Source organism: Rhodococcus sp. BP-316, assembly GCF_019836105.1.
Lineage (GTDB): Bacteria > Actinomycetota > Actinomycetes > Mycobacteriales > Mycobacteriaceae > Rhodococcoides.
Window position 1 is genome coordinate 230,687 of the sequence record NZ_JABUEE010000005.1, and the last position, 115,343, is coordinate 346,029.

Below are 115,343 nucleotides of genomic sequence, written 5' to 3' on the forward strand. Positions count from 1 at the left end.
CCCCACCCCGCGCGGACACTCCTTCGAGTTCCGCATCAACGGCGAGGACGCCGGCCGCGGCTTCCTCCCCGCTCCCGGACCGGTCACCACCTTCGTCGCCCCCGAGGGCCCCGGCGTGCGCGTCGACTCCGGTGTCGAGTCCGGCTCCGTCATCGGCGGCCAGTTCGACTCCATGCTCGCCAAGCTCATCGTCACCGGCGCCACCCGCGAGGAAGCCCTCGCCCGCTCCCGCCGCGCCCTCGCCGAGTTCCGCGTCGAGGGCCTCGCCACCGTCATCCCGTTCCACCGCGCCGTCGTCTCCGACCCCGCCTTCATCGGCGACGGTCAGTCCTTCGACGTCCACACCCGGTGGATCGAGACCGAGTGGGACAACACCGTCGAACCGTTCACCGCCGGCGCCCCCATCGAGGACGACGAGAACGGACCCCGACAGAACGTCGTCGTCGAGGTCGGCGGCCGCCGTGTCGAGGTGTCCCTGCCCGGCCAGTTCTCGCTCGGCGGCAACGCTGCTGCCGGTGGCAACGTCATTCGTCGCAAGCCCAAGGCGCGCACCCGTGGCGGCGCCGGCAGCGCGGCCGCGTCCGGTGATGCCGTCACCGCACCCATGCAGGGCACCGTCGTCAAGGTCGCCGTCACCGAAGGCCAGGAAGTCGTCGCCGGCGACCTCATCGCCGTCCTCGAGGCCATGAAGATGGAAAACCCCGTCACCGCCCACAAGGACGGCGTCGTCACCGGACTCGCCGTCGAGCCCGGCTCCGCCATCACCCAGGGAACTGTTCTCGCAGAACTGAAGTGAGCCGGCCGGACGCCCGCCCCCGTTACGCTCCTCTCATGGCCGACGACAGTCCGCACGTGAGAACCGATCGACGAGGGCGGGCGTTCCCGTCTCCAGGCTCGTACGGGCACGCGTCGTGACAGAGGTCAGGGCCGCACTCTTCGACGTGTTCGGCACCGTCGTCGACTGGCGCGGGGGTATCGCCGACGAGGTGCGGCGCTGGCTGGACGAGTACGCCCCCGAACGCGACGACATCGATCCGGGCGACTTCGCGGACCGGTGGCGTGCGAGGTACCAGCCCTCGATGCAACCGATCCGGACCGGTGAGCGCCCCTTCACCAAACTCGACGTGCTGCACCGCGAGAGTCTCGTGGAACTCCTGGCGGAGTACGTGCTCCCCACCGAGGCGGTCGACGATCTGACTCTGGCGTGGCACCGGTTGCCGCCGTGGCCGGACTCGGTCGCCGGTATCGCAGCCGTCCGCGAGTCCGTCATCGTGGCACCCCTGTCCAACGGCAACGTGTCGTTGCTCCTCGACATGGCCAAGCGTGCCGGCATCCCCTGGGACGCGGTGCTCGGCGCGGAGGTGGTGCAGGCCTACAAGCCGACTCCCGAGTCGTATCTGCGGACGGCGGAGTTGCTCGATCTCGCTCCCGGCCAGTGCCTGATGGTCGCGACACACAACGATGATCTCGCCGCCGCCCGTGGGTGCGGACTACAGACCGCCTTCGTGCGCCGCCCGCACGAGCACGGACCGCAGCAGACCGAGTCCGAACCCACCGACGACTGGGAGTTCGTCGTCGACGACCTCGAGGAACTGGGCAGGCTTCTCCGGTCCAGTCAGGCGAGCAGTCGTTCGTAGACGCCGACCTCGGACCCGAGTTCCCAGGCGCCGATGCCCTCGAAGGAGGACAGCACGCGCTCGTGATTCCAGTCCTCGTCGACGTGGATCTCGTGCGGATTGCCCTCGATCTCGTGCTGCGGGTAGTGGACGATCGGGATCGACAGGTACGCCGCCCGCGTCGCGACCGCACAGCACTTGGCCCACAGCGCCACCGCGTCGGCCTCGGTCATGTGCTCCGCCACGTCGCCGATGATCACCACGTCCGTCGTCGGCAGATCCACCGTGCGCGCGTCACCGAGGATGATCTCGTCGTAGTACTCGTGGAGGCGGTAGGTCTCCACGTACGGCTCCCAGATCTCGACACCGGTGATGCGGGAGAGCTGCGGCCCTGCAAGCAGTTTCGCGTAGGTCCCCACCCCCGGTCCGATGTCGAGCACGGAGACGGGTCGCTCGGACCCCAGGGCGTGGACACGGTCGCGGGTCCAGGACTTACCTTCGGACGAACTCATCGGCATGACTGTCCTGTGCCCAGCCGGGCCTCGGCGTAATCGTCAGGGGCTCGGGCGGTCGTGATCGCGACCCGTCGCGAGGTCCCCGCACTCGACGGTGATCACGTCGGGGTTGCCGCGGAGGAAGGTGCGGGCGCCCTGATCCCCCGTCGCCGCCTCCGCGACCTCCGCCCACCACCGGCGCGCGAGCACCACGGGGTGACCGGGAGTGTCATCGAAGGTGGCCCGCGCGATTCCAGTGCTCGCGGCGTGGTCGAGAACCCGCCCCACCACCTCGGCGCCGATGTCGGGGGTGTCCACCAGGTGCAGCACCGCGAGGTCGGCGTCGGTCGTCTCACATGCCTGCAGGCCCACCCGCACCGAGCTGCCCATGCCGGTGCGCCACTCGTCGTTCACCACGGCCTGCGCGCCGGGAGGCATCTCCGGCGCCGCGGCACCCACGACGACCAGGACCTCGTCGCACCCGCCATCGCGCAGCGCCCGCACCGCCAGGTCCAACCAGAGCCCGTCGTGCGCCAGGATCTTGGGGGCGCCGTACCGGGTGCCCGCACCCGCCGCGAGCACCACGCCGACCGTCGTCATGCGACCACCCTGCACGGGCTGCGTCCCCGGCGCCAGTGCGCGTCGAGCACCTCCCGGGAGCCACGACCCACTTTCCGTATACGTGAGCGGGAACCCGCGCCCACTGGCCGAGAGTGGAACACCCCGTGCACGTGACGCTCCGCTCGACGCCGAATGGCGCGGGATCCCGCCCCGTCCGCCGCCGAGAGGACCAGAAACTCCACCTCCCGGGCGCCACGTCCCACTTTCGGCGCCCACTCGCGGGAGCCCGCCCCCAGCGCCCGCAAGTGGAACACCCCGTGCCACGCCTACTCCAGCCGCGCCTCGAGCTCGGCGATGCGGTCGAGCAGCACCTTCTCCCGCGCCGCAGCGTCACGCTCGTAGAGCGCCCCCATCCGGCTCACGTAGTCCTGGTCGTAGCGCGGGATGATGCTGCGGGTGCAGTTCCAGTCGATCGCCTCGACGGAGATCACGACGCTGCGCTCGCACCGCGACTCGACGGTGCCGCCGGGTACCTGCCGGAGTTGCTCCATCAAGGCCGGGTCCGCGCTCCCCTCGACCACCGTCGCGCGGCCGTAGATCTTCACGCGCTGGCGGCGCGGGTAGTCCACGACGATCAGCGCCACGCGGTCGTTCGCGTCGAGATTGCCGGCCGTCACGTACTGGTTGTTCCCGGCGAAGTCGGCGAACGCGAGTGTGTGGTCGTCGAGCACCTGCAGGAACCCGGCCGGCCCGCTGCGGTACTGGACGTAGGGCCATTCGGTCTCGGTGACCGTCGACAGGTAGAACTGGTCCGCGGCGCGGATGATCACCTTCTCGCGGCCGTCGAGTTCGTCGGGTCCGTCGTCGCCGCGTTCCGTCTGCGCACCGTAGGCCGTGTAGCTGCCCTTCGCGCGCTGCCGCGCCAGCGCCGAGGGTCCGAACACCAGGTGGTGATAGTGGTTGCTCATCGCCCCTCACTCTTCACCACCTGTTGGCGGATCACCCAACGACCAGCGCGGACCGGTGCCCCGACTTTGTGCGGTCTCGACTGGCGGGGTGGCCCCGCATGGCGGAGTCTGATCGCACCGCACTCCGGTCACTCGCCGCCCTGCACCGTCGCAGGGCACCGCCTCAGGCCTTTTCGGCCCTCGCCTGGAACCAGGTCCACTCATGACTGTTCGCTCCGCCGTCACGCGGCGTCACCCCGTCGACGAGGTTCTCCCCGCCCACAAGCTGGCGGCCTACGGGTTCCAGCACGTCGTCGCGTTCTACGCGGGAGCTGTGCTGGTTCCGATCATCATCGGTGGGGCCATCGGGCTCACCAACGAGCAGTTGATCCACCTGATCAACGCCGACCTCTTCACGTGCGGGATCGCCTCGATCATCCAGGCGGTCGGCTTCCGGAAGATCGGCGTGAAGCTGCCGCTTCTGCAGGGCGTCACGTTCGCAGGTGTCAGCCCGGTCATCGCGATCGCGATGGCGAACGGCGGCGGGACCGAGGGCCTGCTGTACGTGTACGGCGCCGTCATCGTGGCGGGCCTGTTCACGTTTCTCATCGCCCCCTGGTTCAGCAGGCTGCTGAGGTTCTTCCCACCGGTGGTGACAGGGACGGTGATCGCCATCATCGGTATCGCCCTGCTGCCGGTGGCCGTCAACGACGCCGTCACGAATCCTGCGACCCACGAACAGGATCCGACGAACGGCCGCTGGATGGCCTACGCGATCGGCACGCTGGTGATCATCGTGCTGATCCAGCGATTCTTCCGCGGCTTCACCGCCACCATCGCCGTGCTGCTGGGACTCGTCATCGGCAGCGCCACCGCGTACGTGTTGGGCGACATGACGTTCGACGGTGTCTCCGAGGCGTCGTGGGTAGGGTTCACGCAGCCGTTCCTGTTCGGCGCGCCCAAGTTCAGTGTCATCGCCATCATCTCCATGATCGTGGTCCTGATGATCACGGCGGTCGAGTCGACGGGCAGCGTCTTTGCGACGGGTGAGATCGTCGGCAAGCGGATCACGAAGGACGACATCGCCGCCACCCTGCGTGCCGACGGCGTGGCCACCGTGATCGGCGGCTCCTTCAACTCGTTCCCGTACACGGCGTTCTCGGAGAACGTGGGCCTGGTGCGCCTGACTCGCGTGCGCAGCCGGTGGGTGGTTGCTGCCGCCGGTGTCATCATGATCGTCCTGGGCCTGCTGCCGAAGACGGCGGCGGTGGTCGCGTCCATTCCGTCACCCGTCCTGGGCGGCGCCGCGTTGGCGCTCTTCGCCACCGTGGCGGTCGTGGGCATCCAGACGCTGTCGAAGGTGGACTTCACCGACCACCGCAACCTCATCATCGTCGCGACGAGTCTCGGTCTGGCCATGCTGGTCACGATCCAGCCGACCGTATCGGAGGGTGTCCCGAGCTGGCTCGAGCTGCTGTTCTCGAGCGGCATCGTGCTGGGTGCGTTCACCGCGATCGTCCTCAACATCCTGTTCTTCCACGTGGGTGGCTCGCGCGGGGCGACGGTGGCGGGCTCCCCCGGCGACTCGATCACCCTCGACGCCGTCAACGAGATGAGCCTCGACGAGTTCTCGACGACGTTCGGCGACGTGGTGCAGGGATCGGACTGGGTGGTGCGTCGCGCGTACGAGCAACGTCCCTACGCGGATGCTCAGGCACTGCGGGAGGCATTCCAGGATTCCCTGCTCGCAGGCACCACGGAGGAGCAGGTCGAGCTGATCAGCGCCTTCCCCGATCTGGGCAGCGAGGACGACACCGGCACCGCGTTCGCCAAGGACCACGTCTCGCTCGCGCACCTCGGCGACGAGGAGCATCGCTCGGTTGTCGACCTCGCTACCGCCTACCGCGATCACTTCGGCTTCCCCCTCGTCATCTGCGCGGCCGAGACCGAGCACTACGACCGGGTGCTCGCCAACGGGTGGTCGCGGATGGAGAACTCACCGGGTGCGGAGCGGTCGTTCGCCATGATCGAGGTCGCGAAGATCGCGAACCACCGGTTCGACGACCTGGTCGCCGATGCGAATCCCATCGCCGCGGCGCGTTTCGGCAGACTGAACGACCTGTCCTGATCCCCACCACAGAAGGGAACGCTCGTGTTCCTGCACGAAGCACTCGGGCTCGACGGATTCAATCGGCTGTCCGATCGCGCCGCGATGCACGCCTTGTTCGAGTGCTGCTCGTCGTCCATCTGGGCGCGCCGGGTGGCCGTCGGTCGCCCCTTCGACAGCGCCGAGGCCCTCCTGGAACGCGCCGACAGCGAGTTGGAGGAACTGTCCGAGACGGAGATCGACCGCGCACTCGACGGTCATCCACGTATCGGCGCCTCGGTGACCGCCGGCTCGTCGTCGCAGCGCGAGCAAGCGGCCGTGAGCGAGGCGGACCAGGGCGTCAAGGACGCGCTCGCGGCGGGGAATCGGACCTACGAGGAGAAGTTCGGCCACGTCTACCTGGTGTGTGCGACGGGCCGCCCTGCGACGGAGCTTCTCGCTATCCTCACCGAGAGGCTCGACAACGATCCGGAGACGGAGAGGCGCGTGATGAGAACCGAACTGGCGAAGATCAATCGAATCAGGTTGACCCGCATGCTGACCGAGCGGACCGAACTGTGAGCGTCAGCACCCACGTCCTCGACGCGGTGCACGGGACACCGGCGACGGGGGTGGGTCTCGCGGTGGTCGACGAGCACGGCGACGTGGTCACCACCGGCATCACCGACGAGGAGGGGCGCGCCAAGGAACTGCTCCCGGACGACGCGGTGGCCGGTGTCTACACACTCGTGTTCGACACCGCCGCGTACTTCGAGCAGTCCGGGACGCAAACCTTCTACCCCGAGGTGTCCATCACCTTCACCGTCCTCGATGTCGATGCGCACCACCATGTTCCGCTGCTGCTGTCCCCGTTCGCGTACTCCACCTATCGAGGAAGCTGACCCCATGACCGATCTGACCGGGAACATCGTCCTGGGAGCCAACCAGTACGGCAAGGCCGAGAACCGGGTGGTGCGCATCTATCGCGACACCGCCCGCCACGAGATCCGGGACATCTCCGTGTCCTCGGCACTGCGGGGCGACTTCTCCGCCGCCCATCTCGTCGGTGACCAGGGCGCGGTCCTGCCGACGGACACCCAGAAGCAGACCGCGTACGCCTACGCGAAGGAGAAGGGCCTGCTGCATCTCGAGTCGTACGGCCTGGATCTGGCACGGCATTTCGTCGACGACGTCGAGCCGGTGACGGAGGCGCGGGTCGAACTCGAGGAGTACGCGTGGGAGCGTGTCACCGTGGACGGCCGCCCCCACGATCACACCTGGGTGCGCAAGGGCCAGGAGACGCGGGTCGCCTCGGTCACCGTGGGCGGCTCCGGAGCGGAGCAGAAGACCTGGGTCACTGCAGGTTTCAAGGATCTGATCATTCTGAAGTCGACGGGGTCCGAGTTCGCCGGCTTCCTCGAGGACTCCTACACCGTGCTCGCCCCGACTCATGATCGCGTCATGGCCACCTCGCTCGAGGCCCGGTGGCGCTACACCACCACCGACGTGGCGTGGGACGAGGTGTATGCCGGCGTCAAGGCAGTGATGATCGAGCAGTTCGCCACACTCCAGTCGCTCGCGTTGCAACAGACACTGTTCGCGATGGGACGCGCTGCGCTGGAGGCATTCCCGTTCATCGCGGAGCTCCGGATGAGTGCACCGAACAAGCACCACTTCCTGTACGACCTCGACCGGTTCGGTGTCGAGAACAACGGCGAGGTGTTCCACGCCGACGACCGTCCCTACGGGCTCATCCAGGCGACCGTCGAACGCGAGGACGCCCCCGACGCGGGATCCGCCTGGCGGGGTTACAGCGTCGTCGGCTGAGGCCCGAGCACGGCCAACGCGACGAAGACGTCGGTGCGGTCCTCCGTCGTCCCCAGGTCTCGGTCCGTCAGCGCCTCCACCCGTCCGATGCGGTACCGCACCGTGTTGACGTGCACGTGAAGGGCGTCCGCCGTGCGACTCCAGGAACCGTCGTGGTGCAGGTACGCCCGCAGCGTGTCCAGCAGTCCCGCGTCGGTGCGGCTGTCGTGGTCGAGTACCGCGCCGAGCACCCGCCGGGCATAGGCAGCGCGCAGTCCGTCCGGCACCACCGAGAGCAGGACGGCGGCCGATCCGGTGTCCGCGCTGGTCCGCACCGCGATGCGGTCGGCCGACGCCGCGGCGACCTCGCGTGCGTGTTGCGCCGACCGCACACATCCGACGAGGGCCGCGGCCTCGGACGCCGTACCCACGCCCACGGCGATCCGTCCGGCCACGGTGTCCTCGAGTCGCCGCAGTGCAAGGGCGAGATCGGCGGCCATGCGGGTGGACGTCCGACCGGGAGGTAGCCCGACGACACCGATCACGAGGTCCCCGTCGGTGACTCCCACACTCACCGCACCGTCGACCGACTCCCGCACTGCGTCGGTGAGCACCGCGGCCAGGACCTCGACAGGCATATCCGAAGTGGCGGCCAGCGCGACGACGTCTCCTGTCACGTCGACGCCGATCTGTCGAATGCGTTCCAGCGCCTGCCCTCCGGATCCGTCGACGAGGAGTTCGGCCGCGCGGTCGGCCATGGTGCGCAGCACCCGCGCGCCGTCGTCCACGCGCACGCGATCGAGGGCCGCGATGCTCGCCAGCTGACCGAGCGCTTCGAGAACCTGCCCGTCCATGCACTCGTGGTCACCGTCCACGACGAGGTACCACGCAGTCGCACGGTGACCGAAACTCGATCCGACGGGCAGCACGGACCGCACCGCGTTCTCGGTGACCAGGCGGCACGGAAGACTCTGCGCCGCAGCCCGTACGAGAGCGTCCACCACCTCCGTGGCCAACGGCTCGGCGGACACCACGGGCCGGCCCACCGCGGTGATGATCCGGCAGGTCACGCCCGTGTCCCGCGCCGTCTCGTGCGTGAGGTCCGCGAGCGCGCGTCCGTCGGTGACCGCGGTGAGCAATCGGTGCTGGCGGGCCAGACTGGCGGAGAGCCGCGCCACCCGATCGCCGGTCACCCGGCTGGTGACGGCATCGATGACGTCCGCGAACGCGACCGCTGACGGCACCGCCAGCAGCGGTAGCGAGTACTTCTCGCACGCACGCACCACGTCGTCGGGGACGGAACCGAACACTTCGTCGCCCGCCGCGAGCGCCACAGCGCCCGCAGCGACGACCGACCCCACGAAGGCATCGCTGTCCTCCGGCGCGCGGCGCCACACCATGCCGGTGACGACCAGCTCGCCGCCCACGATGTAGCGCGACGGGTCCGGCAGATCGGTCGCGAAGGCCCACCGCACGGTCCGACCGAGTTGGTCGTCGGTGCCGACGAGGCGCCGCAGCGCGAGTTCCGGTACGTCGAGCACGTCCTGGATCAGCACACCCGTTCACCCGCCCGCATCGTCGTTGGAGGATCCGACAGTAGGCGGCGCTCGTTTCGGCCACGTTTCGTCGGCGCGCGCCCTGCGCGGGTGGCCGACACGGTGTTGACTCGGTGACACAGCGAGGACAGGAGTACGACGTGCCGGACCGCATTCTCATCACGGGCGCCCACGTGATCACCGTGGATCCCGCCCGCTCCGAGTGGGCGGCGGGCTGGGTCCTGATCGAGGACGGGCTCATCGCGGCGCTCGGCGACGGGACACCGCCGCCGCGTCCCGACGGTCCGGAGGTCACCGTCATCGACGGCCGCGGTTGCGTCCTGACTCCCGGCCTCGTGAACACGCACCACCATCTCTATCAGTGGATCACCCGCGGTCTGGCCGCGGACTCGACGCTCTTCGAGTGGTTGACGACGCTGTATCCCGTGTGGGCCGGCATCGACGCCGACTCGGTCCGCGTCGCGGCGACGGGTGGGCTCGCTCGGTTGGCCGCGACCGGATGCACCACCACCACCGACCACCTCTACGTCTTCCCCCACGACGGCGGCGACGTGTTGGGCGCAGAGATCGACGCCGCGAGGACGGTCGGTCTGCGGTTCCACCCGACGCGCGGATCGATGGACCTGGGACACAGTCAGGGTGGTCTGCCGCCGGACAGCGTCGTGGAGTCGCTCGATGCGATCCTGGCCGCGAGCAGCGCCGCGGTCGACCGCTGGCACGACCCGTCCTTCGGATCGATGCTGCGCATCGCTCTCGCACCGTGCTCGCCGTTCTCCGTCACCGGCGACCTCCTTCGCGAATCGGCGACGCTGGCGCGCGAGCTCGGCGTCCGGTTGCACACACACCTCGCCGAGACCCTGGACGAGGAGGAGTTCTGCCGCAGCAACTTCGGCATGACGCCCGTGCAGTACATGGAATCGGTCGGCTGGGTCGGCGACGACGTCTGGTACGCGCACGCCGTGCATCTCGACGACGCCGCGATCGCGACCATGGCGGCCACCGGAACCGGGGCGGCCCACTGCCCCACGTCCAACGCGCGGCTGGGCGCCGGTATCGCCCGAGCGCGCGATCTGATCGACGCGCGGGTTCCCCTGGGGCTCGGCGTCGACGGTGCCGCCAGCAACGAGTCCTGCAGCATGCTCGAGGAGGCGCACCACGCGGCACTGTTCGCTCGGGCGCGCGGCGGACCCCGCGCCATGACCGTGCGCGAGAGCCTCGACCTCGCGACACTCGGCGGTGCCCGAGTCCTCGGGCGCGAGAACGAGATCGGCTCGCTGGAGGTGGGGAAGCTCGCCGATCTGGCGCTGTGGCGCATCGACGGCGCCGCCCACGCCGGCATCACCGACCCCGTCGCCGCGTTGGTACTGGGCGACCGGCCGCCCCTCGAACGGCTCCTCGTGCACGGGCGGGTGGTGGTCGAGAACGGGGTGGTGGTCACCGTCGACGAGGAGACAGTGGCCCGGGACGTGGCGGCGGCGCACACGGCGCTGCTCACGAAGGCCGGGCGGTGATTCCGTGGACCTGAACACCGTGCGCGAGGTCGTCCGGGCTCGTACGCGGGGCGATCTCTCGGTCATCGACGGCGGCACCGCCGTGGTGGCAGGTGGGACGTGGGTATTCTCGGAACCGCAGGTGGGGGTGCACCGACTGGTCGATCTGACGGACCTCGGCTGGGAACCCGTCGTCGTCGGTGAGGGGCTGGAGATCGCCGCGACGTGCACCGTGGACACGCTGCGTCGGATGTCGTGGCCGCCGCGGTGGCCGGACCTCGAGTCGCTGGTGGCCCTCTGCTCCGACGCGTTGCTCGCGTCGTTCAAGGTGCAGCAGTTCGCCACGGTCGGTGGGAACATCGCCCTCGGACTTCCCGCGGGATCCATGACCTCGCTCTGTTCGGCGCTCGACGGCGTCGCGGTGATCTGGACCCCCGACGGTCACGAACGGCGCGTGCCCGTCGCGGCGCTGGTCACCGGACCCCAGCGCACGTCGCTCGCACCGGGCGAGGTGATACGCAGCATCGAGATCGACGACGCCGTTCTGCGCTCCCGATTCGCCTGCCGCAGAATGTCCTTGGCACCTCGCGGGCGCTCCGGCGCCGTCGTGATCGGTCGCCGGGACGCCGACGGATCGTGCGTCCTCACCGTCACCGCTTCGACGTGCCGCCCACACCAGCTGCGACTCGAGGCAGTGCCGCACGCCGAGGACGTGGCCGCGCTGCTGGACGCCGCGATACCCGCCGACCAGTGGTACGACGACGTGCACGGGGCGCCGGACTGGCGACGCCACGTGAGCGGCGTGCTGGCACAGCAGATCTGCGAGGAGCTGGCATGAGAGTGGGAGTCAACGGGGAGACCGTGGAGATGTCGCCGCGACCGGGCCAGTGCCTGCGCACGGCCCTGCGCGACATCGGACGGTTCGAGGTGAAAAAGGGGTGCGACGCGGGCGACTGCGGCGCGTGCTCGGTGCTGCTGGACGGTGCCGCCGTCCAGTCGTGCATCGTTCCGGCCTACCGCGCCGACGGTCGGGAGGTCACCACGGTGGCCGGGCTGGGCACGCCGGACGACCTGCATCCGATGCAGCAGCGATTCGTCGACGCCGCCGGATTCCAGTGCGGTTTCTGCACGGCCGGCATGATCGTCACCGCCGCCGCCCTCACCGACGAGCAGACCGAGGATCTGGACACCTCGCTCAAGGGAAACCTGTGTCGCTGCACGGGGTATCGGGCGATCACCGACGCGGTCACGGGTGTGCGCACCATCGAGAAGTCCACCGAGGGACCGGCGTGCGGACGCTCCGTCGCCGCACCGGCCAGCGCTCGCGTCGTCACGGGAACGGAGCCCTACACGCTCGACGTCGCGATGCCGGGTCTACTGCATCTGTCGGTGCTGGGGAGCCCCCACGCCCGTGCGCGCATCGTCTCGATCGACACGTCGGCCGCGCTGGCCGTCGAGGGTGTGGTCGCGGTGCTCACCCACGAGGACGCGCCGCCCGTCGCCTTCTCCACCGCACGCCACGAGTCACGGGACGACGATCCCGACGACACTCTCGTTCTGGATCGCGAGCTCCGCTACGTCGGGCAGCGGGTGGCGGCGGTGATCGCCGAGTCGGTGGCCGCCGCGGAGGAGGGCAGACGGCGCCTCGTCGTCGAGTACGAGGTGCTGCCCGCCGTGCTGCATCCCGCGGACGCGCTCGCACCGGGAGCCCCGATCGTCCACGCCGGCAAGGGTCCCGAGGCCAGGATCGCGGACGTCGAGCGCAACGTCGTGGCCGAGGTGAGCGGTACGACCGGCGACGTCGAGGCGGGCCTGGCGGCCGCGGACGCCGTGGTGACCGGAACGTGGCGCACCGCCCGCGTGCAGCACACTCACCTCGAGACGCACGGTGCGATCGCCTGGTTCGCCGAGGACGGGCGCCTGACCGTCCGCACGAGCTCGCAGGTCCCGTTCCTCGTACGGGACGAGCTGTGTCACATCTTCGACCTCGATCCGGACACCGTGCGGGTGTTCACGACGCGGGTCGGTGGCGGGTTCGGCGCCAAACAGGAGATGCTCACCGAGGATCTCGTGACGCTCGCCGCTCTGACGGTGCGTCGACCGGTACAGCTCGAGTTCTCCCGTGCCGACCAGTTCACCGTCGCGCCCTGTCGGCATCCCATGGAGGTGTCGGTCACCGCAGCCGCCACGGCCGACGGCACGCTCACCGCGCTGACCCTCGACGTGCTGAGCGATGCCGGCGCCTACGGCAACCACAGTCCCGGTGTGCTGCACCATTCCACCGACTCGATCGCCCTCTACCGCTGCGCGGCCAAGCGCGTCGAGGCGAGAGCGGTGTACACGAACACGATTCCGTCCGGCGCGTTCCGCGGATACGGCGTCGGGCAGACCGGTTTCGCCGTCGAGTCGGCGCTCGACGAGTTGGCGCACCGATTGCACATCGATCCGATCGAGTTCCGGCGTCGCAACGTCGTCGTGCCGGGTGATCCGTTCGTCGCCGCGCACGTCCTCGACGGCGACCTCCTGTTCGGCAGTTACGGACTCGACCAGTGCCTCGATCTCGTGGACGAGGCACTCACCGAGCCCGGATCGCCGGCGCCCGACGGATGGCAGGTGGGCGTCGGCGTGGCCATCGGCATGAATGCCACCGTGCCGCCGCGCGGCCACGTCTCCGACGCGTCGATCACCGCTCTGCCCGGAGCGCGCTACCTGGTGCGCGTCGGCACCGCCGAGTTCGGTAACGGCACCACGACGGTGCACGGTCAGATCGCGGCGTCGATCCTGAACACGACCGTCGACCGCATCGAGATCGCACAGTCCGACACCGACGTCACCTCCCACGACACGGGCGCCTTCGGGTCGGCGGGCACGGTGGTCGCCGGCAAGGCTGTCGCACTCGCCGCGGAGTCGTTGCGCGAGCGCATCATCGGTGCCGCATCGAGCCTGACCGGATCGCTGCCGACGCAGGGCGTGCTCGGTCCGGAGGGCGTCACGGTGGACGGCGCACTGTGCTCCCTCGACGAGATCGTCGCGGCCCACGACGGACCGTTGGCGGCGGACGGGTACCACGGCGGATCGCCTCGCTCGGTGGTGTTCAACGTCCACGGGTTTCGGGTCGCGGTCGACCCCGGGAGCGGCCGCGTCGCGATCCTGGACTCCGTGCAGGCCGTCGACGCCGGCACGGTGATGAATCCGGTGCAGTGCCGTGGGCAGGTGGAAGGTGGTGTGGCGCAAGCGCTGGGCGCGGCGCTGTACGAGGAGATGCGGCTCGACGAGACGGGGCACGTGACCACAGCGTCGCTACGGAACTACCACATCCCGCAACTCGCCGACGTTCCGACGACCCGAGTGTTGTTCGCGGACACCTATGACGCGCTCGGGCCGCTGGGTGCCAAGTCGATGAGCGAGTCTCCGTACAACCCCGTCGCACCGGCGTTGGCCAATGCCGTCACGGACGCCGTCGGCGTACGGCCGCACGCACTGCCGATGTCGGCGGACCGCGTCTGGAGAATGCTGCAGCGCGATCAGGAGTCGTAGAAGGTCTGCAGAATGATGGTGCTGCGGGTCTGCACGTTGGCAGTGGTCCGGATCTGCTGCAGGAGTCGCTCGAGATCCCGCGGTGACGCGACGCGGACCAGCAGCACATAGCTGTCCTCCCCCGCCACGGAATGGCACGCCTGCACCTCGGGCAGCGGCCGCAGACGCGCGGGCGCGTCGTCGGGCGCCGTCGGATCCAAGGGGGTGATGGCCACGAACGCCGACAGTGGCTGGCCGATGGCCTCCCGATCGACGCGCGCGGTGTATCCGAGGATCACCCCGGACGACTCGAGCCTGCGCACTCGTGACTGCACGGCCGAGACCGAGAGGCCCGCCCGCTCCGCGAGGTGAGCGAGAGTCGCGCGGCCGTCGGTGATCAGTTCCTCCACCAGCACGCGATCGGTGGCGTCCAGATCATCCGAGCGGACGGACTTGCCTCGTGCACCGGTCATGGGCGCTACCCTGCCACGTCCCGATCGGGCAGCGTCAGGCGAACAGTGGTGGCATGGCGAAGACCATGACCGTCGACCACGCGACGTGCGTCAGGATCGGCGCGAGAATGCCGCCGGACGCCCGGCGTTCGAGTCCCAGCACGAAACCGAGGGTGATGGCGGCGAAGCCGAGCATCGGGTTGCCCGTGGCCAGAGTGGCGATGGTGTAGACGATCGTCGAGATGACGACCGGCCGCTTCACGCCGATGGCCGAGAACAGAGCGCCGCGGAAGAAGATCTCCTCGGCGACCCCGTTGAACAGCGTGATGAAGACGATGAGCGCGAGCGGTCCGACGCGGGCGTGATCGAGGACGTTGGCCGTGAAGTCCCGCAGCGGCGGGATCTCCCGCACGACCAGTGCGCCGAGGATGAACACGCCACCCGCGGCCAGACCGATCGCGATCGGCGTGATGATCGGCCGCCGCAGGGTCCCGCGGAAGTTGATGCGACCGAGGTGCAGTGGCCCGGACAGGAACCCACCGACGATCCACACCAGGGCCAGAGCGATGGTCAGCGTGTAGAACATGGGGTCGCCGGGCTCGGTCGACAGCGACACTCCCAGCAGCGTCGCGCCCACGACGAGCACGACCGCCACGATGATGCGCCGCCGTAGGAAGGCGCGATCGGTCTCGTGATGGTCGCGGTCGACCTTGTCCACCAGCGCGTTGCGCACGATGGATTCGGCCCTCATCTGCCAGGACACCATGAAGTACTCCTCCGGCTCGTCGAACCTGTCGGTCGTGTCGGAACTTGCGGTCTGTGAACGAGAGACCGACTAGAACTTCAGAAGAGACCGTACCCGGGACGAGACCGCGGCAACCACGTCCAGATTGGTCCGGACGACCGGAGCGACGGGCCACGAGTAGAGCACCGCGCCGATGCCGAGTGCCTCGGCGAGCTTCCACCCGTCCTCGCTCAGCAGTTCGGCGCCGCGGCGGCGAATGCTGCGGACGTCGCCGCCGGTCCACTCCGCGTCCGAGGACACCAGGCGCAGCGAGTCGGGCGTCGTGGCCAGGCCGCGGGTGGCGCTCGCGCCGAGCAGGCTTCGGCGCATGGCGTCGTCGACGTCGGTGAGACCGCCCTCGGGCTCGGGGACGAACTCCGAGATGCGGTTCTCCGAGGCGGTCATCGAGTTCACGAGAGACTGCACCAGGTCGTCGGCGAGCAGTCCCGGAACCGGGATCAGTCGGCCGATCACGAGAGCCGCGAGCTTGGTCGGGATGCCCGGGGTGGGCACACCCAGACGATGCAGCTCGGCGGCGCGGACGTAGGCGAAGACGAGGTCCTTGTACGGAAGGATCTCGGGGCCCGCGATGTCGTACGCGTCGGCGGGCACGTCGGGTGACGCGCACGCGAGGAGATAGTGCACGACGTCGTCGACGGCGATCGGCTGGACCGGCTTGCTCAACCAGCTCGGGAGCGGCAACACCGGGAGTCGGTCGGCAAGGTACCGAATCATCTCGAAGGACGTCGATCCGGCGCCGATGACGATGGCGGCGCGCAGCCACACCACCTCGATGCCGTCGATCGTGAGCGCCTCGCCCACCTCGGCGCGGCTCGCGAGGTGCTCGGACAGCTTCTCGCCCTCGGGGACGAAGCCACCGAGGTAGACGATGCGGCGGACACCCGCGGCGCGTGCCGCCTCCGCGAAGTGCCGCGCGGACGCGAGGTCGGTGGCCCGGTAGCCGGATTCCCCGATGGCGTGCACCAAGTAGTACGCGACGTCGATGTCCTCCGCGGACAGCGCCTCGGCGCACGACTCGGCGTCGGTCACGTCGAGTCGCACGGCCCGCACGTCGTCGTGCCAGTCGAAGGCGGTCAGCCTCTCCGGCGTGCGCGAGCCCACGACGACGCTCTCGTCGGCCGACACGAGCGCGTCGACGAGGCGAGAACCGATGTAGCCGCTGGCCCCGGTCACGAAAGCAGTCATGTTCTCGACATTACGGGTGCGGTGCGCTCGCATACCGCCGCGTGAGGGGCGTCACCGTGCAGACTGTGCTCATGGCCGACGTGGATCGACACCGAGCACCCGACAACGATCTGTCGGTGCGCACCGTCCGGCTGCCCGTACCGTCACTCGGCAACATGCTCGGACTCGCACGCGGCACCGTGCTCTGGTCGCTCGACACCGTCGCGTTCGTCGCCCAGCTGCCCCGGCGCATCGACGACCTGTTCGTGCGTGTCGACGAGGTGATCGCCGCCATCGAGCGCATCACCGACCAAGCTCAGACCGTCATCGGCAAGGTCTCGGCCACCACCGAGGACGCGCAGGGCGTCATCGTCGGGGCGGAGTCGGCCTCGTCCAAGGCGCTGGCGATGATCTCGGAGCTCGAACCGATCACCGAGCGCGCGATTCCGCTGGGCCGCACCTTCGTGGACAACTTCTCCGAGGCCGAGGTTCAGGCGGCCGTGAAGCTCGTGGACCAGCTGCCGGAGCTGGTGCAGCGGATGGAGGGCATCATGCCGATCCTCGCCACGCTCGACACGGTGTCCCCCGAGATTCACGAATTGCTCGAGGTGACCAAGGACGTGCGCAAGGCCGTCATCGGTATCCCGGGTTTCAAGTTCTTCCGCAATCGCGGCGAGGAACGCCTGCACGACTGATCGTCGCGCCGCCACACCTCGCGAGTACGTCCAGAGTGCTGTGATCCCGGCCTTCTCAGCGACCTCATCGACGTACTCGCGGGGGGTGGGGACGCGCATCCGGCGACCGTGTCAGGGGGTCCGTGCACTATGGAGAGGTGAAGAACCCTCCCACTCCGGCACCGGAGGACGTGCTCGCGCGATTCACGGCTCCGACGCGGGCGTGGTTCGACGGCGCCTTCCCCGCGCCCACCGCCGCTCAGCTCGGCGCGTGGGACTCCATCTCCAGCGGCGCGCACACCTTGGTCGTCGCTCCCACCGGCTCCGGCAAGACCCTGTCCGCGTTCCTGTGGGCGCTGGACAAGCTGGTCAGCCGTGCTCCCGAGGACACGGCACCCGGCACCCGCGTGTTGTACGTCTCGCCGCTGAAGGCGCTCGCGGTGGACGTCGAGCGCAACCTGCGCGCTCCCCTGGTCGGCATCACCCAGACGGCCAAGTTGCAGGGAGTCGCGCCGCCGGAGATCTCGGTGGGCGTGCGGTCCGGCGACACCAGCCCCGCCGACCGTCGTCTGATGCTCAAGACGCCGCCGGACATCCTCATCACGACACCCGAGTCGTTGTTCCTGATGCTGACGTCCGCGGCACGCGAATCACTCGAGCGTGTCGACACCGTCATCGTCGACGAGGTGCATGCCGTCGCCGGCACCAAACGCGGCGCGCACCTGGCGCTGTCGCTGGAGCGGCTCGACGCGAGGTTGGACAAGCCCGCTCAGCGCATCGGGCTCTCCGCCACCGTCCGTCCGCACGAGGAGGTGGGACGCTTCCTCACCGGGTCCGCACCCATCAGCATCGTGTGCCCGCCGTCACCGAAGACGTTCGACCTCTCGGTGCGCGTTCCGGTGGAGGACATGACGGAACTCGGCACCACCGAGCCGCAGGAGGGGTCCGCGTCGGCCGCCCCGCAGCAGGGGTCCATCTGGCCGCATGTCGAAGCGCAGATCGTCGACCTCGTCCTGGAGCACCGGTCGTCCATCGTCTTCGCCAACTCCCGACGGCTCTCGGAGCGACTCACCGCCCGCCTCAACGAGATCTACGCCGAACGCCTCGGTGACGGCGCCCCCGTGGATCACGCACCGCCCTCCCAGATCGGCGCGTCCGGCGACGTCGTCCACGGTGCCGAGCCGCTGCTGGCCCGGGCGCACCACGGCAGCGTGAGCAAGGATCAGCGCGCGCTCATCGAGGACGATCTCAAGTCCGGCCGCCTCCGCTGCGTCGTGGCCACCAGCAGCCTCGAACTCGGGATCGACATGGGCGCAGTCGATCTGGTGGTGCAGGTCGAGGCGCCGCCGTCCGTTGCCAGTGGTCTGCAGCGCGTCGGTCGCGCCGGCCACCAGGTCGGCGAGATCTCCCGCGGCGTGCTGTTCCCGAAGCACCGCACCGACCTGATCCACTGTGCTGTCACCGTGCAGCGCATGACAGACGGGCACATCGAGGCGCTGAAGGTGCCGGCCAATCCGCTCGACATCCTGGCCCAGCACACCGTGGCGGCGTGCGCGCTCGAACCCATCGACGCCGACGAGTGGTTCGACATGGTCAGGCGCACCGGCAATTTCGGGTCGCTCCCCCGGTCCGCCTACGAGTCCACGCTGGACCTGCTGTCGGGAAAGTACCCGTCCGACGAGTTCGCCGAGCTGCGGCCGCGTTTGGTCTGGGACCGCGACGGCGGGTCGCTCACCGGTCGCCCCGGCGCTCAGCGCCTTGCGGTCACCTCGGGCGGCGCCATCCCCGACCGCGGATTGTTCGGCGTCTTCATGGTCGGCGAGAAGGCCAGCCGCGTCGGCGAACTGGACGAGGAGATGGTCTACGAATCCCGCGTCGGAGACGTCTTCGCCCTCGGTGCCACCAGTTGGCGCATCGAGGAGATCACCCACGATCGGGTTCTCGTCAGCCCGGCCTACGGGCAGCCCGGCCGACTGCCGTTCTGGCACGGTGACGGACTCGGTCGCCCGGCCGAACTGGGCGAGGCACTGGGCGCGTTCCTGCGCGAGTCGTCGGACGACGACGCGCTGCGCGGCCGGCTGCAGGAGAGCGGGCTCGACGTCAACGCGGTGAACAACCTGTCCGCTCTGCTCACCGAGCAGCGCACGGCGACGGGCCACATGCCCACCGATCGCACGTTGGTCGTCGAACGGTTCCGCGACGAGCTGGGCGACTGGCGTCTGGTGCTGCACTCCCCGTACGGCCAGCAGGTGCACGCACCGTGGGCCCTGGCCATCGGCGCCCGCCTCATCGAGCGGTACGGCATCGACTCGCAGCCCACGGCGTCCGACGACGGCATCATCGTGCGCCTCCCGGACACCGACGACGAGCCGCCGGGCCCGGACCTGTTCGTCTTCGAGAAGGACGAGATCACCGACATCGTCACCGAGCAGGTCGGTGGCTCCGCCCTGTTCGCGTCGCGGTTCCGTGAATGTGCCGCGCGCGCACTGCTTCTGCCCCGCCGCAATCCGGGCAAGCGAGCGCCGCTCTGGCAGCAGCGTCAACGCGCCGCGCAGCTTCTCGACGTGGCCAAGAAGTACCCCACGTTCCCCATCCTGCTCGAGACGGTGCGCGAGTGCCTGCAGGACGTGTACGACCTGCCCGCACTCGAGGACCTGTGTGTGCGGATCGCGCGTCGCCAGATCCGCATCGTCGACGTCGAGACCGACTCCCCGTCACCGTTCGCCACCTCGTTGCTCTTCAGCTACGTCGGCCAGTTCATGTACGAGGGCGATTCCCCGCTCGCCGAGCGTCGTGCTGCTGCACTGTCTCTCGACGCCTCGCTGCTGGCGGAGCTGCTCGGACGCGTCGAACTGCGCGACCTGCTCGACGGCGACGTCGTCACCGACACCGAGCTCGAACTGCAGCGCCTCGTCGACGACCGCAAGGCCCGCGACGCTGAGGGCGTGGCAGACCTGCTGCGCCTGCTCGGCCCGCTCACGACGGCGGAGATCGAGGCACGCATCGAGTCGCCCGGCTCCGCAGCGCAGTGGGCCGGCGAGCTCACCGCGGCACGCCGTGCCCTCGAGGTCTCGTTCGCCGGGTCGCAGTGGTGGGTCGCCATCGAGGACGCCAGCAGACTGCGTGACGCGCTGGGTGTCCCGTTGCCCATCGGCACGCCCGCAGCCTTCATCGAGCCCGTCGAGGATCCGCTCGGCGATCTCGTGAGCCGCTACGCCCGCACCCACGGTCCGTTCTCGGTCGCGGACGTCGCCGGCCGCTTCGGCATCGGGTCGGCGGTCGCCCGTGACGTGCTGCTGCGCCTCGTCGCCCAGAAGCGGGTGGTGGAAGGTGAATTCCGGCCCGGCGGTTCCGGCAGTGAGTGGTGTGACGCCGAGGTGCTGCGCAGGCTCCGCCGGCGTTCGCTCGCCGCCGCACGCCAGGACGTCGAACCCGTGTCCACCGGTGTCCTCGGCCGCTTCCTTCCGCGTTGGCAGCACGTCGGTGGCACCCTGCGTGGGCTCGACGGTGTGGCGACGGTCGTCGACCAGCTCGCCGGCGTCCCGGCTCCTGCCTCGGCCTGGGAGTCGCTGATCCTGCCCCAGCGTGTCCGGGACTACTCCCCCGCGATGCTCGACGAGCTGACCGCTACCGGCGAAGTCGTGTGGTCCGGCCACGGCGCGATCTCCTCGAAGGACGGGTGGATCTGCCTCCATCCCGCCGACGCCGCACCGGTGACGCTGCCGCCTGCGAAGGACGATGAACTGACGGACTTGCAGCAGACCGTGCTGCAGGTGCTCTCGGGCGGCGGCGCGTACTTCTTCCGACAGCTGTCCGACACCGTCGGGCAGCTGCACCAGACCGAGTCCGGCGCCCCTGCCGACGACACGACTCTGGTTGCGGCACTGTGGGATCTGGTGTGGACCGGGCACCTGACCAACGACACGTTCGCTCCGCTGCGCGCTCTGCTGCACGGCACCACCCGTTCCGCGCCGAGCCACCGCCCGGCGCGGCGCTCACCGCGAGCACGGTCCTACCAACGTTTCGCGCGACCGTCCCTCCCGACTCGCACGGGCCCGCCCTCCGCGGGTGGCCGGTGGGCACTGCTCCCGGAGGCGGAGTCCGACCCCACCATCCGGGCACATGCCACCTCGGACATCCTGCTCGAGCGGTACGGCGTTGTGACCCGCGGTTCCGTCATGAACGAGGGCGTCCCCGGCGGCTTCGGCGGGGTCTACAAAGTCCTGACCGGCTTCGAGGACAGCGGCCGCGCGCGACGCGGGTACTTCGTCGACTCGCTCGGCGGCGCCCAGTTCTCCACCTCGGACGTCGTCGACCGACTGCGAAGCGAGTCCGAACGGCCCGTCGGGGCCGTGGCCCTCGCCGCCACCGACCCCGCTAATCCGTACGGCGCCGCGCTGCCCTGGCCGAAGAGTCCCGTGGATGCAGCGTCGGGCCACCGCCCCGGGCGCAAGGCCGGCGCTCTCGTCGTCATGGTGGACGGCGAACTCGTGCTCTACGTCGAGCGCGGCGGCAAGACGGTGCTCACCTTCACCGAGGAGCGCGACGTGCTTGTCACCGCCGCGTCGGCTCTCGTGTCGTTGGTGACCACCAGGTCCGTCGACAAGCTGGTGATCGAACGCACCGACGGGAGCGACATCCACGGCTCCGTCTTCGCGACGATCCTCACCGAGGCGGGCTTTTCGGCGACGCCGCGTGGCCTCCGGATCAGGGCCTGATCCATGCCCGAAGGCGACACCGTCTGGCGCACGGCCAACAGTCTGCGCGACGCACTCGACGGCAAGGTTCTCACCACATGTGATGTGCGCGTGCCGCGCTACGCCACGGTCGACTTCACCGGCGAGACAGTGGAATCGGTTCTGTCGGCGGGAAAGCACCTCGTCATCGAGGTCGGCGGCAAGGTCATCCACTCGCACCTGAAGATGGAGGGTGCGTGGCACGTCTATCAGCCGGACACACCGTGGCGGCGGCCCGCCTACCAAGCGCGCATCGTGCTCGGGACGACTGACCGGGTGGCGGTCGGATTCGAACTCGGTGTCGTCGAGATACTCGATACCGTCGAGGAGGCCGTGGGATACCTCGGTCCGGATCTGCTCGGGCCCCTGTGGGATCCGGCAGTGGCCCTCGCCAATCTGGAAGCGGAACCCGACCGACCCATCGGCCTCGCCCTGCTCGACCAGCGCGTCATCGCCGGTCTCGGGAACGTCTATCGCAACGAGATCCTGTTCCTGCGCGGAGTGGACCCGCACACGCCGGTTTCCGCGGCGGGGAACCTGGCGAAGATGATCGATCTGTCGCACCGCACGATCACGGCCAACAAGAACCGCAATGCTCGCACCTTCACGGGCGATCTCCGTGCGGGTCGACACTTCTGGGTCTACGGCCGAGAGAACAAGCCGTGCCGCCGATGTGGAACGCGCATTCGCGAAGGGTTGCTCGGCGACAACCCGCTCGAGGAGCGGCAGATCTACTGGTGCCCGAGGTGCCAACCCGCTCCGTGAACCGACTGTCCGGTCACGGCTCGTGGGACACCTCCGGTGCACCCAGCCGCGCCGAGGCGTCGAGCATCGTCTCGGTCCGATCCCGGTGCGAGGTGGCCGGAGTCGTGGTGTCCGGCCAGTCCTCGATCTCCGCCAGCGCCCAGTCGCTCCATTCGACGATGTGCGAGAAGTGTCCGACCATGAAGCGATTGGCGAGTGCCATCAGGTGCTGACGTTCGGGAAACGTCGCGACGGTGGTGTCACGCAGCGTGACGGCGTGCCGCCCGAAGAGTTGGCGGGTGGCGTCGGCCTGCTCCCGCATCGTCCGTAGGTTGCCGCGCAGGTCCTCGAGGGAGCCCTGGTCGGCGAACAGCACCCGCATCATGCCCTCGAACTCGAGAGCCGACGGGCGGGACCGCTCCGCCAGCCACGCCGTCAGGGCTGCGCGCCCCTCGTCGGTGATCGAGTAGACGGTGCGGGGACGCGCGCCCACGGCGTCGGCCCTCGCTGTCACGAGCCCGCGCTCGAGCAACTTCTTCGGCGCGTTGTAGTGCTGCCGTCCCGCCCGCGGCCACAGTTCGCCGACACCACGACCGAACAGTTCCGAGATGTCGTACGCGGTCAGGTCCCGCGACACCAACATGCCGAGCACGACGTACGACGTCGTGGTGAGGTCGCCCTGAGCCACCGGTTCCACCTCTGGATTTCTCCCCCGGTAGCGAGCCTACTTGCCGGTGTCCTCCGCCACCTCGTCGATGTCGTCGGCTGTGTCCTCAGCGGAATCCTGCGGGTAAAGCGCCTTCGCCACGGTGAGGGCTAGCGCCGCCGCCGGCGCACTCCCGTCCGTCCCGGGCGCCATGTTCGCCCAGACCACCATCGTCAGGTCGTTGACCGGGTCGTACCCCATGAAGGAGTTGTACCCGGGCATCTCGCCGATGTGTCCGAACATCGGTCCCATCTGCGCGAGCCCGTAGCCGTACCCGGCAGAGGACGGGTTGTCGGGATCGGTCGGCTGCACACTGTCCATCCGCACCGTCTGGGTGTCCGCGTCGAGCAGGTCGCCCCTGACTAACGCCCGGACCCACGTGGCCAGATCGTTCGCCGTCGAGATGCCCTGGCCGGCCGAACTCGTCCACGACGGGTTGTCGTTCGTGGTGTCCCTCGGCTGGACCGAGCCGGCCTCGATCGCAGCGATCCGGTCCGGGGACAGCGCTTCCTTGCCCTCCCCGAGCGTCTCGACGTTGCCGCTGTAGCTGTACCCGCGGGTGAACGGCGCCGGAATGCTCGTGTCGGTGGTGGCGGGATACGACGTCCCCGCCAGCGCCAGCGGACCGAAGAGCCTGTCCTGGAAGATCTGAGCGATGGGCTTGCCGTCGAGCTTCTCGGCGATCAGTCCGAGCAGCACCGTGTTGGTGTTGGAGTAGCTGTAGCCCTCTCCCGGTGGGAAGTTCGGCGGGTTGCTCAGCCCCAGTGCGACAAGCTCCTCGGCGCTCCACACGCGGCTGGGATCGGTGTCGAGTGCCTCGTTGAGCTCCACGGTCTGGGTGTAGCTGTAGAGCCCACTGCGCATGTCGAGCAACTGGCCGATCGTGATGGCATCACCGTTCGGCACATCCGGCCGGAACGTGCTCACCGGATCGTCGACGGACAGCAACCCCTCCTGCACCATCTGCAGGATGACCGTGCCCGTCCATGTCTTCGTGTTCGACCCGATCCGCACCTTGGTGTCGAGAGTCGGGACCTCCGACCGATCGGCAGCAACCGAACCCCAGGTCTTGACGTACTCACCGTCCGGTGTGGTGATCAAGACGACCATGCCGATCTCCCGCGACGTCGTGGCGACGTCCTCGACCATCGCATCGAGAGCTGCGGGATCGAGTGGCAAGAGAGCCGATTCGGTCGCTGACGACGTGGCCGGTGCCGGCGACTCGCCGCTGCCGGACGAGCAGCCCGCGAGGAAGATCAGGGCAGAGGCCGTCGCGATACCGACAGTACGAGAGACAGTGCGAACAGTCATGAGCGTGTGAACCTTCCGAGTCCCTGCTTGTCGAGGTATTCGACCGTGAACGAGGCGGGAGCACCGTTCTCGATCTCGAACGTGACCCCGGTCGGGCCGACCGCGTTCTCGCCGGACGTCTCGAACCAGTAGGTGTCACCGTCGTAGTGGGTCAGGGGGTACGTCAGCCGGCCGTCCTTGCCGACGGTGAGCGTGAGCCGATCACCGTCCGCCGAGACCCGAGCCGGACCGTGGAACGGGCTGTCGAACATTCCGACGTAGTCGGTCGCGGGACGAGCAGGGGTCACCGAGGCCGGCGGTGTCGCGTAGTCGATCGGCGACGCCTCCTCCTCTGCGATCCCGTCGAAGATCCCGGCGATCAGCGGTGCCCAGTCGACGGTCTGCCGGCCGTTCCGCACCTGGTCCATGAACTGCGCGGCAACAGTTTCCGAGCCCCCGACCGGTGCCGAGTTGGACAGGACGACGATGCCCAGCTGTTCGCTCGGCACCATGAACACGGTGGTGCTCGCACCGAGGGCGAACGCTCCGGAATGCGACAGCTCGACGCGCCCCTTGTCGTCCGTGCCCACGTTGAATCCCAACCCGTAGAACGAGTCTCGCGCGCCCTCCGTCCCGGACGCGCCCGACAGGGAGTGCGAGGTGTGCGTGTACTGCAGTGCGTCCGCGTCCACGATGCGACGTCCCTCGAACTCTCCCCCGCCGAGTTCCATGCGGATCCACTTCGTCATGTCGTCGACGGACGAACTCGCTCCTCCGGCAGGTGACTGATTGTCGGGCTCACGGACGTACTTCGCTTCCCACTCGGTGGTCGAACCGTCGGCGAGCACGTGGTTCACCGCATGGTTGGGCGAGTTCGCCCAGTCCTCGAATCGTGACGAGGTGTCGGCCATGCCGAGGGGCTCGTAGATGCGACGACGAGACAGCTCGGGCCAGTCGGTGCCCTGCGCCTTGGCCGCGGCGTTGCCGGCGGCGGTGAACCCGAAGTTCGTGTACGCGTAGCTGTCCCGGAACGACGCCAGCGGGAGCTGGTCGAGGCGGCCCATGATGTCGTCGTAGTCGTAGCCGAAGTCCTCGAGCACGTCACCGGCGTGATCGGGCAGACCCGATCGGTGCGAGAGCAGATCGACGAACGTCGCGTGCTCGCTCACATACGGATCCGCCACCGCGAACTCCGGCTCGTACCGTCGGACGGGATCGGCCCAGTCGACCGCTCCGTCTCCGACCGAGGCAGCGATGACGCTCGACGCGACCGGCTTGGACACCGACGCGAGCTGGAACCGGGTGTGGGTGTCGACGGGCTCGTCGGTGCCGACCTTCCGGACTCCGAAACCCCGCGAGTACAGCACCTCGTCCTGGTACACGACGGCCGCCGCGACACCCGGCGTCCCGGTCCGCGCCATCATCGCCTCGACGTACCCGTCGAGATCGCCGACGGCCGCGTCGACGTCCGCGCGGTCGATCTGGGCGGCTGGGACGGCCGGCGGGCTGTCCGCGAGTGGCTCCGGCGATGCCTCCTCCGAGCTGCATCCCGCTGCCACCAATGCCAGCGTCAGGACCGTCGCAGCAATTCTCGCGGCCATCTCGTCATCCCCGTTCGACGTGCCGAGTCCCCCGTCCCACGAACATGGGGTGGAGACCGATCGGTTCGAGACCCTACGCCGACTGTGTACTTTGCACCATGCAAGTTGCACCATCGACCACCGGACGGTCGTGTGTGCCGACAGCACTTCTCGGGTATGAGCCCCACACCGGACAAGAGGAATCGGCAGACGGAAGGAACCGACACGTGTCGAAGGACGAGTTCAGCAAGGGCGACAAGGTCGAGTGGAAGACGCACGGCACCACGACCGAAGGCGAGGTGGTCGAGAAGATCACCTCCGAGACCGAAGCCGGTGGGCGCACGGTCAAGGCGTCGAAGGACGACCCGCAGTACCGAGTGGAGAGTGACAAGTCCGGCAAGGACGCGGTGCACAAGCCCTCCGCGCTCGATCCGAAGGACTGACCCACTCACGCCTGCTCGTCGACGCCGGCTCTCCTCCGCTTCACCTGGTAGAGGTCGGCGTCGGCGCGTGCGAGAACGTCCGACGCCGGCTCGCCGGGGAACGCGGACGACGCGCACCCGACGCTGACGTGGGGGAAGGCAGCGGCGGTCGCGTCGACGAAGGCACGGCTCACGGTCGGAGACGCTCCGTGCACGAGTGCCGCGAACTCGTCGCCGCCCAGTCTCGCGATCACCGTCCCCGGTGGTGCCAGATCGGACCAGGAGCGAGCAAGTGAGATCAACAATCGGTCGCCCGCGGGATGACCGGACGTGTCGTTGATGGCTTTGAAGCCGTCGACGTCCAGCGCGACGACGGTGATCGACGACGTCGTCACCTCGCTGACGGCCATCTCCCACCCCGCCCGGTTCCGCACACCGGTGAGCGGATCCGTGTGGGACGCGTCGATGAGCGCCCTGGTCACCGATCCGAACGCCTCGGCCGCTCCGACGATCGCGACCACGAAGACCAGGTAGCTGATGGGATACAGCGTCGCGGGGGATGCCGCCGCGGCACCACACACGGCCACCACCAGCACGACCACGAGAACGAGTGCCACCGTCCGTCCATGGAAGGCCCGAATGTACATGGCCAGGAACATCACCGCGATGAGGCACATGAACTGCGACGCGGCGAGGACGTGAAAGGCCATGACGGCGGGCGTCGCGATCATGGCGGCGCCCACCGCGATGCCGAGAGCGGTGCGTCCGCGCGGTCGGACCGCCAGGACGAGCAGCGCTGCCACGCCGAGGACGACAGCCACCACGCCGCCCGCCACCGGTGACGTCACCCGGTCGCCGTGCGGCAGCAGCGAGACGGTCACCCCCACCGCATAGAGGCAGGTGGTCACCAGCAGATACTGGCGCAGCAGGCGGGTGCGGAGTTGGGCGGTTCCGTGCCGAACACTCGGTGGCTGGACGCCGTCGACGGACCGCATGCCGACACGATGCCAGGTTCGGCGGGAGTCGGAAAACCGGAGGCGACTACCGCGCGACGTGCGCAGTGGCGAGACGTCGCACGGCCTCCCGCAGCTCGTCGTCGGTCGACGTCGCGAAGCAGACGCGCAACGCGGTACCGAGTTCGTCGCCACCGGCCGGATCGAAGGCGCGACCGGGAACGTACGCGACGCCGCGGTCCAGCGCTGCCGGCAGCAGCGCCGACGTGTCCGTGCCGTCGGTGAACTGCACCCACAGGAACATCCCGCCACGGGCCGCATCGACCTCGATCGCCGAACCGAGTTCGCTCCGCAGTGCTCCGACCAACACCTCCGCCCGTGCCGAGTAGACCGCACGCACGTCGTCCAGATGCTGTCGCAACCATGGCTCGTCGGCGACCAAGTCCGCCGCGACCAGCTGCGTCAACGACGACCCGCACAGATCGGCGCTCTGTTTGATCCGCTCCACGGCGTCGCACACCGGTCGGGCCGCGGTGAGCCACCCGACGCGCAACGACGGTGCGAGGATCTTGGACGCCGAGCCCAGACGGATCACCCGATCGGACGCGATGGGGCCCGGCGGGGGTGCGTCGAACCACACGTCGCCGTAGGGATCGTCGTCGACGACCCAGAAGCCGTACCGTTCCGCGAGGTCGACGAGGGCGCGGCGACGCCCGACCGACAGCACTCCCCCGCGAGGATTGTGGAAGTTGCTGACGGTGTGCACGGCGCGAGGGCGCACTCCTGACTCGAGCAGCCGTGCGAGGGCATCGGTATCGGTGCCGTCCGCATCGACCGGGACCGACTCGATCCGGGCACCCATGGCCTGGAACGCTTGCAGCGCACCGGGATACACCGGTCGATCGACCACGACCACGTCGCCGGGATCGACGAGCACGGACGCGAGCAGGCTGAGCGCCTGCTGGGAGCCGTGCGTCACCACCACCGAGGTGGACGGCACCTCGTCCCGAACGAGCGCCGACTCCCGCGCCGCGATGACGTCTCGGAGCCGCCGCACCCCCGTGGTCTCCGCGTACTGCAGGGCCGTGGTGTCGCCGCTCAGTATTCGATGCGTGACCTCGCGAATGACGCTGTGCGGCATGACGTCCGACGAGGGCAGACCGCCCGCGAGGGACAGAATGTCAGGCCGCGCGGTCAGCGTGAGCAGGTCACGAATCGCCGATCCGGTGATCGCCGAGGCGCGGACGGACAGGGGTGGCAGAACAAAGGACGACATGGATTCTCCGAGCATCGTGGGACACGAGGCGTCGCGGCGCGCTCACCGGGGTGGGCTCGGAGTCGGTCGTGACGAGAACGGTGCCGCGGGTGGGGCACCGTTCTCGTAGCGTAGCGCGGCTTTTCACACAGTGGAACCATTGTCTCACAGTGTGGGATCCAGTCGAGCGAGGGTGTCAGTCCAGATCGTCGTGGCGCATGAGCTGACGCGCCGCCTCGGTGATCGATCCGGTGAGAGACGGGTAGACCGAGAAGGTGGCGGCGAGATCGTTCACCGTCAGGTTGTTCTGCACAGCGATGGCGATGGGGAGAATCAGCTCGGACGCGGTGGGAGCGACGACCACTCCGCCGATGACCACACCCGTCGCGGGACGGCAGAAGATCTTGACGAAGCCGCGACGCAGGCCGGACATCTTGGCGCGGGGATTCGTGTTCAGCGGCAGCATGACCGTGCGCGCTGGGACGTCCCCGTTGTCGATGGCGGACTGGCCGACACCCACCGTGGCGATCTCGGGTCGCGTGAACACGGCGGAGGCGACCGTCTTGAGCTTGATGGGGCTGACGCCCTCGCCCAGCGCGTGGTACATCGCGATGCGGCCCTGCATGGCGGCGACGGAGGCCAGTGGCAGCAGGCCCGTGCAGTCGCCCGCCGCGTAGATGCCGGGCACGCGGGTACGCGAGACCCGGTCCACGCGAAGGTAACCGCCGCGGTCGAGCTCGATGCCGACGCTCTCGAGGCCGAGGTTCTGCGTGTTCGGGACGGAGCCGACCGTCATCAGCGCATGCGAACCCTCGACGGTCTTGCCGTCGGACATCGTCACGACGATGCCGTCGGCGGTGCGGGTCACCGAGTCCGCGCGTGCGTTCTTGATCAACGTGACACCACGCTCGGACAGGACGTCCTCGAGCACGAGTGCCGCGTCGGCGTCCTCACCGGGAAGGACGCGGTCGCGACTGGACACGACGGTCACCTTGACCCCCATCTCGGTGTACGCGGAGACGAACTCGGCTCCGGTCACGCCGGACCCGACCACGATGAGGTGGGTGGGCAGGGAGTCGAGGTCGTAGAGCTGACGCCAGGTCAGAATGCGCTCACCGTCGGGCTCGGCACCGGGCAGAATGCGCGGGCTCGCACCGGTCGCGATGAGCACGACCTCGGCGTCGATCTCCTGCGTCGACCCGTCCGCCAGGGTGGCCTCCACCTGGTGGGCGGCCAGGCCGGGCTGCGTGTCCACCACCTTCGCCGTTCCCGACAGCACGGTCACGCCGACCGTCTGCAGACGGGCGCGGATATCGGAGGATTGAGCCTGCGCAAGGGATTTCACGCGGTTGTGGATCTGCGGCAGGTCGATGGTGGCCGAGGTCGGGTCGAGCTCGATACCGAGGTCGGACGCGCGACGCATGTCGGTGCGGATGCCGGTCGAGGCGATGAAGGTCTTGGACGGAACACAGTCCCAGAGGACGCAGGCGCCGCCCACTCCGTCGGAGTCGATGAGCGTCACCGTCCCGCCGTGCTGGGAGGCGACCAGAGCGGCCTCGTATCCGGCCGGTCCGCCTCCGATGATCACGATGCGGGTCATTCGTCCTCCGTTGCGGGTTTTCGGGAGAGTCCTGGCGAGTGAGGGTTGCTCACAGCATCAAACCTATTCCACGGGGTGCCGCGGCTGCACGTCAGGCCGAGCCCATATCGGTGGGCACCTCGATCCGCGCGAATCGGGTACGACGGTTTAGGCTGACCGCCGTGCCGATCTATGCCGCTTACGGCTCCAACATGCACCCCGAGCAGATGCTCGAGCGGTGCCCCCACTCCCCTGCGGCCGGAACCGGGTGGTTGCCGGGGTGGCGTCTGACCTTCGGCGGCGGCGACATCGGCTGGGAGGGCGCGCTCGCGACCGTCGTGGAGGACCCCGACTCGAAGGTGTTCGTCGTGCTCTACGACGTCTCACCGGAGGACGAGGAGAGCCTCGACCGGTGGGAGGGTTCCGAGCTCGGCATCCACCGCAAGATCCGCCTCCGCGTCGAGACGGACGACGAACCCGTCCTGGCGTGGCTCTACGTGCTCGACGCCTACGAGGGTGGGCTGCCCTCGGCGCGCTATCTCGGCGTCATGGCCGAGGCTGCGGAGATCGCCGGCGCCCCGGCCGACTACGTGCGCGACCTGCGCACCCGCAACAGCCGCAACGTCGGCCCCGGGACCTCGTCGCTCTGATCCTCGGGCAGCTCTGATTCTCGGGCAGCTCTGATTCTCAGGCGACGGGGTCGTCTCCCAGTCCCAGCGCCAGTGCCGTCATCGTGCGGACACCGACGGCCAGCGCACGCTCGTCCAGGTCGAACGTCGGCTGATGGATGTCGAGCTGGGGTCCGACGCCCGACCACACGCCGAGACGCGCCATCGCGCCCGGCACGTGCTCCAGGTACCACGAGAAATCCTCGCCGCCGCCGGACTGTGCGGTGTCGGCCAGGGCATCCGGGCCCAGCGAGCGGATGGCCGCCTCGAAGCGCCGGGTGGCGTGTTCGTCGTTGACCACCGGCGGCACGCCGCGGCGGTAGTGCACCTCGTACTTCACGCCGGTGGGCGCGAGCACGCCGGCGACGATCTCCTGCACCAGCGGCTCGAGCAGTGCCCACGTCTCGTGGTCGCCCGTCCGGACCGTGCCCGTGAGCATCCCCTTCTGCGGGATGGCGTTCGGAGCCTGACCTGCGACGACGGCGCCCCACACCATGACGGTGCTGGTACGCGGGTCGACGCGGCGGCTCAGCAGTCCCGGCAGACCGGTGATGACCGTGCCCAGCGCGTACACCAGGTCGGACGTCAGATGCGGACGGGAGGTGTGTCCGCCGGCCGAGTCCAACCGCAGTTCCACGGTGTCCGCCGCGGAGGTGATCGCGCCCACGCGGATGCCGACGCGTCCGACCTCGAGACGGGGATCGCAGTGCAGCGCGTAGATCTGCGACACGCTCTCCAGCGCGCCCGCGGCCACCATGTCGAGAGCGCCCCCGGGCATGACTTCCTCGGCGGGCTGGAAGATCAGCCGGACGCCGTGCGGCAGCGAGTCGAGTGAGGCCAGCGCCAACCCGGTCGCCAGCAGAACCGTCGTGTGGGCGTCGTGTCCGCACGCATGGGACACACCCGGGACCGTCGACGAGTACTCGGCGCCGGTGAACTCCGTCAGGGGCAGCGCGTCCATGTCGGCCCGCAGAGCGACGCGCGGACCGGCGGGGCCGATGTCGCAGATGACGCCGCTGCCACTGGGAAGCACCACCGGGGACAGACCCGCGGCGGTGAGGGTCTCGGCGACGAACTTGGTCGTCTCGAATTCCTGCCTGGCCAGCTCGGGATGCATGTGGATCCGTCGACGCCACGTCACGAGATCCGCCCCGTGTGCTGCGATCCAGGCGTCGGCCGGATTCATCGTCGTACCGTCCTCTCGTGTGTGCCCTCGACGAGTCGAGAGCGTTGCTGTGGGTCGGTGGCCGCCGCGACGGCCACCCGAGCGAGGGCGCGGGCCCCGTCGACGACGGCGCGGTCGGCCGACTCGGTGATGCACGCCGTGGTGAAACCTGGCTGGTGAGTGACCGCGCCGCCGGAATCGAGACCGATCACCGGATGGATGCCCGGGATCCGCGCGGTGACGTTGCCCATGTCCGTGCTGCCGAACGGGCGCGAGGACTCGAACTCCTCGGGAACCAGTGCGCGACCGAGAGTGCTTGCGACACGACGGTATTCGGCCACCAGCCAAGGATCGGGAGTGAGTTCGGTGTAGGTCGGGGACACGGTGACGATCTCGTGGGTGCACCCGGTGGCCACCGCTCCGGCCTCGAAGCATCCCCGCGCGCGGCGATCGAGATCGGCGAGTGCCTCGGCAGTGTCCGCGCGCAGGTAGTAGAACATCTCCGACGATCCGGGGACGATGTTCGGGGCGGTGCCGGCGTGACCGACGATGCCGTGGATCTGCTGACCCGGGCGCAGATGCTGGCGCAGCAGGCCGACACCGACCTGCGCGACGGTGACGGCGTCGCCCGCGTTGATGCCCCACTCGGGCGCCGCGGAGGCGTGCGCTTCACGCCCTGCGTATCGAACGGCAATGTCCGACAACGCGAGTGAGCGCGCGGCGGCGATGTCGAACGGACCGGGATGTACCATCATCGCCAGCGAGACGTCGTCGAACACCCCGGCGTCGAGCATGAGGACCTTGCCGCCGCCGGACTCCTCGGCCGGGGTGCCGAGCACCCGGACGGTCAGCCCCAGCTCGTCGGCGACCGACGCGAGGGCCAGCCCCGCACCGACCGCCGACGCCGCGATGATGTTGTGTCCACAGGCGTGGCCGATCTCCGGCAGTGCGTCGTACTCGGCGCACACGGCGACCACCAGCTCACCCGAACCGTAGGTCGCGTCGAATGCCGTCGGCAGGCCCGCGACGCCCCGCCGCACCTCGAATCCGCCACCTGCGAGCAGATCGGCCGTCGCCGCCGACGCGAAGTGCTCCTCGAAGGCCAGCTCCGGACGCGCGTGCACGGCGTGCGACAGGGCGACGAGATCGCCGGTCGCGGCGTCGAGAACGGAATCGAGGGTCGAGGACACGGGACTCAGTGTGTCACTGCCCCAGTGAGAAGGTGCTCTCCGCCGTGGGGACGGACAGCGCGGCGAGGGTGCGCACGTGGATGCTGTCCTTGATGGACGTGAGGTTGGCGCCGCGGGTGGACACCCGTTCGGCCGCCTGCGCCACCGCGGTGGTCAGCAGCTCGTCCTCGCCGGCGACGGCCTGCACGATGCCGAACTCGAGGGCGTCCGCGCCGCCGTAGCGACGGCCGGTGGTCATCGCGTCGATCATCGTCCGACTCGGCAGGCGCTCGGCCAGCAGCGTCGACATGCCCTCGGTGAACGGCATGCCGAGGTTCACCTCGGGAAGACAGAAGAAACCCCGGTCCGCGCGCATGACGGACGTGTCGTGGCACAGGGCGAGCATCGCGCCGGCGCCGAAGGCATGGCCCTGTACGGCGGCGACCGTGGCCATCGGGAAGCGCAGCAGCCGGGTGTAGACGGTGTGCACCAGGTCGAGGTACTCCGGAATGGAGTCCGCGTGGCTGAACAGGTAGTCGGTGTCCAGGCCGTTCGAGTAGAACTTGCCGCCGCCGACGGTCACCAACGCGGCCGGACCCTCCGACGCCTCGGCCTCGTCGAGGAGCGTGTGCACCTGCTCGATCCACTCCGGGTGGAATCGGTTCTCCGGGTTGACGCCGTCGGCGTGGGCGAGGCTGAGGACGAAGACGTCTCCGTGGCGATCGAGTGAAGGCATGGACGGATGATACTCGTCGGTAACCAGACCCCGATCGACGCCGGCGACGCTCGGTTGCGCGGGACCGATTTCCGGAGGACCGTGCAGTCATGGCTCTCGCGGCGATCCTCCAGCTCGGTGTGATCGTGCTGCTCGCGGCCCTCTCCGCGATGCTGTTGTTCGTCGGCGCGTTCGGATCGGGCGCCGTGATCGCCTCGGCCGCGTCTGTGTGGTTCTGGCGTCTCTACCGAGCCCACACCTGACACTCCGCCGTCTCGCCTGCCGCAGCGAACACCCGCCCGCGGCGATAGGGTCGGACGTGTGAGCACTCCCCCCGTACCGGCCGACTCGGAGAACGCACTCGTCGATCCCGAGACCGATCCCACCGGAGCCGCCGAGGCCGCCGCCGCCGCCCTGGCCCGGATCACCGGCATCGCCGAGCATCCCGTGGCAGTGGTCCTCGGATCCGGGTGGCAGAAGGCCGCGGAGCAGTTCGGCACACCCCAGCACATCGTTCCCATGTCCTCGCTGCCCGGCTTCGCCGCACCCAAGGCGCTGGGCCACTCCAATGCGATGTGGTCCGTGGACGTCGAGGGCACACAGGTCCTGATCCTGCTCGGGCGCACCCATGCGTACGAGGGCCATCATCTCGGCCGCGTGGTCCATCCCGTCCGCACGGCGGCCGCCGCCGGCGCTCGCACCATCGTCCTGACCAACGCGGCGGGCGGCATCCGTGAGGGCATGGCCGTCGGCGATCCCGTGCTGATCTCCGACCACCTCAACCTGACGGCGCGGTCACCGCTGATCGGCGCCCAGTTCGTCGATCTGGTCGACGCGTACTCGGCCGACCTGCGCGAGGTGGCCCGAGGAATCGACCCGAGCCTGACCGACGGCGTCTACGCCGGACTGCCCGGCCCGCACTACGAGACGCCCGCCGAGATCCGCATGCTCCGCACGCTGGGCGCCGATCTCGTCGGCATGTCCACGGTGCACGAGACCATCGCGGCTCGGGGTGCGGGTGCCCGTGTCCTCGGTATCTCGCTGGTGACCAACCTCGCGGCCGGGATGACCGGAGAGCATCTGGACGGCGACGAGGTGATCGCCGCCGGCGCCGCCTCGGCCGAGCGGATGGGAACTCTGCTGCGACGGCTGGTCCCGCAACTGTGACAGACCTCGACGCCGTCGTCCGGCAGTGGATCGAGGACGATCCGGACCCCGCGACGCAGGCGGAACTGCGCGATCTCGACGCGAGTGATCGGGCCTCGCGGTTCGCCGGTGCGCTCACGTTCGGCACCGCGGGTCTGCGCGGACCCGTGCAGGCCGGGCCCGGTGGCATGAACGTCGCCGTCGTCACGAGGGCCACACATGGTGTGGCGCAGTATCTCTCGCGTCATCACGCGGCCGGCTCCGAGGTGGTGGTGGGCCGGGACGCCCGGCACGGCTCCGCGGAGTTCGCCGTCGCCGCGGCCGAGGTCCTGGCCGCGGCGGGCTTCCGCGTCACCCTGCTCCCGGACCCGGCGCCGACCCCGGTGCTCGCGTTCGCCACGAGGTCACGCGGCGCCGTCGCCGGCATTCAGATCACCGCTTCGCACAATCCCGCGGCAGACAACGGCTACAAGGTCTACCTCGACGGCGGCGCCCAGTTGGTGTCGCCCGCCGACCGGGAGATCGAGGAGTTCATCCGGCAGGCGCCGGGTGCGTCCTCGATCGCACGCACCGCCGTCACGCCCACCGCAGACCCCGTGATCGAGCAGTACCTCGACCGGGTGGCACAGCGCGTTCCCGAGCGGCCGTCGCACTCCACCCTCCGTGTGGCACTCACTCCGATGCATGGGGTCGGCGGGCCCGTGGCCGTGGAGGCGTTGCGCCGCAGCGGTGTCACCGACATCCACATCGTGACGTCGCAGTTCGACGCCGACCCGGACTTTCCCACCGTCACCTTTCCCAACCCCGAGGAGCCGGGCGCGGCGGACCAGGTGCTGGCGCTCGCCGCCGAGGTCGACGCGGCACTGGCCATCGCTCTGGACCCGGACGCGGACCGGTGCGCGATCGGCGTGCGCGGGCCGAACGGTGTCCGCATGCTCACCGGCGACGAGACGGGAGCGGTGATCGCAGACCACATCCTGCGGTCGGCGCCGCCGGGATCACTCGTGGCCAGCACCATCGTGTCGTCGAGCCTGCTCTCGGCGCTCGCGCCCGCCCGCGGCGCCCGCTACCGGCGCACGCTCACCGGCTTCAAGTGGCTCGTGCGCGCCGGCGACGGCCTGGTGTACGCCTACGAGGAAGCGATCGGACACTGCGTCGACCCGGACGCGGTGCGAGACAAGGACGGCATCTCGGCGGCCGTGCTGCTCGCACACATCGCGGCCGAGCTGGCCGAGGAAGGACGCACGATCCTCGACGTCCTCGACGATCTCGACCGCGAGTTCGGAGCGCGCGTGGGCACCCAGGTGTCGCGGCGCGTCACCGACCTCTCGGAGATCGGCGACATGATGACGCGCCTGCGTTCCGCCCCACCGACGACGTTGGCGGGTGCGACGGTGACCGTACGCGACCTGAACACCCCCGACGCCGAACTCCGCACCGATGCAGTGGAACTGACCAGCGAACGGTTCCGCGTCATCGTTCGGCCGTCGGGAACCGAACCGAAGCTGAAGGCCTACCTGGAAGTGGTCGAACCGGTGGCGACGGCGGAGGATCTGGCGCCGGCCAGGACACGCGCGGCCGACACGCTCGAGTCCCTGGCCGACTTCGCCCGCTCGCTCTAGCGGGGACCGAACTGGCGGTCCCCGGCGTCACCGAGGCCCGGCACGATGTACGCGTTCTCGTTCAGACCCTCGTCGATGCTGGCGGCGACGAGGCGCACGGGCAGTCCCGACGACGCGAGTGCCTGCACTCCCTCGGGGGCGGCCACGACGCAGATGCACGTGACGTCGTCCGCGCCGCGCTGCACCAGCAGCTCGATGGTGTGGACCATCGACCCGCCCGTGGCGAGCATCGGGTCGAGGACGTACACCGGGTAACCGGCCAGGTCGTCGGGCAGCGATTCCATGTACGGCACCGGCTGATGTGTCTTCTCGTCGCGCGCGATGCCGACGAAGCCCATCCGCGACTGCGGGATCAGCGAGCTGGCCTTCTCCACCATGCCCAGGCCCGCGCGCAACACCGGCACCAGCAGCGGCGGCGACTTCAGTCGCGTCCCGGTGGTCACCGCGACCGGCGTCGTGACGTCGAACTCGACCACGGGCGCGTCGCGCAGCGCCTCGTAGACCAGCATCTGCGTCAGCTGGCGCAGTGCGGATCGGAACGCGGGGTTGTCCGTCGACTGGTCGCGCATCTGGGTCAGCAGCGCGGACGCGAGGGGGTGGTCGAGTACGCGGGTGTCCATGTCGGGCGTGGTGTTCACCGGGATCACCCTAGTCGGCGATCGGCGCCCACTCCCGGTCGAACGGATCCGGGTGATCGGGGAACCGCGAGCCGCTCCGCACCGTCTGACTTCGAGACGGTGCGAGCACGCGAGTGAACGGTGGACTGCAGTGGCCGAGAGCGGTACGACATTCGACGTCCGAATGGACGGTCTGCACGACGGTGCCGGTCGTCTGACCGATGCCGCACTCCTCGTGCGGGACGCGTCCGCGGCGGCGCGGGCGGCAACGGGCTCCGCGGCGACGCTCGGCCTCGTCGGAGCCGACTTCGGAGTCGCGTTCGCCGGTGCCGCGGCGCGCTACGCCGACGGCCTCGGCGCGCTGTCCGACCTGTTCGAGCACCTCGGGTCGTCCGTGCAGTCCGCAGCGCGGTCCTACGACGACGGCGACACCTCGCTGTCCGACGTGCTGATCGGCACCGGTGCACCGCGATGATCGATCTGCTGGCCGCGCCCCTCAAGACTCTGATCCGCTCTCTCGGCACCGGCCGTCCGTCCCCCGACACCGATTCCCTCGACTCGGGCATCGCGTCACTGTCCGACGCCTCGCGACAGGTGACCGACGGAGTCACCGCTCTCTCGGACGCGTGGTCCGGACCCGCGTCCGAGGCCGCTCTCGACCTCACCGTGCGCGGCGCCGCCGCGGCCGGGTCGATGATCGAGCACGCCGGCGCGCTGCAGTCACTCGCCGCCGAGGCGCAGGCGAGCGTCGCGCGTGGGGTCGCCGAGCTGCAGACCATCATGGCCGCTTTCCTCACGGGCGCAGCGGCACTCGCGCCCGCGGCCCTCACTCCCCCGGGACAGACCGCACTCATCGCCCACGCGACGCACCACCTCGACAATGCTCTCGCCGTCCACGCTCGGGTGCGAGCAGAGCTCGATGCCCTGGCCGCCCGCGTCGGCGCACTCGTCGTGCCGGAAGTTCCCGCGCTTCCGTCTCTGCCCGCGTCGCCGGACGCGGCTCTCCGCGGGCTGTTCGCGCCGACGGCTCCGGAGCAGCCGGCCGATCCGGCGTCGCCCGGCGCCGACGGGACCGGCACGCTCGTGACGCTTCCCGACGGCAGCACCGCCATGGCGCCCAACGAGCGCGCGGCCGGAGCCGTCCGCTTCGCGCTCGCCCAGCAGGGCACGCCGTACGTATGGGGTGGCACCACCCCCGGCCAGGGCCTGGACTGCAGCGGACTCACACAGAGCGCGTACGGCACCGCCGGAGTGGACCTGCCGCGGCTCGCGGCCGACCAGGCGGTGGGCAGCCCGGTGAGCGCCGAGGACCTGATGCCGGGCGACCTCGCCGTGTGGGACGGTCACGTCGCGATGGTGGTGGGGAACGGTCAGATGGTGGAGGCGGGCGACCCGGTCAGCGTCAGTGCCGTCCGGACGTCGAACGTCGGCATGAGCTTCCACGGCTTCTACCGGCCGACCGCATGACCGGCGGACACGCCACCTCGCGCGCCGGACGCATCGTGGTGCTGCCGTCCGGCGAGATCGTGGACCTGGAGCTCGAACGTAGGGAGCTCGCCTTCGGGGGTTCCGCGGTGGCTGCCGCGGTGCTGATGCTGCACGGGCTCGCGCATCCGGTGGCGCCGGTGCCCGCGGCGGGCCCTGCCGACGACGACTTCCTCGAGACCGACTCGTCCGGTTCGGCACGACGTGTGTCCGCACTGCTGCACCGCACTCTCGACGACCTGGCCCGCGTGCGCGGCCGCAACGACAGGGACGACGCGCTCGTCCGGGCCGAGGTGGACGCGCACGGACGTCTGGTCGGCCTCACCGTCGAGGACGACGTCCGAGAGATGCGCTGTCATCGGGTCGAGGCGGCGATCGTCCACGCGGTGAACACAGCCGTTCTGGCCGTCGTTCTCGAGCGTGCCGACATCCACGCCGCCCTGCGTCTGGGGCTCGACACGGCGTCCAGTGAGGACGCCCGGCGGCTGGGATAGGCTCGCGGCCATGGCTGGAGACATCGTCCCGATCGAACTCGGTGTGACTGCCGGCGACCTCGTCACCCTGTGGGCGCCCGAGTGGCGTGAGGACGGCGAGGAGTGGGAGGCCTTCCTCGGTCGCGAGGACGATCTCTACGCGTTCCCGTCGGTGGCCGAGATGGCGGCGTTCATCCGCACCGACACCGACAACGACCTCGTCGACCATCCGCAGTGGCGCACCGTCGTCGCGCTCTCCGCAGCGCACATCGAGCCGGACGACGACCACGTCTACGACCTCGTGGGCGTTCCGGAGCTCGCCGCGGGGGATCCGGACGAGGACTCCATCATCGAGCTGGCCCGCTCCCTCGAGATGGCACGCACCCTCGGCGAGGTCTGCGAACTGGATGCCGTCACTCGCTTCTTCTCTGCCAATGCGCTTCTCGGAGTGCTGTCCCGCGGTGCCGACGCCTTCGTCGGGCGTGAGGGCTCGCAGCTGTGGAACCGTATCGGTGCCGTCGTGGCGAAGGGGTGGGACGCCGTCCTCGACGCCATCGACACCGTCCTGACCACTCCCGACGTCGATGCCGAGGCGACTGCCGTGGCCGATGCGGAGATCACAGCCGCAGCCGAGAACATCGTGGACGCAGAGGATCTGGACGACGAGGACATCGACACGGACGACGACACCTCGTCGGACGACTCCGACGTAGTCGTGGTCCCTGTCGACACCGACGACGAGGACGAGGACGAGGACGAGGAGGACGAGACCTTCTGGGGCTCGGTGGGTATCGATCCGGTGCGCATCATCACCTCCGAGGACACCTACTACACACTGCGCTGCTACCTCGACGACGAGCCGCTGTTCCTGGGACGATCGGGCGCGATCCTCGTGTTCGGCAGCGAGCGCGCGCTCGCCCGCTACCTGGCCGACGATCACGACCACGACCTCACGACGGTCAGCACGTACGACGACGTGCGCACCGCGGCCGTCGACGGTTCTCTCGACGTGCAGGTGACCGACGAGAACGTGTACGTGCTGCCCGGGCTCGCCGACGACCTGGCCCGCGGACCGGAATCCGTCGACGCCGATCAGCTCGATCTCGCCGTCGAACTGTTCACCGACGCAGCCGACTACGCCAAGGACGCGTCCGTCGAGGAGGCACTGGCGCCGGCCACTCCCCTCGGCTGGCTCATCTCCTACATCCTCGAGCCGGTGGACGGACGCATGGCCCCGAGCGCTCCGTTCGACGCGGAGGCGGAGTCGTGGCGCGCCCTCGAGCGCGAGTTCGAGACCCGGTTGCGTCCGACCACCTGACGGTCGGCGCGCGGATCAGGCGCGGAGGATCTTCGCCATCGGTCGCCCCTTGGCGAGCTCGTCGACGAGCTTGTCGAGGCGACGGATGTTCTGCATCAGCGGGTCCTCCACCGACTCCACCCGCACCCCACACACCGACCCCGTGATGAGCGGCGCGTTCGGGTTCAGCTGCGCGGCCTCGAAGAAATCGAGGAACGTCGTGTCCGCCGAGAGGTGCTGCGCCAACTCGGCGTCGTCGAAGCCCGTGAGCCAGCGGACGACCTCGTCGAGCTCGTCCTTCGTCCGACCCTTGCGCTCCACCTTGGTGACGTAGTGCGGGTACACGGACGAGACGGGGGTGGTGAAGATGCGGTGCACGGGTCGGATCTTATCTGCCAAATCGACGACCGATAGTCGGTTCGCACACCCGCTTATTCTGCATCCACTGATCCTCTGAATCGGCACGGCGCGGACCGATTCGCTCGCATCGATGCCCGATCGATCCGGGTTGTCGGGCGCGAGTCGATTCTCCGGCAGTGCTATTGAGCAGAATGTGGCACACGCGGATCGCCGTCGCCACCGGCATGGTCGAACGGCGTCGCGTGTTCGAGCTCGTGGCGATGACGTGCAGCCAGGTACAACTCGACGAGGTCGTCGAACACGAGGGGGTTCCGGCCAGTCAACTCCGAGATACGTTTGGCCCGCAATGCCACGGTGTTGACGTGCACGAATAGCTGAGATGCAGCCCGTGCCTGGGACAAATTACAGTCCGCCAGCGCTGCCACGGTGTCGAGCAGTTGGGGTCGGCTGATCAACGCACCGATTCGACTGCGTACGAATTCACCGCGAGCTGGTGGATCGGCGCACAACAGCACGTCGAGCAGAACCTCCCGGTAGTGCCAGACACGCGGGCCTTCGCCACTTCCGAGCGCAACATCACGCACCTTGACTGCGTGACGGTAGGACTCGTACCCCGATCTCAACGTCGGCACCGTGCTCCCCAGGTAGACAGCCCTGCAATCCTTGGTTCCGATGAGACCGCCCATGATCATATCGAGAGATCCAGACGACGGGCCCTCGTCCGCTCGCAGGAAGAGAACGATGACACCGTCGCTCGCTCGGGAGATCACCGACCCGTTCATCGAGGAGGTGAGCGCGGTGACCGCACGCCTGCGAAAGCGTTGACTGGCAAGCGGATCCGCACTGACCGCGAGCTCGAGGACCGCACACAGGCACGGCCGTGTGGAATCGAACTCCAGGACGTCTGCCCAACGATCGATATCGTCCTGATCGACCGCCAGCCCTTTCGTCAAGGCCGTGGTCAACTCTTCCTCGGCTCTCGCACGTACCGCATCGAGCGCGGACGACGCATCTCGATAGGCATCGATCATCGAGTTGGTCAGTGCGTCGAAGCACGACAGGGCGCGCTCGATACGCTCGGTTCCGGTGGGAGCGGTTCGCGAACGTTCGACGTGGAGCAGCACCACGCGTTCCGTCGAGCGGAACGCCTGAATGACCGACTCCAGCGGCACGCCCTGCCTGGCCCTCAGCTCTCCGAGTTCCCGGGCGTGGACCAGTTCCGACGGTGCGGGATTGGTTCCGCGATCGAGACATCCCAGCACGACGACGACGTTCATCCGCACGAAGTGTTCGAGTTCCGCGTGATCGAAGACCGCACTGGTGTACCCGCGGTAGGTGTTCCAGATGAGGTTCGACGCCTCACCGGTCAGCTCCCCGACCACATCGGCGTTTTTCGTCACTGCACCATCGTACTGTGGTGATCCCACACTCCGGAGGTGGCAAACACTGGTGTATGCGGCGGTGTCACCTCGACTCGTGTGCGACCAGGCTATATGTCACAGGTCACATAACAACGAGGAGTGCAGATGAGCATCACCCGCGAGACCCCTCCCCCGTCCGTGACGTTCGACGGAGTCGACGCGATCGAGGATGCACTCGCCACGCCGTCGCCCGCTCTGATCGAGGCGATGTCGACGATCGACGGCGACATCGTCGTTCTCGGTGTCGGTGGAAAGGTGGGTCCCAGCGTCGCGGCGATGGCACAGCGCGCAGCCGATGCAGCCGGCACCGACACCAGAGTGTTCGGTGTCGCACGATTCTCCGATCCGCACAGTCGCGAGTTCCTCCAACGGAACGGCGTCGAGTGTGTTCCGGCCGACCTGACAGACGACGAGCAGCTGCAGAGGCTCCCCGACGCCGCCAACGTCATTTACATGGCAGGCCACAAGTTCGGTACGACGGGTAACGAATCGTTCACCTGGTCGATGAATTCCTATCTGCCGGGCCGTGTGGCGACGCGGTACCGAGACAGCAGGATCGTTGCGTTCTCCACACTCGTCACCTACCCGCTCGCCGATGTCACGACTGGCGGATCACGCGAGAGCGACCCGTCCGGTCCCATCGGCGAATACGCCGCCTCGTGCGTCGGACGGGAACGCATCTTCGAGCACCACTCCAAGCAATTCGGTACGCCCGTCGTCCTGTTCCGACTCGGGTACTCCATCGAGACGCGATACGGAGTGCTGCAGGAGATCGCCCAGGCGGTCAAGGACGGCGTCGAGATACCACTGGAGATGGGCCATGCCAGCGTCATCTGGCAGCGCGATGTCGCCGACTACGCCATTCGCTCACTGACACTCGCGCAGTCACCCCCGAGACGGCTCAACATCACGGGTCCGGAGATCGTCTCGATCCGATGGCTCGCGCACCGGTTCGGCGAGAAGCTCGGGCGCGAGCCCATCTTCTCGGGTCGCGAGACCGGGACCGCCTACGTCATGGATGGTTCCGCACTTCAGGCCGAGTTCGGTTTCCCCACGACCACGCTGTCCACGATGATCGACGCAGTGGCGGCCTGGGTCGCCGACAGCGGTGACACACTCGGCAAACCGACGAAGTTCCAGCAACGCCAGGGCCTTTTCTGATGACGCGACAGATCGACCACGACGTCTCACCCGTAATTCCGGGCGCACCCGAGGGCACACTGATCAACGTGATATCGGTGGACCGCGCCGACCTCGCCGAGTTCGACAGTTGGTACTCCACCGAGCATTTCCCGGAACGGCTGGCAGTGAGCGGTTTTCGGACAGCACGACGTTTCGTCGAGCATCCGGATCGTGGACGGGGGCTGGTCGAGTTTCTGTCGATCTACGAGACAGATTGCGTCGACACTCTGACGAGTTCCGAGTACCTCGCCGCATTGGACTCGCCGACACCACGCACCACGGCCGCGGTGGCACTGTTCAGAGAGAACGAGCGCACCGTCGGGCGTCTGCACTATCGACAGGGATTCGGCCGCACAGGCGAGGTCCTACTCGGACGCATCACCTGCACCCGAGACGACGTGGCCGCACTCGTTCAGGGCCTGACGCGCCTAGCAGGCACGACGATCGACAGCGGTAGCGCCGACGGAGTGACGATCTACGAAAGCGACCCGATCGCAACGTCGGCCAAGGACGACACCGCGGAGGGGCAGGCCGTCGGCGACCTTCGCGAGGCATCGGAAGTCGAGTCCACCGTCGCGCTGTTCGTGATCGTGGAACGCCACGGATCACTCGCCCCGGCACCCGTCGGCACCTTCATCGACGCCGTGTCGGCACTGGGTCCACCCGTCCGGTGGTCGACCTACCGACTCGTGAGCGCTCAACAGGCCACGTCCAGTCCCGGAAAGGACAGCTGAACCATGCGTATTGCCAACCACGACGACCGCTTGACACTGCTGGCAGGCGACACGGCCATCGATGTCTCGACTGCGAGCGACGGCCTCTTCGATCACCGGATCGAGCACATCTACGACCGGTGGGACGAATTCATCACCTGGTGTCGGCATCACGCCCCGCGCGCCCAGTCGGCCGACGCCGCCGGTCCGGGGGTAGCCGCTGTCGGCGCTGTCAGTCCACGACCGCGTCAGATCTTCGGGGTGGGTCTGAACTACGTCGACCACGCCGCCGAGGCCGGATCGCCTCTACCCACGGTCCCTTTGCTCTTCACCAAATTCCCTTCTGCAATAGCCGGCCCCAACACCACCATCACGCTCACCGGCCCCAGCGTCGACTGGGAAGTGGAACTGGTCGTCGTCGTCGGCCGCCGCTGCGAGAAGGTGAACCGCGCCGATGCTTGGAGTCATGTCGCAGGGTTGACCGTCGGACAGGACATTTCCGATCGCGACGTACAGCTGCAGGGGGCCAACTCGCAGTACAGCTTCGGGAAGTCCTTCGAGAACTTCGCCCCGATCGGGCCGGTACTCGTCACACCAGACGAATTCGACGACCCGGACTCACTCGCACTTCGGTGCTCAGTCAACGGCGAGATCATGCAGGACGGCACCTCGTCGAACCTGGTGTTCCCTGTCTCGGAACTCATCGAGTACATCTCAGCTCGCGTCACCCTCTTCCCCGGGGACCTCATCTTCACAGGTACTCCAGCAGGCGTCGGTCTCGGCCGCTCCCCCCGACGGTATCTACGCGCCGGTGACGTCATCGTCAGCACCATCGAAGGTATCGGTGGGATGACCAACAAGATGACTGATCTGGAGTCCGCCTCGCCCGAGTCACGTCACCAGGCGGCGGGTGCACGATGAGCGCGCACCACGTATCCGGCGCCGCACCCGCCGCCACGCGCCTCAACGCCGAAAATGCCTACACACCCAGGGAACGCAAGACCGTCCTGACCTTCGCCATCGTCGGTGCCCTGATCGAGAGCATGGAGCTCAATCTCCTCAGCTACCCCCTGCGAGACCTGTCCGACTCGTTCGACGTGTCGACCCAAGCAGTGGTCACGGTGATCACCCTGCAGAGCATCGCGTCGATTGCCGGTGGCTTCATCTTCGGGTGGACGGCCGACAAATGGGGGCGGCGTCCCACGTACGTCGCTTTCACCACCATCTACGGAACGCTCGCCATCCTCGGTGCTTTCCTGACCAACTTCGAATTGTTCACCATCACCCGAGTCGTCGCCGGTATCGCGATGGGAGGTGCTTTCGGTGTCATCTTCGCGATGTTCACCGAGACCTGGAAGACGAAGAACCGTGGCCTGATGGGCAGTGTCCTTCAAGGCATGTTCATCTGCGGCACACTCATCACACAGGCAATCCTGTTCGCCACCATCACCTCGTTCGGGTCGAACACTGGATGGCGTACAGGTTTCGTCGTCATCGGCGCGATGAGTGTCGGCATCGGTGTGGTCGCGTTTCGCTCGCTGCCAGAGTCCAAACTATGGCGTGCTGCGCGCGATGCCGACACGGCGACCAGTCGACAGGGACTCGGCGAGGACGGATCGGACGAGCGGCCTTCCGCACCCGCGCCCCCGCCCACCGAACACAGGACGCGCGTGGTTCTGGGCGGGTTGTTCCTCACACTGGCGACAACGGGAATCTTCGCGGCGAGCTACTGCTACATCACCTTCGGTCCCACCTATCTCCGTGAATACGCCGGCCTGTCTCTCGGATGGTCGACCATTGTTCTGTCGATCGGGACGCTGCTCGGTATTGCGTCCTACATCATCTTCGGCGCACTCTCCGATCGGATCGGTCGACGAGGCTCGACCTTCTGGTCCTGTGCTGTGGGCGTTCTCGGGTTCGGGCTGTTCCTGACGATCGGATCCGACACGGAAACCGTTCAGGGAACAGGTGACACGTGGTCTGTAGCGACCGCTGCCCTCGCGGGCGCGGCAATCGGGTACGCGGGATTCGGGGTCATCGGTACCTGGATTTCCGAGTTCTATCCAACCCGTTATCGAGCGCTTGGTTCAGGCGCCACATACTACGTCGCTCGAGGCGTGGGATCCGGCCTCTTCCCTCTGTTCGCACTCATGGCAGCGGACGGGAACGTGCACCGCGCAATGGGATTCGGAGTCATCGGCGCCATCGTGGGCATGATCGGGTGCCTGTTCGTTCCTGACACGAGAGACAAGGTCATCACCACCGGCTCATAGATCTACTCGATACCCCCGGACCCACCTCAGGCGTTCGGGGGTATCTTGTGGCAGACCCGGCCGACACAGACTCATTCGTCATCGACACGACATCGTTGGTCTCGAACGCTCCCGGATCTGCAAGCAACGGGCCGCCGTTTGATCGAGAGGCCAGCGATCGATCATGTCGCTTCAGAATTGGGTGGTACCACCAACCCCGAAACGGCAGTTCGATGCAGAGTCGCAATATGCACGTCCATGGCGCGCTTGGCCGACGACGGATTCCCCGCCACCACCGCGTCGAGAATCTCTCGGTGCTCGACGACGATCAAGTGAGGATCGGGCGGCATGACGCCGATACTCTGCAGCCGAAGCAAGTCATCGAAGATGGCGCGCACTGACTCGGCCAAACGATGGCTGTCTGCGATGTTGGCAATCTTTTCGTGATACTGACGGCACAGTCCGTCGAACTCCAGCGTGTACGTCACCCCGGCAACCTCATCCGACTGCCTCAACAGTTCGAGCAACTCAGCATGGTTTTCATCTGTTGCCCTCGCGGCCGCTCTCTCGGCAGTTGCGGTTTCGATGACTGATCGCATGACATAGATATCGCGAATATCGTCGATCGACAGCGCGCGCACCATGAAACCCTGATTCGGCACCACAGTGACAAGTTTCGATTGTTGCAGAGACAACAAAGCCTCCCGGACGGGAGTGCGAGAAACACCGAGTTGCTCTGCGACCGGAGCAATCTGAATCATCGTCCCGGGTTTGATGGTCCCCGTGATGATGTGCTGCCGCAGGTGGTCACGCACCCGGTCGGACAAGCCACCACGGCGGCCGGGCCCTGCCCGACGACCATCGACCCACTCGTCGGAGGACGGCACCGCGGCCGGTGGGGGCACGCGATCAGCCTCAGACATAGTTGCGACGATATCTCATGCAGATCGGCGGTTGTCTGCGTCGGAAGCGCCACGGCGGTTGGATCGCCCCGGCCACAAGCCCCTAGACCGCTGCCGTTCCCGCCGAACCATCAATGTCGCGCGACCTCTTGACTCCAACCGTGACGTCCGCAAGACTGAGTAATATGTTACCTGCATTTCACTGACCGGGACCTGCGTGCTGGGCCCACCGGCCTACCGATGTCCCCGTACCGAACGGACCCACATGCCGCACGATCTGCTCGACTCACCCGCCCGTCCCAGGGTCGGACTGCTCATCCCGTCCTCGAACACAGTCATGGAGCGCGATCTTCGCCGCGATCTGCACGATGTCGCCGACGTGTATTCGGCACGCATGTTTCTCACCGAAGCGACGAATGCCGCGGAGTCCAGAATGTTGGATGACCACTTACCGCAAGCAGTCGCCGACTTGGCCACGCTCTACCCGCAGATGACGGTGTTCGGATGCACCAGCGCCGGTGCCCTTCGCGGTACCGACTACGACTCCGCGTTGTGCGCGCGAATCTCCCACATCACAGATTGCCCCACCGTCAGCACGATCGCTTCAGTGAGCCTCGCCCTTCGGAAAGCGACGGCAGAACGTGTTGCCGTGCTGACGCCGTACATCGACGAGGTCAACGAGAAGCTCGAGGCCAGCCTCACCAGCGACGGCATTCCGGTTGCCGGTATCGCGGGGCTGGGCATCAGTGACAATTTCCTTCTCGCCGGACCGACGCCCAGCATCATTGCCGAGCACGCACTGCGATTGATCACCGAAGCGGAGGCGGACCATCTGTTCATCTCCTGCACCAACTTTCGAGCCGTCGAGGCACTGGATCTCATCCGAAGAGCTACGGACGTCCCCGTTGTGACCAGTAACTCGGCCGTTGCGGCGGCGATCAGGACCCGCCTGGCCACCACAACAGCGGTCTGAAGCATCTCCCATCTCACTCCACCTCTGCGGCCAGAGGTGTGCCACTTGCCCCTTTGCGGCGCACGCCGACCACGCGCCTCTCCAGGCACCCCCGTCGCCCCCCACATCCACAGCGGAGACTCGATGACAACCAATTCGTACAACGACCAGGCCGACGGCCGACCCGTTCAGAACCCCGCGGCACCCCCCTCGACTCGCACGTCGTCCGACTCGATACGAAAGACCACCATCGCCTCGATGTCGGGAACCGTCATCGAATGGTTCGAATTCAACCTGTTCGGGGCCATGGCGGCACTGGTTCTCGGTCCCTTGTTCTTCCCATCGGACAACGAGTTGACCAGTCTCCTGCTGTCGTTCGCCACGTTCGGCGTCGCTTTCATCGCACGCCCGATCGGCGGCATTCTGTTCGGCCATTTCGGGGACAAGTACGGGCGCAAACGTACTTTGGTCGCAGCACTACTGCTGATGGGTATTCCGACTTTCGCGATCGGGTTACTGCCCACCTACGCGACTGTGGGAATCCTGGCGCCCATACTGCTGGTACTCGCACGCATCATGCAGGGCCTCGCACTCGGCGGCGAATACGCCGGAGCCGCCTTGATGGTCGTCGAACATCGCGACGCTACGAACAGGCGGGGTTTCTTCGGGGCCTGGATCGGCAGCGCGTCCCCTATCGGTTACATTCTGGCCGCCAGTTTGATCGCAGGGGTGTCGGCCGGCATGTCGGAAGATGCGTTCAACTCCTGGGGATGGCGCATCCCGTTCCTGCTCAGCGCTGTCATGGTTCTCGTCGCGCTGTACATCCGGTTACAGATCGAAGAATCGAGCGCCTTCGAAAAGCTTGCGACGCAACGGCCCGAGACAGTAGAACCGACCCGCATTCCATTCATGATCCTCGTCCGGGAATATCCCCGCCAGGTGTTCGCATCGATCGGTGCCAATCTCGCGATTCAGAGCGGCTACTACCTGGCCGTCATCTTCGGGCTGTCCTATGCCAGGAATCAAGCCGGCTTCTCCTCCACCCGGAGTTTGATCCTCGTTCTTGTCGCGGCAGTGTTCTACTTTTTCTCCATTCTTGCGGCGGGGCGGTGGTCGGACCGCGTCGGGCGACGGGTTCCGATGACGATCGGAGCAATCGGGTTCGCCGGCTGGGGATTTGCCATTTTCCCGCTGATCGACACCGGTAGCTCACTCCTCGCAGGGCTGGCTTTCACCGTCGCACTCGTGCTTCAGGGCTTGATCTATGGCCCGGTCAGCGCGTGGATGTCCGAGCTGTTCGGTACCGAAGTGCGCTACACCGGGGTCTCGTTCGGATACTCGATCGCCGCCGTGATCGGCGGCGGGATCACACCGGTTCTGTCCATCTGGCTATTGGACAAGTTCGACACCACCGTCCCGATCTCCGCGGCCGTCGCCGCAGCCTGCGCTGTCACCGTGGTGGCGCTGGCAGTGACCAAACTGCGCGTGGCGCACACGGATTCCGCTATCACGTAGCGGACCGCTACTGCACTGATCAGCCATACCCCCTCCCCTCACGGGCATCGACCAACGGAGACACACGTGCATCGCAGCTATCACACGACACCCGACCTGACCGTCTCCTACCTCCGTCATGGGAATCCGGGAGGTGAGACAATCGTTTTCCTGCACGGCATGGCAGAGACCTCCGAAAGCTGCTGGGCCCAGCAATTGTCAGATCTCGACCGGTTCGACTGTTATGCCGTGGACCTGCGCGGACACGGACAATCCACCGTCGGGGCGGCCGACGGAACTCTCGAGCAACTCGGCCGCGATCTCATGGCATTCATGTCATCGATCAGCGGGCCGGCAGTGGTCGTCGGTTTCTCCATGGGCGCCACCATCGCACTCTGGGTCGCCGCGCAACCGGATCACCTCATCTCCCATGTCGTCGCGATCGGTGGGTCGTCCGTCATTTCACGTCGCACCGCGCAATTCTTCGAAGACAAAGCGCGAACCGTGAGCAACCGCGAGCTCGATACCCTCCACAGCGACATCCTGACCGAAGTCAGCGACATGTTCGCCGCACATCCCGAGCGCGCGTCAGGGTACGGTCACCGGCGCATCGCCGCGATCGGCGAAGGCGACGGATACGCCAACGCAGCACTGGCCATGGCTCGTCTTCGCGACGCCCCGTTGCAACCACTCCTGGGGCAAGTCACCTGCCCCACCGACATCGTCGGCGGTGAACACGACGCATGGTGCCCCCGCAAGGCCGGTGACATCATCATCGAAGGGTTGACCCACGGTCACGCCCGATACACCGAGATCGCGGGCGTCGGCCACCTGATGTCCGTCGACGATCCGCGCGCGGTCTCGAGCACGATCGAGGCACTGATCACCGGACCACCCCCCGCCGCGACGACGACCACCACCACCACCACCACCACTTCCCCCACCCGGTCGGGAGTGTCCTCATGAACGACACCCGTGTCGCGCTGGTGACAGCCGCAGCTGGTGCGGGCATCGGCCGGGCCGTGGCCCACCGCCTGGCGAGCGACGGCTTCACCGTCGTCGTCACCGATACCCACGAACGCCGCGCCGCGGAACTGGCCGGCGAACTGGCCGAACTTCATCACCGTCCCATGTCGCATCACCGTCTGGACGTCACCGACACCGACGCCATCGACGCCGTCGTCACCGATACTCTCGACCGCTTCGGACACATCGATGTCCTGATCAACAACGCCGGTTTCAGCGTCAGCTCGCCGATCGTCGATCTCGACATCGACGCTTGGCGGAAGTGCATCGACATCGACCTGAACGGAACCTTCTACTGCACCAGAAGCGTGCTGCCGTCGATGGTCGAACGCGGCACCGGAGCCATCGTCAACCTCAGCTCGACCGCCGCCTGGGAATCCATTCCCGATCACGGTTCGGCCTACTCCGCAGCGAAGGCGGGAGTACTGGCCCTGACACGCGTCGCCGCCTCGGAAGTGGGCAGACACGGGATTCGCGTCAACGCCGTCGCACCGGGACTGATCTACAACGACTTCCTTCGACGGATCTACCCTGACGACTTCTTCGCCGGGTTCGCCGAACGGCGCACCTTCCTCGGCCGACTGGGCACACCCGACGACGTGGCCAACGTCATCTCATTCCTCGCCAGCGACCAAGCCGCCTACGTCACCGGCGAAGTCTACGGAGTCAGTGGCGGGACGGCCCCGCATGCGTGACCGCACAGGCGCAGTGCTCGTCGAAGAACGCACGCCCGGGGAGATCCACGTGACGATCGACCGGCACGAACAACGCAACGCGCTGTCCACGCCCATTCTCGAAGCGCTCCTCGACGGTGTCCGCTGTGCGGAACGGCGGCGCACGCGAATCATTGTCATCAGCGCTGTGGGGGAACACTTCTCGGCCGGCGCGGATCTCGACGAGATCACAGGGTGCAAAGACGACCGCGCATGGTTCGACGCGATGTCGAACCTGACTGCAGCGCTGACGCAGTCCTCGGCGATCACCGTCGCGTCCATCACCGGCGCGTGCATCGGAGCAGGACTGGAACTGGCCGTGGGCTGCGACATCCGTGTGGCAAGCCACGACGCATTCTTCGCCATGCCGTCCGTGCGGATGGGTCTGGTGTACGACCCCACCGCCGTGACCAGAATCCGTGCCCTCGTCGGACCGACCGCCGCACAGCGACTCCTGGTCCTCGGAGAACGGATGTCCGCCTCCGACGCACACGGTCACGGCCTCATCACGTCGCTGACAGCCGACGCGAATGCCGACACCAGCCATCTGATCTCGCAACTCGACACCTCCATCGACGCCGCTCGCGAGACCCTGAGGCTGATCAACGCGGCGGAGCCGACAGCACCCCGATGGCGCGACATTCATCACCGCTCGTTGGACACCCCCGAACGTGCTGCGGCCGTCGTGCGCGCACGTCGCAGAACATCCGACAAGAGTGCGCGATGAGAGTTCAGGACCTACCCGGTCGCGAGCTGGGACAATGTACCCGCAGTTACACAGAATACGACGCGGCGCTCTACGCACTGGCCGTCGGCGCCGGCGCCGACCGACTCGACCTGGTCTACGAACGAGACCTGTCACCCCTCCCCACTTTCGCTGCAGCCCTGGGACTGTGGGCCACCGAAGCCGTCGCTTCCGAATGCGGGTACGCCCCTACATCGGTACTGCATATCGGACAGACCCTCCACCTCCACATGCCTCTCGAACCCGCAGCCACCGTGGAGATGACGGCCCACGTGACCGATGTCCACGACAAAGGACACGCAGCTCTGATCGACATCCGCGTCTCGAGTTTCCACTTCGACTCGGGATATCTGATGTACGTGCGCGGCGAAGGCGGCTGGGGTGGCGCGCGGGGACCGTCCGCACGCCCAGACACAGACCGACCGAGACCTCCGGAAGTGGCTCGGGTCGACATCGATTCCCGAGCTGCCGCCCTGTACCGACTCACCGGTGATCTACAGCCCGTTCACATCGACCCTGTCGCCGCGGTGGCGGCAGGAATGTCAGGCCCGATCGTGCACGGATTGTGCACGCTGGGCACGATCGTGCGCGCCACCGCGGAGGCATTCGGTCATGCTGCCGTCGATGTCACCGATGTCGACATGAGGCTTCTCGCTCCGGTATACCCCTCGACCACAGTGGTTCTCAGCGCCGAGGAACGGACCCCGGGAGTCATCGATGTCGTCGCGAGCGTCGCGGACACCGCGGTGGCATCGGGACGAATGACCGTCGGCGCAGCACACGGACCACTGTCATGACCACCCCTCCCCTCCACGAACTGGACGCCACCGACCAGGCCCGCCATATTCGTGACGGAAGTGTCCTCCCCAGCGCCGCAGTCGATGCTGCGTTCGCCCGCATCGACCACCTGGACGAGGAACTGAACGCCGTCGTCACCACCCGCCGGGGTCCCGCCTACGACGAACTCGACCAACTGCCGAGAAACGCATCGTTTCGGGGTGTGCCCACACTGATCAAGGATCTCGGATGCCCGATCGCGGGAGAACCGGTCGGAAACGGCAACCGGCTGTTACACGACCAACGCTTCCTCGCCCCCCACGACAGCCACATCGTGAGCGGTCTGCGATCGGCCGGTTTCGTGGTGGTGGGCCGAACGAACACCGCAGAATTCGGCAGCACCATCACCACCGAACCACGAGTGACGGGAACGACCCGCAACCCGAACGGATCAGGACTGTCTGCGGGTGGCTCGTCCGGCGGCTCGGCTGCGGCAGTCGCCGCCGGCTACGTTCCGGTGGCGCACGGGACCGACGCATCAGGATCCATCCGGATACCGGCGGCAGCGTGCGGTGTGATCGGGTACAAACCCACCACCGGGCTGCTTCCCATGGACGAACTGGACCACGGAGGATGGCACGGGCTCTCCACCCACGGATTCATGGCACGCAGTGTTCGAGACATCTCCGCGGTGCTCGAAACGTTGACCCCCCGATCCGGGCCATCTAGCACTGTCGGCTCCGTCCACGTGCAGATCTTCCACGCCGAACAGGAACAGGACTCCCCCGACAACGAAACCGCACTGCGGTTCGCCGAGCAGCTGCTACGCGATCTCGGCCACTCGACGAGTCGTGCTGTGCCGCAACCGATGCGTGATCATCACGCGTTCCACCGCGCCTTCGTGAACATGGTCGCCCTCGGTCTCACCGACGAACTCGCGGCCTGGGAGAAGCGACTGGACAGGCACTTCTCGGACACCGATCTCGAACCGGGAACACGCGCACTCGCCCGAATCGGTGACTCCCTCGACCGTGCGGGGCGCACCGACACACTGTCGTGGGCAGACGACACCAGAACTGCGTGGGAGCAATGGTGGAACGACGGGCCCGACCTCTTGCTCACTCCTGTCCTCGCCGGCGCTCCACCGCCGCACGGCTGGTTCACTCACCCCCGCGACGGCGGCCGACGAGTGCGCACCGCCATGCGTTACACACCCTATTTCAATGTGTCCGGCGACCCCGCCATCACATTGCCGTTGCACCGCACCATGAACGGGGCCCCGATCGGAATCCAACTGATCGCCCCACGAGGACGCGACACCGTGCTGCTCTCCGTCGCCGCGGCCGTCATGGCGGCCGCCGCCCACGTCGTCGCCGACCGCTGATCAAAATGACGTTCACATCAGAAAGGACCACCGTGACCACCACGACACTTCACGATCTCGCCGCAGAGCGGGACATGCCCAACCACGAGGTGTGGGCCGCAGCCGAGCGACACCTGACGCGCCCTCTCGCCGAGGGCCTCAACACCGTCACCGAAGTATGTGACCGTTGGGCCGCCACAGACCCGACCCGCATCGCCTTCATCGTGCGCGACAGCGCCGACACACCCGGACGCCGGTGGACCTTCGCGGACCTCGCCCGGGTATCCGCGCAACTGGCCTCCGCGCTGAAGACCCTCGGTGTCAGTCGTGGAGACCGAGTCGCCGCGATCCTCCCGCAGGGCATCGAAGCTCACCTCACCGCGCTCGCGACGTGGCGTCTGGGCGCAGTTTTCGTCCCCGTCTACCCCGGATTCGGCGCTGCCGGTCTCGCCCAACGAATCGGACACTCGACACCATCGGTCATCGTCACCGACGGTCAATCCCATCCGGCGCTCCTCGACGCGATCGGATCGTCCGGCTCCTCGACACACGTGCTCGTCGTCGGCGACTCCGAGCAGGAGCGGACCGACGACCTCGACTACTGGACCGACGACGACTTCTGGACCCTGGTCCGACGCCACCTCCCGTTACCGACGGTCGTCGCCACCGCCGCCTCCGACACCGCGACCCTGCTCTACACCAGCGGCACCACCGGCATCCCGAAGGGCTGCCAACTCCCGCACTCGTACCTGGTGACGATGCAGCCCTTCACCCGGCACACCTACGCTCTTCGCGACGGCGACGTGTTCGCGTCCACCTCGAGCCCCGGTTGGGTGAACGGGCTGTACTCGGCCGGGTTCTGTGTCAGCGCACAGGGCATACCCCGCGTCATCCACACCGGCAGATTCGACGCAGTGGACTGGATTCGCATTCTCGATCAAGAACGAGTGACCTACTTCGCCAGCGCGCCCAGCGCAATGCGTCAAATAATCCCTGCCTTCCACACGGAGGGCTTTCCTTCTCGACTTCGCGGCGCAGCTTGCGCCGGCGAACACCAAGGCGCCGAACTCGGCCGGCAATGGTCGAGATTCTGCTCGGCACCGCTGCAGGAGACCTACGGCACCACCGAGATCGGGTTGGTCATGGCAACCCCCGGCTACGACGGCAACCCACCCGAACCGGGCTCGCTGCCGCCCGCGGTGCCCGGTTTCGAGGTGACCCTCCTCGATTCCACCGGAGCCCTTACCGACGCGGACACCGGCATCATCGGTATCCGCACCGACGGCGGACCAGCGGGATGCACCGGGTACCTCGATGCCCCCCTCAAATGGGCCGAACGCTGGACCGACGACTGGTACATCACCGGTGACCTCGCACGCCGAGACGACGACGGCCGACTGTCGTTCCTCGGGCGCGACGACGACCTCATCGTCACTTCCGGATACAACGTCGGTCCCGCAGAAGTGGAGAACATCCTCTCCCGCCACCCTCTCGTTCTCGACGTGGCGGTGTTGGCGCAACCGGACAAGCAGCGCGGATCGGTCGTGCGGGCCGTCGTCGTCGCGGCGCCCGACAGCGACCAGAAGCAACTCACTGCCGACTTGAAAGCCCTCGCCCGAGAGCAGCTCGGGCGCCACGCCTACCCGCGCATCGTCGATTTCGTCGATGCCCTGCCACGGAACGCCGCAGGGAAGATGCAACGCCGACTACTGCGTTCGTGACCCCGGCGTTCACCCACACCGCACACCAGAACTGTCCAGGAGAACAACATGTACTTCACTCGAGACCAGCTCGACTTCGCCGCGTCCGTCGCCGACTTCTGCACAGCGGAAGTCGGGACGCGCGAGAAGCGTAACGGCTACTCCGACAACGGCACTGTCATCCACAGCAGAAAACTCTTCGCCAAGATGGCACGGCTGGGCTGGGCCGGAATAGCCATCCCCGAAGAGTACGGCGGGTCCGGCGGCGGACTGGTGGAACAGTGCTTGTTCTTCGAAGAGACAAGTCGCGCCCTAGCACCTGTTGCCGCGGCCGCGAGCACTCAGCTCGTCGCTCAAACCATCCTGAAGTACGCCAGCGAAGAACAGAAGCAGCAACGCATCCCCATGCTGGTGGACGGCGCATCGATGTCGCTCAGCCTATCCGAACCCGAAGCCGGTTCCGACGCCGCCAACGTCGCCTGTAAGGCGGTACGCGACGGTGACAATTTCGTGATCAACGGGCAAAAGACCTGGGCCTCCTACGCACATCTCGTCGACCGCATCCTTCTCGTCGTGAGGACCAGCCGCGACGCTGACGCCAAACACAAAGGCCTGACGATGTTGGACGTCGACCCCACAACAGAAGGAATGACTGTCCACGAGATTCCGACCATGGGGTCGCGTGAGGTCAACGACATCTACCTGACCGACGTGTCGGTACCCGCATCAGCGGTGGTGGGCATCGAGGGTGGAGCATGGCGCCAAGTCATGTCGGGTCTCAACAGCGACCGCCTGATCATTGCAGCCCAAGCGGTCGGCAACGCCCGTCGAGCACTGCAGGACGCGACGGAGTTTCTCGGCCAACGCCGCCAGTTCGGAAGCACGCTGTCCTCGATGCAAGCACTGCGGCACCAGATCGCCGATCTGGCCACCGAGGTGGAAGCCGCCCGAGCCCTGACGTTCCTCGCCGCGCATCGCGTTCAAGAGCGCGTCGGAAACGACAAGGAATTGACCCGACTGACCTCGATGGCCAAATTGAAAGCTACCGAGACTGCGCGGAAAGTGGCGCTGGACGGCATCCAACTGCTCGGAGGATACGGCTTCACCAAGGAATTCGACATGGAGCACATCGCCCGCCACACCATCGCTGCGGCGATATACGGAGGGACCAGTCAGATCCAGCGCGAGATAGTCGCGCGGACGCTGATGTGACAGGCACGGGCCGGCAAACGACGCGCTCAGGCTTTGGACTCGGGGTCACCGAACGACCCCTACCCCAACAACACCCGGTACCCCGGCTTCACGACGTCGTCGATCAGCGCCAACCTCTGGTCGAAGGGGAGGAAGGACGATTTGAGCGCATTGATCGTGAACCGCTCGAGGTCCGACCAGCCGTAGCCGAAGGCAGTGGCGAGGCGGTACATCTCCTTGCTCATCGAGGTGTCGCTCATCAAACGGTTGTCCGTGTTCACGGTGACGCGGAACCGTAAGCGGGCCAGAATGTCGAAGGGGTGCTCCTCGATGCTGGCCACGGCGCCCGTCTGGACGTTGGAGCTGGGGCACAGTTCCAACGGAATGCGCTTGTCTCGCACGTAGTTCGCGAGCTGGCCGAGTTCGCGGGCGCCGTCGGCGTTCGTGGTGATGTCGTCGACGATGCGCACACCGTGGCCCAACCGGTCCGTGCCACAGAACGCGATCGCTTCGTGGATGGAAGGCAGGCCGAACGCCTCGCCGGCGTGAATGGTGAAGTGCGCGTTGTTCGCCCGCATGTACTCGAACGCGTCGAGGTGCCGGCTCGGGGGGAAGCCCGCTTCCTTGCCGGCGATGTCGAAGCCCGCGACACCCTGGTCGCGGTACCGGACCGCCAGTTCGGCGATCTCGCGGGAACGGGCGGCATGCCGCATCGCGGTGAGGAGGCATCCGATGACGATGGGTCGACCGGCCGCACGGGCGGCGCTCTCGCCCTGGCGGAACCCTTCCAGGGTGTGCTCGACCACCTCGTCCAGTGTCAGCCCCTTCTCCAGGTGCTGCTCGGGCGCGTAGCGCACCTCGGCGTAGACGACACCGTCGGCGGCCAGGTCCTCGGCGCACTCGCGCGCCACGCGCTGCAGGCCCTCGGCCGTCTGCATGACGGCGACGGTGTGCGCGAACGTCTCGAGATACAGCTCCAGGGAGCCGCTGTCGGCGGCGTCGCGGAACCACCGGCCGAGACTCTCCGCGTCCGACGCGGGAAGCCCGTCGTACCCGCACTCGCTCGCCAGTTCCAGCACGGTCGACGGCCGGAGCCCGCCGTCGAGATGGTCGTGCAACAACGCCTTCGGCGCGCGGGCGATGTTCTGCATGTCCAGGGGTGCCGGACCGCTCAGTCGTGCCGCGCTGTCCGGAGCAACCGTCAGATCGTCATCCATGTCCCGACTGTAGTGTTCGCGGCCGCGCCTCGCGCCCCTCGCCTACAGCGGGTCGAGGATGCGTTTGAGGAACTGTTGCGTCCTCTCCTGCGCCGGGTGCGTCAGCACATCGGTGGGGGTGCCTCTCTCGACCACGACTCCCCCGTCGACGAACAGCACCTGGTCGGCCACCTGCTGCGCGAACCGGATCTCGTGAGTGACCACGACCATGGTCCAGCCCTCGCTCGCGAGGTTCTTCATGACCGACAGCACCTCGCCGACGAGCTCGGGATCGAGGGCCGAGGTGGGCTCGTCGAACAGCATGAGCTCGGGCGCCAGGGCGAGTGCACGGGCGATCCCGACGCGTTGCTGCTGGCCACCCGACAGCTGGAACGGGTACTGGTCCTCCTTGCCGGTGAGACCGACCTGCGCGAGCAGTTCCCTGCCCGCCGCCTCGGCCTCCGCCCGCGGGTGCTTCTGCACGATCACGGGACCCTCGACGACGTTCTGCAGCACCGTCTTGTGCGGGAACAGGTTGTGGCTCTGGAACACCATGCCGCTCTGTGCACGCAGCGCTGCCGTCGCCGATCGGACGCGGCCACGCGGAGCCGACGCCAGCTCACCGAAGTCCGCGGCCACGTCGCCGATGCGCACGGTGCCGGAGTCCACCGGGTCGAGCGCGTTCAGCCCGCGCAGCAGCGTGGTCTTGCCGGAGCCCGACGGACCCACGACGACGGTGACCGTGCCGCGGTCGGCGGTGAAGTCCACTCCCTGCAGAACGTGGTTGTCGCCGAACGACTTCCGCAGTCCCGTCGCCTCGATCAAGGGCTTCTCGGTCATCGCGCCACGTACCTGTCCAGTCGGGTCTCGAGTCTGCCCTGCACGGAGGACAGGACGATGCAGATGATCCAGTAGTACACCGCGGCCACCGAGTAGAGCGCGAAGAAGTCGAAGGTGGGGGCCGCCGCGAGCTGCGCCACTCGGAGCAGCTCGGTGACCAGGATCGTGGACGCCAGCGATGTGTCCTTCACCAACGAGATCAACGTGTTGGACAACGGCGGCACCGCGGTGCGCAGCGCCTGCGGCAGGACGATGCGCTGCAGCGTGGTGCGGTACCCCATGCCGATTGTCTCGGCCGCCTCCCACTGGCCCTTGGGCACGCCGAGAATGGCCGCCCGCACGATCTCGGCCGCGTACCCACCGACATTGATGCTGAACGCCACCACCGCCGCCGGGAACGGCGAGATGACCACCCCGAACTGCGGCAACGCGTAGAACACGATGAACAGCTGCAGCAGCAACGGAGTGCCGCGGACGATCGAGACATAGAAGCGCGCGAGCAGCGACAGGGGTCGGATCGAGGAAATCCGGGCCAGTGCCACGGCCAGCGCGATCGCGAGACCGATGACGAAGCTGATCGCGGTGAGCGGCAACGTCGTGGTGACGGTTGCCTTCAGCATCGGCGCCAGGTTGCGGGTGATCAGTTCCTGAGTCGACTCGGTGGCCCCGGCCTCGGCGGTGGGGGCGGTGGCCGCGGCGGTCTGCGGATCCGGCACCGCGACGTCGGACCCGAAGTAGCGCTCCGAGGCCGCCGCCAGCGTGCCGTCGTCCTGCAGCTCCTCCAGCGCGGTGTTCACCTGCTCCATCAGGCCGCTGTCCTTGCGGGCGGCGAAGGCCTGCAAACTGGTGTCCCCGGTCTGGGCGGCGACGGCGACACCCGTGTCCCCGGTCTGCGCGAAGTACTCGGCGATGGCGAGCGAGTCGTTGACGGTGGCGTCGACACGGCCGTCCTTGACCAGCGTCACCGCCTGGACGAATCCCTCGACGGCCTGCACCTGAGCGCCTGCGTCGGTGGCCACCTCGGCCCAGTTGCTCGTCGACGACTGCGCCGTGGTCCGGCCGGCCAGATCCGCCAGCGAGGTGATCGACGTGTCCCCGGCCCGCGCGACGATCTCGCCCTCGGAGACGGTGTACGGCCGCGAGAGGTCGTACTTGGCCTGCCGTTCGTCGTTGACGGTCACTTGGTTTGCGATGAGGTCGAACCGGCCGGACTCGAGACCGGCGAAGATCGAGTCGAACGGCGTCTGGACGAACTCGACGCGTACGCCGAGTTTCTCCCCGACCGCGCGGACGACGTCGATGTCGTACCCCGTCAGGTCACCGTCGGACCCCTGGAAACTGAAGGGGCTGTACGTGCCCTCCGTGCCGACCACGAGCACACCGTTGTCGGTGACCGTGTCGATCAACGGCTCGTCCGAGGACGACCCGCACGCGCCCAGCAGGATCGCGAGCATCACCCCCACCAGCGTGACGAGGAACCACCGAGCGCGCGTCACACTACGTACCGATCCGATCCAGGATCAGCGGCGAGACGGCAGGAGCGTCGTCGCCGACGGCCCATCCGTCCGTCAGTGCCTCGAGCGCACCGTCGAACCGTTCCGGGGTGTCCGTGTGCAGCGTGAAGACCACACTCCCGGCGGACACCCGCTCTCCCGGTCTGACATGCATGCGCACCCCTGCTCCTGCCTGGACCTGCTGGCCCTGCCGCTCGCGCCCGGCACCCAGCCGCCAGGCAGCGATACCCACCGCCATGGCGTCCACACGGGTGACCACGCCGTCGCGGTCGGCCACGACGTCGTGAGTATGTCGTGCCACGGGCAGCGGCGCATCGGGATCGCCACCCTGTCCGGCGATCATCGACCGCCACCGGTCCATGGCCGTGCCGTCGCGCAGTTTGTCGGCCGGATCGACACCGTCGAGTCCGGCGGCCGCGACCATCTCGCGCGCCAGCGCGAGAGTCAGCTCGACGACGTCCGCGGGGCCGCCGCCGGCCAGGACGTCGAGGGATTCCTGCACCTCGAGAGCGTTGCCGGCGGTGAGGCCGAGCGGGGTGGACATGTCGGTGACCAGGGCGACCGTGTTGACGCCCGAATCGGTGCCGAGCTCGACCATCGTCGCGGCGAGCTCGCGCGCCTGATCCAGCGACTTCATGAACGCACCCGATCCGCACTTCACGTCCAGGACCAGTGCGCCCGTCCCCTCGGCGATCTTCTTGCTCATGATCGACGCGGCGATCATCGGGATCGACTCGACGGTGCCGGTGACGTCACGCAGGGCGTAGAGCTTCTTGTCCGCCGGGGCCAGATCCGCACCCGCGGCACAGATGACGGCGCCGACAGCAGGATCGTCGAGGAGTCGGGTCATCTTGTCGGCCGTGAGATCGGCCCGCCAGCCCGGAATGGACTCCAGCTTGTCCAGCGTGCCGCCGGTGTAGCCGAGACCGCGTCCCGACAGCTGCGGCACCGCCGCACCGCACGCCGCGACGAGGGGTGCGAGCGGGAGCGTGATCTTGTCCCCGATACCGCCCGTGGAGTGCTTGTCGACGGTGGGACGCGAGATGGACGAGAAGTCCATGCGGCTGCCCGAGGCGATCATCGCGTCGGTCCACTGACGGATCTCCACGCGTGTCATGCCGCGCAGCAGAATGGCCATCGTGAGGGCCGACATCTGCTCGTCCGCCACGTCGCCACGGGTGTACGCGTCGACCATCCACGAGATCTGGTCCGAAGAAAGGGTGTGGCCATCGCGTTTGGTGGCTATCACCGATACGGCATCAGGCATCGGTCACCGCCTTCTCGGCGGTGCTCGAGACCTGCCCGGCGGCGAGATCGTCGGGGCCGAACGCCTCGGGGAGGAGGTCGCTCAGTGGACGCACACCCGACGCCGTGTCGATCAGCAGATCGCCTCCGCCGAACTCGAACAGAAGCTGCCGACAACGGCCGCACGGCAGCAGGATCGAGCCTCGACTGTCGCAGCACGAGAACGCGATCAGGCGTCCGCCGCCGCTCGCATTCAGCGCCGACACCAGTCCGCACTCGGCGCAGAGCCCGAGACCGTATGAGACATTTTCCACATTGCATCCGGCGACGATGCGTCCGTCGTCCACTGTCGCAGCGGCACCCACGGGGTAGTTCGAATAGGGCGCGTAGGCGTGGGTCATAGCCTCACGAGCACTGTCGCGCAAGGATTTCCAGTCGACTTCCGGCATGAGGGCGATCCTGTCACGTCGAGGCTGCCACTGCAGGCAACTCCGAGCGACTCACCGGGTCATTGGACAGGCAAACCTAACTTCCGGTCGGCAGGGAAACGCCAGGCCCAACGCGAATTAGTGCGTGTCCGAGCATGGGATTAGAGTTCGAAGAAGTCGTTTCACACACACGATCGAGCTGGATTTCTCCGGTATCTCTCCGGGCGTCTTCGCTCGTCGCGTCCATCAATGATGTTGGAGGCACTGCACTCGATGGCTAGCACGACCGAAGCCGCCCCGACGCGGGAGCGCACGCGGTCTCTGTACCGCGGAGACCCTGGCATGTGGTCCTGGGTTCTGCACCGGATCACCGGTGTCGTCACGTTCTTCTTCCTGTTCGTGCACGTCTTGGACACGGCGCTCGTCCGCGTCGATCCCCAGGCGTACAACGACGTGATCGACACGTACAAGACGCCGATCGTCGGCCTGATGGAGCTCGGCCTGGTGGCCGCGGTGCTCTACCACGCACTCAACGGCATCCGAGTCATGCTCGTCGACTTCTGGTCGAAGGGAACCCAGTACCAGCGCCTCATGCTGTGGGTCATCCTGGGCATCTGGTTCGTCGTCATGATCCCGGGCGCGGCACGCATCCTCTACAACACCTTCACCGGGGGGCACTGAGCCATGGCGACCACCGACGCAGGTGCCAAGCAGGCACGCACGCTGGGAACGTCTCACGACCGTCCCGCCAGCCTCGACAATCCGCGCTCACCGCGCCGGAAGAACCGCGGCAACTTCGAGCTCTACGCATGGCTGTTCATGCGCTTCTCCGGACTCGCGCTCGTCGTCCTCGTCCTCGGCCACATGTCCATCATGTTGCTGCTCGACGACGGTGTTCACCGCATCAACTTCGCCTTCGTGGCCGGCCGCTGGTCGAGCCCGTTCTGGCAGGTGTGGGACCTGACGATGCTCTGGTTGGCGCAGCTGCACGGCGGCAACGGTCTGCGGACCGTCATCGCCGACTACTCGCGCAAGGACTCCACGCGGTTCTGGCTCACCACGCTTCTGGTGCTCTCGATGATCCTCATCATGGGTCTGGGCACGTACGTCATCTTCACGTTCGACCCCAACATCACCGCCAGCTAGGGGAGAGTGCACATGCAGGAACATCGTTACGACGTACTGATCGTCGGTGCCGGTGGTGCAGGTATGCGCGCGGCGATCGAGGCCGGTCCGCGCGCCCGCACCGCGGTGCTCACGAAGCTCTACCCCACTCGCAGCCACACCGGCGCGGCGCAGGGCGGCATGTGTGCTGCCCTCGCCAACGTCGAGGAGGACAACTGGGAGTGGCACACCTTCGACACGATCAAGGGCGGCGACTACCTGGTCGACCAGGACGCCGCCGAGATCATGGCGAAGGAGGCCATCGACGCGGTCCTCGACCTCGAGAAGATGGGCCTGCCGTTCAACCGCACGCCCGAGGGCAAGATCGACCAGCGTCGCTTCGGCGGGCACACCCGTGACCACGGCAAGGCTCCCGTGCGCCGTGCGTGTTACGCCGCCGACCGCACCGGTCACATGATCCTCCAGACGCTGTACCAGCAGTGCGTCAAGCACGACGTGGAGTTCTTCAACGAGTTCTACGCACTGGACATCGCGCTGACGGAGACCGACGAGGGCCCTGTGGCCACCGGCGTCATCGCCTACGAGCTGGCCACCGGCGAGCTGCACGTGTTCCACGCGAAGTCGATCGTGTTCGCCACCGGCGGTTCGGGTCGTATCTACAAGACCACCTCGAACGCCCACACCCTCACCGGTGACGGCATGAGCATCATCTTCCGCAAGGGCCTGCCGCTCGAGGACATGGAGTTCCACCAGTTCCACCCGACCGGCCTCGCCGGACTCGGCATCCTCATCTCCGAGGCCGTGCGCGGTGAGGGCGGAATCCTCCGCAACGCGGACGGTGAACGCTTCATGGAGCGCTACGCCCCCACCATCAAGGACCTCGCGCCGCGCGACATCGTCGCCCGCTCGATGGTGCTCGAGGTGCTCGAAGGTCGCGGTGCCGGACCGAACAAGGACTACGTCTACATCGACGTGACCCACCTCGGCGCCGACGTCCTCGAGGAGAAGCTCCCGGACATCACGGAGTTCTCCCGCACGTACCTGGGCGTCGACCCGGTCACCGAGCTGGTGCCCGTGTACCCGACGTGCCACTACGTCATGGGCGGCATCCCCACCAAGATCCGCGGTGAGGTGCTCCGCAACAACGACGACGTCGTTCCCGGCCTCTTCGCCGCCGGCGAGTGCGCCTGCGTGTCCGTGCACGGCTCCAACCGTCTCGGCACCAACTCGCTGCTCGACATCAACGTGTTCGGCCGTCGCGCCGGCATCGCTGCCGCCGAGCACGCCAACAGCGTCGACTTCACCCCGCTGCCCGAGGCTCCGCAGAAGATGGTCGAGGAATGGCTCGAACTCATCCTCTCGGATCACGGCAACGAGAAGGTCGCGACCATCCGCACCGAGCTGCAGCAGTCGATGGACAACAACGCGTCCGTCTTCCGTACCGAGGACACCCTCAAGCAGGCCCTGAGCGACATCCAGGGACTGAAGGAGCGCTACGGCCGGATCACCGTGCAGGACAAGGGCAAGCGCTACAATAGCGACCTGCTCGAGGCCGTCGAGCTCGGCTTCCTGCTGGAGATGGCGGAGGTCACCGTCGCCGGTGCTCTCAACCGCAAGGAGACTCGCGGCGGACACGCGCGCGAGGACTACCCGGAGCGCGACGACGTCAACTTCATGCGCCACACCATGGCGTACAAGGTGGGCGAGGGTCTGCTCTCCGATATCCGCCTCGACTACAAGCCCGTGGTGCAGACCCGCTACGAGCCGATGGAGCGTAAGTACTGATGAGCGCACCCGCTATCGACAAGTCCGAAGACAAGGGCGGCCTGCCTGCGGTTCCGGACGAAGCAGTGATGGTCACACTGAAGATCGCTCGCTTCAACCCGGAGGACGACAAGGGTTCGCACTGGGACAGCTTCCAGGTCCCCACCCTGCCGACCGACCGTCTTCTCAACCTGATGCTGTACGTGAAGAACTACCTGGACGGCACGTTCTCGTTCCGCCGCTCGTGCGCGCACGGCGTGTGCGGCAGCGACGCGGTCCGTGTCAACGGTGTCAACCGTCTGGCCTGCAAGGTCCTGATGCGCGACATGCTCCCGAAGGACTCCTCGAAGTCCCTCACCATCACGATCGAACCCATCCGCGGTCTGCCCGTGGAGAAGGACCTCATCGTGAACATGGAGCCGTTCTTCGACGCGTTCCGCGCCGTCAAGCCCTACCTGATGACGTCCGGCAACGAGCCCACGCGTGAGCGCATCCAGTCGGCCGCCGACCGCGCGCGATTCGACGACACCACCAAGTGCATCCTGTGCGCGTGCTGCACCACCTCGTGCCCCGTGTACTGGAACGACGGCAGCTACTTCGGTCCCGCCGCCATCGTCAACGCACACCGCTTCATCTTCGACAGCCGTGACGAGGGCGCTCCCGAGCGCCTGGACATCCTCAACGACGTCGAGGGTGTGTGGCGCTGCCGCACCACCTTCAACTGCACCGACGCGTGCCCCCGTGGCATTCAGGTGACGAAGGCGATCCAGGAAGTCAAGCGCGCACTGCTCTTCGCACGCTGATCCTCGCGCACCACCACGAGAGCCCGCTCCTGCACTGCAGGAGCGGGCTCTCGTGCGCTTCGGACTAGACGAACGCCGAGTACCCCGTCACTCCCCTGCCGACGATGAGGTTGTTCATCTGCGACGTGCCCTCGTACGAGTACAGCGCCTCGGCATCGGTGAAGTAACGGATCACGTCGTAGTCGAGCACGATGCCGTTGCCCCCCATGATCTCTCGGGCCCAGCCCACCACCTCACGCAATCGCGTGGTGGTGTAGCTCTTGGACAGTGCCGCGTGCTCGTCGTGCTGCACCCCGGAGTCCTGCAGCTGCGACACCCGCAGCGCCATCCCGAGGCACGCGGTGATGTTGCCGGCCATGCGCGCGATCAGGTCCGAGATCAACTGGAACGACGCGATGGGCGCCCCGAACTGCTCGCGCTCCTGTGCGTAGGCCACCGCCTTCTCGAAGGCGCCGATCATCACTCCGACCGCGCCCCACGCGACGCCGCCGCGGGTGAGGGACAGGACCTTGGCGGTGTCGGCGAACGAGTTCGCGTGCTCGAGTTTGTTCGCGGTGGGCACCCGGCAGTCCTCGAAGTACAGATCTGCGTTCTCGACCGCGCGCAGCGAGTACTTGCGCTCGATCTTCTCCGCACGGAACCCCTCGGGGAAGCCGTCGTCCCCCTTCTCGAGGACGAAGCCCTTCACCTCACCGTCCGCCTCGTCCTTCGCGTAGACGATGATCAGGTCGGCGAAGGTGGCGTTGCCGATCCACCGCTTGCTGCCGTTGAGGATCCAGTGGTCGCCGTCGAGCCGCGCCGTGGTCTCCAACCCGCCGGCGACGTCGGAACCGCCGTGCGGCTCGGACAGGCCGAAGGCGCCGATCTTCTCCATGCGGCGCATGGCCGGGAGCCACCGCTCCTTCTGCTCGTCCGAGCCCAGGATGGCGATGCTGCTCATCGCGAGCCCGCTGTGGACCGTGAACATGGTGCCCGTGGACGGATCGACCCGCGAGAACTCCATGCCCAGCCACCCGGTGAAGACCTTGCGTGCGGGCGCCCGACCGTCGAACTCGTACTCCAGACCGACGATCCCGAGATCGGCCAGGCGCGGGAGCAGATGGACCGGTGACTCCGCCTTCTCCCAGAACTCGTTCGCGCGCGGGGCGACCTCGTCCTCGAGGAAGCGACGCACCACCCCGACCGTCTCCGACTCCTCGTCCGTCAGAATGCCCTGGTAGCCGAACATGTCCGCGGCGAGGAACCCCTTCGAGAGAGGTCCCAGCGGTTCGTGCTTGCTCATGTGCGACTCCTGTGTCGGTCGTCCGGCGAGTGGTCGGGTGACGCCTGTGTCTGTCACCGTGCTGCACGGATACCCCGACTGTCCCGAGATCAGTCGAACCCGTCGAACGGATCTCGAGGTGTTCTCGAGGTATCCGGAGTCCCCGCTGTGCGGTCTCGGCGAGGTGGGGCCATAGTTGAGCGGTGACAGAACCCGGGGGCAGCTCGACGACCGAACCCACCATCGGCCGCGGGCTGGTCCTCCTGTTGGCCGTCACCTGCGGTGTCCTGGTCGCGAATCTGTACTACGCGCAACCGCTGCTCGACACGATCGCTCGCTCCTTCGACATCGAGGAGGGCACGGCGGGCATCCTCGTCACCACCGCGCAGATCGGCTACGCCATCGGTCTGGCGTTCCTCGTCCCGCTCGGCGACCTGATCGAACGGCGGCGCCTCATCGTCACCGCCGCCCTGATCTGCGCCGTCGCGGACGGCATCGCCGTGGTGTCCCCCGGCTTCCCGATGCTCGCCGCCGCCCTCGTCCTCGCCGGGGTGGGAGCGTCCGCCGCCATGGTCATCGTCCCGCTCGCCTCGGCCCTCGCCGCGGAGGAGGATCGCGGACGCACCGTGGGCACCGTCATGAGCGGCCTGCTCACCGGAATCCTGCTCGCCCGCACCGTCAGTGGGTTCCTGTCCGAATTGGGCGGCTGGCGGTTGGTCTACGGGGTGGCCGCCGTGGCCATCGCCCTGCTCGCGGTGGTGCTGCGGAAGTACGTCCCGGTGTCGACCCCGGTGGTGACCGACACCTACCGCGGCATTCTCGGCTCCATCCTGACGCTCGTACGCGAACTCCGAGAGCTCCGGTTGCGCATGGCTCTGGGCGCGCTCCTCATGGCCGCGTTCTCGGTGCTGTGGACCGGGCTCGCGTTCCTGCTCGCGGCTCCGCCGTTCTCCTACGGTGACGCCGTCATCGGCCTGTTCGGCATCGCCGGGGTCGCCGGTGCGTTGATGGCACCCATCGCCGGGCGCATGACCGACAAAGGACACGGACGGCGCGCGACGACGCTGTGCCTGACGATCCTGCTGGCCAGCTGGGCGTTGCTCTTCCTCGGATCGGGCAGCTCCGCCGTGTGGGCCGTCGCCGTCCTGATCGTCGGCATCATGGCTCTCGACCTGGGCACCCAGGGCGCGCACATCAGCAATCAGAACGTCGTGTTCGTCCTCGATCCGCCGGCGCGAAACCGTCTCAACACCGCGTACATGGTGAGCTACTTCGGCGGCGGCGTCCTCGGTTCCGTCGCTGCGTCCGTCAGCTATTCCGTCGGTGGGTGGGCGGTGCTGTGCCTCACCGGGGCAGCGATCTCCCTCGCCGCACTCGCCATCTGGCTCCTCGGCCGGAGCGCGTCATCGGGGAGTGTTGTGCGGAGTGACCACGTGCACGGGTGACGGCTCGTCCCGAACACCGTCCAGGGCACCGGCGGCCTGCATGAGCAACCGGCACGCCGACCGCGCGTCGGCACGCAGATCATGGTGCAGCACAGCCGAGATGGAGCGCTCGGCCAGCAGCCGACGGTTGTCCGCGTCGAGGTCGTGGGCGATGAACACCCGGCACCGACGACCCACCCGCTCGAAGGCCCGCACGGTGGCGACGTTGCCGCCGCCGATGGAGTAGACCGCCTCGATGTCGGGGTGCTGCGTCAATGCCTCGACCACCAGGTCCTCGACCGTGTCGTCGAGTCCGCTGCTGCGGGCGATGTCGAACACGGCCCGCGGCACCCCGGACGCCGTGCGGCGCAGGGCCCGACGGAACCCGATCTCCCGTTCACCCTCGTTGCGGAACGTGTCGTGGCTCAATGTGACCAGCACGCTCGACGTCGACTCCCCCAGCCACTGATCGACGAGGTACGCCGCGGTGGCGCCCGCAGCGCCGTCGTCGATGCCCACGTACGCGGTGCGCGCGCTCGACGGCACGTCGCTGACGTAGGTCACCACCGGGATGCCGGCTGCCACGACGGCGTCGAGCGCGTCGGACACCTGCGGATCGTCCGGCGCCTTGACGATCAGTCCGTGCGAGCCGCGCGCGCGGATGCCGTCGAGCGTCTCGAGCATCGCGGGCACCGACTCCGTCTCCCGGAAGTGGAACCGCGACCGGACCACGGCCGGTGACAGCATCGGCAACTCGGCCTCGAGGGCGGACCGCACCTGGGAACAGAACCGCTCGGGTGCCTGCATGACCACGTCGACGAAGAACTTGCGCCCCGACAACCGCAACTGGGTGCGCTGCTTGTCGAGGTCGGCGATGGCCTGGCGCACCTCAGCTCGGGTGTCCTCCCGGACACCGGGCCGCTCGTGCAGCACCCGGTCCACGGTCGCCTCGCTCAGGCCCGACTGCTGCGCGATCTCCCGCACTTTGTAGCGATGTCCCACAGCGGTGTCCTCTCGAGGTGTTTTTGATGCGTTCAGAGTGTTGATCACCGGCGCCGGGACCGCAAGACTTCCCGGTGTGGGCACTCTTCTGGACGACACCGTCGTTCTCGTCAGCGGCGGCACGTCCGGTGTGGGCGCCGCCGTCGTGCGAGCGAGCCTCGCCTCGGGCGCACGCGTGGCCTTCAGCGGCCGACGTGACGAGGTGGGCACCTCGTACGAACGCGAGCTGCGCGCCGACGGCCACGACGCGACCTTCGTGCGCGCCGACATCGCCGACCCCATCGAGGCGATCGCAAGCGTAGAGCGCACCGTCGAGCACTACGGCCGCGTCGATGCCGTGTGCAACGCGGCCGGACTCACCTCCCGCGGGTCACTGCTCGACACCACCCCCGAGCTGTTCGACCAGCACATGGCCGTCAACCTGCGGGGACCGTTCTTCGTCATGCAGGCCGCCGTCCGAGACATGCTCTCGCGCTCGGCTCCCGGCACCATCGTGAACATCGGCTCCGTGAGCGGCCGCGGCGGGCAGTCGTACCTCGCCCCGTACGTGGCGGCGAAGGCCGGCCTGTCGGGGCTGACCAAGAACGCGGCACACGCTCACCGGTTCGACCGGATCCGCATCAACGCACTCGACATCGGCTGGACCGAGACCGAGGGCGAAGCCGTGACGCAGAGGACGTTCCACGACGCGCCGGACGACTGGGCCGCCGACGCGGCCGCGCGCATGCCGATGGGCAAGCTCGGACAGCCCGACGAGATCGCCGACATGGTGGTGTTCCTGCTGTCGCCGCGCAGCGGCGTCGTCACCGGCTCGGTCATCGAATGGGATCAACAGGTAGTAGGAGGGCAGGACTGATGGGCAACGACGTTCGGAACCAGCGAATCGGAGTCGTCGGACTGGGACGCATCGGTGCGTTCCACACCGAGACTCTCGCCGGACTCGACGGGGTCTCGAGCCTCGTGGTCACCGACGGACGACCGGAGGTCACCGACGCCGTCGCCGCGAAGTACGGCGCGGAGAAGGTCGACGGGGTCGACGCGATGCTCACCGCCGGCGTGGACGGCATCGTCGTCGCGGCGGCCACGCCCGCGCACGCCTCGCTGCTGCTGGCCGCGGTGGACGCCGGGATCCCCGTCTTCTGCGAGAAGCCGTTGGCCTTCACCGCCACCGAGAGCAAGGCCGTGGTCGACGGCATCGCGACCTCCGACGTGCCCGTCCAGATCGGGTTCAACCGGCGGTTCGATCCGGCCGTCGCGGCCGCCGAACGTGCCGTGCGCAGTGGGGATCTCGGGTTCCTGCACACCGTGCGGTCCACCACTCTCGACCCCGCTCCCCCGCCGATGGCGTACATCGCGGAGTCCGGCGGCATCTTCCGCGATTGCAGCGTCCACGACTTCGACGTCGTGCGCTGGATCGTCGGTCGCGAGGTCGTGTCCGTGTTCGCCACCGGCTCGAACCAGGGCGATCCCGCATTCGCCGCCGCCGGCGACGTCGACTCCGCCACCGTGCTCCTCACGTTCGAGGGTGGCGCCGTCGGTGTCGTGTCGAACTCCCGCTACAACGGCCGCGGCTACGACTGCCGGCTCGAGGTCCACGGCCGGGACGACACGGTCGTCGCCGGCTGGGATCCCCACACCCCGGTCCGGAACATGGAAGCGCCCCAGCTCTTCCCGCACGGCGAGCTGTTCCCGTCGGACACGCCCCACGGGTTCTTCATGGACCGGTTCGCCGCCTCCTACCGCGCCGAGCTGTCCGCGTTCCTGGAGGTCTGCGCCGGCACCCGCCCGTCCCCCTGCACCGCGCAGGACGCCCTCGAGGTCGCCTGGATCGCCGAGGCCGCCACCGAATCCCTGCGCCGCGGCGCACCCGTCACCCTGGAAGAGGTCCGCTCATGACCGCCGCACCCGTACGTATCGCCGGAGCACCCATCTCGTGGGGCGTCTGCGAGGTCCCCGGCTGGGGATACCAGATGGACAACGACCGCGTGCTCCGCGAGATGCGCGGCGCCGGACTCACCGCGACGGAGAACGGTCCCGAGGGCTTTCTCCCGGCCGATCCGGCGTCCCTGGCCGCAGTGCTCGCCGGTCACGACCTGACCTCCGTCGGGGGCTTCGCTCCCGTTCTGCTGCACGAGGAGTCGCACGATCCGGTGCCGACCATCGCCTCGCTGCTCGACGGTTTCGTGGCCGCGAACGCCGACGTCATCGTCCTCGCCGCGTCCACCGGCCAGGAGGGCTACGACGCCCGCCCGACGCTCACCGCCGATCAATGGACCGTGTTGCTGCGCAACCTCGATCGTCTCGCCGCCGCCTCCGCCGAGCGGGGAATCCTCGCCGTCGTGCATCCCCACGTCGGCACCATGATCGAGCAGCGCGACGAGGTGCACCGCGTGCTCGACGGCTCCTCCATCCCGCTGTGCCTGGACACCGGGCACCTCATGATCGGCGGCACCGATCCGGCCGAACTGGCCACCGCGGCAGCCGATCGCATCGCGCACGCTCACCTCAAGGACGTCGACGCCGCCCTCGCAGCACGGGTCCAGGCCGGCGAGCTCACCTACACCGACGCGGTCCGCGCCGGCATGTACACGCCGCTCGGAACCGGGGACGTGGGCATCGGCGGCGTCGTCGACTCGCTCCTCGACGCCGGATACACCGGCTGGTTCGTGCTCGAGCAGGACACCATCTTGTCCGAGGAGCCGGGCGAGGTGGGCGGCCCGGTGACGGACGTCGTCGCCAGCGTGCAGCACCTCCACGACATCGTCGCCGCCCGAACGGCCGCGGTGTGACGGCACCTCTGCGCATCGGGGTCCTCGGCGCGTCGCGCATCGCGGAGCAGGCGATCATCGGACCGGCTCACGCGCTCGGTCATCGACTGGTGGTCGTCGCGGCACGCGATCGCGGCCGCGCCGAGGCCTTCGCACAGCGGTACGGCGTCGAGCGCGTCGCCGACGACTACGACGCGGTGATCGACGATCCCGAGGTGGACGCCGTCTACAACCCGCTCGCCAACGCCCTGCACGCCGAGTGGAACATGCGCGCGCTGCGCGCCAGCAAGGCCGTCCTGACGGAGAAGCCGTTCGCACGCAACGCCGCCGAGGCGCGGGCAGTGCGCGATGTGGCTCGCGAGACGGGCGCAGTGATCGTCGAGGGGTTCCACTACCTCTTCCACCCGGTGACGCGGCGGCTGCTGGACATCGCCGCGAACGGCACCCTCGGTCGCCTCACGCGGGTCGAGGTCGTCATGGCCATGCCCGCACCCGCCGACGACGATCCGCGATGGTCGCTCGACCTCGCGGGCGGTTCCGTCATGGACCTGGGCTGCTACGGGCTCCACGTGCACCGCCTGCTCGCCGACGTCGCCGGCGGGCCTCCCCGCGTGGTCTCCGCCGTCGCCACCGAACGTGACCCCGGCGTCGACGCGACGTCGACCATCGAACTCGCGTTCCCCGACGGCGCCACCGGCACCGTGACGAACTCGATGGAGCACGCCGAGCACGAGTTCACGGTGCTGCTGAGCTTCTCCGAGGGAACGGCGTTCGCGCACAACCACATCAAGCCGAACACCGACGACCGCGTCTCCGTCACGGATGCGTCGGGGACGACGGTGGAGCACCTCGGCACCCGCCCGTCATACGAGTACCAGCTCGAGGCCTTCGCGGCGCACGTGCAGAGCGGCGCTCCGATCCCCCTCGACGCCGACGACGCGGTGGCCACCATGGAGCTCGTCGATGCCGCGTACACGGCGGCAGGTCTCCCTCTCCGCTAGACCCCGAGAACGACGGCCCCGCACCCCTTGGCGAAAACCTGGGGTGCGGGGCCGTCATCGTCGGTGCAGTTCTGCTCACGAGCACTCGCGCGCGCGGTCCGGGTGCCGACACGACACGGGCCCCGCACCTCGTGTGAGGTGCGGGGCCCGGGAGTCGAGCGTCAGCGGCGCAGTTCGTGGGTGAGCGTCTCGAGCTCGTCGCCGCCGGCCATCTCCTTGGTGAGATCGTCGAGGCTGATCTCGTCGTAGGAGCAGTCGAGCTTCTGGCGGCCACGGTTGAGCAGCACGAAGTGGTCACCGACCATGTACGCGTGGTGCGGGTTGTGCGTGATGAACACGACGCCGAAGCCCTGCTCCTTGGCTGCGGAGATGTAGCGCAGCACCATGCCGGACTGCTTGACGCCCAGCGCGGCGGTCGGCTCGTCGAGGATCAGGACGCGGGCGCCGAAGAAGATGGCGCGGGCGATGGCCACACACTGGCGCTGACCGCCGGAGAGCGAGCCGATGGGGGCGTCCACGTCGGGCAGGTCGATGCCCATCTTGTGGAGTTCCTCCTTGGTCGTCGCGCGCATCGCGGCGGCGTCGAGGGTGCGGAAGACGCCCTTCTTCCGGAGCTCCTGGCCCAGGAAGAAGTTGCGCCACACCGGCATCAGGGACACGACGGCGAGGTCCTGGTAGACCGTCGCGATGCCCTTGTCGAGCGCGTCCTTGGGTGAGGAGAACTTGACCTCCTCGCCGTCGACGAGCAGCTGGCCCTCGGTCTGCTGGTGCAGGCCGGCCATGATCTTGATGAGGGTCGACTTGCCGGCACCGTTGTCGCCGAGCACACCGGTGACCTCGCCGGCGCCGACGCGCAGGTTGATCCCGCCGAGGGCGATGATGTTGCCGTAGCTCTTGCCGACGTTCTTCAGCTCGATCAGCGGGGTCTTGCCGCCACTGTTCGATTCGAGGGGAGTCTCGATGGTTGCACTCATGTCAGGTGTCACCTTTTCGCAGCGTAGGAACGGAAGCTGTTGTTGGCGATGACGGCGAAGAGCAGCATCGCACCGAGGAAGAACTTGAACCAGTCCGGGTTCCAGCCGGCGTAGACGATGCCCTGGTTGGTCATACCGAAGATGAAGGCGCCGATGGCCGCACCGATGGCGGTACCGAAACCTCCGGTGAGCAGGCAGCCACCGATGACCGCGGCGATGATGTAGAGGAACTCGTTGCCGACACCCTGGCCGGACTGGACGGTGTTGAAGGCGAAGAGCAGGTGCATGCCGACGAACCAGGCGCAGAAGCCGACGAACATGAACATGCCGATCTTGACCTTGGTCACCGGCACACCGATGGCGCGAGCCGAGTCCTGGTTGCCGCCGACCGCGAAGATCCAGTTGCCGACGCGCGTCTTCATCAGCACGTAGGTGGTGATGAGCGTGAAGACGAGCCACCACAGGACGGTGATGCGGACCGAGACACCGAAGACCGAGAACGACGAGGCGAAGACCTTCTTGGCGGACTCGAACCCGTCCATGTCGGAGATGGACTGCGTCGCGACCTGGCCGGTGACGAGCTTGGTCACCGCGAGGTTGATGCCCGTCAACATCAGGAACGAGGACAGGGTGATGAGGAACGACGGGATCTTCGTCTTCATCACCAGGTACCCGTTGAGGAATCCCACCCCCAGTGCCAGCACCAGGGCGAGGACCGAGCCGATCCACACGTTGAGGTGGAGGTTGTAGGCCAGCATGGACGCGGCGATCGAGGAGAACGTCACCGCCACACCGGTCGACAGGTCGAACTCGCCGCCGATCATGAGGACCGACACGCCGCACGCCATGATGCCGATGGTCGACGAGGCGTACAGCACGGTGGCCAGGGCCTCGGGGCTCCGGAACGGCGGGGCGACGATGGCGAAGAACACGAAGATGATGACGGCGCCGAAGAGGGCACCGATCTCCGGACGGACCAGCAGACGCTGGAACGGCTTCTGCTTCTTCACCCGCTCGTCGGTCACGACGGTATGCGTGGCGAGATCGAGATCTGCCTGAGTGGACATGGACTTCCTTACCTGACGGGGGATTCTCTGCGCTGGCGGAGCATTCGTTCGGATGACACCCCGTGAGGGAGGCGAGCGGCGAACGTTCCGTGTGATGTCGATGTAATACGCATCACAGCCATAAGTCAATACTTTGTTCGGACATTAGGACTGCAGCCGGACATACCCGCTAGAGCGTGACCCACCTTCCCGACTCCACCGACTCCGTCATCGCGTCCAGCACCGAGGCGCTGCGGACAGCATCCCGCACGGTCGCGCCGACGGAGGAGTTCTCGGCGATCGACTGCAGGAAGCGCGCCGCCTCGACCACCTTCAGGTCGTCGTACCCCATCGCGGACGCGGACCCCGGCTGGAAGACGCCGTACTCGCCCGCTCCCGGACCGACGAAGAGCGTCGACTGCGGCTGGTCCTGATACAGCGGCTGATCCTCGCCGGCCGCCCGCAGGCCCAGCTGCAGCTCCCCCATCCGACGGAAGTCCCACGAGACCGAGCCCTTGGTCCCGTGGATCTCGAACCCGTAGGAGTTCTGGTCACCCACCGCCACGCGGCTGGCCTCGAGGACACACCGGGCGCCGGTCGCCATGCGCAGCTGCGCGGACACGAAGTCCTCGTTCTCCACCGGGCCCTGCTCACCGCCCGAGGCGCGCATGTGGCCGCTGGTCACCCCCGTCGGCTTGGCACGCTGCGGGATGAAGACGGCGGTGTCCGCCACCAGTGAGGCGATGTCGCCGAGCAGGTACCAGATCAGATCCGCGCCGTGGGACGCCAGATCGCCGAGCACGCCGCTACCGCCACGCTCACGCTCGAAACGCCAGCTCAGTGCGCCGTCCGGGTGGGCCGCGTAGTCACTGAAGAACCGGAAGCGTGCATGTGTCACGTCGCCCAGTTCGCCGGACGCGATGATGCCGCGCGCCTGCTCCACGGCCGGTGCATTGCGGTAGTTGAAGCCCACTGCCGTCTGCACGCCTGCCTTCTCCGCGGCGATCGCCACTGCGCGGGCATCGTCCGCCGACAGTCCCACGGGCTTCTCGATCCAGAGGTGCTTCCCGGCCTCGGCGACCGCGACGCCCATCTCCCGGTGCAGGAAGTTCGGCGACGTCACCGACACGGCACCGATGGACGGGTCGGCCACGACGTCGCGCCACGACTCGGTGGACGAGCCGAAGGCGAACTGCTCGGCAGCCTCGGCGGCGCGGCCGGGCACCTCGTCGGCCACGGTCGCGAGAACGGGCAGGGGTCGGAGCGCGGGGTAGTGGTGGCGCACGCGGCTGTAGGCCTGCGTGTGGACGCGGCCCATCCAGCCGAAGCCGACGACGGCGACAGGCAGAGTGGTGAGGCGAGGGTCGGACATGGGTGCACTCCAGACAAGGGGGTTGTTGGACCGTTCCAAACGGTAGACTGTCCGCAGTCTGCCCGTCGCTCGATCGCGCTGTCAACGCTCTTCCGTTCACCGCGTCCGTCCCGCTAGGCTGCGTTTGGCACGGTCCAACTCGGCGGGGCCGCCTCACCGGACGGAGCGAGCCGTGACGAACATCGAGCGGCCACCCACGATCCGCACCGTGGCCGAACGCGCCGGCGTGTCCAAGTCGCTCGTCTCCCTGGTCCTGCACGACTCCCCCAACGTCAGCGACGAGAAGCGCGCGGCCGTGCACGCCGCCATCGACGAGCTGGGCTACCGGCCGAACCTGTCGGCCCGCAACCTGTCCCGGCAACGGACGGACATCGTCGGGGTCCTCATCAACGACCTCCGCAACCCGTGGTTCGTGGACTGCCTCGAGGGCATGGCCCCGGTGCTCGAGGCACACGGGCTGACCATGATGCTCGGCGACGGTCGAGCCGACCGGAGCGGAGACGACACCGTCGTCCGCAAGTTCACCGAACTGCGACTCGACGCGCTCGTCCTGGTCGGCACCCGGTCACCCACTCCCCTGGTCGCCGATGCCGCGACGTCCATGCCGACGGTGATCGTCGCGAGCCGCGACCTCGAACTCCCCCGCGCGGACGTCGTGGCCAACGACGACACCGCGGGATCCGCGCTGGCGGTGGCGCATCTCGCGGAACTGGGTCACCGCCGGATCGCCCACGTGGCCGGGTCGTTCGGCGCCGTGTCCGCTCTGCGCGCCGACAGCTACCGCGCCGCGATGGCGTCGCGCGGTCTGGACACCGACGGCCTCGTCGAAGCGTGCGACCTCACCGAGGACGGCGGATACGACGCCGCCCGGAGACTCCTCGCCCGCACCCCCCGCCCGACCGCCGTGTACGCGGTGAACGACATCGCCGCGGTCGGTGTCATGACGGCCTGTCAGGAAGCGGGACTGGCCGTGCCGCAGGACATCTCGATCGTCGGATACGACAACACCTCCATCGCACAACTGCGCCACGTCTCCCTGACGTCGGTGGACAACGCCAGCGCGTCGGTCGGTCGCCGGGCCGCAGCAGCGGTGATCGACCGGATCGCTCGTCCGACGGCAGCCGGCACCCTCGACCTCATCGCGCCGACACTGCAGGTGCGCGGAAGCACGGCACCGCCGGCCGACACGTAGCTCCCCACGCGGCCTCCCGGGTGACTTAGGGTACCCCTACCTCCGCGGTCTCCGGAGGCATCGCGAGCAGCAGGGGTACCGCATGCGCAGCACGACATCACGACGATTCGCCACGGCCGTCGCCGTTCTGACACTCCTCACGGCGGCCGGGTGCAGCAGTGATCAGGCGTCCGACGCGGTGCCCGACAGCGACGCCCCGACGGGCACCGTGACCATCGAGCACGCACTGGGCTCGACCGCGATCGACCGCGCCGAACTCGGGTCCGACCCGCGCATCGTCGCCCTCACCGCTCCGGCCGTGGACGCCGCGCTCGCCCTGGGGGTGCAGCCGGTGGCCTTCGCCTCGGACACGACCGGGGCACCGGACGGCCGCTATCCCTGGCAGTCGGAGCTGGCGGCGGACGTACCGCTCATTCCCGTCCCCGTCGAGGGCACCCTCCCCATCGAGGAGATCGCCTCGTACGCACCGGATCTCATCCTCGCCGACTTCGCCGCGTCGACACCGACCCAGTACGAGCAGTTGACCGCACTGACCCCGACCATTCCCGTCATCGGCGACACGGTCTCGCCCTACGACGCGCTGACGCGCGCGCTGGGCACGGCGCTCGGCCGCGAGGACGACGCCGACGCGGTGATCGCGCGGACGCGGACCGCCCTTGCCGACGCCGCCGCGGAGCTGCCCGGACTGGCGGGGAGGACGGCGCTGCTGTCGCAGTACATCCCGGCCACCCAGCAGCTCGTCGTGGTCGCCGATCCCGACGACGGTGCCTCGGCGTTCTACCAGGAACTGGGGATGACGCTGCCGGCCGTCGACCTGCCCGCCACGGCCGGCAACCGGCTCGTCGTCGGGCCCGAACGCGTCGACGTCCTGAACTCCGACCTGGTGATCATCCTCGTGAACGGCGGTACCGCCGCCGATCTCGAGGCACTGCCCGGCTGGGCTGATCTACCATCGGTGCGCTCGGGCGGCATGCTGATCACGGACTACGCGACCATCATCGCGCTGAACACACCGTCACCGGCGTCGCTGACGTACGCGCTGGAGAAGGTTCGGCCGACACTCCGGTCGATCGCAGGCTGACGCCTCCGGGTCAGCGGTCGACGAGGGTCGTGTCGAAGTAGTACCGCGACGCGCGGTACACGTGCGACCCGTACTCGACCACCTTGCCGGAGTCGTCGAACGCCGTCCGGTGCATGGTGAGCAGCGGCGCCTTCGGCTTCTCGTCCAGCAGGTGCGCCTCGTCGCGATCGGCCGCCTTCGCCCCGATGCGCTGGCGAGCGAGGCGGATGTGGACTCCCTTGGTGCGAAGCGACTGGTACAGGCCGTGCGCCTCGAGCTCGGCGGGCTCCGGCGCCACGTCGACAGGCATGTAGTTGATCATCAGCGCGAGCGGTTCACCCTTGGTCAGTCGCAGACGCCGCACGGTGACCACCTCGGACTCCGGCCCGATGTTGAGCTCGCGCGCCACGTCCTCGGTGGGCAGCCCGACCGAGTACTCGAGCAACTTCGTCGTCGGGTCCTGGCCGGCGCGCGCCAGGTCGTCGAAGAGGCTGGTGAGCTCCACCGGTCGATGCACCGGGCTCTGCACCACCTGTGTGCCGACGCCACGCTTGCGCACCAGCAGCCCCTTGTCCACCAGTTCCTGGATGGCCCGACGCGTGGTCGGCCTCGACAGGTTCAGGCGCTTCGCGAGGGCGAGCTCGTTCTCGAAGCGGTCACCCGGGGCCAGACTGCCGCCGAGGATCGCGCCCTCGATGGCCTGCGCGAGTTGGTAGTAGAGCGGAACGGGACTCGACCTGTCGAGCTCCACGGCGAGCGGTTGACTCACGTACCAGCTCCGATCCGAAACTAGGCGGGTGTGCGGGCGGGCTGCCCGAGAACAGAGTGTAAGTGACCGTGCGCAATATGACGGCAAGTTAGAATGTCAGGACAAACTATTGACAGGTTGGTGTGGCGCGGAGCACAGTGATACCGGCCCCCACGCACACGCCCCGAGTATCGATGGAGCAGACCTTGACCACAGTGAACAACACCGGCCCCACCGGTGATGCACGTTTCGACGTGCTCGCCATCGGACGCAGCGGAGTCGACATCTATCCCCTGCAGGTCGGTGTGGGCCTCGAGGACGTCGAGACGTTCGGCAAGTTCCTCGGTGGCAGCGCCGCCAACGTCACCGTCGCCGCCGCGCGACTCGGGCGCCGCACCGCGCTGATCTCCGGCGCCGGCGACGATCCGTTCGGCCGCTTCGTGCGCGCCGAGCTCGCCCGCCTCGGCGTCGACAACCGCTACGTCGTGGTCGACGGCCAGTACGCCACCCCGGTCACGTTCTGCGAGATCTTCCCGCCGGACGACTTCCCGCTGTACTTCTACCGCAAGCCCACCGCGCCGGACCTGCAGGTGCGTCCCGAGGACATCGACACCGAGGCCGTCCGGAGCGCCGCTCTGTACTGGTCGACGGTCACCGGTCTGTCCGAGGAGCCCTCGCGCAGTGCACACTTCACCGCCTGGGAGGCGCGTGGACGCGCTCCGCTGACGGTGCTCGACCTCGACTACCGGCCCATGTTCTGGGAGAGCCCCGCCGCCGCGACCGAGCAGGTCCAGCGCGCACTGCGACACGTCACGGTGGCCGTCGGCAACCGCGAGGAGTGCGAGGTCGCCGTCGGCGAGACCGAGCCGGACCGGGCCGCCGACGCGCTGCTCGACATGGGGGTGGAACTGGCGATCGTCAAGCAGGGCCCCAAGGGCGTACTGGGCAAGACGCGCACCGAGCGCGTGGAGGTGCCACCGAACTTCGTCGACGTCGTCAACGGACTCGGTGCCGGCGACAGCTTCGGTGGATCGCTGTGCCACGGACTGCTGTCCGGCTGGCCACTCGAGAAGATCCTCCGCCACGCCAACGCGGCCGGCGCCATCGTCGCGTCGCGCCTCGAATGCTCCACCGCCATGCCCACCGCCGACGAGGTCGCCGCCCTCGCCGAGTCCGCTGTCACCGCACCGGGTTCCGATCTCGCCGATTCCGAGGAAGCACATGTCTGAGACCATCACCGCGACCTGCACCACGTACGCCGACGTCACCGAGATCCGGGCGCACGACCCGGGCGCGATCGACCGCGCCTGGGCCTCTCGCGTCACCCGTGAGACGGTGCGCGGAGACGGGCGGCTCATGATCGTGGCCGCCGATCACCCCGCCCGCGGTGCCCTGTCGGTCGGCTCGAACCCGACGGCCATGAACAGTCGCACCGAACTGCTCGACCGCCTGCGTACCGCGCTGGCCGACCCGGGAGTCGACGGTGTCCTCGCGACGTCCGAGATTCTCGACGACCTCGTCCTGCTCGGCGCCCTCGACGACAAGGTCGTCATCTCCTCGATGAACCGCGGCGGACTCGCCGGCGCGTCGTTCGAGCTCGACGACCGGATGACCGGCGCGACCGCGGCGTCCACCGCGAAGGCGCGGATGAACGGCGCCAAGATGCTGACCCGCATCGACCTCGACGATCCCGGCACGCTCGGCACCCTCACCGCCTGCGCGCAGGCCATCGACGAACTCGCGGCCGAGGGCCTCATGGCCATGGTCGAGCCGTTCCTGTCGTCGCGCCGCGACGGCAAGGTGGTCAACGATCTGCGTGCCGACGCCGTCATCAAGTCCATCCACATCGCCCAGGGCCTCGGCGCCTCGTCGGCGTACACCTGGATGAAGCTGCCCGTGGTCGACGAGATGGAGCGCGTCATGGACGCCACCACGCTCCCGACGCTGCTCCTCGGCGGCGACCCGCAGACCGCGCCCGACGAGACCTTCGCCAGTTGGGCACGCGCCCTGAAGATCCCCGCCGTCCGCGGCCTCATCGTGGGCCGCACACTGCTCTACCCGAAGGACGGCGACGTCGCCACCGCGGTGGCGACCGCAGTCGACATGGTGCGGGGCGGGGCGGACGAGTGAACAGCGAGTTCTACATTCCCGCCGTCCCCGGCGCCGGAGTCACCGTCACCCCGGAGAGCGCGGGATGGACCGAGTCCAGACTGCGCACAGTGCTTCTCGCACACGGCGAGTCCGTCGATCTCACCTCCGACGACGACGAGATCATGGTGGTCCCTCTGCAGGGATCCGCGACCGTCACGTGCGGCGAGGAGTCGTTCGCACTGACGGGGCGCGCGTCGGTCTTCGACGGGCCCTCCGACTTCGCGTACGTCGGCCGTGACAGCAGCTACACCCTCCGCAGCGAGCAGGGTGGACGTTTCGCGTTGTGCGGCGCACGCGCCTCGCGGGCCCTGCCGTTCCGCTACGTTTCCGCCGCCGACGTCGCCGTCGAACTGCGCGGCGCGGGCAACTGCAGCCGTCAGGTGCACAACTTCGGCACCGCCGACACGTTCGAGGCCGACTCGCTCATCGCGTGCGAGGTCATCACCCCCGGCGGCAACTGGTCGTCCTACCCCGGCCACAAGCACGACGAGGAGACCGAGACCGAATCGGCACTCGAGGAGATCTACTACTTCGAGATCGACAGTGGCCGTGACGGTTCCGCCGGTTTCGGATACCACCGCGTGTACGGCACACCCGAGCGTCCCATCGAGGTGCTCGAAGAGGTGCGCACGGGTGACGTCGTCCTCGTCCCGCACGGGTATCACGGGCCGTCCGTCGCGGCGCCCGGCTACCACATGTACTACCTCAACGTCATGGCCGGACCGGGCAGCGAGCGCGCCTGGAAGATCGTCGACGATCCCGACCACACCTGGATCCGCAGCACGTGGGACGGCCAGGACGTCGATCCACGCCTCCCCCTCACCCCCCGACCTCCGCTGGACTCAGCGCACCGTGGAAAAGGAGCCTGACGATGGTGTCCACCGCACCGATGTCACAGAGCAAGACCGAGAACGCCGAGCCGATGGTGCACCTCACGGTGTCCCAGGCCATCGTCCGCTTCCTCGCCAATCAGTACGTCGAGCGTGACGGGGTCCGGACCAAGTTCTTCGCGGGCTGCTTCGGCATCTTCGGCCACGGCAACGTCGCCGGTCTCGGACAGGCGTTGCTTCAGGCCGAGATCGACGCCGTCGAGGCGGGCACCGAGCCGGAGCTTCCCTACGTCCTCGGCCGCAACGAGCAGGCCATGGTGCACAGCGCCGTCGGCTTCGCCCGCCAGAAGGACCGTCTCCAGACCTGGGCCGTCAGCGCCAGTGTCGGACCGGGCTCGACCAACATGCTCACCGGCGCGGCGTTGGCCACCATCAACCGGTTGCCCGTCCTGCTGCTCCCGGCGGACACCTTCGCCACCCGCGCCTCCTCACCGGTGCTGCAGGAGCTCGAGCTCCCGTCCAGCGGCGACGTCACCGTCAACGACGCGTTCAAGCCGCTCTCGCGCTACTTCGATCGAGTGTGGCGCGCCGAGCAACTGCCCGCGGCTCTGCTCGGCGCCATGCGCGTCCTCACCGACCCGGTGGAGACCGGCGCCGCCACGGTCGCCGTCCCGCAGGACGTCCAGGCCGAGGCACACGACTGGCCCGAGTCGTTCTTCGCGCCGCGCACCTGGCACGTCGCCCGCCCGCTGCCCGAGCGGTCCGTCGTCGCCCGCGCCGCCGAGATCATCCGCTCGGCGAAGGCGCCGCTGATCGTCGCCGGCGGCGGCGTCATCTACTCCGGTGCCACCGAGGCGCTCGCGTCGTTCGCGGAGAAGACCGGAATCCCCGTCGGCCAGAGCCAGGCAGGCAAGGGCTCCCTCGTGTACGACCACCCGCAGTCGGTCGGAGCGATCGGGTCCACCGGCACCACGGCCGCCAACGCCCTCGCGACCGAGGCCGACGTGGTCATCGGGATCGGCACGCGCTACAGCGATTTCACCAGCGCGTCGCGCACGGCCTTCTCCAACCCCGACGTGCGGTTCGTCAACATCAACGTCGCGTCCATCGACTCGGTCAAGCAGGGCGGTCTCTCCGTGGTCGCCGACGCCCGCGAGGCGCTCGAGGCACTGACCGACGCGCTCGCGGACCACGAGGTGAGCGCCGAGTACCGTGCGCGCGCCACCGAACTCGCCGCCGAGTGGGATCGCACGGTCGCCTCGGTCTACGCCGTGGACGACGACAACCTCGGCATGAACCAGAACCAGGTCATCGGTCTCACCAACTCGCTGTCCGACCCACGCGACATCGTCGTGTGCGCCGCCGGCTCGATGCCCGGAGACCTCCACAAGCTCTGGCGCACACGCGATGCCAAGGGCTACCACGTCGAGTACGGGTTCTCCTGCATGGGCTACGAGGTGGCCGGCGGCATCGGCGTCAAGATGGCGGCACCGGATCGCGACGTCTTCGTCATGGTCGGCGACGGCAGCTACCTCATGATGGCCACCGAGCTGGTCACCGCGGTCCAGGAGGGCGTGAAGGTCATCCTGGTGCTGGTGCAGAACCACGGCTTCGCCTCCATCGGATCACTGTCGGAGTCGCTCGGCTCCCAGCGCTTCGGCACCGCGTACCGCTACCGGTCCGAGTCCGGTCGACTCGACGGCGGTGTGCTGCCCGTCGATCTGGCGGCCAACGCCCAGAGTCTCGGCGCCGACGTCATCCGCGTGAACACCGCCGGCGAGTTCGCCGACGCCGTCAAGGTGGCCAAGGCGGCGGACCGCTGCACGGTCATCCACGTCGAGACCGATCCGCTGATCGCCGCTCCGGACAGCGAGTCCTGGTGGGACGTCCCGGTCAGCGCCACCTCGACGCTAGAGAGCACGCAGACGGCGTACGAGACGTACGAGGCGTGGAAGAAGGTCCAGCGGCCGTACCTCCGGCCGTCCGCCGACTGACTTCTCGATCCGGACACACCCGGTCACCCGGGGCGGCGTGCGCGAGCGCGCCGCCTAGGGTGACCGGTGATGAACATTCACGACCGCACCGGACGCGGCCGACGGACAGCCGCGGCGATCGCGACGGCGGTCGTGCTCGTGGGTACGCCGGCACTCCTTCCGAGTCTCGCCGGGGCGCAGCCCGCACCGCCTCCGACGTCCACCCCGTTCCGGACGCCCGACACCGACGCCTGTCCCCACCGTGACGTGCCACCACCGGCCATCGACGCGTCCGAGGTCCCCGCTCCCGGCGACGCGGAACCGCAGCCCGTACCCGTCCCGGCCGAGACGGTCGGCGGCGAGGAACTGGCGGCGTGCGGTGTGATCACCGCTGCCGGTGCGCCCGCTCTTCCCGCGGACATCTCGGCGGCGGGATGGGTGCTCACCGATCTCGACTCCGGCGCGGTGATCGCGGCGAAGGATCCGCACGGCCGGTACCGGCCGGCGAGCACGATCAAGGTCCTGCTGGCGCTCGTCGCGCTCGACGAGCTCGATCTCGATCGCACCGTGGTGGCCACCGCGGAGGACGCGGCCGCCGAGGGCAGCGCGGTGGGCATCGGTACCGGCGGCGTGTACTCGGTGCGCCAGCTGATGCAGGGGCTGGTGATGGCGTCGGGGAACGATGCCGCGCACACCCTCGCCGTCCAGCTCGGCGGCGTCGACACCGCCGTGGAGAAGATGAACGCGAAGGCCCGTGAGCTCGGTGCCCTGGACACGCGCACGGCGTCGCCGTCGGGTCTCGACGGACCGGGCATGGCCTGCTCACCCTACGATCTGGCGCTCATCTTCCGGGCCGCGATGGACGATCCTACCTTCGCGGAACTCGTTGCCACCGAATCGGTTCCGTTCCCGGGCTATCCCAAGGACGCGTCGAAGCCGGACAACCCCTCGCGGCCCGACATGCCCGGCGTGCCGGTGAACCCCGATCTGCCGCTCAACGAGGACCGGCCGGGCTTCACCCTCGCCAGCGACAATGCGCTGCTGTTCAACTACCCGGATGCACTGGGCGGCAAGAACGGCTACACCGACGACGCACGCCAGACCTTCGTCGGCGCGGCCGAACGCGGTGGCCGCCGGTTGGCCGTGTCGCTCATGAATGCCGACGTGCTGCCCATCCGGCCCTGGGAGCAGGCCGCCCGCCTGCTCGACTACGGCTTCACGCAGCCTGCCGACACGGTGGTGGGCACCCTGGTGACCGGGAGCCCGGACGCGGCGGCGGCGCCGACCTCGTCGACCCCCGCCTCGACCGCGCCGACCGATCGCCGGACCGAGGCGAGCAGTGGCGGCGCCTATGCCGGAGTGGACGACGAGAGCGAGGTGGCGATCAGGGTCGGTGCGGGAGTTCTGGGTCTGATCGTCGTGATCGGGCTCCTCCTGTGGGCGCGCACGCTGCACCGCAGACGGTCCTGACCACCCGTCAGCGTCGGCGTCGGCCGCGCCATCCGCCCAGGCCGAGCACGGTGAGAACGCCGGCGCCGACGAGAGCTGCCGCGCCCGCGGGTGAGACACCCTCGCGGACCACCACCTGCGGTGCGATCACCGCACTGTCGGGCACCGCGGGTGCCGCGAGGGCCAGGTTCTCGGTGGCCGTCGCCGCCCACGCCGTCGAGAACAAGAGGAAGCGTGACGTCGTGAACGCGAACACGAGGATGCCGATGATCGGTCCGAACGTGGCACCGGCCGGACCGGACGTGACGCTCTCGAGGTAGACCGCGCCGACCTGCTTGAAGATCTCGAACACCACGGCGGCCAACAGCGCGGCGCGTGCCGCGCTGCGCACGGTCACGGGCTCACGGGGCAGCCGGGCGATGACCCAGACGAACAGTGCCCACGTCGCGGCGATCGCCAGGACGAACGACGCGATCTGCACGGCGACGCCGACACCGGGGACGTCGTCCAGGTTCAGGGCCTTCAGAAGTGCGGGGACCACCGACCCGCTGGCCACCGCCGACAGGCCGAGCGAGATCACCAGGGCGAGACCCAGACCGAGCAGCGCTCCGAGATCCTTGGCCTTGGTGGCCAGGAAGCTGCCCGCCTCGTGCGGCGTCTCCCACATCGCGGTGAGCGCCTCCCGCAGATTGGCCGTCCATCCGAGGCCCGCGTAGAGCGCACCCAGGAGACCGATGATGCCCACGCTGGTGCGCGACTCGATGGCACTCTCGACCAGTTCGTTGATGGTGCCCGCGAAACTGCCGGGAACGTTCTCGGCGATCTGGGACTGCAGTTCCGTCAACAGGTCCGGCCGCGAGGCGAGGACGAATCCCACCACGGCGAACGCGACCATCAGCAGCGGGAAGAGAGCCAGAACGCTGAAGTAGGTGATACCCGCGGCGTAGTAGTCGCCCTTCTGCTGCTGGTACACCGAGCCGGCCCGCGCGAGATGGTCGAACCACGGCCACCGCCGTCGACGTTCCTCGATGATTGCCGCGAAGTCCGGCATGGCGCTCAGCCTTTCGGTGGAAGGAATCCGACCCTGTCGTACACCTGCGCCAGCGTCCTGGACGCGATCGAGCGTGCGTGCTCGGCCCCGTCCCGAAGAATCCGGTCGAGTTCGGCCGGATCGTTCATGTACTCCGTGAACGCCGTGCGCACCGGGGCGGAGAACGCCGACACCGCATCCGCGGTGTCGCTCTTGAGATCACCGTATCCCTTTCCGACGTATCCCTCGACGAGCGTCGCGACGGGCGTGCCGGTGAGGGCGGACTGGATGGTGAGCAGATTGCTGACCCCGGGCTTCTCGGCGGTGTCGTAGCGGATCTCACGCTCGTTGTCGGTGACCGCAGAGCGAATCTTCTTGGCCGACACGGCGGGGTCGTCGAGGATGTCGATCCGGCCCGACACGCCGGAGCCGGACTTGCTCATCTTCGCCGTCGGCTCCTGCAGGTCGTAGATCTTCGCGATACCGGTGACGATGTGCGCCTCCGGCACGACGAACGTCTTCTTGTAGCGCGAGTTGAAGCGTTGGGCGAGATCGCGCGTCAGCTCCAGGTGCTGGCGCTGATCCTCTCCCACGGGCACTCGCTGCGGGCGGTAGAGCAGGATGTCCGCGGCCTGCAACACGGGATAGGTGAACAGACCCACGCTCGCCTGATCGCTGCCCTGGCGTGCCGACTTGTCCTTGAACTGCGTCATGCGGCCGGCCTCGCCGAATCCCGTGATGCAGTTGAGAACCCACGCGAGTTGGGCGTGCTCGGGTACGTGAGACTGCACGAACAGAGTGGACCGCGCAGGGTCGATGCCGACGGCCAGCAACTGCGCTGCGGCGCGGCGTGTCCGGGCGCGCAACTCCTTCGGATCCTGCGGCACCGTGATGGCGTGCAGGTCCGGAATGAAGTAGAAGGCGTCGTACTCGTCCTGCAGTTCGACCCATTGCCGCACCGCGCCCAGGTAGTTGCCCAAGTGGAAGGAATCCGCCGTGGGCTGGATGCCGGAGAGCACTCGGTGCCGAGGTGCGACTCCTGCGCTGTCGGTCGCGGTGTCGGTCGTCATGATCTACAGATTCAATCACCTCTGGTCGTAGGGTCTGCGCCATGACCACTGACAGGACGTCCGACACCGCCGTGACCATCGGCTCGGCGCCGGGGATCGAGGTGGAGGTGCTGCCGTACGGTGCGACCCTGCTGCGCCTGACCGTCACGGGCGGGGACGGTGTGCGCCGCGACGTGTCGGTCGGCGTCGCCGGCGAAGCCGAGTTGCGCGCGGGCACGGACTACCTCGGGGCGACCGTGGGGCGCTACGCCAATCGCATCGCGCACGGGCGATTCGACCTCGACGGTGAGCGGGTGGAGGTGTCGCGCAACGACGGCGACAACCACCTGCACGGCGGAGTCGACGGCTTCGACTCCCGCACCTGGACGGTGGAGCGGGTCATCGCTGACGAGGTGGAACTGTCCCTGGTGAGTCCCGACGGCGACCAGGGCTACCCCGGCGAGGTGCGGGCACGCGCCGTCTACTCGGTCCGGGGAGACACGATGCGCATCGAGTACCTCGCGCAGACCTCATGTACGACAGTGGTGAACCTGACCAGCCATGCGTACATCGATCTCGACGGACACGGTGTCGACGACCTCGAACTGCAGGTGGACGCGGCCTCCTTCGTGCCCGTGGACTCCGCGGGAATTCCCACGAACGGTGTCGTCCCGGTCGATAGCACGGCACTCGACCTGCGGCTCCCGCGCCGCATCGGCGACGTCGTCCGGTCCGACGATCCTCATGTGGCGGCCACGCGAGGGGTGGACCACAACTTCGTCCTCGACGGACCCGAGGACGGCGGGGAGTTGCGCCGCGCCGCGCGTGTCACGTCGCATCGCAGCGACACGACGCTCGAGGTGTGGACGAATCGGCCCGGGCTGCAGGTCTACACCGGCAACTTCCTCGACGGCAGCACCGTGTCCCGACGCGGTACCGCGCTGCGTCAGGGCGACGGACTCGCGCTCGAGCCCCAGTTCTTCCCCGACAGCCCGAACCGGTCGGCGTTCCCGTCGGCCGTCCTGCGCCCGGGCGAGACGTCTCGCTGCGTGATCGAGTACAGGTTCGCCGCGCGATAGTCGGCCCACCTCCAGCCTTCCCGCGGTGTGGTCGTCCGGCCCTGCCGCCTCACGACCGGCCCATGATGCCACTGATGTGAGCGTTCACATCGAGTTTCGGCAATGTTCGCGAACCTCTTGACGCGGAGGAATGTTAACGCTCACACTCTGTGTCACGCGTCACACGGAGTGATGCCTACAGAGGAGACCACGATGACGTCGAAGAGAGTCGTTGCAGCGAGCACGTTCCTGGTGAGCAGTGCGCTGATCCTGAGTGCCTGCGGCGGCGGAGGCGACTCCGCGAGCGGCGGAGGCGGGACCGTTCTGGGGTTCTCGCAGGTCGGAGCCGAGAGCGGCTGGCGCACCGCCAACACCACGTCGATCCAGGGCGCGGCGAGCGAGGCCGGAATCGATCTCAAGTTCTCCGACGCACAGCAGAAGCAGGAGAACCAGATCAAGGCCATCCGCACCTACATCCAGCAGAAGGTGGACGTGATCGCCTTCAGCCCCGTCGTCGAGACGGGCTGGGAGCCGGTGCTGCAGGAAGCGAAGCGCGCGAACATCCCCGTGATCCTCACCGACCGCTCGGTCGACACGACGGACGAGTCGCTGTACGCCACGTTCCTCGGATCCGACTTCGTCGCCGAGGGCGTCAAGGCCGGCGACTGGCTCGTCGAGAACAGCGCGACGTCGGACGTCAACGCCGACGGACGCATCAACGTGGTCGAGCTCGAGGGCACGACGGGTGCCGCACCGGCCATCGATCGCGCCGAGGGCTTCCGCGAGGCCATCGCCGCACAACCGACCATCGCCATCTCCAAGTCCCAGACCGGTGACTTCACCCGCGACGGCGGCAAGCAGGTCATGGAGTCGTTCCTGAACTCCGACAAGGCCATCGACGTGGTCTACGCCCACAACGACGACATGGGCCTCGGCGCCATCGAGGCCATCGAGGCGGCCGGCCTCGTCCCCGGCAAGGACATCAAGATCATCACCGTCGACGCGGTCAAGGACGGCATGCAGGCGCTGGCCGACGGCAAGATCGACTACATCGTCGAGTGCAACCCGCTGCTCGGACCGCAACTGATGGACCTGACGAAGAAGGTCGTCGCCGGCGAAGAGGTACCCAAGCGCGTGGTCACCGAGGAGACCACGTTCACCCGCGAGCAGGCCGCCTCCGTGCTCGCCGACCGCCAGTACTGACATGAGCACCGAGATGATCGTCCCCCCGCCGACCACGACGGCGACGGAACCGATCGTGGAGATGACGGACATCTCCATCACCTTCGGCGCCGTCCGTGCCCTCGACGGCGTCTCCCTGCGGCTCTACCCGGGCGAGGTCCACTCGCTGATGGGCGAGAACGGTGCCGGCAAGTCGACGTTGATCAAGGCGCTCACCGGCGTCTACCCGATCGACAGCGGCACCGTCACCGTCGACGGGACCGTGCACGAGTTCGCGAGTCCGGCGGCCGCTCAGGCCGCCGGCATCAGCACGGTGTACCAGGAGGTCAACCTCCTGCCCAACCTCACCGTGGCCGAGAACATGCTGCTCGGGCGCGAGCCGCGGCGGCTCGACCGACTGCTCGGCGGCACCGGCGGCGCGGTGCGCACCGTTCTCGACGCCGTGGGCGGTATCGACACCCGGGCGATGAACCGCCGCGCACGTGCGACGCTCGATCGACTGGGCCTCGCGGTCGATCCCGCGTCGGTGCTCGGCGATCACCCCATCGCCGTGCAGCAGTTGATCGCGATCGCTCGTGCGGTGGACGTCGACGCCCGCGTGCTCATCCTCGACGAGCCCACCTCCAGCCTCGACAAGGACGAGGTGGAGACCCTGTACGGGGTCATCGAGCGGCTGCGGGACGCGGGTACGGCCGTCGTCTTCGTCTCCCACTTCCTCGACCAGGTCTATCGCATCTCGGATCGCATGACGATCCTGCGCAACGGACGCCTGGTGGAGGAGCGGTCGGTGGCGGACACCCCGCAACTGACCCTGGTGGAACTGATGATCGGCCGGGAGCTCGACACCCTGCGCGAGTTGGACGACCGCGAGCCCACGGTGGTCGATCCCACCACCGAACCCGTCATGGAGGTGCTCGGCCTCGGCCGCAAGGGCGCCCTCGAGGCGACGGATCTCCGGCTGTACGCCGGGCAGGTCGTCGGCGTCGCGGGGCTGCTGGGATCGGGCCGCACCGAACTGGCGAGGTTGCTCGGCGGGGCGGACCGCGCAGATTCCGGCACCATCGAGATCCACTCCACCCGTCGACGTTTCCGCACACCACGCAACGCGGTCGATCGACGGGTCGCGCTCACCAGCGAGGACCGCAAGGCGGACGGCGTCGTGGGCGACCTGACGGTGGCCGACAACATGATGCTCGCGCTCCAGGCCACTCGTGGGTGGATGCGCCCGATCCCCCGCGCCACCCGCACCGCCCTGGTGGAGAAGTACATCACTGCACTCGACATCCGCCCCGCGGACCCGAACGCGTTGATGCGCAACCTCTCCGGCGGCAACCAACAGAAAGTGCTGCTCGCGCGCTGGCTCGTCACGGAACCGGAGATCCTGATCCTGGACGAGCCCACCCGCGGAATCGACATCGGCGCCAAGGCGCAGATCCAGGCTCTCGTGGCCGATCTCGCCGAACGCGGGATGTCGGTCGTGTTCATCTCGGCCGAGCTCGAGGAGATCCTGCGCCTCAGCGACCGCGTCGTCGTGATGCGCGATCACCACCTGATCGACGAGCGCGTCAACCGAGGAGTCTCCGTCGACGACGTCCTCGCGACCATCGCGGCGGGAACCCGCGCAGACGACAGGAGTTCCGAGGCATGACCGACACTCTGGGAGTACGACCGACGTCGACTCCCCCGCCACGGCCGGCGTCCGACGCCCCGGCCGGTCGCCGGACCCCGGGATGGATGTCGCACCCGGTCGTCTGGCCGCTGCTCGCCCTGATCGCGCTGATCGTCGTCAACGTCGTCGCGACACCGGACTTCCTCGACATCCGGATCGAGAACGGTGGCCTGTTCGGCAACGTCGTCGACATCGCGCGGAACTCCGCACCGCTCATCCTCGTCGCGGTGGGCATGACGCTCGTGGTCGCGACCCGCGGCATCGACCTGTCGGTCGGCGCCGTCGCCGTCATCGCGGCGGCCGTGGCCTGCACCCGTATCGCGGCCGCCCCGGACGAGGGCGCCGTCACCACCGTCGTCATGGCCGTCGTGTGGGCACTGGGAGCCAGTGTGCTGCTGGGCCTGTGGAACGGACTGCTGGTGTCGGTGTTCGGGATTCAGCCGATCATCGCGACCCTGGTCCTCATGGTGGCCGGCCGCGGCCTGGCCATGCTCATCACGGACGGTCAGATCACCACCGTGCAGGACGGGGCCTTCAGCTCGCTCGCCTCGGGGATCGTTTTCGGACTCCCCGTGGCACTGCTGATCGCGCTCGCCGTCGTCGTGGTGACCGCCCTGCTGACCCGCCGTACCGCCCTCGGCATGCTCGTCGAAGCGGTCGGCATCAATCCCGAGGCCAGTCGCCTCGCGGGAGTGAGCGCCCGCACGATCGTGTGGACCGTCTACGTCTTCGCGGCGACATGCTCCGGCATCGCCGGTCTCATCATCGCCGCCAACACCAACTCGGTGAACGCCAACAGCCTCGGTCTGTGGATCGAGCTCGACGCGATCCTCGCCGTGGTGATCGGCGGCACGGCACTCACGGGCGGACGCTTCTCGCTCGCCGGCACCGTGGTCGGTGCGCTGCTCATCGGCACCCTGACCCGCACCATCCCGAATCTCGGCATCCCCTCCGAGGCCAACTACCTCTTCAAGGCTCTGGTCGTCATCGTCGTCTGCCTCCTGCAGTCACCGCGTGCCCGAGCGTCACTGCTGGGCCTTCGACACAGGAGACCGACGACTCGAAAGGCGGCCCGGTCATGACCGATCTGCTGACACGCCCCCCGGCCACCCCCACCGCGCCGTCCCGCTGGGACCGCATCCGGCGCTATTCGCCGCCGAGCAGGTTCCTGCCGGTCATCGCCACCTTCGCGTTGCTCGTCGGCCTGTTCGGCGTCGGCGAGATGCGCTACCCCGGCTTCGCCGACCCGCAGCTGTTCCTCTCCCTGTTCGTCGACAACGCGTTCCTGATCGTCCTCGCTGTGGGCATGACCTTCGTCATCCTGACCGGCGGTATCGATCTCTCGGTCGGCTCCGTCGTGGCGCTGTCGACCATGATCGCGGCGCGCACACTGCAACTCGGCTGGTCCCCCGTCCTCGTCATCGCCGCCGTGCTGCTGTGCGGCACGCTGCTCGGCACCACGATGGGCGTGTTGGTGCACTACCTCCAGATCCAGCCGTTCGTCGCCACGCTCGCCGGCATGTTTCTCGCCCGTGGTCTCTGCTACATGATCGGCGTCGAGTCCATCCCCATCACCGACGAGACGTTCAGCTCCATCGCGTTCGCCGTGATCGAGCTCCCGGGCGGCTACACCATCACGTGGAGCGTCGTCATCGCACTCGTGACCGTCGCGGTGGCGGCCTACGTCCTCGCATGCACCCGTTTCGGCAGGTCGGTCTACGGCATCGGCGGCAACGAGGCGTCGGCCGTGCTGATGGGACTGCGTGTGGCGGCGGTGAAGGTGGGTGTCTACTCGATCAGCGGTTTCTGCGCCGCGCTCGGCGGACTCCTGTTCGCGTTCTACGCCCTGTCGGGTTACAGCCTCCACGCGGTCGGCATGGAGCTCGACGCGATCGCCGCCGTCGTCATCGGTGGGACGCTGCTCACGGGTGGCCGAGGCTACGTTCTCGGCTCGGTCGTCGGTGTCCTCATCCTCGGTGCCATCCAGACGTTCATCGCGTTCGACGGGACCCTGAGTTCGTGGTGGACCCGGATCACGGTCGGAACACTGCTGCTCGTCTTCGTCGTCGCTCAGCGTCTGACCACGGTGCCGCGGGCCCGCTTCCGTCCGAGGCGAGCATGACCACCACGACCGGCACGGACGGTCGACCTCCCGTCATGGCCGACGTCGCCCGGCTCGCCGGCGTGTCCCATCAGACGGTCTCCCGAGTCATCAACGGACAGAACAACCTTCGCCCGGAGACTCGGGAACGGGTCCAGCGTGCCATCGACCAGCTCGGGTACCGGCCCAACCGGGCCGCCCGCGCCCTGGTGACGAAGCGGTCGGCCACCATCGGCATCATCGGCTCCAAGCTCGGGTTCTGGGGCCCGAGCACCACCCACCGCACCGTCCAGAGCGCCGCCCGCGAGGCCGGTTTCTCGGTCAGCGCGGTCAGTCTCACGACCCTCTCGCGCGACGAGCTCGTCGACGCGATGCACCACCTGCACGACCAGGGCGTCGAGGGCATCGTCCTCATCGCCGCGACCGACGACGCGGTGGCCGCGGCGCGCTCCGAGGAGGCGGTGGTGCCCGTCGTCGTCGTGGAGGGCGATCCGCTGACATCGCGCTGGACGGTCGGCATCGACCAGGTCGGCGGCGCCCGCCTGGCCACCCGTCACCTCGTCGATTCCGGACATCGACGCATCGCCCACCTCGCGGGTCCGCTGGGTTGGGCCGAGGCTCGCGCGCGCGAACAGGGGTGGCGGGAGGTCCTCGACGAGGCGGGGCTGCCGTGGACCCCTCCGCTCCGTGGTGACTGGTCCGCGCGCAGTGGGTTCGAGCGCGGCTCCCGGTTGGCGGCCGATCCCGACGTCACGGCGGTGTTCTGCGCCAACGATCAGATGGCGCTGGGCCTGCTGCGTGCGTTCCACGAGCACGGCCGTCGGGTGCCGGAGGACGTGAGCGTCGTGGGCTTCGACGACATCCCCGAAGCCGCCTATCTCATCCCTCCGCTGACGACGATCCGACAGAATTTCACCGAGGTGGGCCGACGCGCCATCGAGATCCTGCGAGCGGCGATCGACGGGACCGGCGGTCCCGAGACGCAGATCGCTCCGGAACTCGTCGTGCGCGCGAGCACCACCCGAGCCACAGGAGAACAGCCATGACGACGCCCGATCACGAGACCTATACCCTCGGAGTCGATTTCGGCACATTGTCCGGACGGGCCGTCGTCGTGCGGGTCTCCGACGGCGCCGAACTCGGCACGGCCGTGCACGAGTACCGACACGGAGTCCTGGAGTCGACGCTGCCCGGCGGCTCCGTGCGGCTCGGCGACGCCTGGGCACTCCAGGTTCCCGACGACTACCGCGACGTGCTCCGCACCGCCGTCCCGGCCGCCCTGCGCGATGCCGGTGTCCCACCCGACCGAGTGGTCGGTATCGGGACCGACTTCACGGCGTGCACGATGGTGCCCACACTCGCCGACGGCACCCCGCTCGACGAGGTCGCGCAGTTCGCCGATCGGCCGCACGCCTACGTGAAGCTGTGGAAACACCATGCGGCACAGGGCCAGGCCGATCGCATCAACGCCCTCGCCGCGGAGCGCGGCGAGACGTGGCTCCCCCGCTACGGCGGACTGATCTCGTCCGAGTGGGAGTTCGCCAAGGCGTTGCAGATCCACGAGGAGGACCCCGAGGTCTACGACGCCATGGAGCGGTGGGTCGAGGCGGCGGACTGGATCGTCTGGCAGCTGTGCGGACGCTACGTCCGCAACGCCTGCACGGCCGGCTACAAGGGCATTCTCCAGGACGGCGAGTACCCGTCGGCCGAGTTCCTCACCGCCCTGGCACCCGGGTTCGCCGCGTTCGTCACCGACAAGCTCGACCAGCCGATCGGCGAACTGGGTTCTCGTGCAGGGTCTCTGACCGCCGAGGCCGCCGCGTGGACCGGACTGCCCCAGGGAATCGCCGTGGCCGTCGGCAACGTCGACGCGCACGTCACGGCGCCGGCGGCCCGCGCCGTGGAACCCGGTCGCATGGTGGCGATCATGGGCACCTCCACCTGTCACGTCATGAGCGCCGACGTACTGCGGGAGGTTCCGGGGATGTGCGGCGTCGTCGACGGCGGCATCGTCGCGGGGTCCTACGGGTACGAGGCCGGGCAGTCCGGAGTCGGCGACATCTTCGGATGGTTCACGCGCACCGGGGTTCCTGCCGACTACCGCGACGCCGCCGCCGAGGCCGGCGAGTCGGTCCACGAGTACCTGACCCGGCTGGCGTCCGAGCAGGAAGTCGGCGAACACGGGTTGGTGGCCCTCGACTGGCACAGCGGCAACCGATCCGTCCTGGTCGACCACCGACTGTCGGGACTGTTGCTGGGTGCGACTCTCGCCACCAGGCCCGAGGACATCTATCGGGCACTGCTCGAGGCCACGGCCTTCGGCACGCGGGTCATCGTCGAGACCTTCCGCGCCAGCGGTGTTCCGGTCGAGGAGTTCGTCGTCGCCGGCGGACTGGCGAAGAACCCACTGCTGATGCAGATCTACGCCGACGTGCTGCGCATGCCGCTCTCCGTCATCGGGTCCGACCAGGGTCCGGCGCTGGGGTCGGCGATCCACGCGGCAGTCGCGGCCGGCTGCTACGCCGACGTGCCCGTGGCCTCGAAGGCGATGGGCCGCGTGCACCGCGGCGCGTACCGACCCGACGAGGGCCGGTCGCAGGCCTACGACGCTCTGTTCCGCATCTACTCCGATCTTCACGACCACTTCGGACGTCAGGTGTCCACCATGCGCGACCTGCGGGCCCTCCGCGGCGACGTGCTCGACCGGAAGGCGGTTCGACGATGACCGTTCTCGACAGCGCTCGCGGCACCGTGGAGGCGGTCCGCGCCGAGGTGTGCGCGCTGCACGCCGAACTGGTGCGGTACGGACTGGTGGTGTGGACCGCCGGCAACGTGTCCGCTCGGGTCCCCGGCCACGACCTCTTCGTGATCAAGCCGAGCGGCGTCTCCTACGACGACCTCACCCCCGAGAACATGGTGCTGTGCGATCTGCACGGCACCGTGGTCGAGGGCGATCATGCCCCGTCCTCCGACACCGCGGCCCAGGCCTACGTCTACCGCCACCTCGATCACGTCGGCGCCGTGGTGCACACCCACTCCCCCTACGCGGTGGCGTGGGCCGCCCGCGGCGAGCCGATCCCGGTGGTCACCACGATGTGCGCCGACGAGTTCGGCGGCGACATCCCCGTCGGACCGTTCGCCGCGATCGGTGACGACTCGATCGGACGCGGCATCGTCGACACGCTGCGTGGCAGCAGGTCGCCCGCCGTGCTGATGCAGAACCACGGCGTCTTCGCGGTGGGCCCGACGGCGCGGTCCGCTGTCAAGGCAGCGGTGATGTGCGAGGACGTCGCACGGTCGGTGCATCTCGCACACCAGCTCGGCCGGCCGCTGCCCATCCCGCCGGACGCCGTCGACGCGCTGCACGACCGCTACCAGAACGTGTACGGCCAACGCTGAACCGCCGCAGCACCACTCGCTCCGCACCCGACTTCACCCGCACTCGTTCCACCGCCTCTGCGGTGACCAGGAGGTTCCCATGTCCGTCGTCGAAACCAGGTCCGCCCCGTCCCCCTCGCCCGCACCGTCCGGTGTCGCCCGACCCGAGGTCTGGTTCCTCACGGGCAGCCAGAGTCTGTACGGTCCCGAGACTCTCGAGCAGGTGGCGGTGCAGTCCCGCACGATCGCCGAGAAACTCGACGACGCACTGGGTGTGACGGTGGTCTGGAAGCCGGTGCTCCTCGACGCGTCGTCCATCCTGAACCGGATGCGCGAGGCCAACACGACCGACGACTGCATCGGGGTGATCACCTGGATGCACACCTTCTCCCCCGCCAAGATGTGGATCGCCGGCCTCGACGCCCTCGACGTGCCTCTCCTGCATCTGCACACGCAGGCCGGGATGTCGCTGCCGTGGTCGACCATCGACATGGAGTTCATGAACCTCAACCAGGCCGCGCACGGCGACCGGGAGTTCGGTCACATCCAGTCCCGCGTCGGTGTGCTGCGGACCACCGTCGCCGGACACGTCGACGATCCCGCCGTCGTCCGGCGCGTCGAACAGTGGACGTGTGCGGCGCGCGGTCGCGCCGACATGCGGTCGCTCCGGCTGGCGCGCTTCGGCGACAACATGCGCGACGTGGCCGTCACCGAGGGCGACAAGGTGGAGGCTCAGCTGCGGTTCGGTGTCTCCGTTAACACCTACGGTGTCAACGATCTCGTCGAGGTCGTCTCCGCGGTGGACGAGGCCGCGGTGTCCGCCCTGGTCGACGAGTACGTCGAGACCTACGACGTCGCGTCCGCGTTGCGGCCGAGCGGCGATCGACACGAGTCGCTGCGCTACGGCGCACGGGTCGAGGCGGGAATGCGACAGTTCCTGACCGAGGGCGGATTCGGCGCCTTCACCACGAACTTCGAGGACCTCGGCGGCCTGCGTCAGCTCCCCGGACTCGCGGTCCAGAGGCTGATGGCCGACGGGTGGGGCTTCGGCGGCGAGGGCGACTGGAAGACCTCGATGTTGTTGCGCGCCATGAAGACCATGGCCATCGGGCAGCCCGGCGGCACGTCGTTCATGGAGGACTACACGTACCACCTCGTGCCCGGCGAGGAGAAGATCCTGGGGGCACACATGCTCGAGGTGTGCCCGTCCATCACCACGGCGACCCCGACTCTCGAGATCCATCCGTTGTCGATCGGCGGGCGCGAGGATCCCGTACGACTGCGCTTCACGGCGGATCCCGGCGCCGGCATCGTCGTGGGCATCTCCGACGTCGGCGAACGGTTCCGCCTCACCGCCAACGTCATCGAGGTCGTCGAGCCGGACGAGGCGCTGCCCTCCCTGCCGGTGGCCTGCGCCGTGTGGAAGCCGCAGCCCTCGCTGTCGGTGTCCGCGGAGTCGTGGCTCACAGCCGGCGCACCGCATCACACGGTGCTGAGCACCGCGCTCGATCTGCCGGTACTGGAAGCGTTCTCGGACATGATCGCGGTGGAGCTGCTCACGATCGAGGAGGGCACCACCACACGAGACTTCCAGCGCACGTTGCGCTGGAACGCGGCGTACCACAGACTGGCCGCCGCGTTGTGAGCCGACCGGTCAGCGGTAGACGACGGTGACCGGTGCGTGGTCGGACCACCGCTGGTCGTAGGTGTCGGCCCGCTCGACCACGGCGTCCTTCGCGCGGTCCGCGAAGTCCCGGGTGGCCATCTGGTAGTCGATGCGCCACCCGGCGTCGTTGTCGAAGGCCTTACCGCGGTACGACCACCAGCTGTAGGGCCCGTCGACGTCCGGGTGGAGCGCTCGCACCACGTCGACCCACGCTCCCGACTCACCGACGAGAGCGTCGAGCCAGGCGCGCTCGCTCGCCAGGAAGCCGGACTTGGTGCGGTTGCCCTTCCAGTTCTTCAGATCCCGTTCGGTGTGCGCGATGTTCCAGTCGCCGCAGACCACGTGATGCTCGCCCGAGGACGCGAGCGCCGCGAGACGGTGCTCGAACGAGGCCATGAACCGTTCCTTGGAGTCCTGCTTCTCGGTGCCCACCTCACCGGACGGCAGGTAGAGACTGGCGACGGTGACGGCCGGATCTGCTCCGACTGCCGGGAAGCAGGCCTCGATCCAGCGCCCCGCGTCGTCGAACTCGGCGCTCCCGAACCCGACGACGGCACTGTCCGCAGGAACCCGCGACAGGATGGCGACACCGTTGCGGCCCTTCGCGGACGGCTCGGCGGACACGAGATGCCAGCCCTCGCCCAGCGCGGGAGCGAGGCAGGCGAGCAGCTCCTCGTCCGTCGCCCGCGTCTCCTGCAGGCAGACGATGTCCGCCGCGGACTGCTCGAGCCACTCGAGCATGCCCTTGCGCACCGCGGCGCGCACTCCGTTGACGTTGACCGACGTGATGGTGTGAGACACCGCAGCACCGTATCCGACAGGGCGGACAGGACCGTCAGGCGGCGAGACGAGCGTCGGTGCGACGCTGCATCGCCACCGACGTGGCCAGAACGGCGATGCCGGCGATCGCGAGACCGGCACCCACCACGGCCGGCGCCGTGTAGCCGAAGCCCGCGGCGATGACGGCGCCGCCGAGGGCGGCCCCCAGCGCGTTCGCGAAGTTGAACGCCGCGTGGTTGAGCGAGGCGGCGAGGGTCTGCGCATCGGCGGCCACGTCCATCAGTCGCGTCTGCAGTCCGGGCACGATGGCGGATCCCGATGCGGCGATGAGGAACACGACGATCAGAGCGGTCACCGGGTTGTGCGCCGCGGCGACGAACACCGCCAGGCTCACCGCGACGGACGTCATCGCCAGGAAGAGCCCGGGGACGAGCATGCGGTCCGCGATCCATCCGCCGGCCATGTTGCCGACCACCATGCCGAGGCCGTAGATCATCAGCGCCAGGGGCACCGCGGCCTTGGACAGACCGGCCACGTCCGTCAATGTCGTGGCGATGTAGGTGTACACGGCGAACATGCCGCCGAAGCCCACCATGCCCACGAAGAGGGTCATCCACACCTGCGTGCGCCGGAAGGCGCCCAGCTCGGTCCGCGGGTTCGTGGTGGGCATCGAGTCCAGTCGCGGCAGCCACACCGCGAGGGCGGTGACGGTGAGGGCACCGATGACGGCGACGATGCCGAACGCGCTGCGCCAGCCGAACGCCTGGCCGATCCACGTGGCCGCCGGCACACCGACGACATTGGCGACGGACAGTCCCATCATCACCATTGCCACCGACTTGGCACGCGCACCGGGATCGGCGAGGTGGGCGGCCACCAGCGCTGCCACACCGAAGTACGCGCCGTGCGGCAGTCCGGCGACGAAGCGGGAGGCCATCAGCTCGTGGAAGCTGGGCGCGAACACCGTGCCCAGGTTGCCGAGAGTGAACGCCACCATGAGGGCGAGAAGCAACGTCCGCCGCGGCACCCGCGCCGCGAGCGCGGCGATGACGGGCGCACCCACCACGACACCGACGGCGTAGGCGGAGATGAGGTGGCCGGCGCTGGGCTCGGACACCCCCATCGTGGTCGCCATCTCCGGGAGCAGGCCCATCGAGACGAACTCCGTGGTGCCGATGCCGAAACCGCCGAGCGCGAGCGCCAGCATCGCGACGCGTCGGCGGCGCACCCGCGGCCGATCCGCCGCGGGGTCCGCGGCAGCAGCGGGAAGGACGTCGAACGCGACGGAGGGGGGTGTCACGAGCTCACTTTCGGGTCTGCGCCCGTCGTCGATCGTTCATGATCGATTCAGAAGCGCTCGGGTGGTCAACGACGACGGGCGCCCCGAGAGGCGCCCGATCACCTGACCAGTCTGACCTTCGGCAGGATCATTCGCCAATCGAACGATCGTGAGTTCGGCCACCCTCGTGCCGTCGACACCCGACCCGCTACCATTCCCGCCAAGGTCATGAGTGCCAGCATCGAGCCCCGGCTTGCTGGCCGGCAACCCTCCAACCGCGGTGGGGTGCCCCGGGTGATGACCGGGTTACTCGGCCCGCACGGGCCGAGAGCAAGCGCGGGCCCGTCTCCTCGGGCCCACCGACCGACGATCTCGGAGGTACCCATGTTCTCCCACCGACTGTGTTGTAGCCGGCGATAGGCCCCGACCCTTCTCTCCACGAAGATCGGCTCGCCTACTGCGCTCTGCACACGGTGAGGTGCCTCTCGTGCTGCGGGCGTGGCGGCTGCCGACGTGGACCCCACTCGAGCACTCCACTCGAGCACCACCCCCACGAGGAGCACGACACCCATGACCGATCACACTTCCGACACCGGTGCCACCGAGGGCGACGTCGTCGACGCAGCCGGAGCACCCGTCGAGGATCCGGCACTGAACTGGAGCTTCGAGACGCGGCAGGTGCACGTCGGACAGGTTCCCGACGTCACCACCCACGCGCGCGCCCTGCCGATCTACCAGACGACGTCCTACACGTTCGACAACACCGACCACGCCGCCGCGCTGTTCGGGCTCGCCGAGCCGGGCAACATCTACACCCGCATCATGAACCCGACGCAGGACGTCGTCGAGCAGCGCATCGCGTCGCTCGAGGGCGGCGTCGCCGCACTGCTCGTCTCGTCCGGCCAGGCCGCCGAGACGCTGGCGATCCTGAACATCGCCGAGACCGGCGACCACGTCGTCTCCAGCCCCCGTCTGTACGGCGGCACGTACAACCTCTTCCACTACACGCTGCCCAAGCTGGGCATCACCGTGTCCTTCGTGGACGATCCGGACGACCTCGACCAGTGGGAGAAGGCCGTCCGCCCCGAGACCAAGGCGTTCTACGGCGAGACCATCTCCAACCCGAAGAACGACATCTTCGACATCCGCGGAGTGTCCGACGTGGCACACCGCCACGGCATCCCGTTGATCGTCGACAACACCGTGGCGACGCCGTATCTGATCCAGCCTCTGAAGCACGGTGCGGACATCGTGGTGCACTCGGCCACCAAGTACCTCGGCGGCCACGGCACCGCGATCGCCGGCGTCATCGTCGACGGCGGTGGCTTCGACTGGACACAGGGTCGCTTCACCAACTTCACCACCCCCGATCCCAGCTACCACGGTGTGGTGTTCGCCGATCTCGGCGCTCCGGCCTTCGCACTCAAGGCCCGCGTGCAACTGCTGCGCGACATCGGCGCGGCGGTCTCCCCGTTCAACGCGTTCCTCATCGGCCAGGGCATCGAGACACTGTCCCTGCGCCTCGAGCGACACGTGCAGAACGCGACGGCGGTCGCACAGTTCCTCGAGCAGCGCGAGGAGGTGACCAGCGTGAACTACGCCGGGTTGCCGTCCTCCCCGTGGTACGAGCGCGGACAGGAACTCGCCCCGCGCGGAGCGGGTGCCATCGTGGCGTTCGAACTCGCGGGCGGTGTCGACGCGGGCAAGCGTTTCGTGGATGCGCTGGAGCTGCACAGCCATGTCGCTAATATCGGAGACGTGCGTTCACTGGTGATCCATCCCGCGTCGACGACGCACTCGCAGTTGACGCCCGAGGAGCAGCTGGCCTCCGGAGTCACTCCGGGCCTGGTGCGACTCGCAGTCGGTATCGAGGGAATCGACGACATCCTGGCCGATCTGGAGAAGGGTTTCCGGGCCGCATCTTGACACTCGATCTCCACTCGCCTGCCCGTCCGTCGGCATTTCCGCCGGCGGACGGGCAGGTGGGCACCGTGCACATCGGCGACGTTCCCCTCGAGAGCGGACGCGTGGTTCCCGACGCGACGGTCGCCGTGCAGCGGTGGGGCGAGGTCTCGCCCGCGCGGGACAACGTCGTTCTCGTCCAGCACGCGCTCACCGGGGACTCGCACGTCACCGGACCGGCCGGACCGGATCACCCGTCGCCCGGGTGGTGGACCGGCATGGTGGGTCCCGGCGCACCCCTCGACACCGATCGCTGGTGCGTGGTGGCGACGAACGTGCTCGGCGGGTGCCGAGGTACCACGGGTCCCGCGTCGCTCGATCCGGACGGTGTCGCGTGGGGATCCCGATTCCCGGCCATCTCCATCCGCGACCAGGTGGCGGCGGAGCGCATGGTCGCCGACGCCCTCGGCATCGACCGCTTCGCGGCGGTCGTCGGCGGCTCCATGGGCGGTATGCGCACTCTCGAGTGGCTGGTCTCCTACCCGGACCGTGTCGCCTCGGCACTGGTGCTCGCCGTCGGTGCGCGCGCGTCCGCGGACCAGATCGGCACCCAGACCACGCAGATCGCCGCCATCACCGCCGACCCCGACTGGCAGGGCGGTGACTATCACGCCTCCGGTCGCGCTCCGCGTGCCGGACTCGCCGTCGCTCGGCGCATCGCGCACCTCACCTACCGCACCGAGCACGAACTCGACGCCCGGTTCGGCAACGAGCCCCAGATCGGCGAGGACCCGCTGAACGGCGGGCGCTACGCGATCGCGAGCTACCTCGAGCATCAGGCGACCAAGCTCGTCGACCGCTTCGACGCCGGGACCTACGTGCTGCTGTCGGAGGCCATGAACCGGCACGACGTGGGCCGCGGGCGAGGCGGGCTCGAGGCGGCCCTGGGGTCGGTCCGCACGCCCACCATCGTGGGCGGCGTCGACTCCGACCGGCTGTACCCCCTGCGGCAGCAGCAGGAGATCGCCGATCTGATCCCCGGGTGCGACGGGTTGCGCATCATCTCCTCGCGCGACGGCCACGACGGCTTCCTCACCGAGCCCGATGCGGTGTCCACGATGCTCGTGGCCACCATGGCGTTGGCCTCCGACGCACTCGCGGCGAAGGACTGACCCTCACGCTCCCCTGAGCTTGGCAACTCTCACAAAGAAACCTGGAGTCCTCGAGGACGAGGGAAATCAAGTTTCTGGTTTGTTAGTGTTCGACATCGTGTGGTCTGCACCGCAGCGCTCGACGCTGCGGTGACCGAAGGGCCCACCGTGGGGATGCGAGCGAGCCGGGGGAACAGCATGTCGGACGATCACCCGGGCTCGGGCGCGGGAGCGGACGGCTACACGGAGGTCTTCGATCTCACCCGCGCGCAGCGGGACATGTGGTTGCTGCAGGAACTCGACCCCGAGGTCACCTTCGCCGTCGCGCACTACATGGACATCCGCGGCCCGCTCGACGTAGATCTTCTCGAGCAGGCCATGCGCCTCGCCACTCTCGACACCGGCTCGATGCTCACCCGACTCGTCACGAGTGACGCGCAGGACGAGCGCGTCGACTCCGACTCGCTCCGCCAGCGGCTCGACCTCTCGCTCCTCGACATCGACCTCGACCGCATCGACGTCAGCGACGACGAGTTTCCCGAGGAGGCGGCGGCCGAGATCATGACGGAGTTCACCCGTCCACTCGACATGTATCGGGACGCGCTGGGCTACACCGCCGTCATCACCCTGGCCGAGGACCACCACTACTGGTACGCCCGCGGCCATCACGTGGCCATCGACGGCTACGGAGCCTCGGTCGCCGCCGCTCGCACCGCCGAGATCTACACCGCGCTGGTACGCGGCGAGGATCCACCGCCGTCGCGAGCACGGCATCCCCGAGCCTTCGCCGAGGCCGAGGCGCGCTACCGGGCGTCGTCGCGGTACGAGCGCGATCGAGCCCACTGGGCCGGTCTGCGCGACGTCCTCGGCGAGCCGGTCTCGATGTCCGGGCGGGTCGCGCCGCCGTCCGCGTTCAACCACCGCTGCGACACGCTGCTCGGTACCTCGGCGGACCGGACGGTTCACGACGCGGCGGAGCGTCACGGATCCACCGTCGCGGTCGTCGTCGCCGCCGCGTTCGCCGCGTTCCTCGCGCGTGTCACCGACACACCCGACGTCGTCCTGACGATGCCGATGGCCGCCCGCGTGACGTCGTGGATGCGCGAATCGGCGTCCATGGCCGCCAACGCGGTACCCGTGCCCGCGCACTGCGGCGGCGGCGTCGACATCGGCTCGGTGGTCCGCGAGGTCGGGAACCGCGTCAGCGAATCACTCCGTCACCAGCTGCTTCCCGCCTCGGAGATCGCCCACCTGCTCGGTGCCCCCGGCGTCACCCTCGGTCCCACCATCAACCTCATGATGTTCGGCGAACGTGTGGTGCTGGGCGACATCCCGGCCGATCTCGAACTACTGACCTCCGGACCGACCGCGGACATGGCCGTGACGGTGCACGAGAGCACCACCACGGGTCGCCTGCGGGTGGACCTCGAGGGCAACCCCGCCCTGTACACGGCCGACGAACTGGTCGTCCACAGCGAACGGTTCGCCCGCTTCCTCGTCGACTTCGCCGAGGCCGACGTCGACACACCGTTGCGCGCGCTGTCCCTCGTGACCGACGAGGACCGCGCCGCCGTCCTGCCCGCACTCGATCCGCTGGTGCCGCCGTTCGCCACGTTCGCCGACATCCTCACGCACGGGCTGGTGCTGGGCGAGAAGGTGCCCGCCGTCGTCGACGGCGACATCGCACTCTCCTATCCCGAGCTCGACCGCCGCTCGGACGCCCTGGCCCGCGAGTTGCTGGATCTGGGTGTCGGTCCCGACGTCATGGTCGTGTCCGCGCTCCCCCGCTCCCACGCGTCCGTCACCTCGGCCTGGTCCATCGCGAAAGCGGGCGGCGCATACGTGCCGGTCGACCCCGCCCTGCCTGCCGACCGGATCACCACCATCATCGGCGACAGCGGCGCACTGGTCGGTATCACGACGAGCGCACTGGTGAATTCGCTTCCCGCGCAGGTCGAATGGGTCCTCGTCGACGAGGACAGAGCACCGCTCACCGGCGAGGGCCTCGTGGGAGCACGGCGCCCCGGACCGGACGACCTCGCCTACGTGATCTACACCTCCGGCAGCACGGGGACGCCGAAGGGCGTCGCGGTGACGCACCGGGGCTTCGCCGCGATGACGTACGCGGCCGTCTCGGCGCATCGTCTGCCGCGCGGCGCGCGGGTGATGCACTTCGTGTCACCGGGATTCGACGCCTCCGTCCTCGAGATGGTGCTGGCCTTCGGGTCCGGCGGGACGCTGGTCGTCGTGCCGACCGACGTGCACGGGGGCGAGGAGCTGGCCGAGGTGCTCGACTCCCAGCGCATCGACGCCGGTTTCATCACGCCCTCGGCCCTCGCCACCGTTCCTGTGGCGCCGGGCGCGGGTCCGCGTGCCATCGGAGTCGGCGGGGACGTCGTCCCGGTCGCGCTGGTGGACGAGTGGGCGCCCGGACGCCGGATGGTCAACGTGTACGGGCCGACCGAGAGCACGGTGGCGGTGACGTTCGGTCCCCTGGTCGCCGAACACGAGGTGGAGCTGGGGTCGCCCTTCCCGGGTATCCGCGCCTTCGTCCTCGACAGCTCGCTCGCACTGACACCGCCCGGCTGTGTGGGTGAGCTCTACCTCGGCGGTACCGGCATCGCTCGCGGGTACCTCGGCCGTACCGCCCTCACGTCCGAACGTTTCGTCGCCGATCCGTTCGGACACTCCGACAGGCTCTACCGCACAGGCGATCTGGTGAAGTGGACCTCCCGCGGCACCCTGGTCTACCTCGGGCGCCGGGACAGCCAGGTCAAGGTGCGCGGATTCCGGATCGAGCTCGGCGAGATCGAGGAGGCGCTGCGCGCGCTGCCCGACGTCGCGGACGCCGCCGTGGTGGTCCGCGGTGACGGCACCCTCCGCACCGTCGAGGGCTACGTGCGCATGACGCACGCGGGCGCCGTCGCCGACACGCTGCTCGACGATCTCGCTCTTCTGCTCCCCCACTACATGGTGCCGAACCGGCTCACGATCCTGGACGAGATGCCGTTGACGCCAAACGGCAAGATCGACAGGCGACGCCTCCCCGAACCGCGTGCCCGTGAGAGCCGTCCCGCGCGCGCTCCGGAATCGGAGAACGAACTCCTGGTGGCCAGCGTCCTCGCCGACGTCCTCGGCCTCGACGACGTGGCCGCCACCGACGACTTCTTCGAACTGGGCGGCAACTCCCTGCTCGCGACGAGGGTCGCCGCCCGGATCTCCGCGGTGGGGGGCCATGCCCTCGGGGTTCGCGAGGTGTTCCGGCATCCCGTGGTCGAAGCGCTCGCACTGCACCTGGACGACGGCACCCCGTCCACCGGCGATCAGGACGGGCCCGTGCCCGTCGACCGTTCCGTGCCGATCCCCGCCTCGCCGTCCCAGCGCAGCATGTGGTGGATCGAGCAGTACCGGCCGTCGGCGACCTATCACGTGCCGCTCGCTCTCCGCGTCACCGGTACGTTCTCGGTCGAGGCGGCGCGGGCCGCGCTTCTCGACGTTCTCGATCGTCACGAGAGCCTGCGCACACTCTTCGACCGCGACGACGCCGTCGACGGCCCCGTGCAGCGTGTCCTCGACATCGACACGGCCACAGCTCTGTTCGATGTCGACGTGCTCGACTCGCCGGACATGGACGCCGTCCTCCCGGCACTGACGGACGTCGCCTCCCGCCCCTTCGATCTCGCCGTCGACCTGCCCCTGCGCGCCCGGATCGTCCGCGTCGCCGGCACCTCCGGACCGGCGGCCGATCACGTCCTGGCTCTCGTCCTCCACCACGTGTGTGTCGACGGGTGGTCGCTCGGCGTGCTGGCCACGGACCTCGTCGTCGCGTACTCCGCGCGGCTCGAGGGTCGCACCCCGGCGTGGTCCCCGCTGCCCGTGCAGTACGCCGACGCCTCGGAATGGAAGCGGCTGGCACTCGGGTCCGCGGACGATCCGGAGTCGGCTCTCGCGACGTCCGCGGCCTGGTGGGCCGACGCGCTCGCGGATCTCCCCGACGTCCCCACTCCCGGTGCCGATCGCCCGCGTCGCGCGGAACCGTCCGGACAGGGCGCGACGGTGTCCGTCGTTCTCGACGGCGATCGTGGAGTGCACGTCGATGCCCTCGCCCGCCGAGTCGGCCTGTCCCATTTCATGATCGTGCACGCCGCACTGGTCCTGGTGCTGAGTCGGTCCGGAGCAGGCGACGACGTCACCATCGGCACCGCCGTCGCCGGACGCGATCACCCGGACCTCGACGGGGTCGTCGGCATGTTCGTCAATTCCGTGGTGCTGCGCACCGTGGTCGACGGCGCGGCGACCGTCGCCGACCATCTCGACGCCGTGCGGGCGGCCGACCTGGACGCGTTGGCCCGAGCGGACATGCCCTTCGACACCCTCGTCGATCTCCTCGACCCACCGCGCACTCCGGGCCGCCACCCGCTGTTCGACGTCATGCTCACCACCCGCAGCACGCCGGACACGTCGGGCGCGGTGGGCGGTGCACGGGTGACCGCCCACGGGATCGACGTCGCGCGGGCGAAGTACGACCTGGAACTGGTGCTCGACGAGTCACCCGGGCATGCCGGCCCGCGGTCGAGCATCGATCTCACCTATGCCACCGACCTGTTCGACGAGCGCACCGCGCGGGCCGTCCTCGATCGACTGCTGGCCGTGCTCGACGCGATCGCCGCCGACCCCGACGCGCTCGTCGCCGACATCGACGTCCTGCTGCCTCCCGAGCGCGCGGCGACGGTACCGATGCGGGAACGAGCGCGAGCTCGGTCGACGGACTCGACCTCCGCGCTCGACGCTCTCGTGGCGCATCACGCCGCGGTCTCTCCGGACGCGGTGGCCGTGGTCGAAGGCGACCGGCGGACCACCTACGCAGAGCTCGAGGCACTCGTCGCCCGCGGCGCCGCACGCCTCGTGGACAACGGCGTCTCCGCCGACACGCGTGTGATCGGCCTGCTGCGACGCTCGACCGAGTCGGTGGCCGCGATCCTCGCCGTCTCACGCGCCGGCGGTGCCATCGTGCCGGTCGATCCCGACTACCCGGCGGACAGGCGCTCGTTCATGGTGCGGGACAGCAAGACGCTGCACGCCGTGTGCTCCGATCCCTCGGACGTCCCGAGCGACGGCTTCCTGTGGTCCACGACCGACTCACTGTTCGCCGAGGAGAACGTCCCGACGTGTCCCGACGACGGTGGCTGGGTCGTTCCGCTCGGCTGCACGGCCTACGTCACCTACACGTCGGGAACGACCGGACGCCCCAAGGGCGTCCAGGTCACACGTCAGGGATACGCGAACATCACCAGCGAACTGGTGCGCGCCTACGGGGCGGACACCGACGCCCGCGTGCTCGCCTTCGCCTCTCCCAGTTTCGACGCCTCGATGCTGGAACTGGGCCTCGCCTTCGGATCCGGAGGCGCGCTGGTGGTGGTGCCCCCCGGAGTCGTGGGCGGTACGGAACTGGCGACGCTGCTGCGCCGCCACGACGTGACGCACTGCTTCCTCACCCCTTCCGTCCTGTCGACGCTGTCCGCCGACGACCTCGTCCCCGGCGACCCGGTGCTGCTGTCCGCACTCGGCGTCGGCGGCGAGAACTTCGGCTCGGAACTGCTCGATGCGGTCGCGCCCGGACGCACCGTCATCAACATCTACGGGCCCACCGAGACCGCGATCTGCACCCACGCCAGGACGCTCCACGAGGGTGACGACGTCGCACTCGGGCGCCCCGTCGCCGGGATGCGGGCAACCGTGCTCGACGCCTCGCTGCAACCGGTGCTGCCCGGAGTCGAGGGCGAACTGCACCTCGCCGGAGTACAACTCGCGCGGGGTTACCTCGACCGGCCGGGCCTCACGGCGACACGCTTCGTCGCCGACCCGTTCGGCCCGCCGGGAAGCCGGACCTACCGCACCGGCGACCTGGCCCGGTGGACCTTCGCGGCCGATCCCGACAGCACCGAACCGGTCGTCCGCATCACCGGTCGCAGCGATTTCCAGGTCAAGATCCGTGGTCTGCGGATCGAGCTCGGCGAGATCGACGCCGTGCTCGCGTCGGCACCGGGCGTCGGTGGAGCCGTCACGCTGACGACGCCCGGACCGACCGGCGAGACCCTGCTCGTCTCCTTCGTCCATCCCGTCGTCGACGAGCCGGCCGCCCTGCGATCGAACGATCTGCTCCGCCTCGCCCGCACTCGGCTGCCGCGTCACATGGTGCCCACCGCGATCGTCGTCGTGGACGCGTTTCCGCTGACACCGGTGGGCAAGCTCGACCGTGCGGCGTTGCCGATGCCGTCCGTCCTCGTCGACGAGGACGACCGCGCTCCCGGAACCGCCGCGGAGGCAGCCCTCGCGGGTGTGCTCGCGCAGGTCCTGGGTGTCGAGCGGGTCGGTGTCACAGCGGACTTCTTCGCGCTCGGCGGGACGTCGCTGACCGCGACGCGCTACGCCGCGCGCATCACCGAGGTCACCGGTGTGCCCGTCGCCGTGCGCACCATCTTCGATCGACCCACGGTCGCCGAGCTCGCCGAACTGCCCGAGTTCGCCGACGTGACAACAGATCCGGGCACCCTCCCATCGGCCGCCGCGGTGACACCCGCGGAGCGACCCGATCCCGTCCCGCTGACCCCGGCGCAGCTGTCGATGTGGTTCTCGTCGAAGGTGGCGAGCACCGCCACGGCGTACACGATCGTGGCCGGACTGCTCGTGGAGGGTCCGCTCGACGTCGACGCCGTCGGTGCGGCCGTGAACGACGTGATCGCGCGGCACGAATCGCTGCGCACCGTGTATCCCACGGTCGCGGGCGAGCCGGTGCAGGTGGTCCTCGACGCCGCTCCCGTCTCCGTCGAGCTGGTCACACCCTCCGACTCCGACCTCGATCCGTCGGCGCCCGAGGTGCAGGCGGCACTCGACGAGGTCGCCCGGCGACGGTTCGATCTCGCGACCGAGGCTCCCGTCCGTGCCGTCGTGGTGCGCCTGTCGGAGCACAGCCACGTCGTCGGCGTCGCGGTCCATCACATCGCCGCCGACGGCGAATCGGTGGCGCCGCTCACCACCGACCTGCTGCTGGCCTACGAGGCTCGCCGCACGGGAGTCGCACCGGTGTGGCCGACGGAGCCGGTGCAGTACATCGATCACGCGCTGGCACTCACACTCTCGGTGGGCAGCGCCGACCACACCCGCGCCGTCGACTTCTGGCGCTCCGCCCTGGACGGCGCTCCCCCCGTGCACTCGGTACCGCCGGACAGCCCGCGCCCCGACCGGCCCACCGGCCGCGCCGACGTCGTCGACGCGGTCCTGAGTCCGCAGGTCCGCGAACGCGTGCTCGCCTGTGCGGCCGATCACCGCGGTACCGAGTTCATGGTGGTGCACGCAGCACTGGCCGCCGTGCTGGCCGCGCACACCCCCGGGATCGACCCGCTGCTCGGAACGGCGGACGTCGTCGTCGGCACCCCCTACGCGGACCGCGCCGGAGCCGAGTCGATGGTCGGCATGGCGGTGAACACCCTCGCGCTCCGGGTGCCGGTGTCGTTGGCATCCACCTTCGACGAGATCGTCGAGCTGGTGCGGGACCGCGATCTCGCGGCGCTCGACCATGCCGCGGTTCCGTTCGAGACGCTGGTGTCGACACTGCAGCCCGAACGTCATCCGGCACGCCACCCGATCGTCCAGATCATGCTCTCGGTCCACGCCGCACCGCCGCTGCACCTCGATCTCGGCGGGCGCACAGTCTCCGCGCTCCGCCTGCCCGTGGAGCGATCCGCCTTCGATCTCGTCGTGACCGTCCGCGCCCGGACGGACGGTGGTGCCGACGTGTCGGTCACCTATGCCCGAGACCTGTTCCTGCCCAGCACCGCTCGTCACCTGGCCGACGCCGTGGTGGACACCTTGGACCGCGCCACGTCCGATCCCGCACTGTCGATCGCGAGCCTCACGGGCCCGTCCCGCCTCCCGTCCGAGACGGAGTTCCTGGACGTACTCGTCGAGCGTGTCGCGCGCGACTCCCCGGAGCGCGTGGCCGTCGTCGCTCCCGAGGGCACCCGCACCTACGGTGAACTCCTCACCGCTGCAGACGCTCTCGCCGACCGCCTCCGCGCGGCCGGCGCCGGGCCCGGACGCACCGTGGCGCTCGCGATGAGCCGGTCCGCGTCCTCGGTGACGGCGTTCTGGGCCGTCGCGAGGACCGGCGCGACGATCCTCCCTCTCGATCCGACATATCCCGAGGAACGTCTGAGCTACATCCTCGACGACGCGGAACCCGTCCTGGCATTGCGAGCAGACTCGGATCCCGTGGTCGCGCCGGACGCCGTCAGGTGGTGGACCCTCGACACCGACGGAACGCCCGATCACCCCTCCACGCCCGACGCGGCCCTGCCGGCCGCGGTCCGGCGCAGCCTCGACGACGTCGCCTACCTCGTCTACACCTCGGGAACGACCGGGCGCCCGAAACCCGTCGGCGTCACCCATCGCGGCATCGAGAGCCTCGCCGTCGCCCTCGGAACCGCGTTCGACACCGACCGGACGTCTCGCGTCCTGCACGCGGCGTCACCGGGGTTCGACGCGGCGATCCTCGAGATGTTGCTGATGGTGATCCGCGGATCGACGTCCGTGGTCGCGCCGCCCGCCGCCTACGCCGGCAGGGCGCTCGAGGCCCTGATCGAGCGTGAGCGCGTGGACGTGCTGTTCCTGACGCCTGCCGCGCTGGCGACCCTGGATCCTCACACCGTGTCCGGCGTGCGGTCGGTGGGCACCGGCGGCGAGGCGCTTCCCGCGGCTCTGCTCGAGGCGTGGGCCCCGGGTCGCCGCATGGTCAACGCCTACGGCCCCAGCGAGACCACGGTGGCGGCGACGACGGGCGTCCAGCGCGCCGGCCGCGCACCCCACATCGGACTCGCCGTGCCCGGGACCGCCCTGCGCGTGCTCGACACGACACTTGCCGAGGTCGCCGACGGCGACGTGGGTGAGCTGTACGTCTCCGGACCCGGAGTGGCACAGGGCTATCCGGGACGCCCGGGGCTCACGGCGGCACGATTCGTGGCCGACCCGTCCGGCCGCCCGGGCGGCCGGACGTACCGCACCGGCGACCTGGTGCGGGTCGCATCCGACGGCATGGTCGAGATGACGGGCCGATCGGACACCCAGAGGAAGATCCGCGGTGTCCGCATCGAACCCGCCGAGGTGGAGGCCGTGCTGGCCGCACATCCGGCCGTGACGTCGGTGGCCGTCGTCGTCGAGGAGAACTCCGTCGGCGCGGCGCTCGCGGCACACGTCACGGTGCACGGCACCGTCGACTCCGCCGCCCTGCGGAGCTTCGCCGCCGAGAAGCTCCCCCGTGCCCTCGTCCCCGCGACGGTCACCGTGCATTCGTCGTTGCCGCGCACCCCGCACGGCAAGGTCGACCGACGCGCACTGCTCATCCCCCTGGGCCGGCTCGAACCGTTGGCTCCGGATCATCTGAGTGCCGCACCTGCCCGGGCGACCACCGCCACGGCGATCGCGCCCGCCCGGTCGTTGCTCGACACCGTCCGGAGCGTCTTCGCCGACGTGCTCGGGGTGGACGCCGTCGGCCCGGACGACGACTTCTTCGCTCTCGGCGGGAACTCCCTCGCCGCGGTGCGGGTCATGGACGTCCTACGTGAGCGCCTCCGTGCCGACATCGCTACCGACGTCGACCCCGATTCCATCGACGTCACCTGGTTCTTCGACGCAGCCACCCCGGCTGCGTTGTCCGCTCGCTTACAGGAGCTGATCATGCTCGACGACAATCACGGCACCCGAGGCGACGGCGGCAGCCACGCGAACGGTTCCTCCACGAACGGCTCGGGCACGAATGGGTCCGCAACCACAACCGCCACGAGGACCGGATCACACGCGGCACCCCCGCCCGTCGCCGAGCCGTCCGCTCGCACCCCGAAGCCACCGGTCCGCCGCACCAGCACCGACGCGGTGCTGCCGTTGCGTGCCGGCGACGACGGTGTGACTCCCCTCATCTGCGTGCATCCGGCGATCGGGCTCTCCTGGAGCTACACCGGACTGCTGCCACACCTCGATCCGTCGATCCCGGTGCTGGGTCTGCAGGCCCGCGGCATCGGCATCCCCGCACCCGAGCCCGCGTCGGTCGCGGAGATCGCGCGCGACTACGTCAACACCGTGCGCGCCCAGTTCCCCACCGGCCCCTATCGACTCCTCGGGTGGTCACTCGGCGGTCTCATCGCCCACGCGATGGCCGTGGAGATCGAGAAGCTCGGCGACGAGGTCGAACTGTTCGTCATGGACGCGTATCCCCTCGCCGGCAGCGACCGCCCGCGCACCGAGATGTCCGTGGCGTCGCTGATGCGTGAGTTCCTTCCTCTCGAGGTGACCGTCGACGA

97 protein-coding genes and 1 riboswitch (2 of these 98 running past the window's edge) are annotated in these 115,343 nt (G+C 68.5%); of the genes, 62 read left to right on the forward strand and 35 right to left on the reverse strand.

Annotated elements, in window-relative coordinates; genetic code table 11:
- Positions 1-796, forward strand: partial view of an acetyl/propionyl/methylcrotonyl-CoA carboxylase subunit alpha gene (locus HQ312_RS11875; RefSeq protein ID WP_222638697.1) — the end only. The gene continues 998 nt to the left of window position 1, outside the view; the window shows 796 of its 1,794 coding nt (coding positions 999-1,794); its start codon lies beyond the left edge, outside the window; its stop codon occupies positions 794-796.
- A 115-nt stretch (positions 797-911) separates the two neighbouring features.
- A complete protein-coding gene (locus HQ312_RS11880) occupies positions 912-1,637 on the forward strand; it encodes a haloacid dehalogenase type II (protein WP_222638698.1) in 726 nt (241 codons plus the stop codon).
- On the opposite strand, the gene HQ312_RS11885 is transcribed toward HQ312_RS11880, so the two are convergent.
- The 3 genes from HQ312_RS11885 to HQ312_RS11895 all read right to left on the reverse strand — a co-directional run bounded on the left by HQ312_RS11885 (position 1,616) and on the right by HQ312_RS11895 (position 3,639).
- Positions 1,616-2,128 (reverse strand): bifunctional 2-polyprenyl-6-hydroxyphenol methylase/3-demethylubiquinol 3-O-methyltransferase UbiG, encoded by a 513-nt coding sequence (locus HQ312_RS11885; protein WP_222638699.1) that lies wholly within the window; start codon positions 2,126-2,128, stop codon positions 1,616-1,618. The two genes, HQ312_RS11880 and HQ312_RS11885, sit on opposite strands and share 22 nt — an antisense overlap.
- A gap of 42 nt (positions 2,129-2,170) precedes the next feature.
- The gene (locus HQ312_RS11890; RefSeq protein ID WP_027503681.1) at positions 2,171-2,710 is read right to left on the reverse strand and encodes an NTP transferase domain-containing protein; all 540 of its coding nucleotides are present in this window, start codon (positions 2,708-2,710) and stop codon (positions 2,171-2,173) included.
- 287 nt (positions 2,711-2,997) lie between these two features.
- Entirely contained in the window at positions 2,998-3,639 is a 642-nt protein-coding gene (locus HQ312_RS11895; RefSeq protein ID WP_222638700.1) for a pyridoxamine 5'-phosphate oxidase family protein, read from the reverse strand.
- A 202-nt stretch (positions 3,640-3,841) separates the two neighbouring features.
- On the opposite strand from HQ312_RS11895, the gene HQ312_RS11900 reads away from it, so the two are divergent.
- The 4 genes from HQ312_RS11900 to pucL are packed head-to-tail and all read left to right on the forward strand — an operon-like array spanning position 3,842 to position 7,531.
- Positions 3,842-5,746 carry a solute carrier family 23 protein gene (locus HQ312_RS11900; protein ID WP_222638701.1) on the forward strand — a complete coding sequence of 635 codons (1,905 nt, stop codon included), beginning with the start codon at positions 3,842-3,844 and terminating at the stop codon, positions 5,744-5,746.
- Between the two features lie 30 nt (positions 5,747-5,776).
- Complete coding sequence (gene uraD, locus HQ312_RS11905) at positions 5,777-6,286, forward strand: 2-oxo-4-hydroxy-4-carboxy-5-ureidoimidazoline decarboxylase (RefSeq protein WP_222638783.1); 510 nt, start codon at positions 5,777-5,779, stop codon at positions 6,284-6,286.
- On the forward strand, positions 6,283-6,606 hold the full coding sequence (uraH, locus tag HQ312_RS11910) for a hydroxyisourate hydrolase (protein ID WP_027503685.1): 324 nt from the start codon (positions 6,283-6,285) through the stop codon (positions 6,604-6,606). Before uraD ends, uraH begins: the two co-directional genes overlap by 4 nt.
- Positions 6,607-6,610: 4 nt before the next feature.
- Entirely contained in the window at positions 6,611-7,531 is a 921-nt protein-coding gene (gene pucL / locus HQ312_RS11915; protein WP_222638702.1) for a factor-independent urate hydroxylase, read from the forward strand.
- On the opposite strand, the gene HQ312_RS11920 is transcribed toward pucL, so the two are convergent.
- Positions 7,513-9,066 (reverse strand): PucR family transcriptional regulator, encoded by a 1,554-nt coding sequence (locus HQ312_RS11920; protein ID WP_222638703.1) that lies wholly within the window; start codon positions 9,064-9,066, stop codon positions 7,513-7,515. The two genes, pucL and HQ312_RS11920, sit on opposite strands and share 19 nt — an antisense overlap.
- A 113-nt stretch (positions 9,067-9,179) precedes the next feature.
- Between HQ312_RS11920 and HQ312_RS11925 the strand changes: the two genes are divergently transcribed.
- The 3 genes from HQ312_RS11925 to HQ312_RS11935 are packed head-to-tail and all read left to right on the forward strand — an operon-like array spanning position 9,180 to position 14,093.
- Positions 9,180-10,577 (forward strand): 8-oxoguanine deaminase, encoded by a 1,398-nt coding sequence (locus tag HQ312_RS11925; RefSeq protein ID WP_308123879.1) that lies wholly within the window; start codon positions 9,180-9,182, stop codon positions 10,575-10,577.
- Between the two features lie 4 nt (positions 10,578-10,581).
- The gene (locus HQ312_RS11930; protein WP_222638704.1) at positions 10,582-11,394 is read left to right on the forward strand and encodes a xanthine dehydrogenase family protein subunit M; all 813 of its coding nucleotides are present in this window, start codon (positions 10,582-10,584) and stop codon (positions 11,392-11,394) included.
- Positions 11,391-14,093 (forward strand): molybdopterin-dependent oxidoreductase, encoded by a 2,703-nt coding sequence (locus HQ312_RS11935; RefSeq protein WP_222638705.1) that lies wholly within the window; start codon positions 11,391-11,393, stop codon positions 14,091-14,093. Before HQ312_RS11930 ends, HQ312_RS11935 begins: the two co-directional genes overlap by 4 nt.
- Here the strand turns inward: HQ312_RS11935 and HQ312_RS11940 are convergent.
- The 3 genes from HQ312_RS11940 to HQ312_RS11950 all read right to left on the reverse strand — a co-directional run bounded on the left by HQ312_RS11940 (position 14,081) and on the right by HQ312_RS11950 (position 16,514).
- Positions 14,081-14,545, reverse strand: a complete 465-nt coding sequence (locus HQ312_RS11940) for an Lrp/AsnC family transcriptional regulator (protein WP_027503691.1) — start codon at positions 14,543-14,545, stop codon at positions 14,081-14,083. The two genes, HQ312_RS11935 and HQ312_RS11940, sit on opposite strands and share 13 nt — an antisense overlap.
- 34 nt (positions 14,546-14,579) lie before the next feature.
- Positions 14,580-15,290: a CPBP family intramembrane glutamic endopeptidase gene (locus HQ312_RS11945; RefSeq protein ID WP_056447710.1), complete on the reverse strand. Its 711-nt coding sequence runs from the start codon at positions 15,288-15,290 to the stop codon at positions 14,580-14,582.
- 69 nt (positions 15,291-15,359) lie between these two features.
- The gene (locus tag HQ312_RS11950; RefSeq protein WP_222638706.1) at positions 15,360-16,514 is read right to left on the reverse strand and encodes an NAD(P)H-binding protein; all 1,155 of its coding nucleotides are present in this window, start codon (positions 16,512-16,514) and stop codon (positions 15,360-15,362) included.
- Between the two features lie 71 nt (positions 16,515-16,585).
- Between HQ312_RS11950 and HQ312_RS11955 the strand changes: the two genes are divergently transcribed.
- The 3 genes from HQ312_RS11955 (at position 16,586) to HQ312_RS11965 (ending at position 22,668) form a co-directional block, all read left to right on the forward strand.
- Entirely contained in the window at positions 16,586-17,188 is a 603-nt protein-coding gene (locus tag HQ312_RS11955; RefSeq protein ID WP_082042889.1) for a hypothetical protein, read from the forward strand.
- A 137-nt stretch (positions 17,189-17,325) separates the two neighbouring features.
- Complete coding sequence (locus HQ312_RS11960; protein ID WP_222638707.1) at positions 17,326-21,885, forward strand: ATP-dependent helicase; 4,560 nt, start codon at positions 17,326-17,328, stop codon at positions 21,883-21,885.
- Positions 21,886-21,888: 3 nt separating this feature from the next.
- Positions 21,889-22,668, forward strand: a complete 780-nt coding sequence (locus tag HQ312_RS11965) for a DNA-formamidopyrimidine glycosylase family protein (protein ID WP_222638708.1) — start codon at positions 21,889-21,891, stop codon at positions 22,666-22,668.
- Between the two features lie 13 nt (positions 22,669-22,681).
- Here HQ312_RS11965 and HQ312_RS11970 read toward each other — a convergent pair whose 3' ends face one another.
- Genes HQ312_RS11970 through HQ312_RS11980 form a run of 3 tightly spaced genes read right to left on the reverse strand, consistent with a single transcriptional unit; the run spans position 22,682 to position 26,244 of the window.
- Positions 22,682-23,335, reverse strand: coding sequence for a PadR family transcriptional regulator (locus HQ312_RS11970; RefSeq protein ID WP_222638709.1), 654 nt, complete (start codon positions 23,333-23,335; stop codon positions 22,682-22,684).
- A gap of 36 nt (positions 23,336-23,371) precedes the next feature.
- On the reverse strand, positions 23,372-24,664 hold the full coding sequence (locus tag HQ312_RS11975; protein ID WP_222638710.1) for a serine hydrolase: 1,293 nt from the start codon (positions 24,662-24,664) through the stop codon (positions 23,372-23,374).
- Entirely contained in the window at positions 24,661-26,244 is a 1,584-nt protein-coding gene (locus HQ312_RS11980; protein ID WP_222638711.1) for a serine hydrolase, read from the reverse strand. Before HQ312_RS11980 ends, HQ312_RS11975 begins: the two co-directional genes overlap by 4 nt.
- A 206-nt stretch (positions 26,245-26,450) precedes the next feature.
- Between HQ312_RS11980 and HQ312_RS11985 the strand changes: the two genes are divergently transcribed.
- The gene (locus HQ312_RS11985) at positions 26,451-26,666 is read left to right on the forward strand and encodes a DUF2945 domain-containing protein (RefSeq protein ID WP_027503699.1); all 216 of its coding nucleotides are present in this window, start codon (positions 26,451-26,453) and stop codon (positions 26,664-26,666) included.
- Between the two features lie 5 nt (positions 26,667-26,671).
- Here HQ312_RS11985 and HQ312_RS11990 read toward each other — a convergent pair whose 3' ends face one another.
- From HQ312_RS11990 to HQ312_RS12000, 3 genes are all read right to left on the reverse strand, one after another.
- Positions 26,672-27,640 carry a GGDEF domain-containing protein gene (locus tag HQ312_RS11990; protein WP_222638712.1) on the reverse strand — a complete coding sequence of 323 codons (969 nt, stop codon included), beginning with the start codon at positions 27,638-27,640 and terminating at the stop codon, positions 26,672-26,674.
- A 46-nt stretch (positions 27,641-27,686) separates the two neighbouring features.
- Complete coding sequence (locus HQ312_RS11995; RefSeq protein ID WP_222638713.1) at positions 27,687-28,874, reverse strand: PLP-dependent aminotransferase family protein; 1,188 nt, start codon at positions 28,872-28,874, stop codon at positions 27,687-27,689.
- A gap of 175 nt (positions 28,875-29,049) precedes the next feature.
- Complete coding sequence (locus HQ312_RS12000) at positions 29,050-30,453, reverse strand: NAD(P)H-quinone dehydrogenase (protein ID WP_027503701.1); 1,404 nt, start codon at positions 30,451-30,453, stop codon at positions 29,050-29,052.
- A gap of 161 nt (positions 30,454-30,614) precedes the next feature.
- Here HQ312_RS12000 and HQ312_RS12005 point away from each other — a divergent pair, with 161 nt between their 5' ends.
- A complete protein-coding gene (locus tag HQ312_RS12005; RefSeq protein WP_027503702.1) occupies positions 30,615-31,082 on the forward strand; it encodes a gamma-glutamylcyclotransferase in 468 nt (155 codons plus the stop codon).
- Between the two features lie 37 nt (positions 31,083-31,119).
- Here the strand turns inward: HQ312_RS12005 and HQ312_RS12010 are convergent, their stop codons facing one another.
- The 3 genes from HQ312_RS12010 to HQ312_RS12020 are packed head-to-tail and all read right to left on the reverse strand — an operon-like array spanning position 31,120 to position 34,170.
- Positions 31,120-32,286 carry a M20 family metallopeptidase gene (locus HQ312_RS12010; RefSeq protein WP_027503703.1) on the reverse strand — a complete coding sequence of 389 codons (1,167 nt, stop codon included), beginning with the start codon at positions 32,284-32,286 and terminating at the stop codon, positions 31,120-31,122.
- A complete protein-coding gene (locus HQ312_RS12015; RefSeq protein WP_222638714.1) occupies positions 32,283-33,455 on the reverse strand; it encodes a M20 family metallopeptidase in 1,173 nt (390 codons plus the stop codon). The genes HQ312_RS12010 and HQ312_RS12015 overlap by 4 nt, the downstream gene beginning before the upstream one ends.
- 13 nt (positions 33,456-33,468) lie before the next feature.
- Positions 33,469-34,170: an enoyl-CoA hydratase/isomerase family protein gene (locus HQ312_RS12020; protein WP_027503705.1), complete on the reverse strand. Its 702-nt coding sequence runs from the start codon at positions 34,168-34,170 to the stop codon at positions 33,469-33,471.
- Between the two features lie 89 nt (positions 34,171-34,259).
- Between HQ312_RS12020 and HQ312_RS12025 the strand changes: the two genes are divergently transcribed.
- Genes HQ312_RS12025 through HQ312_RS12035 form a run of 3 tightly spaced genes read left to right on the forward strand, consistent with a single transcriptional unit; the run spans position 34,260 to position 36,917 of the window.
- A complete protein-coding gene (locus HQ312_RS12025) occupies positions 34,260-34,412 on the forward strand; it encodes a hypothetical protein (RefSeq protein ID WP_197027699.1) in 153 nt (50 codons plus the stop codon).
- Between the two features lie 16 nt (positions 34,413-34,428).
- Positions 34,429-35,316, forward strand: coding sequence for a purine-nucleoside phosphorylase (locus HQ312_RS12030; protein WP_373425290.1), 888 nt, complete (start codon positions 34,429-34,431; stop codon positions 35,314-35,316).
- Positions 35,313-36,917: a phospho-sugar mutase gene (locus HQ312_RS12035; RefSeq protein ID WP_222638715.1), complete on the forward strand. Its 1,605-nt coding sequence runs from the start codon at positions 35,313-35,315 to the stop codon at positions 36,915-36,917. The genes HQ312_RS12030 and HQ312_RS12035 overlap by 4 nt, the downstream gene beginning before the upstream one ends.
- On the opposite strand, the gene upp is transcribed toward HQ312_RS12035, so the two are convergent.
- Positions 36,914-37,537: a uracil phosphoribosyltransferase gene (gene upp, locus HQ312_RS12040; protein ID WP_027503708.1), complete on the reverse strand. Its 624-nt coding sequence runs from the start codon at positions 37,535-37,537 to the stop codon at positions 36,914-36,916. The two genes, HQ312_RS12035 and upp, sit on opposite strands and share 4 nt — an antisense overlap.
- Positions 37,538-37,685: 148 nt before the next feature.
- Between upp and HQ312_RS12045 the strand changes: the two genes are divergently transcribed.
- Genes HQ312_RS12045 through HQ312_RS12060 form a run of 4 tightly spaced genes read left to right on the forward strand, consistent with a single transcriptional unit; the run spans position 37,686 to position 40,810 of the window.
- Entirely contained in the window at positions 37,686-38,009 is a 324-nt protein-coding gene (locus HQ312_RS12045; RefSeq protein ID WP_222638716.1) for a type VII secretion target, read from the forward strand.
- Positions 38,006-39,001: a C40 family peptidase gene (locus tag HQ312_RS12050; RefSeq protein WP_222638717.1), complete on the forward strand. Its 996-nt coding sequence runs from the start codon at positions 38,006-38,008 to the stop codon at positions 38,999-39,001. The genes HQ312_RS12045 and HQ312_RS12050 overlap by 4 nt, the downstream gene beginning before the upstream one ends.
- Complete coding sequence (locus HQ312_RS12055; protein WP_222638718.1) at positions 38,998-39,513, forward strand: hypothetical protein; 516 nt, start codon at positions 38,998-39,000, stop codon at positions 39,511-39,513. The genes HQ312_RS12050 and HQ312_RS12055 overlap by 4 nt, the downstream gene beginning before the upstream one ends.
- 10 nt (positions 39,514-39,523) lie before the next feature.
- Positions 39,524-40,810, forward strand: a complete 1,287-nt coding sequence (locus tag HQ312_RS12060; protein WP_222638719.1) for a primosomal protein — start codon at positions 39,524-39,526, stop codon at positions 40,808-40,810.
- A 15-nt stretch (positions 40,811-40,825) separates the two neighbouring features.
- On the opposite strand, the gene HQ312_RS12065 is transcribed toward HQ312_RS12060, so the two are convergent.
- Both HQ312_RS12065 and HQ312_RS12070 read right to left on the reverse strand, forming a co-directional pair.
- The gene (locus HQ312_RS12065) at positions 40,826-41,167 is read right to left on the reverse strand and encodes a DUF2200 domain-containing protein (RefSeq protein WP_027503713.1); all 342 of its coding nucleotides are present in this window, start codon (positions 41,165-41,167) and stop codon (positions 40,826-40,828) included.
- Positions 41,168-41,328: 161 nt separating this feature from the next.
- A complete protein-coding gene (locus HQ312_RS12070; RefSeq protein WP_222638720.1) occupies positions 41,329-42,321 on the reverse strand; it encodes a CdaR family transcriptional regulator in 993 nt (330 codons plus the stop codon).
- Between the two features lie 354 nt (positions 42,322-42,675).
- Between HQ312_RS12070 and HQ312_RS12075 the strand changes: the two genes are divergently transcribed.
- From HQ312_RS12075 to HQ312_RS12090, 4 genes are read left to right on the forward strand one after another with little or no spacing between them, the layout of a single operon-like run.
- Positions 42,676-43,731, forward strand: a complete 1,056-nt coding sequence (locus tag HQ312_RS12075) for an NAD(P)-dependent oxidoreductase (protein WP_222628218.1) — start codon at positions 42,676-42,678, stop codon at positions 43,729-43,731.
- Positions 43,731-44,486 carry a hypothetical protein gene (locus HQ312_RS12080; RefSeq protein ID WP_222628216.1) on the forward strand — a complete coding sequence of 252 codons (756 nt, stop codon included), beginning with the start codon at positions 43,731-43,733 and terminating at the stop codon, positions 44,484-44,486. Before HQ312_RS12075 ends, HQ312_RS12080 begins: the two co-directional genes overlap by 1 nt.
- Before the next feature lie 3 nt (positions 44,487-44,489).
- Positions 44,490-45,386, forward strand: coding sequence for a fumarylacetoacetate hydrolase family protein (locus HQ312_RS12085; protein WP_222638721.1), 897 nt, complete (start codon positions 44,490-44,492; stop codon positions 45,384-45,386).
- A complete protein-coding gene (locus HQ312_RS12090; RefSeq protein ID WP_222638722.1) occupies positions 45,383-46,738 on the forward strand; it encodes an MFS transporter in 1,356 nt (451 codons plus the stop codon). The genes HQ312_RS12085 and HQ312_RS12090 overlap by 4 nt, the downstream gene beginning before the upstream one ends.
- Positions 46,739-46,899: 161 nt before the next feature.
- Here HQ312_RS12090 and HQ312_RS12095 read toward each other — a convergent pair whose 3' ends face one another.
- The gene (locus HQ312_RS12095; protein WP_222628209.1) at positions 46,900-47,640 is read right to left on the reverse strand and encodes a GntR family transcriptional regulator; all 741 of its coding nucleotides are present in this window, start codon (positions 47,638-47,640) and stop codon (positions 46,900-46,902) included.
- Between the two features lie 244 nt (positions 47,641-47,884).
- On the opposite strand from HQ312_RS12095, the gene HQ312_RS12100 reads away from it, so the two are divergent.
- The 9 genes from HQ312_RS12100 (at position 47,885) to HQ312_RS12140 (ending at position 57,601) form a co-directional block, all read left to right on the forward strand.
- Positions 47,885-48,592: an aspartate/glutamate racemase family protein gene (locus HQ312_RS12100; RefSeq protein WP_222638723.1), complete on the forward strand. Its 708-nt coding sequence runs from the start codon at positions 47,885-47,887 to the stop codon at positions 48,590-48,592.
- 123 nt (positions 48,593-48,715) lie between these two features.
- Positions 48,716-50,086: an MFS transporter gene (locus tag HQ312_RS12105; protein ID WP_222628205.1), complete on the forward strand. Its 1,371-nt coding sequence runs from the start codon at positions 48,716-48,718 to the stop codon at positions 50,084-50,086.
- Between the two features lie 66 nt (positions 50,087-50,152).
- Entirely contained in the window at positions 50,153-51,031 is an 879-nt protein-coding gene (locus tag HQ312_RS12110; protein ID WP_308014324.1) for an alpha/beta hydrolase, read from the forward strand.
- Entirely contained in the window at positions 51,028-51,786 is a 759-nt protein-coding gene (locus tag HQ312_RS12115) for an SDR family NAD(P)-dependent oxidoreductase (RefSeq protein WP_222638724.1), read from the forward strand. The genes HQ312_RS12110 and HQ312_RS12115 overlap by 4 nt, the downstream gene beginning before the upstream one ends.
- Positions 51,779-52,531 (forward strand): enoyl-CoA hydratase/isomerase family protein, encoded by a 753-nt coding sequence (locus HQ312_RS12120; protein ID WP_222638725.1) that lies wholly within the window; start codon positions 51,779-51,781, stop codon positions 52,529-52,531. The genes HQ312_RS12115 and HQ312_RS12120 overlap by 8 nt, the downstream gene beginning before the upstream one ends.
- The gene (locus tag HQ312_RS12125) at positions 52,528-53,346 is read left to right on the forward strand and encodes a MaoC/PaaZ C-terminal domain-containing protein (RefSeq protein WP_222638726.1); all 819 of its coding nucleotides are present in this window, start codon (positions 52,528-52,530) and stop codon (positions 53,344-53,346) included. Before HQ312_RS12120 ends, HQ312_RS12125 begins: the two co-directional genes overlap by 4 nt.
- Positions 53,343-54,710 (forward strand): amidase, encoded by a 1,368-nt coding sequence (locus tag HQ312_RS12130; protein ID WP_222638727.1) that lies wholly within the window; start codon positions 53,343-53,345, stop codon positions 54,708-54,710. The genes HQ312_RS12125 and HQ312_RS12130 overlap by 4 nt, the downstream gene beginning before the upstream one ends.
- A gap of 32 nt (positions 54,711-54,742) precedes the next feature.
- Entirely contained in the window at positions 54,743-56,410 is a 1,668-nt protein-coding gene (locus HQ312_RS12135) for an acyl-CoA synthetase (protein ID WP_222638728.1), read from the forward strand.
- Between the two features lie 48 nt (positions 56,411-56,458).
- A complete protein-coding gene (locus HQ312_RS12140; RefSeq protein ID WP_222628192.1) occupies positions 56,459-57,601 on the forward strand; it encodes an acyl-CoA dehydrogenase family protein in 1,143 nt (380 codons plus the stop codon).
- A 59-nt stretch (positions 57,602-57,660) separates the two neighbouring features.
- Here the strand turns inward: HQ312_RS12140 and HQ312_RS12145 are convergent, their stop codons facing one another.
- The 5 genes from HQ312_RS12145 to HQ312_RS12165 form a co-directional block, all read right to left on the reverse strand.
- A complete protein-coding gene (locus HQ312_RS12145) occupies positions 57,661-58,731 on the reverse strand; it encodes an adenosine deaminase (RefSeq protein WP_037184105.1) in 1,071 nt (356 codons plus the stop codon).
- 108 nt (positions 58,732-58,839) lie between these two features.
- Positions 58,840-59,616, reverse strand: coding sequence for an amino acid ABC transporter ATP-binding protein (locus HQ312_RS12150; RefSeq protein ID WP_308123880.1), 777 nt, complete (start codon positions 59,614-59,616; stop codon positions 58,840-58,842).
- Positions 59,613-61,070 carry an ABC transporter permease subunit gene (locus HQ312_RS12155; RefSeq protein ID WP_222638785.1) on the reverse strand — a complete coding sequence of 486 codons (1,458 nt, stop codon included), beginning with the start codon at positions 61,068-61,070 and terminating at the stop codon, positions 59,613-59,615. Before HQ312_RS12155 ends, HQ312_RS12150 begins: the two co-directional genes overlap by 4 nt.
- Before the next feature lie 43 nt (positions 61,071-61,113).
- Complete coding sequence (locus tag HQ312_RS12160) at positions 61,114-62,397, reverse strand: thymidine phosphorylase (protein WP_222638729.1); 1,284 nt, start codon at positions 62,395-62,397, stop codon at positions 61,114-61,116.
- The gene (locus HQ312_RS12165) at positions 62,390-62,824 is read right to left on the reverse strand and encodes a cytidine deaminase (RefSeq protein WP_056447685.1); all 435 of its coding nucleotides are present in this window, start codon (positions 62,822-62,824) and stop codon (positions 62,390-62,392) included. The genes HQ312_RS12160 and HQ312_RS12165 overlap by 8 nt, the downstream gene beginning before the upstream one ends.
- Before the next feature lie 252 nt (positions 62,825-63,076).
- Here HQ312_RS12165 and sdhC point away from each other — a divergent pair, with 252 nt between their 5' ends.
- From sdhC to HQ312_RS12185, 4 genes are read left to right on the forward strand one after another with little or no spacing between them, the layout of a single operon-like run.
- Entirely contained in the window at positions 63,077-63,484 is a 408-nt protein-coding gene (gene sdhC, locus HQ312_RS12170; RefSeq protein WP_081821085.1) for a succinate dehydrogenase, cytochrome b556 subunit, read from the forward strand.
- 3 nt (positions 63,485-63,487) lie between these two features.
- A complete protein-coding gene (locus HQ312_RS12175) occupies positions 63,488-63,949 on the forward strand; it encodes a succinate dehydrogenase hydrophobic membrane anchor subunit (RefSeq protein WP_027503724.1) in 462 nt (153 codons plus the stop codon).
- 12 nt (positions 63,950-63,961) lie between these two features.
- Positions 63,962-65,713, forward strand: a complete 1,752-nt coding sequence (gene sdhA, locus HQ312_RS12180) for a succinate dehydrogenase flavoprotein subunit (protein ID WP_027503725.1) — start codon at positions 63,962-63,964, stop codon at positions 65,711-65,713.
- The gene (locus HQ312_RS12185) at positions 65,713-66,495 is read left to right on the forward strand and encodes a succinate dehydrogenase iron-sulfur subunit (RefSeq protein ID WP_027503726.1); all 783 of its coding nucleotides are present in this window, start codon (positions 65,713-65,715) and stop codon (positions 66,493-66,495) included. The genes sdhA and HQ312_RS12185 overlap by 1 nt, the downstream gene beginning before the upstream one ends.
- Positions 66,496-66,559: 64 nt before the next feature.
- Here the strand turns inward: HQ312_RS12185 and HQ312_RS12190 are convergent, their stop codons facing one another.
- Positions 66,560-67,777, reverse strand: coding sequence for an acyl-CoA dehydrogenase family protein (locus HQ312_RS12190; protein ID WP_222638730.1), 1,218 nt, complete (start codon positions 67,775-67,777; stop codon positions 66,560-66,562).
- Positions 67,778-67,959: 182 nt separating this feature from the next.
- Here HQ312_RS12190 and HQ312_RS12195 point away from each other — a divergent pair, with 182 nt between their 5' ends.
- Positions 67,960-69,201, forward strand: a complete 1,242-nt coding sequence (locus HQ312_RS12195) for an MFS transporter (protein ID WP_222638731.1) — start codon at positions 67,960-67,962, stop codon at positions 69,199-69,201.
- Here the strand turns inward: HQ312_RS12195 and HQ312_RS12200 are convergent.
- The gene (locus tag HQ312_RS12200; RefSeq protein ID WP_027503728.1) at positions 69,160-70,182 is read right to left on the reverse strand and encodes a LacI family DNA-binding transcriptional regulator; all 1,023 of its coding nucleotides are present in this window, start codon (positions 70,180-70,182) and stop codon (positions 69,160-69,162) included. The two genes, HQ312_RS12195 and HQ312_RS12200, sit on opposite strands and share 42 nt — an antisense overlap.
- A 76-nt stretch (positions 70,183-70,258) precedes the next feature.
- Here HQ312_RS12200 and HQ312_RS12205 point away from each other — a divergent pair, with 76 nt between their 5' ends.
- From HQ312_RS12205 to HQ312_RS12220, 4 genes are read left to right on the forward strand one after another with little or no spacing between them, the layout of a single operon-like run.
- Positions 70,259-71,038: an SDR family oxidoreductase gene (locus HQ312_RS12205; RefSeq protein ID WP_222638732.1), complete on the forward strand. Its 780-nt coding sequence runs from the start codon at positions 70,259-70,261 to the stop codon at positions 71,036-71,038.
- The gene (locus tag HQ312_RS12210) at positions 71,038-72,078 is read left to right on the forward strand and encodes a Gfo/Idh/MocA family oxidoreductase (protein ID WP_222638733.1); all 1,041 of its coding nucleotides are present in this window, start codon (positions 71,038-71,040) and stop codon (positions 72,076-72,078) included. The genes HQ312_RS12205 and HQ312_RS12210 overlap by 1 nt, the downstream gene beginning before the upstream one ends.
- Positions 72,075-72,971 (forward strand): sugar phosphate isomerase/epimerase, encoded by an 897-nt coding sequence (locus tag HQ312_RS12215; protein WP_027503731.1) that lies wholly within the window; start codon positions 72,075-72,077, stop codon positions 72,969-72,971. Before HQ312_RS12210 ends, HQ312_RS12215 begins: the two co-directional genes overlap by 4 nt.
- Positions 72,968-73,951, forward strand: a complete 984-nt coding sequence (locus HQ312_RS12220) for a Gfo/Idh/MocA family oxidoreductase (RefSeq protein ID WP_308123881.1) — start codon at positions 72,968-72,970, stop codon at positions 73,949-73,951. Before HQ312_RS12215 ends, HQ312_RS12220 begins: the two co-directional genes overlap by 4 nt.
- 161 nt (positions 73,952-74,112) lie before the next feature.
- Here the strand turns inward: HQ312_RS12220 and HQ312_RS12225 are convergent, their stop codons facing one another.
- The 3 genes from HQ312_RS12225 to HQ312_RS12235 form a co-directional block, all read right to left on the reverse strand.
- Positions 74,113-74,925, reverse strand: coding sequence for an ATP-binding cassette domain-containing protein (locus HQ312_RS12225; RefSeq protein WP_027503733.1), 813 nt, complete (start codon positions 74,923-74,925; stop codon positions 74,113-74,115).
- Positions 74,926-74,933: 8 nt separating this feature from the next.
- Complete coding sequence (locus tag HQ312_RS12230; protein WP_027503734.1) at positions 74,934-75,992, reverse strand: ABC transporter permease; 1,059 nt, start codon at positions 75,990-75,992, stop codon at positions 74,934-74,936.
- A gap of 169 nt (positions 75,993-76,161) precedes the next feature.
- The gene (locus tag HQ312_RS12235; RefSeq protein WP_222638734.1) at positions 76,162-77,343 is read right to left on the reverse strand and encodes a Gfo/Idh/MocA family protein; all 1,182 of its coding nucleotides are present in this window, start codon (positions 77,341-77,343) and stop codon (positions 76,162-76,164) included.
- Between the two features lie 172 nt (positions 77,344-77,515).
- Between HQ312_RS12235 and HQ312_RS12240 the strand changes: the two genes are divergently transcribed.
- Positions 77,516-78,535: a LacI family DNA-binding transcriptional regulator gene (locus HQ312_RS12240; RefSeq protein ID WP_307093435.1), complete on the forward strand. Its 1,020-nt coding sequence runs from the start codon at positions 77,516-77,518 to the stop codon at positions 78,533-78,535.
- Between the two features lie 82 nt (positions 78,536-78,617).
- Positions 78,618-79,616, forward strand: coding sequence for an ABC transporter substrate-binding protein (locus HQ312_RS12245; RefSeq protein WP_222638735.1), 999 nt, complete (start codon positions 78,618-78,620; stop codon positions 79,614-79,616).
- A gap of 10 nt (positions 79,617-79,626) precedes the next feature.
- Here the strand turns inward: HQ312_RS12245 and HQ312_RS12250 are convergent, their stop codons facing one another.
- Complete coding sequence (locus HQ312_RS12250; protein ID WP_027503738.1) at positions 79,627-80,364, reverse strand: GntR family transcriptional regulator; 738 nt, start codon at positions 80,362-80,364, stop codon at positions 79,627-79,629.
- Between the two features lie 173 nt (positions 80,365-80,537).
- Here HQ312_RS12250 and iolC point away from each other — a divergent pair, with 173 nt between their 5' ends.
- The 5 genes from iolC to HQ312_RS12275 all read left to right on the forward strand — a co-directional run bounded on the left by iolC (position 80,538) and on the right by HQ312_RS12275 (position 86,767).
- The gene (iolC, locus tag HQ312_RS12255; RefSeq protein WP_051612912.1) at positions 80,538-81,572 is read left to right on the forward strand and encodes a 5-dehydro-2-deoxygluconokinase; all 1,035 of its coding nucleotides are present in this window, start codon (positions 80,538-80,540) and stop codon (positions 81,570-81,572) included.
- The gene (locus HQ312_RS12260) at positions 81,565-82,473 is read left to right on the forward strand and encodes a hypothetical protein (RefSeq protein ID WP_027503740.1); all 909 of its coding nucleotides are present in this window, start codon (positions 81,565-81,567) and stop codon (positions 82,471-82,473) included. The genes iolC and HQ312_RS12260 overlap by 8 nt, the downstream gene beginning before the upstream one ends.
- Entirely contained in the window at positions 82,470-83,363 is an 894-nt protein-coding gene (gene iolB / locus HQ312_RS12265; RefSeq protein WP_222638736.1) for a 5-deoxy-glucuronate isomerase, read from the forward strand. Before HQ312_RS12260 ends, iolB begins: the two co-directional genes overlap by 4 nt.
- 2 nt (positions 83,364-83,365) lie before the next feature.
- A complete protein-coding gene (gene iolD, locus HQ312_RS12270; RefSeq protein ID WP_222638737.1) occupies positions 83,366-85,318 on the forward strand; it encodes a 3D-(3,5/4)-trihydroxycyclohexane-1,2-dione acylhydrolase (decyclizing) in 1,953 nt (650 codons plus the stop codon).
- 69 nt (positions 85,319-85,387) lie between these two features.
- Positions 85,388-86,767, forward strand: a complete 1,380-nt coding sequence (locus HQ312_RS12275) for a D-alanyl-D-alanine carboxypeptidase family protein (RefSeq protein WP_222638738.1) — start codon at positions 85,388-85,390, stop codon at positions 86,765-86,767.
- Positions 86,768-86,774: 7 nt separating this feature from the next.
- On the opposite strand, the gene yhjD is transcribed toward HQ312_RS12275, so the two are convergent.
- Positions 86,775-87,797, reverse strand: coding sequence for an inner membrane protein YhjD (gene yhjD, locus HQ312_RS12280; protein WP_222638739.1), 1,023 nt, complete (start codon positions 87,795-87,797; stop codon positions 86,775-86,777).
- Between the two features lie 5 nt (positions 87,798-87,802).
- Positions 87,803-88,846, reverse strand: a complete 1,044-nt coding sequence (gene trpS, locus HQ312_RS12285) for a tryptophan--tRNA ligase (RefSeq protein ID WP_056447663.1) — start codon at positions 88,844-88,846, stop codon at positions 87,803-87,805.
- 41 nt (positions 88,847-88,887) lie between these two features.
- Here trpS and HQ312_RS12290 point away from each other — a divergent pair, with 41 nt between their 5' ends.
- The 9 genes from HQ312_RS12290 (at position 88,888) to araA (ending at position 99,858) form a co-directional block, all read left to right on the forward strand.
- On the forward strand, positions 88,888-89,904 hold the full coding sequence (locus HQ312_RS12290) for an aldose epimerase family protein (protein ID WP_222638740.1): 1,017 nt from the start codon (positions 88,888-88,890) through the stop codon (positions 89,902-89,904).
- 192 nt (positions 89,905-90,096) lie between these two features.
- The gene (locus HQ312_RS12295) at positions 90,097-91,086 is read left to right on the forward strand and encodes an ABC transporter substrate-binding protein (RefSeq protein ID WP_056447659.1); all 990 of its coding nucleotides are present in this window, start codon (positions 90,097-90,099) and stop codon (positions 91,084-91,086) included.
- A gap of 1 nt (position 91,087) precedes the next feature.
- Entirely contained in the window at positions 91,088-92,713 is a 1,626-nt protein-coding gene (locus HQ312_RS12300) for a sugar ABC transporter ATP-binding protein (RefSeq protein ID WP_027503748.1), read from the forward strand.
- Positions 92,710-93,816, forward strand: a complete 1,107-nt coding sequence (locus tag HQ312_RS12305; RefSeq protein WP_231476089.1) for an ABC transporter permease — start codon at positions 92,710-92,712, stop codon at positions 93,814-93,816. Before HQ312_RS12300 ends, HQ312_RS12305 begins: the two co-directional genes overlap by 4 nt.
- Complete coding sequence (gene yjfF, locus HQ312_RS12310; RefSeq protein WP_222638741.1) at positions 93,813-94,856, forward strand: galactofuranose ABC transporter, permease protein YjfF; 1,044 nt, start codon at positions 93,813-93,815, stop codon at positions 94,854-94,856. The genes HQ312_RS12305 and yjfF overlap by 4 nt, the downstream gene beginning before the upstream one ends.
- Complete coding sequence (locus HQ312_RS12315) at positions 94,853-95,881, forward strand: LacI family DNA-binding transcriptional regulator (RefSeq protein WP_027503751.1); 1,029 nt, start codon at positions 94,853-94,855, stop codon at positions 95,879-95,881. The genes yjfF and HQ312_RS12315 overlap by 4 nt, the downstream gene beginning before the upstream one ends.
- Entirely contained in the window at positions 95,878-97,560 is a 1,683-nt protein-coding gene (araB, locus tag HQ312_RS12320) for a ribulokinase (RefSeq protein ID WP_222638742.1), read from the forward strand. The genes HQ312_RS12315 and araB overlap by 4 nt, the downstream gene beginning before the upstream one ends.
- Complete coding sequence (locus HQ312_RS12325; protein ID WP_222627238.1) at positions 97,557-98,234, forward strand: L-ribulose-5-phosphate 4-epimerase; 678 nt, start codon at positions 97,557-97,559, stop codon at positions 98,232-98,234. The genes araB and HQ312_RS12325 overlap by 4 nt, the downstream gene beginning before the upstream one ends.
- A gap of 79 nt (positions 98,235-98,313) precedes the next feature.
- Positions 98,314-99,858, forward strand: a complete 1,545-nt coding sequence (gene araA, locus HQ312_RS12330) for an L-arabinose isomerase (protein ID WP_222638743.1) — start codon at positions 98,314-98,316, stop codon at positions 99,856-99,858.
- A gap of 9 nt (positions 99,859-99,867) precedes the next feature.
- Here araA and HQ312_RS12335 read toward each other — a convergent pair whose 3' ends face one another.
- Together HQ312_RS12335 and HQ312_RS12340 are read right to left on the reverse strand one after the other, a co-directional pair.
- Complete coding sequence (locus HQ312_RS12335; protein ID WP_261782277.1) at positions 99,868-100,620, reverse strand: exodeoxyribonuclease III; 753 nt, start codon at positions 100,618-100,620, stop codon at positions 99,868-99,870.
- 94 nt (positions 100,621-100,714) lie between these two features.
- On the reverse strand, positions 100,715-101,866 hold the full coding sequence (locus tag HQ312_RS12340; protein ID WP_027503756.1) for an MFS transporter: 1,152 nt from the start codon (positions 101,864-101,866) through the stop codon (positions 100,715-100,717).
- Positions 101,867-102,162: 296 nt separating this feature from the next.
- Positions 102,163-102,281, forward strand: a riboswitch (SAM riboswitch).
- A gap of 227 nt (positions 102,282-102,508) precedes the next feature.
- On the opposite strand from HQ312_RS12340, the gene HQ312_RS12345 reads away from it, so the two are divergent.
- The 3 genes from HQ312_RS12345 to HQ312_RS12355 form a co-directional block, all read left to right on the forward strand.
- Positions 102,509-103,864 carry a bifunctional o-acetylhomoserine/o-acetylserine sulfhydrylase gene (locus HQ312_RS12345; protein WP_081821014.1) on the forward strand — a complete coding sequence of 452 codons (1,356 nt, stop codon included), beginning with the start codon at positions 102,509-102,511 and terminating at the stop codon, positions 103,862-103,864.
- A 56-nt stretch (positions 103,865-103,920) separates the two neighbouring features.
- On the forward strand, positions 103,921-105,012 hold the full coding sequence (locus HQ312_RS12350; protein WP_222627242.1) for a homoserine O-acetyltransferase: 1,092 nt from the start codon (positions 103,921-103,923) through the stop codon (positions 105,010-105,012).
- 177 nt (positions 105,013-105,189) lie between these two features.
- A protein-coding gene (locus HQ312_RS12355; RefSeq protein WP_222638745.1) for a non-ribosomal peptide synthetase crosses the window boundary here: on the forward strand, positions 105,190-115,343 show its 5' portion. The gene runs 349 nt beyond the window's last position; the window shows 10,154 of its 10,503 coding nt (coding positions 1-10,154); its start codon is at positions 105,190-105,192; its stop codon lies off the right edge, out of view.

Coding starts and splice junctions, on each gene's coding strand:
- HQ312_RS11955 (WP_082042889.1), top strand. CDS start 16,586: ATGGCCGACGTGGATCGACACCGAGCACCCGACAACGATCTGTCGGTG.
- HQ312_RS12085 (WP_222638721.1), top strand. CDS start 44,490: ATGCGTATTGCCAACCACGACGACCGCTTGACACTGCTGGCAGGCGAC.
- HQ312_RS12325 (WP_222627238.1), top strand. CDS start 97,557: ATGACCGTTCTCGACAGCGCTCGCGGCACCGTGGAGGCGGTCCGCGCC.
- HQ312_RS11940 (WP_027503691.1), bottom strand. CDS start 14,545: ATGACCGGTGCACGAGGCAAGTCCGTCCGCTCGGATGATCTGGACGCC.
- HQ312_RS12315 (WP_027503751.1), top strand. CDS start 94,853: ATGACCACCACGACCGGCACGGACGGTCGACCTCCCGTCATGGCCGAC.
- HQ312_RS12190 (WP_222638730.1), bottom strand. CDS start 67,777: ATGAGCAAGCACGAACCGCTGGGACCTCTCTCGAAGGGGTTCCTCGCC.
- HQ312_RS12020 (WP_027503705.1), bottom strand. CDS start 34,170: ATGCCTTCACTCGATCGCCACGGAGACGTCTTCGTCCTCAGCCTCGCC.
- HQ312_RS12260 (WP_027503740.1), top strand. CDS start 81,565: ATGTCTGAGACCATCACCGCGACCTGCACCACGTACGCCGACGTCACC.
- HQ312_RS12075 (WP_222628218.1), top strand. CDS start 42,676: ATGAGCATCACCCGCGAGACCCCTCCCCCGTCCGTGACGTTCGACGGA.
- HQ312_RS12090 (WP_222638722.1), top strand. CDS start 45,383: ATGAGCGCGCACCACGTATCCGGCGCCGCACCCGCCGCCACGCGCCTC.
- yjfF (WP_222638741.1), top strand. CDS start 93,813: ATGACCGATCTGCTGACACGCCCCCCGGCCACCCCCACCGCGCCGTCC.
- HQ312_RS12025 (WP_197027699.1), top strand. CDS start 34,260: ATGGCTCTCGCGGCGATCCTCCAGCTCGGTGTGATCGTGCTGCTCGCG.
- araA (WP_222638743.1), top strand. CDS start 98,314: ATGTCCGTCGTCGAAACCAGGTCCGCCCCGTCCCCCTCGCCCGCACCG.
- HQ312_RS12300 (WP_027503748.1), top strand. CDS start 91,088: ATGAGCACCGAGATGATCGTCCCCCCGCCGACCACGACGGCGACGGAA.
- HQ312_RS12165 (WP_056447685.1), bottom strand. CDS start 62,824: ATGCCGGAAGTCGACTGGAAATCCTTGCGCGACAGTGCTCGTGAGGCT.
- HQ312_RS12305 (WP_231476089.1), top strand. CDS start 92,710: ATGACCGACACTCTGGGAGTACGACCGACGTCGACTCCCCCGCCACGG.
- HQ312_RS12120 (WP_222638725.1), top strand. CDS start 51,779: ATGCGTGACCGCACAGGCGCAGTGCTCGTCGAAGAACGCACGCCCGGG.
- yhjD (WP_222638739.1), bottom strand. CDS start 87,797: ATGCCGGACTTCGCGGCAATCATCGAGGAACGTCGACGGCGGTGGCCG.
- HQ312_RS12050 (WP_222638717.1), top strand. CDS start 38,006: ATGATCGATCTGCTGGCCGCGCCCCTCAAGACTCTGATCCGCTCTCTC.
- HQ312_RS12145 (WP_037184105.1), bottom strand. CDS start 58,731: ATGCAGAACATCGCCCGCGCGCCGAAGGCGTTGTTGCACGACCATCTC.
- HQ312_RS12130 (WP_222638727.1), top strand. CDS start 53,343: ATGACCACCCCTCCCCTCCACGAACTGGACGCCACCGACCAGGCCCGC.
- HQ312_RS12290 (WP_222638740.1), top strand. CDS start 88,888: ATGACCACTGACAGGACGTCCGACACCGCCGTGACCATCGGCTCGGCG.
- HQ312_RS11890 (WP_027503681.1), bottom strand. CDS start 2,710: ATGACGACGGTCGGCGTGGTGCTCGCGGCGGGTGCGGGCACCCGGTAC.
- HQ312_RS12055 (WP_222638718.1), top strand. CDS start 38,998: ATGACCGGCGGACACGCCACCTCGCGCGCCGGACGCATCGTGGTGCTG.
- iolC (WP_051612912.1), top strand. CDS start 80,538: ATGGAGCAGACCTTGACCACAGTGAACAACACCGGCCCCACCGGTGAT.
- HQ312_RS11950 (WP_222638706.1), bottom strand. CDS start 16,514: ATGACTGCTTTCGTGACCGGGGCCAGCGGCTACATCGGTTCTCGCCTC.
- HQ312_RS12175 (WP_027503724.1), top strand. CDS start 63,488: ATGGCGACCACCGACGCAGGTGCCAAGCAGGCACGCACGCTGGGAACG.
- HQ312_RS12345 (WP_081821014.1), top strand. CDS start 102,509: ATGACCGATCACACTTCCGACACCGGTGCCACCGAGGGCGACGTCGTC.
- HQ312_RS12140 (WP_222628192.1), top strand. CDS start 56,459: ATGTACTTCACTCGAGACCAGCTCGACTTCGCCGCGTCCGTCGCCGAC.
- HQ312_RS11935 (WP_222638705.1), top strand. CDS start 11,391: ATGAGAGTGGGAGTCAACGGGGAGACCGTGGAGATGTCGCCGCGACCG.
- HQ312_RS11900 (WP_222638701.1), top strand. CDS start 3,842: ATGACTGTTCGCTCCGCCGTCACGCGGCGTCACCCCGTCGACGAGGTT.
- HQ312_RS11995 (WP_222638713.1), bottom strand. CDS start 28,874: ATGTCGTCCTTTGTTCTGCCACCCCTGTCCGTCCGCGCCTCGGCGATC.
- trpS (WP_056447663.1), bottom strand. CDS start 88,846: ATGACGACCGACACCGCGACCGACAGCGCAGGAGTCGCACCTCGGCAC.
- HQ312_RS12095 (WP_222628209.1), bottom strand. CDS start 47,640: ATGTCTGAGGCTGATCGCGTGCCCCCACCGGCCGCGGTGCCGTCCTCC.
- HQ312_RS12275 (WP_222638738.1), top strand. CDS start 85,388: ATGAACATTCACGACCGCACCGGACGCGGCCGACGGACAGCCGCGGCG.
- HQ312_RS12340 (WP_027503756.1), bottom strand. CDS start 101,866: ATGCTGGCGCTCGCGCTCGGCGGTTTCGGCATCGGCACCACGGAGTTC.
- sdhC (WP_081821085.1), top strand. CDS start 63,077: ATGGCTAGCACGACCGAAGCCGCCCCGACGCGGGAGCGCACGCGGTCT.
- HQ312_RS12155 (WP_222638785.1), bottom strand. CDS start 61,070: ATGCTCGCGATCCTGCTGGGCGCGTGCGGGTCGTCCTCGGACGAGCCG.
- HQ312_RS12115 (WP_222638724.1), top strand. CDS start 51,028: ATGAACGACACCCGTGTCGCGCTGGTGACAGCCGCAGCTGGTGCGGGC.
- HQ312_RS12295 (WP_056447659.1), top strand. CDS start 90,097: ATGACGTCGAAGAGAGTCGTTGCAGCGAGCACGTTCCTGGTGAGCAGT.
- HQ312_RS11945 (WP_056447710.1), bottom strand. CDS start 15,290: ATGGTGTCCTGGCAGATGAGGGCCGAATCCATCGTGCGCAACGCGCTG.
- upp (WP_027503708.1), bottom strand. CDS start 37,537: ATGGACACCCGCGTACTCGACCACCCCCTCGCGTCCGCGCTGCTGACC.
- HQ312_RS12125 (WP_222638726.1), top strand. CDS start 52,528: ATGAGAGTTCAGGACCTACCCGGTCGCGAGCTGGGACAATGTACCCGC.
- HQ312_RS12100 (WP_222638723.1), top strand. CDS start 47,885: ATGCCGCACGATCTGCTCGACTCACCCGCCCGTCCCAGGGTCGGACTG.
- HQ312_RS12245 (WP_222638735.1), top strand. CDS start 78,618: ATGCGCAGCACGACATCACGACGATTCGCCACGGCCGTCGCCGTTCTG.
- HQ312_RS11975 (WP_222638710.1), bottom strand. CDS start 24,664: ATGACTGTTCGCACTGTCTCTCGTACTGTCGGTATCGCGACGGCCTCT.
- HQ312_RS12235 (WP_222638734.1), bottom strand. CDS start 77,343: ATGTCCGACCCTCGCCTCACCACTCTGCCTGTCGCCGTCGTCGGCTTC.
- HQ312_RS12010 (WP_027503703.1), bottom strand. CDS start 32,286: ATGAATCCGGCCGACGCCTGGATCGCAGCACACGGGGCGGATCTCGTG.
- HQ312_RS12160 (WP_222638729.1), bottom strand. CDS start 62,397: ATGCCTGATGCCGTATCGGTGATAGCCACCAAACGCGATGGCCACACC.
- iolD (WP_222638737.1), top strand. CDS start 83,366: ATGGTGTCCACCGCACCGATGTCACAGAGCAAGACCGAGAACGCCGAG.
- HQ312_RS12230 (WP_027503734.1), bottom strand. CDS start 75,992: ATGTCCACTCAGGCAGATCTCGATCTCGCCACGCATACCGTCGTGACC.
- HQ312_RS12000 (WP_027503701.1), bottom strand. CDS start 30,453: ATGACCCGCATCGTGATCATCGGAGGCGGACCGGCCGGATACGAGGCC.
- HQ312_RS12215 (WP_027503731.1), top strand. CDS start 72,075: ATGACCGCCGCACCCGTACGTATCGCCGGAGCACCCATCTCGTGGGGC.
- HQ312_RS12185 (WP_027503726.1), top strand. CDS start 65,713: ATGAGCGCACCCGCTATCGACAAGTCCGAAGACAAGGGCGGCCTGCCT.
- HQ312_RS11965 (WP_222638708.1), top strand. CDS start 21,889: ATGCCCGAAGGCGACACCGTCTGGCGCACGGCCAACAGTCTGCGCGAC.
- HQ312_RS11895 (WP_222638700.1), bottom strand. CDS start 3,639: ATGAGCAACCACTATCACCACCTGGTGTTCGGACCCTCGGCGCTGGCG.
- HQ312_RS12225 (WP_027503733.1), bottom strand. CDS start 74,925: ATGAGTGCAACCATCGAGACTCCCCTCGAATCGAACAGTGGCGGCAAG.
- HQ312_RS12060 (WP_222638719.1), top strand. CDS start 39,524: ATGGCTGGAGACATCGTCCCGATCGAACTCGGTGTGACTGCCGGCGAC.
- HQ312_RS11990 (WP_222638712.1), bottom strand. CDS start 27,640: ATGCGGTCCGTCGACGGCGTCCAGCCACCGAGTGTTCGGCACGGAACC.
- HQ312_RS12210 (WP_222638733.1), top strand. CDS start 71,038: ATGGGCAACGACGTTCGGAACCAGCGAATCGGAGTCGTCGGACTGGGA.
- araB (WP_222638742.1), top strand. CDS start 95,878: ATGACGACGCCCGATCACGAGACCTATACCCTCGGAGTCGATTTCGGC.
- HQ312_RS11980 (WP_222638711.1), bottom strand. CDS start 26,244: ATGGCCGCGAGAATTGCTGCGACGGTCCTGACGCTGGCATTGGTGGCA.
- HQ312_RS12105 (WP_222628205.1), top strand. CDS start 48,716: ATGACAACCAATTCGTACAACGACCAGGCCGACGGCCGACCCGTTCAG.
- HQ312_RS12150 (WP_308123880.1), bottom strand. CDS start 59,616: ATGACCGAGAAGCCCTTGATCGAGGCGACGGGACTGCGGAAGTCGTTC.
- HQ312_RS12080 (WP_222628216.1), top strand. CDS start 43,731: ATGACGCGACAGATCGACCACGACGTCTCACCCGTAATTCCGGGCGCA.
- HQ312_RS11885 (WP_222638699.1), bottom strand. CDS start 2,128: ATGAGTTCGTCCGAAGGTAAGTCCTGGACCCGCGACCGTGTCCACGCC.
- HQ312_RS12335 (WP_261782277.1), bottom strand. CDS start 100,620: ATGCTCGAGTGGCTCGAGCAGTCCGCGGCGGACATCGTCTGCCTGCAG.
- pucL (WP_222638702.1), top strand. CDS start 6,611: ATGACCGATCTGACCGGGAACATCGTCCTGGGAGCCAACCAGTACGGC.
- sdhA (WP_027503725.1), top strand. CDS start 63,962: ATGCAGGAACATCGTTACGACGTACTGATCGTCGGTGCCGGTGGTGCA.